Origin of the sequence: Bradyrhizobium sp. LMTR 3, from assembly GCF_001693485.1 — a bacterium.
In the GTDB taxonomy this organism is placed as follows: Bacteria; Pseudomonadota; Alphaproteobacteria; order Rhizobiales; family Xanthobacteraceae; genus Bradyrhizobium.
Genome location: NZ_MAXC01000055.1, coordinates 1 through 113,253, shown reverse-complemented (window position 1 = coordinate 113,253; position 113,253 = coordinate 1). Strand labels below are relative to the sequence as shown.

Annotated in this window: 107 protein-coding genes and 4 pseudogenes (1 of these 111 only partly in view); 71 read left to right on the top strand and 40 right to left on the bottom strand. The window is 61.3% G+C overall.

Going from position 1 to position 113,253, the window contains the following annotated elements; all coding sequences use genetic code 11:
* The 7 genes from LMTR3_RS34730 to LMTR3_RS34700 all read left to right on the top strand — a co-directional run.
* On the top strand, positions 1-350 hold the final stretch of the coding sequence (locus LMTR3_RS34730; RefSeq protein WP_065749453.1) for an amidohydrolase/deacetylase family metallohydrolase. It extends 820 nt beyond the left edge of the window; 350 of the gene's 1,170 nt are visible here — the last part of the coding sequence; its start codon lies beyond the left edge, outside the window; it ends in the stop codon at positions 348-350.
* A gap of 141 nt (positions 351-491) precedes the next feature.
* Positions 492-2,096 carry an ABC transporter substrate-binding protein gene (locus LMTR3_RS34725; protein ID WP_065749452.1) on the top strand — a complete coding sequence of 535 codons (1,605 nt, stop codon included), beginning with the start codon at positions 492-494 and terminating at the stop codon, positions 2,094-2,096.
* A gap of 17 nt (positions 2,097-2,113) precedes the next feature.
* Positions 2,114-3,055: an ABC transporter permease gene (locus LMTR3_RS34720; RefSeq protein ID WP_065749451.1), complete on the top strand. Its 942-nt coding sequence runs from the start codon at positions 2,114-2,116 to the stop codon at positions 3,053-3,055.
* Positions 3,052-3,975, top strand: coding sequence for an ABC transporter permease (locus LMTR3_RS34715; protein WP_065749450.1), 924 nt, complete (start codon positions 3,052-3,054; stop codon positions 3,973-3,975). Before LMTR3_RS34720 ends, LMTR3_RS34715 begins: the two co-directional genes overlap by 4 nt.
* Positions 3,976-3,978: 3 nt before the next feature.
* Entirely contained in the window at positions 3,979-4,968 is a 990-nt protein-coding gene (locus LMTR3_RS34710) for an ABC transporter ATP-binding protein (RefSeq protein ID WP_065749449.1), read from the top strand.
* Positions 4,965-5,972: an ABC transporter ATP-binding protein gene (locus LMTR3_RS34705; protein ID WP_065749448.1), complete on the top strand. Its 1,008-nt coding sequence runs from the start codon at positions 4,965-4,967 to the stop codon at positions 5,970-5,972. Before LMTR3_RS34710 ends, LMTR3_RS34705 begins: the two co-directional genes overlap by 4 nt.
* A gap of 136 nt (positions 5,973-6,108) precedes the next feature.
* Positions 6,109-7,041, top strand: coding sequence for an N-carbamoyl-D-amino-acid hydrolase (locus LMTR3_RS34700; RefSeq protein WP_065749447.1), 933 nt, complete (start codon positions 6,109-6,111; stop codon positions 7,039-7,041).
* Between the two features lie 98 nt (positions 7,042-7,139).
* Here the strand turns inward: LMTR3_RS34700 and LMTR3_RS34695 are convergent, their stop codons facing one another.
* On the bottom strand, positions 7,140-7,802 hold the full coding sequence (locus LMTR3_RS34695; RefSeq protein WP_065749446.1) for an aspartate/glutamate racemase family protein: 663 nt from the start codon (positions 7,800-7,802) through the stop codon (positions 7,140-7,142).
* A 150-nt stretch (positions 7,803-7,952) separates the two neighbouring features.
* On the opposite strand from LMTR3_RS34695, the gene hydA reads away from it, so the two are divergent.
* The 8 genes from hydA to nikE all read left to right on the top strand — a co-directional run bounded on the left by hydA (position 7,953) and on the right by nikE (position 17,972).
* Positions 7,953-9,422 carry a dihydropyrimidinase gene (gene hydA, locus LMTR3_RS34690; protein WP_065749445.1) on the top strand — a complete coding sequence of 490 codons (1,470 nt, stop codon included), beginning with the start codon at positions 7,953-7,955 and terminating at the stop codon, positions 9,420-9,422.
* A 58-nt stretch (positions 9,423-9,480) separates the two neighbouring features.
* Positions 9,481-10,458 (top strand): NAD-dependent epimerase/dehydratase family protein, encoded by a 978-nt coding sequence (locus tag LMTR3_RS34685; protein ID WP_065749444.1) that lies wholly within the window; start codon positions 9,481-9,483, stop codon positions 10,456-10,458.
* A gap of 1 nt (position 10,459) precedes the next feature.
* Positions 10,460-11,221, top strand: a complete 762-nt coding sequence (locus LMTR3_RS34680; RefSeq protein WP_065749443.1) for an SDR family oxidoreductase — start codon at positions 10,460-10,462, stop codon at positions 11,219-11,221.
* Positions 11,218-12,654, top strand: a complete 1,437-nt coding sequence (locus tag LMTR3_RS34675) for an NAD(P)-binding domain-containing protein (RefSeq protein WP_065749442.1) — start codon at positions 11,218-11,220, stop codon at positions 12,652-12,654. Before LMTR3_RS34680 ends, LMTR3_RS34675 begins: the two co-directional genes overlap by 4 nt.
* A 126-nt stretch (positions 12,655-12,780) precedes the next feature.
* Positions 12,781-14,400 carry an ABC transporter substrate-binding protein gene (locus LMTR3_RS34670; RefSeq protein WP_065749441.1) on the top strand — a complete coding sequence of 540 codons (1,620 nt, stop codon included), beginning with the start codon at positions 12,781-12,783 and terminating at the stop codon, positions 14,398-14,400.
* Positions 14,401-14,413: 13 nt separating this feature from the next.
* Positions 14,414-15,460, top strand: coding sequence for an ABC transporter permease (locus tag LMTR3_RS34665; RefSeq protein WP_065749676.1), 1,047 nt, complete (start codon positions 14,414-14,416; stop codon positions 15,458-15,460).
* Positions 15,457-16,305: an ABC transporter permease gene (locus LMTR3_RS34660; protein ID WP_065749440.1), complete on the top strand. Its 849-nt coding sequence runs from the start codon at positions 15,457-15,459 to the stop codon at positions 16,303-16,305. The genes LMTR3_RS34665 and LMTR3_RS34660 overlap by 4 nt, the downstream gene beginning before the upstream one ends.
* Entirely contained in the window at positions 16,302-17,972 is a 1,671-nt protein-coding gene (gene nikE / locus LMTR3_RS34655) for a nickel ABC transporter ATP-binding protein NikE (protein WP_065749439.1), read from the top strand. Before LMTR3_RS34660 ends, nikE begins: the two co-directional genes overlap by 4 nt.
* 75 nt (positions 17,973-18,047) lie before the next feature.
* Here nikE and LMTR3_RS34650 read toward each other — a convergent pair whose 3' ends face one another.
* Positions 18,048-18,542, bottom strand: a complete 495-nt coding sequence (locus tag LMTR3_RS34650) for a MarR family winged helix-turn-helix transcriptional regulator (RefSeq protein WP_065749675.1) — start codon at positions 18,540-18,542, stop codon at positions 18,048-18,050.
* Between the two features lie 167 nt (positions 18,543-18,709).
* On the opposite strand from LMTR3_RS34650, the gene LMTR3_RS34645 reads away from it, so the two are divergent.
* From LMTR3_RS34645 to LMTR3_RS34600, 10 genes are all read left to right on the top strand, one after another.
* A complete protein-coding gene (locus LMTR3_RS34645) occupies positions 18,710-19,987 on the top strand; it encodes an amidohydrolase/deacetylase family metallohydrolase (RefSeq protein ID WP_065749438.1) in 1,278 nt (425 codons plus the stop codon).
* A 130-nt stretch (positions 19,988-20,117) separates the two neighbouring features.
* Complete coding sequence (locus LMTR3_RS34640; RefSeq protein ID WP_502686702.1) at positions 20,118-22,409, top strand: xanthine dehydrogenase family protein molybdopterin-binding subunit; 2,292 nt, start codon at positions 20,118-20,120, stop codon at positions 22,407-22,409.
* Entirely contained in the window at positions 22,406-23,242 is an 837-nt protein-coding gene (locus tag LMTR3_RS34635; RefSeq protein ID WP_065749437.1) for an FAD binding domain-containing protein, read from the top strand. The genes LMTR3_RS34640 and LMTR3_RS34635 overlap by 4 nt, the downstream gene beginning before the upstream one ends.
* Positions 23,239-24,438: a xanthine dehydrogenase family Fe-S subunit gene (locus LMTR3_RS34630; RefSeq protein WP_065749436.1), complete on the top strand. Its 1,200-nt coding sequence runs from the start codon at positions 23,239-23,241 to the stop codon at positions 24,436-24,438. The genes LMTR3_RS34635 and LMTR3_RS34630 overlap by 4 nt, the downstream gene beginning before the upstream one ends.
* 72 nt (positions 24,439-24,510) lie before the next feature.
* Positions 24,511-25,665 (top strand): ABC transporter substrate-binding protein, encoded by a 1,155-nt coding sequence (locus LMTR3_RS34625; protein WP_065749435.1) that lies wholly within the window; start codon positions 24,511-24,513, stop codon positions 25,663-25,665.
* A gap of 73 nt (positions 25,666-25,738) precedes the next feature.
* The gene (locus LMTR3_RS34620; protein WP_065749673.1) at positions 25,739-26,611 is read left to right on the top strand and encodes a branched-chain amino acid ABC transporter permease; all 873 of its coding nucleotides are present in this window, start codon (positions 25,739-25,741) and stop codon (positions 26,609-26,611) included.
* Entirely contained in the window at positions 26,608-27,654 is a 1,047-nt protein-coding gene (locus LMTR3_RS34615) for a branched-chain amino acid ABC transporter permease (protein WP_065749434.1), read from the top strand. Before LMTR3_RS34620 ends, LMTR3_RS34615 begins: the two co-directional genes overlap by 4 nt.
* A complete protein-coding gene (locus LMTR3_RS34610) occupies positions 27,654-28,436 on the top strand; it encodes an ABC transporter ATP-binding protein (RefSeq protein WP_065749433.1) in 783 nt (260 codons plus the stop codon). Before LMTR3_RS34615 ends, LMTR3_RS34610 begins: the two co-directional genes overlap by 1 nt.
* Positions 28,429-29,133, top strand: a complete 705-nt coding sequence (locus LMTR3_RS34605) for an ABC transporter ATP-binding protein (RefSeq protein WP_065749432.1) — start codon at positions 28,429-28,431, stop codon at positions 29,131-29,133. Before LMTR3_RS34610 ends, LMTR3_RS34605 begins: the two co-directional genes overlap by 8 nt.
* A complete protein-coding gene (locus LMTR3_RS34600; RefSeq protein ID WP_141686962.1) occupies positions 29,130-29,489 on the top strand; it encodes a Rieske (2Fe-2S) protein in 360 nt (119 codons plus the stop codon). Before LMTR3_RS34605 ends, LMTR3_RS34600 begins: the two co-directional genes overlap by 4 nt.
* A gap of 4 nt (positions 29,490-29,493) precedes the next feature.
* Here LMTR3_RS34600 and LMTR3_RS34595 read toward each other — a convergent pair whose 3' ends face one another.
* Positions 29,494-30,357 (bottom strand): alpha/beta hydrolase, encoded by an 864-nt coding sequence (locus tag LMTR3_RS34595; RefSeq protein ID WP_065749430.1) that lies wholly within the window; start codon positions 30,355-30,357, stop codon positions 29,494-29,496.
* A 332-nt stretch (positions 30,358-30,689) separates the two neighbouring features.
* Between LMTR3_RS34595 and LMTR3_RS34590 the strand changes: the two are divergent.
* Positions 30,690-31,730 (top strand): annotated as a pseudogene (locus LMTR3_RS34590) (hydantoinase/oxoprolinase N-terminal domain-containing protein); the annotation flags it as partial.
* Positions 31,731-31,860: 130 nt separating this feature from the next.
* A pseudogene (locus LMTR3_RS34585) lies at positions 31,861-32,598 on the top strand (HEAT repeat domain-containing protein); the annotation flags it as partial.
* On the opposite strand, the gene LMTR3_RS37165 reads toward LMTR3_RS34585, so the two are convergent.
* Positions 32,534-32,932 carry a DUF6065 family protein gene (locus LMTR3_RS37165; RefSeq protein ID WP_210184748.1) on the bottom strand — a complete coding sequence of 133 codons (399 nt, stop codon included), beginning with the start codon at positions 32,930-32,932 and terminating at the stop codon, positions 32,534-32,536. The pseudogene LMTR3_RS34585 and the gene LMTR3_RS37165 overlap by 65 nt on opposite strands.
* A 16-nt stretch (positions 32,933-32,948) precedes the next feature.
* Positions 32,949-33,818, bottom strand: a complete 870-nt coding sequence (locus tag LMTR3_RS34580) for an outer membrane protein (protein ID WP_176722060.1) — start codon at positions 33,816-33,818, stop codon at positions 32,949-32,951.
* On the opposite strand from LMTR3_RS34580, the gene LMTR3_RS34575 reads away from it, so the two are divergent.
* The gene (locus LMTR3_RS34575) at positions 33,801-34,592 is read left to right on the top strand and encodes an adenylate/guanylate cyclase domain-containing protein (protein ID WP_176722059.1); all 792 of its coding nucleotides are present in this window, start codon (positions 33,801-33,803) and stop codon (positions 34,590-34,592) included. The genes LMTR3_RS34580 and LMTR3_RS34575 overlap by 18 nt on opposite strands.
* 415 nt (positions 34,593-35,007) lie before the next feature.
* Here the strand turns inward: LMTR3_RS34575 and LMTR3_RS34570 are convergent, their stop codons facing one another.
* From LMTR3_RS34570 to LMTR3_RS34545, 6 genes are read right to left on the bottom strand one after another with little or no spacing between them, the layout of a single operon-like run.
* Complete coding sequence (locus tag LMTR3_RS34570; RefSeq protein WP_084029984.1) at positions 35,008-36,042, bottom strand: Bug family tripartite tricarboxylate transporter substrate binding protein; 1,035 nt, start codon at positions 36,040-36,042, stop codon at positions 35,008-35,010.
* On the bottom strand, positions 36,035-37,174 hold the full coding sequence (locus LMTR3_RS34565; RefSeq protein ID WP_065749427.1) for a mandelate racemase/muconate lactonizing enzyme family protein: 1,140 nt from the start codon (positions 37,172-37,174) through the stop codon (positions 36,035-36,037). Before LMTR3_RS34565 ends, LMTR3_RS34570 begins: the two co-directional genes overlap by 8 nt.
* A gap of 10 nt (positions 37,175-37,184) precedes the next feature.
* The gene (locus LMTR3_RS34560) at positions 37,185-38,147 is read right to left on the bottom strand and encodes a hydroxyacid dehydrogenase (protein WP_065749426.1); all 963 of its coding nucleotides are present in this window, start codon (positions 38,145-38,147) and stop codon (positions 37,185-37,187) included.
* On the bottom strand, positions 38,140-39,045 hold the full coding sequence (locus LMTR3_RS34555) for a fumarylacetoacetate hydrolase family protein (RefSeq protein WP_065749425.1): 906 nt from the start codon (positions 39,043-39,045) through the stop codon (positions 38,140-38,142). Before LMTR3_RS34555 ends, LMTR3_RS34560 begins: the two co-directional genes overlap by 8 nt.
* Before the next feature lie 15 nt (positions 39,046-39,060).
* Positions 39,061-40,200 carry a mandelate racemase/muconate lactonizing enzyme family protein gene (locus tag LMTR3_RS34550; protein WP_065749424.1) on the bottom strand — a complete coding sequence of 380 codons (1,140 nt, stop codon included), beginning with the start codon at positions 40,198-40,200 and terminating at the stop codon, positions 39,061-39,063.
* A gap of 54 nt (positions 40,201-40,254) precedes the next feature.
* Complete coding sequence (locus tag LMTR3_RS34545; protein WP_065749423.1) at positions 40,255-41,232, bottom strand: Bug family tripartite tricarboxylate transporter substrate binding protein; 978 nt, start codon at positions 41,230-41,232, stop codon at positions 40,255-40,257.
* 112 nt (positions 41,233-41,344) lie between these two features.
* On the opposite strand from LMTR3_RS34545, the gene LMTR3_RS34540 reads away from it, so the two are divergent.
* From LMTR3_RS34540 to LMTR3_RS34465, 14 genes are all read left to right on the top strand, one after another.
* A complete protein-coding gene (locus LMTR3_RS34540; protein WP_245320136.1) occupies positions 41,345-42,037 on the top strand; it encodes a GntR family transcriptional regulator in 693 nt (230 codons plus the stop codon).
* Between the two features lie 230 nt (positions 42,038-42,267).
* Entirely contained in the window at positions 42,268-43,755 is a 1,488-nt protein-coding gene (locus tag LMTR3_RS34530) for a TonB-dependent receptor domain-containing protein (protein WP_084029983.1), read from the top strand.
* A 19-nt stretch (positions 43,756-43,774) separates the two neighbouring features.
* Positions 43,775-44,197: a hypothetical protein gene (locus LMTR3_RS34525; RefSeq protein WP_065749420.1), complete on the top strand. Its 423-nt coding sequence runs from the start codon at positions 43,775-43,777 to the stop codon at positions 44,195-44,197.
* Between the two features lie 468 nt (positions 44,198-44,665).
* The gene (locus LMTR3_RS34515) at positions 44,666-44,974 is read left to right on the top strand and encodes a hypothetical protein (RefSeq protein ID WP_141686960.1); all 309 of its coding nucleotides are present in this window, start codon (positions 44,666-44,668) and stop codon (positions 44,972-44,974) included.
* A gap of 371 nt (positions 44,975-45,345) precedes the next feature.
* The gene (gene exbB / locus LMTR3_RS34510; protein ID WP_283809347.1) at positions 45,346-46,419 is read left to right on the top strand and encodes a tonB-system energizer ExbB; all 1,074 of its coding nucleotides are present in this window, start codon (positions 45,346-45,348) and stop codon (positions 46,417-46,419) included.
* A gap of 6 nt (positions 46,420-46,425) precedes the next feature.
* Positions 46,426-46,923, top strand: a complete 498-nt coding sequence (gene exbD / locus LMTR3_RS34505) for a TonB system transport protein ExbD (RefSeq protein ID WP_065749417.1) — start codon at positions 46,426-46,428, stop codon at positions 46,921-46,923.
* The gene (locus tag LMTR3_RS34500; protein ID WP_084029982.1) at positions 46,920-47,798 is read left to right on the top strand and encodes an energy transducer TonB family protein; all 879 of its coding nucleotides are present in this window, start codon (positions 46,920-46,922) and stop codon (positions 47,796-47,798) included. The genes exbD and LMTR3_RS34500 overlap by 4 nt, the downstream gene beginning before the upstream one ends.
* 493 nt (positions 47,799-48,291) lie before the next feature.
* Entirely contained in the window at positions 48,292-48,804 is a 513-nt protein-coding gene (locus LMTR3_RS34495; protein WP_065749416.1) for a sigma-70 family RNA polymerase sigma factor, read from the top strand.
* A 61-nt stretch (positions 48,805-48,865) separates the two neighbouring features.
* Positions 48,866-49,942 (top strand): FecR family protein, encoded by a 1,077-nt coding sequence (locus tag LMTR3_RS34490; RefSeq protein WP_245320133.1) that lies wholly within the window; start codon positions 48,866-48,868, stop codon positions 49,940-49,942.
* A gap of 231 nt (positions 49,943-50,173) precedes the next feature.
* Positions 50,174-52,807: a TonB-dependent receptor gene (locus LMTR3_RS34485; RefSeq protein WP_210184747.1), complete on the top strand. Its 2,634-nt coding sequence runs from the start codon at positions 50,174-50,176 to the stop codon at positions 52,805-52,807.
* An 86-nt stretch (positions 52,808-52,893) separates the two neighbouring features.
* Positions 52,894-53,604: a hypothetical protein gene (locus LMTR3_RS34480; protein ID WP_210184746.1), complete on the top strand. Its 711-nt coding sequence runs from the start codon at positions 52,894-52,896 to the stop codon at positions 53,602-53,604.
* Positions 53,605-53,710: 106 nt separating this feature from the next.
* The gene (locus LMTR3_RS34475; RefSeq protein WP_065749414.1) at positions 53,711-54,466 is read left to right on the top strand and encodes a hypothetical protein; all 756 of its coding nucleotides are present in this window, start codon (positions 53,711-53,713) and stop codon (positions 54,464-54,466) included.
* A 9-nt stretch (positions 54,467-54,475) separates the two neighbouring features.
* Positions 54,476-56,326, top strand: a complete 1,851-nt coding sequence (locus LMTR3_RS34470) for a type I secretion system permease/ATPase (protein WP_065749413.1) — start codon at positions 54,476-54,478, stop codon at positions 56,324-56,326.
* A complete protein-coding gene (locus LMTR3_RS34465) occupies positions 56,313-57,623 on the top strand; it encodes an HlyD family type I secretion periplasmic adaptor subunit (RefSeq protein ID WP_065749412.1) in 1,311 nt (436 codons plus the stop codon). The genes LMTR3_RS34470 and LMTR3_RS34465 overlap by 14 nt, the downstream gene beginning before the upstream one ends.
* Positions 57,624-57,880: 257 nt before the next feature.
* Here the strand turns inward: LMTR3_RS34465 and LMTR3_RS34460 are convergent, their stop codons facing one another.
* From LMTR3_RS34460 to LMTR3_RS34410, 11 genes are all read right to left on the bottom strand, one after another.
* Positions 57,881-58,858, bottom strand: a complete 978-nt coding sequence (locus LMTR3_RS34460; RefSeq protein ID WP_065749411.1) for a tripartite tricarboxylate transporter substrate-binding protein — start codon at positions 58,856-58,858, stop codon at positions 57,881-57,883.
* A gap of 51 nt (positions 58,859-58,909) precedes the next feature.
* Positions 58,910-59,626 (bottom strand): GntR family transcriptional regulator, encoded by a 717-nt coding sequence (locus tag LMTR3_RS34455; protein ID WP_065749410.1) that lies wholly within the window; start codon positions 59,624-59,626, stop codon positions 58,910-58,912.
* Between the two features lie 80 nt (positions 59,627-59,706).
* Entirely contained in the window at positions 59,707-60,477 is a 771-nt protein-coding gene (locus LMTR3_RS34450) for an SDR family oxidoreductase (protein WP_176722058.1), read from the bottom strand.
* 17 nt (positions 60,478-60,494) lie between these two features.
* On the bottom strand, positions 60,495-60,878 hold the full coding sequence (locus LMTR3_RS34445; protein ID WP_065749409.1) for a carboxymuconolactone decarboxylase family protein: 384 nt from the start codon (positions 60,876-60,878) through the stop codon (positions 60,495-60,497).
* A gap of 35 nt (positions 60,879-60,913) precedes the next feature.
* The gene (locus LMTR3_RS34440) at positions 60,914-62,134 is read right to left on the bottom strand and encodes an ABC transporter substrate-binding protein (RefSeq protein ID WP_065749408.1); all 1,221 of its coding nucleotides are present in this window, start codon (positions 62,132-62,134) and stop codon (positions 60,914-60,916) included.
* A gap of 41 nt (positions 62,135-62,175) precedes the next feature.
* Positions 62,176-63,435, bottom strand: a complete 1,260-nt coding sequence (locus tag LMTR3_RS34435) for an ABC transporter substrate-binding protein (RefSeq protein ID WP_065749407.1) — start codon at positions 63,433-63,435, stop codon at positions 62,176-62,178.
* 32 nt (positions 63,436-63,467) lie between these two features.
* Positions 63,468-64,175: an ABC transporter ATP-binding protein gene (locus tag LMTR3_RS34430; protein ID WP_065749406.1), complete on the bottom strand. Its 708-nt coding sequence runs from the start codon at positions 64,173-64,175 to the stop codon at positions 63,468-63,470.
* Positions 64,162-65,934, bottom strand: a complete 1,773-nt coding sequence (locus tag LMTR3_RS34425; protein ID WP_176722057.1) for a branched-chain amino acid ABC transporter ATP-binding protein/permease — start codon at positions 65,932-65,934, stop codon at positions 64,162-64,164. Before LMTR3_RS34425 ends, LMTR3_RS34430 begins: the two co-directional genes overlap by 14 nt.
* Positions 65,935-65,936: 2 nt before the next feature.
* Entirely contained in the window at positions 65,937-66,875 is a 939-nt protein-coding gene (locus tag LMTR3_RS34420; RefSeq protein WP_065749665.1) for a branched-chain amino acid ABC transporter permease, read from the bottom strand.
* A gap of 114 nt (positions 66,876-66,989) precedes the next feature.
* Entirely contained in the window at positions 66,990-68,387 is a 1,398-nt protein-coding gene (locus tag LMTR3_RS34415; protein WP_065749404.1) for an MmgE/PrpD family protein, read from the bottom strand.
* A 32-nt stretch (positions 68,388-68,419) separates the two neighbouring features.
* Positions 68,420-69,313 (bottom strand): NAD(P)-dependent oxidoreductase, encoded by an 894-nt coding sequence (locus LMTR3_RS34410; RefSeq protein WP_065749403.1) that lies wholly within the window; start codon positions 69,311-69,313, stop codon positions 68,420-68,422.
* Between the two features lie 182 nt (positions 69,314-69,495).
* On the opposite strand from LMTR3_RS34410, the gene LMTR3_RS34405 reads away from it, so the two are divergent.
* From LMTR3_RS34405 to LMTR3_RS34390, 4 genes are all read left to right on the top strand, one after another.
* Positions 69,496-70,839 carry an MmgE/PrpD family protein gene (locus tag LMTR3_RS34405; protein WP_065749402.1) on the top strand — a complete coding sequence of 448 codons (1,344 nt, stop codon included), beginning with the start codon at positions 69,496-69,498 and terminating at the stop codon, positions 70,837-70,839.
* A gap of 43 nt (positions 70,840-70,882) precedes the next feature.
* A complete protein-coding gene (locus tag LMTR3_RS34400; RefSeq protein ID WP_057846897.1) occupies positions 70,883-71,263 on the top strand; it encodes a carboxymuconolactone decarboxylase family protein in 381 nt (126 codons plus the stop codon).
* Between the two features lie 2 nt (positions 71,264-71,265).
* Positions 71,266-72,099, top strand: a complete 834-nt coding sequence (locus tag LMTR3_RS34395; RefSeq protein ID WP_065749401.1) for an N-acyl homoserine lactonase family protein — start codon at positions 71,266-71,268, stop codon at positions 72,097-72,099.
* A 247-nt stretch (positions 72,100-72,346) separates the two neighbouring features.
* A complete protein-coding gene (locus LMTR3_RS34390) occupies positions 72,347-72,544 on the top strand; it encodes a hypothetical protein (protein ID WP_065749664.1) in 198 nt (65 codons plus the stop codon).
* Between the two features lie 209 nt (positions 72,545-72,753).
* Here LMTR3_RS34390 and LMTR3_RS34385 read toward each other — a convergent pair whose 3' ends face one another.
* The 4 genes from LMTR3_RS34385 to nirK all read right to left on the bottom strand — a co-directional run bounded on the left by LMTR3_RS34385 (position 72,754) and on the right by nirK (position 76,656).
* Positions 72,754-73,035, bottom strand: coding sequence for a hypothetical protein (locus tag LMTR3_RS34385; protein ID WP_065749400.1), 282 nt, complete (start codon positions 73,033-73,035; stop codon positions 72,754-72,756).
* A 124-nt stretch (positions 73,036-73,159) separates the two neighbouring features.
* Positions 73,160-74,512 carry an oxygen-independent coproporphyrinogen III oxidase gene (gene hemN / locus LMTR3_RS34380; protein WP_065749399.1) on the bottom strand — a complete coding sequence of 451 codons (1,353 nt, stop codon included), beginning with the start codon at positions 74,510-74,512 and terminating at the stop codon, positions 73,160-73,162.
* 89 nt (positions 74,513-74,601) lie between these two features.
* Positions 74,602-75,465, bottom strand: a complete 864-nt coding sequence (locus LMTR3_RS34375) for an SUMF1/EgtB/PvdO family nonheme iron enzyme (protein WP_065749398.1) — start codon at positions 75,463-75,465, stop codon at positions 74,602-74,604.
* A gap of 63 nt (positions 75,466-75,528) precedes the next feature.
* On the bottom strand, positions 75,529-76,656 hold the full coding sequence (gene nirK, locus LMTR3_RS34370) for a copper-containing nitrite reductase (protein WP_065749397.1): 1,128 nt from the start codon (positions 76,654-76,656) through the stop codon (positions 75,529-75,531).
* Between the two features lie 177 nt (positions 76,657-76,833).
* Between nirK and LMTR3_RS34365 the strand changes: the two genes are divergently transcribed.
* Positions 76,834-77,046, top strand: coding sequence for a DUF1858 domain-containing protein (locus LMTR3_RS34365; RefSeq protein WP_065749396.1), 213 nt, complete (start codon positions 76,834-76,836; stop codon positions 77,044-77,046).
* Here the strand turns inward: LMTR3_RS34365 and LMTR3_RS34360 are convergent.
* Positions 77,043-77,765, bottom strand: coding sequence for a Crp/Fnr family transcriptional regulator (locus LMTR3_RS34360; protein WP_065749395.1), 723 nt, complete (start codon positions 77,763-77,765; stop codon positions 77,043-77,045). The two genes, LMTR3_RS34365 and LMTR3_RS34360, sit on opposite strands and share 4 nt — an antisense overlap.
* A gap of 197 nt (positions 77,766-77,962) precedes the next feature.
* Here LMTR3_RS34360 and LMTR3_RS34355 point away from each other — a divergent pair, with 197 nt between their 5' ends.
* The 8 genes from LMTR3_RS34355 to LMTR3_RS34320 all read left to right on the top strand — a co-directional run bounded on the left by LMTR3_RS34355 (position 77,963) and on the right by LMTR3_RS34320 (position 85,007).
* Positions 77,963-78,421 (top strand): pseudoazurin, encoded by a 459-nt coding sequence (locus LMTR3_RS34355; protein WP_065749394.1) that lies wholly within the window; start codon positions 77,963-77,965, stop codon positions 78,419-78,421.
* 610 nt (positions 78,422-79,031) lie between these two features.
* The gene (locus tag LMTR3_RS34345; protein ID WP_065749392.1) at positions 79,032-80,210 is read left to right on the top strand and encodes an NnrS family protein; all 1,179 of its coding nucleotides are present in this window, start codon (positions 79,032-79,034) and stop codon (positions 80,208-80,210) included.
* A 39-nt stretch (positions 80,211-80,249) separates the two neighbouring features.
* The gene (locus LMTR3_RS34340; protein ID WP_245320129.1) at positions 80,250-81,557 is read left to right on the top strand and encodes a hypothetical protein; all 1,308 of its coding nucleotides are present in this window, start codon (positions 80,250-80,252) and stop codon (positions 81,555-81,557) included.
* Positions 81,558-81,579: 22 nt separating this feature from the next.
* The gene (locus tag LMTR3_RS34335) at positions 81,580-82,089 is read left to right on the top strand and encodes a DUF2249 domain-containing protein (RefSeq protein ID WP_065749390.1); all 510 of its coding nucleotides are present in this window, start codon (positions 81,580-81,582) and stop codon (positions 82,087-82,089) included.
* On the top strand, positions 82,086-82,400 hold the full coding sequence (locus LMTR3_RS34330) for a metal-sulfur cluster assembly factor (protein WP_065749389.1): 315 nt from the start codon (positions 82,086-82,088) through the stop codon (positions 82,398-82,400). Before LMTR3_RS34335 ends, LMTR3_RS34330 begins: the two co-directional genes overlap by 4 nt.
* Positions 82,401-82,415: 15 nt before the next feature.
* Positions 82,416-83,339, top strand: a complete 924-nt coding sequence (gene ccoG / locus LMTR3_RS39705; protein ID WP_245320127.1) for a cytochrome c oxidase accessory protein CcoG — start codon at positions 82,416-82,418, stop codon at positions 83,337-83,339.
* On the top strand, positions 83,339-83,842 hold the full coding sequence (locus LMTR3_RS39700; protein WP_245320151.1) for a FixG Ig-like domain-containing protein: 504 nt from the start codon (positions 83,339-83,341) through the stop codon (positions 83,840-83,842). The genes ccoG and LMTR3_RS39700 overlap by 1 nt, the downstream gene beginning before the upstream one ends.
* 319 nt (positions 83,843-84,161) lie before the next feature.
* Entirely contained in the window at positions 84,162-85,007 is an 846-nt protein-coding gene (locus tag LMTR3_RS34320; protein ID WP_065749388.1) for a copper chaperone PCu(A)C, read from the top strand.
* Between the two features lie 45 nt (positions 85,008-85,052).
* Here the strand turns inward: LMTR3_RS34320 and LMTR3_RS38830 are convergent, their stop codons facing one another.
* Positions 85,053-85,208: a hypothetical protein gene (locus LMTR3_RS38830; protein ID WP_176722056.1), complete on the bottom strand. Its 156-nt coding sequence runs from the start codon at positions 85,206-85,208 to the stop codon at positions 85,053-85,055.
* 169 nt (positions 85,209-85,377) lie between these two features.
* Here LMTR3_RS38830 and LMTR3_RS34315 point away from each other — a divergent pair, with 169 nt between their 5' ends.
* The 6 genes from LMTR3_RS34315 to LMTR3_RS34290 all read left to right on the top strand — a co-directional run bounded on the left by LMTR3_RS34315 (position 85,378) and on the right by LMTR3_RS34290 (position 90,976).
* Positions 85,378-85,953, top strand: coding sequence for a cytochrome c oxidase subunit 3 family protein (locus LMTR3_RS34315; protein ID WP_065749387.1), 576 nt, complete (start codon positions 85,378-85,380; stop codon positions 85,951-85,953).
* Positions 85,954-85,956: 3 nt separating this feature from the next.
* On the top strand, positions 85,957-86,229 hold the full coding sequence (locus LMTR3_RS34310) for a cytochrome C oxidase subunit IV family protein (protein ID WP_065749386.1): 273 nt from the start codon (positions 85,957-85,959) through the stop codon (positions 86,227-86,229).
* A 123-nt stretch (positions 86,230-86,352) separates the two neighbouring features.
* Positions 86,353-86,805, top strand: coding sequence for a c-type cytochrome (locus LMTR3_RS34305; RefSeq protein WP_065749385.1), 453 nt, complete (start codon positions 86,353-86,355; stop codon positions 86,803-86,805).
* A gap of 37 nt (positions 86,806-86,842) precedes the next feature.
* Positions 86,843-88,189, top strand: a complete 1,347-nt coding sequence (locus LMTR3_RS34300) for a cbb3-type cytochrome c oxidase subunit I (protein WP_065749384.1) — start codon at positions 86,843-86,845, stop codon at positions 88,187-88,189.
* A gap of 60 nt (positions 88,190-88,249) precedes the next feature.
* Positions 88,250-89,059: a CbbQ/NirQ/NorQ/GpvN family protein gene (locus tag LMTR3_RS34295; protein WP_065749383.1), complete on the top strand. Its 810-nt coding sequence runs from the start codon at positions 88,250-88,252 to the stop codon at positions 89,057-89,059.
* 3 nt (positions 89,060-89,062) lie between these two features.
* Positions 89,063-90,976 (top strand): nitric oxide reductase activation protein NorD, encoded by a 1,914-nt coding sequence (locus LMTR3_RS34290; RefSeq protein WP_065749382.1) that lies wholly within the window; start codon positions 89,063-89,065, stop codon positions 90,974-90,976.
* Positions 90,977-91,119: 143 nt separating this feature from the next.
* Here the strand turns inward: LMTR3_RS34290 and LMTR3_RS38255 are convergent, their stop codons facing one another.
* A complete protein-coding gene (locus tag LMTR3_RS38255) occupies positions 91,120-91,305 on the bottom strand; it encodes a hypothetical protein (RefSeq protein WP_141686959.1) in 186 nt (61 codons plus the stop codon).
* A gap of 926 nt (positions 91,306-92,231) precedes the next feature.
* On the opposite strand from LMTR3_RS38255, the gene LMTR3_RS34280 reads away from it, so the two are divergent.
* Entirely contained in the window at positions 92,232-92,540 is a 309-nt protein-coding gene (locus tag LMTR3_RS34280) for an H-NS histone family protein (protein WP_065749663.1), read from the top strand.
* A 2,817-nt stretch (positions 92,541-95,357) separates the two neighbouring features.
* Here LMTR3_RS34280 and rfbB read toward each other — a convergent pair.
* The gene (rfbB, locus tag LMTR3_RS34270; RefSeq protein ID WP_065749379.1) at positions 95,358-96,425 is read right to left on the bottom strand and encodes a dTDP-glucose 4,6-dehydratase; all 1,068 of its coding nucleotides are present in this window, start codon (positions 96,423-96,425) and stop codon (positions 95,358-95,360) included.
* Between the two features lie 26 nt (positions 96,426-96,451).
* Positions 96,452-97,327 (bottom strand): glucose-1-phosphate thymidylyltransferase RfbA, encoded by an 876-nt coding sequence (rfbA, locus tag LMTR3_RS34265; protein WP_065749378.1) that lies wholly within the window; start codon positions 97,325-97,327, stop codon positions 96,452-96,454.
* Between the two features lie 126 nt (positions 97,328-97,453).
* Here rfbA and rfbC point away from each other — a divergent pair, with 126 nt between their 5' ends.
* Together rfbC and rfbD are read left to right on the top strand one after the other, a co-directional pair.
* The gene (rfbC, locus tag LMTR3_RS34260; RefSeq protein WP_065749377.1) at positions 97,454-98,008 is read left to right on the top strand and encodes a dTDP-4-dehydrorhamnose 3,5-epimerase; all 555 of its coding nucleotides are present in this window, start codon (positions 97,454-97,456) and stop codon (positions 98,006-98,008) included.
* Positions 98,008-98,922 carry a dTDP-4-dehydrorhamnose reductase gene (gene rfbD / locus LMTR3_RS34255; protein WP_065749376.1) on the top strand — a complete coding sequence of 305 codons (915 nt, stop codon included), beginning with the start codon at positions 98,008-98,010 and terminating at the stop codon, positions 98,920-98,922. The genes rfbC and rfbD overlap by 1 nt, the downstream gene beginning before the upstream one ends.
* Positions 98,923-99,000: 78 nt before the next feature.
* Here the strand turns inward: rfbD and LMTR3_RS34250 are convergent, their stop codons facing one another.
* Positions 99,001-100,077 (bottom strand): nucleotidyltransferase family protein, encoded by a 1,077-nt coding sequence (locus tag LMTR3_RS34250; protein WP_065749375.1) that lies wholly within the window; start codon positions 100,075-100,077, stop codon positions 99,001-99,003.
* Positions 100,064-101,203 carry a PqqD family peptide modification chaperone gene (locus tag LMTR3_RS34245; RefSeq protein WP_141686957.1) on the bottom strand — a complete coding sequence of 380 codons (1,140 nt, stop codon included), beginning with the start codon at positions 101,201-101,203 and terminating at the stop codon, positions 100,064-100,066. The genes LMTR3_RS34250 and LMTR3_RS34245 overlap by 14 nt, the downstream gene beginning before the upstream one ends.
* Positions 101,204-101,341: 138 nt before the next feature.
* On the opposite strand from LMTR3_RS34245, the pseudogene LMTR3_RS39695 reads away from it, so the two are divergent.
* A pseudogene (locus tag LMTR3_RS39695) lies at positions 101,342-101,521 on the top strand (hypothetical protein); the annotation flags it as partial.
* A gap of 686 nt (positions 101,522-102,207) precedes the next feature.
* Here LMTR3_RS39695 and LMTR3_RS40475 read toward each other — a convergent pair.
* Positions 102,208-102,528, bottom strand: a pseudogene (locus LMTR3_RS40475) (hypothetical protein); the annotation flags it as partial.
* 669 nt (positions 102,529-103,197) lie between these two features.
* Here LMTR3_RS40475 and LMTR3_RS34230 point away from each other — a divergent pair.
* The 5 genes from LMTR3_RS34230 to LMTR3_RS38235 all read left to right on the top strand — a co-directional run bounded on the left by LMTR3_RS34230 (position 103,198) and on the right by LMTR3_RS38235 (position 106,358).
* Positions 103,198-103,575, top strand: coding sequence for a hypothetical protein (locus LMTR3_RS34230; protein ID WP_141686956.1), 378 nt, complete (start codon positions 103,198-103,200; stop codon positions 103,573-103,575).
* A gap of 338 nt (positions 103,576-103,913) precedes the next feature.
* On the top strand, positions 103,914-104,345 hold the full coding sequence (locus LMTR3_RS34220) for an NUDIX domain-containing protein (protein ID WP_065749369.1): 432 nt from the start codon (positions 103,914-103,916) through the stop codon (positions 104,343-104,345).
* A gap of 404 nt (positions 104,346-104,749) precedes the next feature.
* A complete protein-coding gene (locus tag LMTR3_RS38245; protein WP_141686955.1) occupies positions 104,750-105,124 on the top strand; it encodes a hypothetical protein in 375 nt (124 codons plus the stop codon).
* Between the two features lie 358 nt (positions 105,125-105,482).
* Positions 105,483-105,683: a hypothetical protein gene (locus tag LMTR3_RS38240; RefSeq protein ID WP_141686954.1), complete on the top strand. Its 201-nt coding sequence runs from the start codon at positions 105,483-105,485 to the stop codon at positions 105,681-105,683.
* Positions 105,684-105,965: 282 nt separating this feature from the next.
* Positions 105,966-106,358, top strand: a complete 393-nt coding sequence (locus LMTR3_RS38235) for a hypothetical protein (protein WP_141686952.1) — start codon at positions 105,966-105,968, stop codon at positions 106,356-106,358.
* 106 nt (positions 106,359-106,464) lie between these two features.
* Here LMTR3_RS38235 and LMTR3_RS38230 read toward each other — a convergent pair whose 3' ends face one another.
* The 5 genes from LMTR3_RS38230 to LMTR3_RS34195 all read right to left on the bottom strand — a co-directional run bounded on the left by LMTR3_RS38230 (position 106,465) and on the right by LMTR3_RS34195 (position 112,050).
* Positions 106,465-106,938, bottom strand: a complete 474-nt coding sequence (locus LMTR3_RS38230) for a hypothetical protein (RefSeq protein ID WP_141686951.1) — start codon at positions 106,936-106,938, stop codon at positions 106,465-106,467.
* Positions 106,939-107,320: 382 nt separating this feature from the next.
* A complete protein-coding gene (locus tag LMTR3_RS34210) occupies positions 107,321-107,845 on the bottom strand; it encodes a DsrE family protein (RefSeq protein WP_141686950.1) in 525 nt (174 codons plus the stop codon).
* Between the two features lie 26 nt (positions 107,846-107,871).
* Complete coding sequence (locus tag LMTR3_RS34205) at positions 107,872-108,354, bottom strand: hypothetical protein (RefSeq protein ID WP_245320126.1); 483 nt, start codon at positions 108,352-108,354, stop codon at positions 107,872-107,874.
* Positions 108,355-108,494: 140 nt separating this feature from the next.
* Complete coding sequence (locus tag LMTR3_RS34200; RefSeq protein WP_065749366.1) at positions 108,495-109,526, bottom strand: TAXI family TRAP transporter solute-binding subunit; 1,032 nt, start codon at positions 109,524-109,526, stop codon at positions 108,495-108,497.
* Between the two features lie 37 nt (positions 109,527-109,563).
* Positions 109,564-112,050 carry a coiled-coil domain-containing protein gene (locus tag LMTR3_RS34195; RefSeq protein WP_065749365.1) on the bottom strand — a complete coding sequence of 829 codons (2,487 nt, stop codon included), beginning with the start codon at positions 112,048-112,050 and terminating at the stop codon, positions 109,564-109,566.
* Positions 112,051-112,547: 497 nt separating this feature from the next.
* Here LMTR3_RS34195 and LMTR3_RS34190 point away from each other — a divergent pair, with 497 nt between their 5' ends.
* Positions 112,548-112,961, top strand: coding sequence for a hypothetical protein (locus tag LMTR3_RS34190; RefSeq protein ID WP_065749364.1), 414 nt, complete (start codon positions 112,548-112,550; stop codon positions 112,959-112,961).
* 178 nt (positions 112,962-113,139) lie between these two features.
* On the opposite strand, the gene LMTR3_RS34185 is transcribed toward LMTR3_RS34190, so the two are convergent.
* On the bottom strand, positions 113,140-113,253 hold a 114-nt coding region (locus LMTR3_RS34185; RefSeq protein WP_065745549.1), incomplete at its 5' end, for a transposase domain-containing protein.

Genomic DNA, 113,253 nt, shown 5'->3' with positions numbered 1-113,253 from the left:
CGGACACCATCTCCTCGGATGTCCATCTCCTGTGCATCGACGGCCCAGCCTTCGATCAGGTGACGACCATGTCCAAGTTCCTTTGCATGGGTATGCCGCTCCCTGATGTGATCGCGGCTTCGACGGTCAATGCGGCAATGGCGCTGCGGCGTCCCGAGCTCGGCAGCCTCAAGCCGGGGAGCGTGGGAGACGCCACCCTGATCTCGATCGCGTCAGGCCAGTTCGACTACGTTGACGTCGTCGGCGAGCACCTGATGGGTGATCGCAAGATCGTATCCGAAGGCGTCGTGATCGGTGGACGTTGGTGGCACCCGCAACAATCGTCGAAATTCAAGCAGCGCGTCGGCTGAAGCTGCTGGCATACCGCTTGCAAGCATAAGGAGACTAATTGCTATCCGTCTGACTGGCCTGTTTCGCCTCATTTGGTGCCGAATCCTCGGCCGATGAAACGGGCGGAACCGCTGCAACAATTTCGAGACTGGGAGAGCACTATGGATCGCAGGACTCTGTTGAAGGGAATAGCCGGGGTAGGCAGCCTGGCGGCAACCGGCGGGCTTTCGATGCCGGCCCTTTCCCAAAGCGCAGCGGCGCGCACCTTGCGCTTCGTGCCCCAGGCCAACCTCGCGAATTTCGATCCCATCTGGGGGACCCAGTATGTCGTGCGCAATGCCGCTGCGATGGTGTGGGATACCCTTTACGGCCTCGACGACAAGCTGCAGCCGCAACGCCAGATGGTCGAGTCCGAAGAAGTGACCGATGACGGTCTGACCTGGACCTTTCGCCTTCGATCAGGGTTGAAATTTCACGACGGCGAGCCGGTGCTGAGCAAGGACGTGGTAGCGAGCCTCGCGCGTTGGTCGGTTCGCGATCCCATGGGGCAGATGATCAAGGCGATCCAGAACGAGCTGACCGCCGTCGACGACAAAACCTTCAAATGGGTGCTGAAGCAGCCTTATCCGAAGATGATGCTGGCGCTGGGCAAGAACAGTACGCCCTGCGCCTTCATCATGCCGGAGCGCATGGCCCAGACTGACCCGTTCAAGCAGATCGCCGAATATATCGGCTCGGGTCCGATGAAGTTCGCGAAGGGCGAGTGGGTGCCCGGCGCCAAGGCGGTGTTCGAGAAGTTTGCCGATTACGTGCCGCGGCAGGAGAAGGCGTCCTGGCTTGCCGGCGGCAAGCAGATGCTGATCGACCGCGTTGAATGGGTGGTGATCCCGGATCCCGCGACCGCGGCGGCCGCGCTGCAGAACGGCGAGGTCGATTGGTGGGAGAATCCGATCCCCGATCTGGTGCCGGTACTCAGGAAGAATCGCAACATCAGCGTCGACATCGCCGATCCGCTCGGCAACATCGGTGCGTTCCGGATGAACCATCTGCACCCGCCCTTCAACGAAGTGAGGGCGCGACGCGCGTTGCTCACGGCGCTGAGCCAGGAAGATTACATGCGTGCGCTGGTTGGTGACGATACTGCGCTGTGGAAGCCGCTGCCAGGCTTCTTCACGCCGAATACGCCACTCTACACCGAAGAGGGCGGCGAGATTCTGAAGGGCAAGCGCGATTTCGCCGCGGCGAAAAAGCTGTTGGCCGAGAGCGGCTATACGGACCAGCCGGTCACGTGTGTCGTCGCGCAGGATCAGCCGATCACCAAGGCGCAGGGCGATGTCACGGCGGATCTATTGAAGAAGATGGGCATGAATGTCGATTTCGTCGCGACCGATTGGGGCACGGTCGGTTCGCGCCGCGCCCAGAAGACGCCTCCGGGCCAGGGCGGCTGGCAAATGTTTCACACTTGGCACGCGGGCGCGGACTGCATCAGCCCCGCCGCCTACAACGCCATTCGCGGCACCGGCGACAAGGCGTGGTTTGGCTGGCCGACGAGCGCGACCGTGGAAAAGGAGGTTACGGCATGGTTCGACGCCAAGAGTATTGATGAAGAGAAGGCGGCGGTGAAGCGCCTCAACAAGGCGGCGCTCGAGGACGTCATCTATGCACCGACCGGCTTCTTCCTTAGCTACACCGCGTGGCGCAAGAACATTGCGGGGGTGACGAAGGGACCGTTGCCCTTCTTCTGGGGCGTGTCGAAGACCGCATGATGGGGCGGTGAATCCACATGCTCTCATATCTGCTCCGACGCATTCTCGCGACCCTGCCGGTGATGGCGATCGTCGCGCTGTTCGTGTTCAGCCTGCTCTATATCGCGCCGGGCGATCCGGCGGCCGTGATTGCGGGCGACCAGGCGAGCCCCGCCGACGTGGAGCGTATTCGTCAGGCCCTCGGCCTCGACAGGCCGTTTCTGGTTCAGTTCGGGAGCTGGGTCTGGCGTATCCTGCACGGCGATCTCGGTACCTCGATCTTCACCAACCTGCCGGTCGGCTCGCTGATCGCGCAGCGGATCGAGCCGACGCTCTCGCTGATGGTGATTACCCTCGTCCTGACGCTTCTGATCGCCGTGCCGCTCGGTGTCGTGGCGGCGTGGAAGGCTGGAACTTGGCTGGACCGCACCATCATGGCGTTTGCCGTGTTCGGTTTCTCGCTTCCTGTCTTTGTCGTCGGATACGTGCTGGCATACGTGTTCGCATTACATCTCGAATGGCTTCCGGTGCAGGGCTATACGCCGCTGGCCGAAGGCTTCTGGCCATGGCTGGTGAACCTGATCCTCCCCGCCGTCGCGCTCGGCTGTGTCTACATCGCGTTGATCGCGCGCATCACCCGTGCCGCCATGCTCGAGGTGCTGCAGCAGGATTATATCCGCACCGCCCGCGCCAAGGGCCTGGGGCAGAACAGCATCCTGTTCATTCATGCGCTGAAAAACGCAGCCGTTCCGATTGTGACGGTAATAGGCATCGGTATCGCGCTTCTGATCGGCGGCGCGGTGGTTACCGAAAGCGTGTTCGCCATCCCCGGCCTCGGCCGGCTGACGATCGATGCGATCCTGCGCCGCGACTATCCGGTGATCCAGGGCATCGTCCTGCTGTTCAGCTTCCTCTACGTGCTGGTCAATCTGATGGTCGATGTCACCTACACCCTGGTTGACCCGAGGATCCGCTATTGACCGGTCCGACCACCAGTACTGCGCGACTGCCGCCGGGCCTTGTTCTGGCGCCGCAACTGCCGGATCTGCTGCCGCCGGTGGCAGTCCGGCGCGGTATCCTCGGCTTCCTCCGCAACCATCCGACGGTCGCGATCGGCGGCGCGTTGCTCCTCTGCCTCGTGTTGGTCGGGATCTTCGCGCCCTATCTCGGGACCGTCGATCCGACCGCGCTCGCTCCCGCCAAACGCACGCGCGCGCCATCTGCGGACTTCTGGTTCGGCACCGATGCGTTGGGCCGCGACATCTATTCGCGTGTGCTCTACGGAGCACGCGTGTCGCTCACCGTAGGCCTTTCGGTGGCGCTATTGGCCTCGCTCGCCGGTCTTGTCATCGGCCTCGTCTCGGGTTTCGTGCGGTGGGCTGATGGCATCGTGATGCGCTTCATGGACGGGCTGATGTCGATCCCGCCGATCCTGCTCGCCGTCGCGTTGATGGCGTTGACGCGCGGCAGCGTCGGCAACGTCATCCTGGCCATCGCCGTCGCCGAGATCCCGCGCGTTTCGCGTCTCGTGCGCAGCGTCGTGCTGTCGCTGCGCGAGCAGCCCTATGTGGATGCAGCCACAGCCTCGGGCACGCGAACGCCGATGATCATCCTGCGCCACATCCTGCCTAACACGCTGGCGCCGCTGCTGGTCCAGGCGACCTATATCTGCGCCAGCGCGATGATCGTAGAGTCCATCCTCTCCTTCATCGGCGCCGGCACGCCACCTACGATTCCGTCCTGGGGTAACATCATGGCCGAGGGCAGGGCACTGTGGCAGGTAAAGCCCTTCATCGTGTTCTTTCCCGCCGCCTTCCTGTCCGTGACCGTGCTCGCCGTCAACCTGCTCGGCGACGGCTTGCGTGATGCACTCGATCCGCGAATGGCCAAGGACCTGTAGAGCGTGGCATTGCTCGACGTTCAGAATCTGCAGACTCATTTCCGCACCCCCGAGGGTGTCAACCGCGCCGTCGACGGCGTTTCCTTTCACGTCGACGAAGGCGAGACGCTGGCCATTGTCGGCGAGTCCGGCTGCGGCAAGTCGGTCACCTCCATGTCGTTGATGCGGCTGATCCCCGAGCCTCCGGGCAGAATAGCGGGCGCTATCCATTTCCAGGGAAAGGATCTGTTGCAACTCTCCGAGCGTGAGATGCGCGCGATCCGCGGCAACGACATATCGATGATCTTCCAGGAGCCGATGACGAGCCTCAATCCGGTCCTGACCGTCGGCCGTCAGATCGGCGAGACGCTACGGATGCATCAAGGGCTGGACAGGCAAGCCGCACTGACGCGCGCCATCGAGATGCTGACATTGGTTGGCATCCCGGAGCCGGTGCGACGCGTGCGCGAATATCCGCATCAACTTTCCGGCGGCATGCGCCAGCGCGTAATGATCGCCATGGCGCTTGCCTGCAACCCAAAGCTCCTGATCGCCGACGAGCCGACGACGGCGCTGGATGTGACGATCCAGGCGCAGATCCTGCAATTGATGCTGGACCTCAAGCGCCGTGTCGGTGCGGCGATCATTCTGATCACCCATGATCTCGGTGTGGTCGCTGAAATCGCCGAGCGCGTCATGGTCATGTATGCCGGCCGCAAGTTGGAGGAAGCGCCAGTGGCCGAGCTGTTCCGCTCTCCGCGGCATCCCTACACACAGGGCCTGCTTGGCGCGCTGCCGAGGCTCGGCTCCTCCCTGACGGGCACGGCGAGGCGCCTTGCCGAAATCCCTGGGCAAGTGCCTAGCCTCAAGCAACAGATCGAGGGCTGCGTCTTTGCCGGACGATGTCCCTTGGCCACCGATCTCTGTCGTGAGTTCGCGCCGGGTCTGGAAGAGAAGGGGCCACGCCACATTGCCGCCTGCCATTACGCACCCAAGGAAGCGGCTGCGGCATGAGTGCTCCACTGCTCCAGGTCAACGACCTCAAGAAGCACTTTCCGGTCCGTGGTGGGGTGTTCAGCCGCACATCGAACTGGGTCTATGCCGTGGATGGCGTGTCGTTCGAGGTCGAGCGTGGCCAAACCCTCTCGCTCGTCGGCGAGTCCGGCTGCGGCAAGTCGACGGTCGGCCGCGCCATCCTGCGGCTGTTCGATATCACGGCCGGGCAGGTGGTACTGGATGGCCAGCGGATCGACGATCTTTCGCCCGGCGGGCTGCGCAGCATGCGCCGCCGTGTGCAGGTGGTATTCCAGGATCCGTTCTCCAGCCTCAATCCGCGCATGCGGGTGCGCGATATCCTGGCCGAGCCGATCCGCAATTTCGGTCTCGCCAAATCTTCCGCCGAACTCGAGGCCCGAGTTGCGGCACTGATGGACACCGTGCGCCTGCCGCGCGACGCGCTCAACCGCCGGCCTCACGAATTTTCAGGTGGCCAGCGCCAACGCATCGGCATCGCCCGGGCACTCGCCGCGGAACCTGAACTGATCGTCTGCGACGAGGCGGTCTCGGCGCTCGACGTCTCAGTCAAGGCGCAGATCGTCAATCTGCTGCAGGATTTGCAGCAGGAGTTCGGCCTCGCGCTGCTCTTCATCAGTCACGACCTGGCTGTTGTGGAGCATATGACCCACCGTGTCGCGGTCATGTATCTCGGCAAGATCGTCGAGATGGCACCGAGGCAGCAAATCTTTACCGCGCCGGAGCATCCCTACACCAAGGCGTTGCTCTCGGCGGTGCCGCTGCCCGATCCCGGCGCCGACCGCAATCCCATCATTCTCAAGGGCGACGTTCCGAGCCCGATCAATCCACCCAGCGGATGCCGTTTCCATACCCGCTGCCCATTCGTGTTCGATCGCTGCCGAACGGACGAGCCGGAGCTCCGGTCGGCCGGAGGCGGCGGGTGGGTGGCGTGTCATCTCAAAGCGGTACCGGAAGTGCCGGGCTCGCCCGGTGATCCAAGGTAGGCAGAATTGACTCCCAGCGAACGGAAAATTCTAATGATCAAATCCGGGTAGGAACGGGCTGCGATATACGTCAAATTTCAGGCTGCTTCGTTCTGGTTCGGCGCAGCTTCACTCAAGAACTTTCGAGGAATATTTCATGCGCGTCGTCAACGTTGCCGCCGCCCAGATGGGGCCGATCCAGAAAGCCGAGAGCCGCCAGGCCGTCGTCAAGCGCATGATTGACCTGATGGATGAAGCCAAGGGCAAGGGGGCCGACCTGATCGTCTATCCGGAGCTGGCGCTCACGACGTTCTTTCCACGCTGGTACATGGAAGATCGGGCGGAGGTCGATGTCTGGTTCGAGCGGGAGATGCCGAATGCGGCGACGAGGCCGCTGTTCGAACGCGCCGCACGGTACGAGATGGCCATGAATTTCGGCTATGCCGAGTTGACGCCCGACGGACATCACTTCAACACCAGCATTCTCATCGATAAAGCCGGCAAGATCGTCGGCAAGTATCGCAAGGTTCACCTGCCGGGCCATGCGGAATTCGACACCAAGCGCGCCTTTCAACATCTGGAGAAGCGCTATTTCGAGCCCGGCGACCTCGGCTTCAACGTCTGGCGGGCGCTGGGCGGCATCTTTGGCATGGCGATCTGCAACGACCGCCGCTGGCCGGAGACCTATCGCGTCATGGGCTTGCAGGGCGTCGAGATGGTGCTGATCGGTTACAATACGCCCTCGGTCAATGCGGAGAAGAGTGAGGAAGGGCCGGAGAAGCGGATGTTTCATAACCGCCTCTCGGTGCAGGCCGGTGCGTATCAGAACTCGACATGGGTCGTGTGCGTCGCCAAGGCCGGCGTCGAGGACAGTCACCCATTGATCGGCGGCAGCCTGATCGTCAACCCGGATGGCGAGATCGTTGCCGAAGCCAGGACCGAGGAAGACGAACTCCTGCTGCATCCTTGCGATCTCGATGCCACCGTCTTCGGCAAGGAAACGATCTTCAACTTTGCGCAGCATCGCCGCATCGAGCACTACGGTCTGATCAGCAGCCGCACCGGAGCGGTGCCGCCGCCGGAAAGTTGAGAAGAATGCAGCCGCCGACATGTCCGGCATGCGCGCGAGAGCCATGCGCAATGGCTCGCCCGCGCCAGCGCGGCGATTGGAGACCGGATAAAGGAGGCCTAGTGACGCGAGAACTGCACCGCTCCCAGAGCCATGGTCACGGCGGCCTGCGTCGGATCGATCACGGGAATGCCGAGCGCATCTTCAAGCGGCCTGCGGTGACGCGCCATGCCGGCACAGCCCATCACGATCGCGCCAGCGCCATCCTCGTCCTTCAGCGTGCGTCCCACCTCGATCATCCTGGCCAGGGTCCCTTCGCCAGAGGCGGTCTCTGCCACACTCATGTTGAGCGGCCGCTCGGCGGTCAGCCGGTCCATCAATCCCATCTGCCTGAGATAGCGCAGGTGCCGCCTGATCGAACGCTGGGCGATGGCGATGACGCCAAAACTGTCCGCCCGCGCCAGCGCCGTGAGCACGCCGCATTCGGCGATGCCGAACACGGGCCGGTCGGTGCCTTCGCGGCAAACGTGCAGGCCCGGGTCACTGTAGCAGGCAATGACGAAGGCGGCCGAACTGTTGTCGCTCTCGATCAACCGGCGCAGCGGCATCGTCACGCCGTCGACGTCAGCCTGACTCTCGATTCCGTAAGGACCCTCGGCCAGCGTCTGGCAGACCAGCTCCGGCCCGCCGTCGAAGTTGAGCGGCTTCAACGCTTCCTCCAAACCCTGCGTCACCACGCGGTTGGAATTGGGATTGATGACGAGAATGCGCGGACGGGACATGATGTTTTCCTGCGAGATCAGACATCGTCGCGATCTGGAGAGAAGCAACGACTATGCCACGCAAGCATGATCATTTGCTGGAAACAAGAGTGAGCGAGTGTACGTACAGGCTGAGCCTGCTTCCGGTGCAGACATATCACGGAGTGTTCCATGACTGAACCCGCCTATGACCTGATGATCCGCGGCGGACGCGTCGCGACCGCGACAGATGGCTTCGAGGCGGATGTCGCCGTCTCGGGCGAGGCCATCGCTGCCATCGGCCACGGGCTTGGCACAGCCAAGCGCGAGATCGACGCGCGTGGCAAGCTGGTTCTGCCCGGCGGCGTCGATGCGCACGCTCATATCGAGCAGTTGTCCGCTGCCGGCATCATGAACGCCGATACGTTCGAGAGCGCATCCGTTTCGGCGGCGTTCGGTGGCACCACCACGGTGATCCCGTTCGCCGCCCAGCATGTCGGCATGAATTTGCGGCAAGTGGTCGAGGATTACCATGCGCTCGCCAAGAAGGGTTCGGTGATCGACTATGCCTTCCACATGATCATTGCCGATCCGACCAGGGAAACCCTGGAGGAGCACGTTCCGGCACTGGTCAAGCAGGGGCACGCCTCGATCAAGATCTTCATGACCTACGATCGGCTGAAGATCGACGACGAGCCGTTGCTCGACATTCTTGCCGCGGCACGCGAATCCGGCGCCCTGCTGTGCGCCCACGCCGAGAACCACGGCATCATCGCCTGGATGGTGAAGCGGCTGCTCGCACGCGGCTACACCATGCCGAAATATCATGCCATCAGCCATGCTCGGATTTCGGAAGCCGAGGCGTTCAATCGGCTGATCGGTATGGCGGCGCTGATCGATCAGCCGATCATGATCTTCCATGTTTCCACGGCAGAAGGGGCCAAGGTCATCCGCGACGCGCGTGGGCAGGGCCTGAAGGTGTTTGCGGAGACCTGTCCGCAATATCTGTTTCTCACCGCCGAGGATCTCGATAAGCCCGGCGCGGACGGCGCCAAGTGGATGTGCAGCCCGCCGCCCCGCCGCGTTTCCGACCAGGATGCCCTGTGGCAAGCGCTTGCGCTCGGCGATCTGCAGACCGTTTCATCCGACCATGCGCCCTACCGTTTCGACGAGACCGGAAAATTGCGCGCCGGCCCCAATCCCAATTTCAAGCAGGTTGCGAACGGGTTGCCGGGACTGCAGGTGCGGCTGCCGCTGCTGTTCGACGCGATGGTGTCGAAGGGACGGCTGGGGCTGGAAAAGTTTGTCGAGTTGACCGCGACCGCACCGGCCAAAATTTACAATCTGCATCCCCGCAAGGGCTCGATTGCCGTCGGTGCGGACGCCGATATCGCGATCTGGGATCCCGCGCGCGAGGTGACGCTGCAGGATGAGATGATGCATGATCTGGCCGGCTATACGCCTTTCGCGGGCCGTAAGCTGCGCGGCTGGCCGGTTACCGTACTCTCGCGCGGACGCGTCATTGTCGCGGATGGCAAGCGTTCTGTGGAAGCTGGCTCCGGGCGCTTCCTTCCCCGCAGCGGGGGTGAAGCGGCGAAGCCGACCGGGCGGATTGTGGCCGACATGGATCCTGCACTGAATTTCGGCGCGAAACTGCTGTGAGATACTCGCCGCCGAGTATGGGAATTCCGGGGCGTGACTGCGTTTGGCGGGTTGAGCCATGAAAATCCTGATCTTCGGCGGCTGCGGCTTTGTCGGGCTCAATATCGCTGCGGCGTTGTTGGCGCGCGGCCATGCGGTCACCTTGTTCGACCGAGGGGTCTTGCCGCCTGCCGTGCAACGATCCTTCACTCGCCACGCGGGTTCGCTGAAGACCATTCGGGGCGATATCACTGACCAGCGCGCCGTCGAAGACGTGATCGCCGCTGGTTACGACGCGATCGTCCTCGGTGCCGCGATCACCGCGGGGGCTGCACGCGAAGCCGAAGATCCCGATTCTATCCTTCGCGTCAATCTGCTGGCGCAAGTTCCGATCCTTGCAGCAGCGCGGCGCAATGTCGTCTCACGCATCATCAATCTCTCGTCGGCTGCGGCCTATGGCGATGCTGGTGCGCGGCATCCGCTGCTCGATGAAGAGACGGCATGCGATCCGGCCTCCCTTTACGCCATCACTAAATTTGCGTCCGAGAAAGTCGCTGCGCGTCTAGCCGCGCTCTGGCAAATTGATGTCATCAGCGTGCGGCTAAGCGCGGTATTTGGGCCCTGGGAGCGGGCGACCGGCGTCCGGGACACGCTGAGCCCGCAAGCGCAGATCGTTGCCGTCCTCCGCCAGCATACCGAGGCCGTTCTGCCGCGTCCGGGAATCAGGGACTGGATCTACGCACCTGACGTCGCGGAGGCCTTGGCCATATTGATCGAAGCGGAGAGACCCAGGCATCGCCTCTACAACATCTCGACCGGAAAGCAGTGGACGGCGCTGCAACGGGGGCAGCATCTCACAAGGCTGTATCCAGGCTTCGTCTGCCGGTTGGCCGAGCACGGTGAAGCGCCGACCATCGATCTGCATAGTGCAGCGGAGCGCGCGCCGCTGTCGGTTTCGCGCATGGAGCAGGAGTTCGGCTGGCGTGCGCAATTCGGGTGTGCCGACTCCGCCGCCGATTTGAGCGCGTGGTGGACTGAGCACAGCGAAAGGATGTGACATGCGACTGAAGGGACGAACCGCTGTCATCACCGGGGCTGGGTCCGGCATCGGCCGTGCAAGCGCGGCGCTATTCGCGAGAGAAGGCGCGTTCGTCGCGATGGTCGATCGCGATGGTGCCGGCCTGCAGGATACCGTCGCTGCTATTCGCAGGGCGAACGGTGAAGGTTCAGTGCATGTCGGAGATGTTGGCGACGCCGATTTCGCGAATAGTGTTGTTACCGAAATCGTTACCCGGCACGGCAGACTCGATGTGCTGATGACCGCCGCCGGCTTTTCCTGCGGCGGCACGGTCCTGACGACCGACCCCGCCGATTGGGACGCGGTGTTCCGTACCAATGTCGGCGGCACCTGGCTATGGTCGCGCGCTGCCGTGCCGCAGATGAAACTTCAGCGTAGCGGTTCGATCATCACGCTTGCTTCGCAGCTCGCCATTGCCGGCGGCAGGGGCAACAGCGCCTATATCGCCGCCAAAGGTGCGATCATCAGCCTGACGCGGACAATGGCGCTGGATTTCTCCGATAATGGCATTCGCGTCAACGCCATTGCGCCGGGAGCAATCGATACGCCGATGCTTCGGCGCAGCTTTGCCCGTCATGCAGACCCGGATCCGGTGCGTGAAGCGTCCCGGAATCGTCACGCCATGAAGCGTTTTGGCAACGCGGAGGAGGTCGCCGAGGCAGCTTTGCATCTTGCCAGTGATGCGTCCTCGTTCACCACCGGCACCGTGATGGTGGTCGATGGCGGTTGGCTTGTGGCATGAGCAGCCCGCTTGCAGCACTTGAGGCGCAGGTCAGCGCCGACCTTGCCAAGACCGCGCATCCGAACTCGGCATGGCTCCATGCCAAGCCCGGGCCGGACGGCAAGCCGGCATTGGATGTTCTCGTCATCGGCGCCGGCCAATCCGGCATCGCCATCGGCTTCGGACTGATGCGCTCCCAGGTCACCAACATCCTGGTGTTGGACAAGGCCGAAGAGGGTTTCGAAGGGCCGTGGCTTACCTATGCCCGCATGCCGACGCTGCGCAGCCCGAAGCATTACACCGGCCCCGATCTGGATATCCCGAGCCTGACCTACCAGTCGTGGCACGAGGCCCGCTTCGGCAGCGAAGACTGGCAAAATCTTGATCTGATCCCGCGCCACCTCTGGGCCGAATATCTGCGCTGGTTCAGGCGCACGATAGAGCTGCCGGTGCGCAATGGCTGCGAACTGTTGGAGATTGCGCCGGACGCGGGCGGCCTGCTTGCCGCCGTGGTCAGAAGCGCGGGCGGTGTTGAAACGCTCTACACACGCAAGATCGTTCTGGCGACGGGTCAGGAAGGCATGGGCAAGTGGACGATACCGGAGCCGCTGCGCCACTTGCCGCCCAAGTTCGTGGCGAGCGCAGCCGACAAGATCGATTTCGAGGCGGTGCGTGGCAAGCAAGTTGCGGTGATCGGTGCCGGCGCATCCGCCTTCGACAACGCGGCGACGGCGCTGGAAGCGGGCGCGAGCAAGGTGCACTTGCTTTGCCGACGAGCCGAGATTCAGTTGATCCAGCCCTACCGCTGGCTGACATTTCGCGGTTTCCTGCGTCATCTCAGCGATCTGGATGACGCCTGGCGCTGGCGCTTCATGCGCGCCATCCTTGAAATGCGCGAAGGATTTCCGCAAGCAACCTATGACCGCTGTGCGCGCCGCGCCAATTTCTTCCTGCATGAAGGCGCGCCGATCGAGGCAGCGCGGGAGGTGGGCAGCAAGGTCGAATTGCACACGCCGCGCGGCAACTTCACTGCGGATTTCATCATCTGCGGCACCGGCATTGACATGGACTTTGCAGGCCGGCGAGAACTGCACAGGTTTGCCAGCAACATCGCGACCTGGGCCGATCGTTACCAGCCGCCGGAGAGTGAGCGCAGCGCGCGTCTCGGCCGCTTTCCCTATCTCGCCGATGATTACGCTTTTGTGGAGCGCGTTCCGGGGGAGGCGCCCTGGATTTCCAATATCCATTTGTTCGCCATCGCCTCCACGATGAGCTTCGGTCCTTCCGGATCGTCGATCAATGCGATGACCACGGCGGTACCCAAGCTGGTGCATGGCCTGACGCGCGGCCTGTTTCGCGCTGACATTGAGCAGCACTGGGCTGCGTTCAACGCATATGACGTGCCGCAGGCGGTTGTCACGAGGCAGGCGGAAATTGCTGGAAAAGTAGGATGATCCCGAATGCCCCGAGCCATTCATCCACGGATACGGTTGGGCCGTCGTCCCAAGGCTTTGGCGCAGTACTTGCTTGGGTTTACGGGCTTCTCTCCGGCGTTCTGGTTGAAATTCAAGGGAAAAAGAATGCGATTTACCTCATTCAAGCCGATGCTTCAGGCGACCGCGGTCTTGGCGCTTTTGCTCGTCGCTACCGGGCCTCTGCGGGCGCAAACCCGGGCCGAGACGCTGCGCTACGTGACGGGTGCGTCAGTCAATACGCTCGACCCCAACATACCGGGCGCCACTCGCGAGTCCTTCGCCGTCAGTCTTAGCACCTACGACCGGCTGGTTTCGTTCGGCCGCAAGCAGCTCAACGGCAAATGGGTATTCGATCTCGACAAGATCACGGGGGAGTTGGCGGAATCCTACGACGTCAGTCCGGACGGGCTGAAGATCACGTTCCACTTGCGTAAGGACGCCAAATTCCAGGACGGCTCGCCGGTCACGGCCGAAGACGTCAAATGGTCGCTCGACCGCGCCGTTACGGCGCCGATCCTCGGGAAAAACCAACTGCTCACGGGCTCGTTGACTTCGGCCGATCAGTTCAAGGTGATCGATCCGCTCACTTTCGAGGTGACGCTGCCGAAGCCTGATAAGCTTGCTCTACCCAATCTCGCCGTTGTCTATCCGATCATCATCAACTCGAAGGTGGCGAAGCAGCATGCAACGGCGGACGATCCCTGGGCGACCGCGTGGTTGAAGGAGCATACGGCCGGCAGCGGCGCCTATGTGGTCGAGAGCTTCAAGCCGGGCGAACAGGTGATCCTCAAGCGTAACGAGGGCTGGAACCGCGGCACGGCCGACAAAGCTGCGTTCTTCAAGCGGATCATCGTGCAGTCGGTGCCGGAGCCGGCGACGCGCGCCAACCTGGTCGAACGAGGCGATGCAGATCTCGTCATCGATCTGCAGGCGAGCGACGTGCAGTCGCTCGAGGCCAAGGCGAAGCTCAAGGTGATCTCGACGCCGCAATACAATGCGGTCACTTTTGTTTCGATGAACAACCAGATACCGCCCTTCGACAATGTCAACGTACGCCGCGCCATTGCCTTTGCGCTGCCCTACGACGACATGTTCAAGGCGGCGCTGTTTGGCCGCGGCGCCCCGTTGTTCGGCGCAACCTGGAACGACGGCAAGCCGCCGAATGGCGGCTATCCGGTCCCGCAACCGGTGAAGATCGACCTCGACAAAGCCAGAGAATATCTGAAGGCCGCCGGCCTTCCGGAGGGCTTTGCGACCACGTTCAGTTTTAATGTCGGCCAAGCTTCGACCGCCGAGCCGATGGCGGCCTTGGTCAAGGAATCTCTCGGCAAGATCGGTATCAAGGTCGATATCCAAAAGCTGCCGGACGCGCAGATGTCGACGCAGATCAACGAGAAGAAGCTTCCCTTCTTCATCGAGGGCATCGTAGCCTGGCTTCCTTCCACCGACTATTTTTACCGTAACTTCTACATCGGCAACCAGCGCTGGAATTACAGCTCGATCAATCATCCTGAACTGACGGCGGTCGCGCAGGAAGCCCGTTTCGAACCCGACAAGGTCAAATACGAGGAGGCGGGCCTGAAGCTCAATGCCATCCATTTCAGCGAGATGCCGCAGATTCCGCTGTGGCAGCCGAACCAGGACGCAGTGATGGCGCCATCGGTGGAAGGTTACACCTACCAGTTCCACCGCCAGGTCGATTATCGCGACCTCAGTCGCAAGTGAACTGCAGCAAGTGATCGCTCGAACCGCAACGGTCACCCTTGGTTCAACGCTGGTACGGGCGGGGAGGCGGTTCTTGTCCTCCCTGCCGGCACTCTTCGGCGTGCTCGTCTTTACCTTCCTGCTGATGCGGGTCCTGCCGGGCGATCCGGCGGTTTTCTTTGCGTCTGGCCCGAATGCCGGCAAGGAGGAGGTCGAACTGATCCGCAAGCAGATGGGTCTCGACAAGTCGGTGCCGGAGCAACTGACGCTCTATCTCTATGACGTTGGCCGCGGCAATTTGGGACGATCCATGATGACCGGCCAGTTGGTCACCAAGGACCTTCGCGAGCGGCTGCCGGCCTCGCTGGAGCTTACCTTCACCGCGCTCCTGATCGCGCTCGTATCGGCGGTGCCTCTCGGCGTGCTGGCGGCGCTGAAGCCGGGCTCCATCATCGATCATGGCGTGCGATTGTTCTGCGCGCTGGGCGTTTGCGTACCGACCTTCGTTTCCGGGCTGTTGCTGATTTACGTCTTCTATTACCTGCTCGGCCTCGCGCCTGATCCAACCGGCCGGATCGACGTCTTCACGTCAATGCCGCCGTCGCGAACCGGATTCCTGATGATCGACTTCCTGATCGCGGGGGATATCGACGGCTGGTGGGCCGCCTTCAGGCAATTGATTTTGCCGGCGCTGAGCATGGCGCTGTTCGTGATCGCGCCGCTGGCGCGAATTACGCGCGCTTCGATGCTGGTCTCGCTCGGAAGCGATTTCGTGCGTACCGCGCGTTCCGTCGGACTTTCCTGGCGGCATGTCGTCGTCACCTATGCGTTGCGCAACGCCATCCTGCCGGTGATCACCATCGCGGGGATCGTGTTCTCGACCATGCTCGGCGCTAACGTGCTGGTGGAAAAGGTATTCTCCTGGCCAGGGGTTGCCTCCTATGCGCTCGATGCGCTGCTCTCTTCCGACTATGCTCCCGTACAGGGCTTTGTGTTGCTGATGGCGAGTCTGTTCGTGCTGGTCAATCTGACCGTCGATGTCTGCTACGGCATCGCCGATCCCAGGGTTTCGATCGAATGACCAGCACAACGCTTCGTCATTCGATCTGGATACTGCGCGGAAATCCACTTACCGGCGTCGCCGCAACCGGCGTCTTGCTGTTGATTCTCGTCGCGATTTTCGGGCCGTGGATCGTTCCCTACGATCCGATCGCGTCGAACGTGCAGGAGGCGCTGTTACCGCCAAGCGCCGCGCATATCGCCGGCACCGATCAGCTCGGTCGCGACGTGTTCAGCCGCCTGATCGTCGCGGCGCGCCTCGATCTCGCCATCGCGGTCTCGGCGGTCAGTATATCCTTCGTGCTCGGTGCCGTCATCGGCTCATTCTGCGGCTATGCCGGAGGGCGGCTGGATCGCACGGTTGGCCGGTTCGTCGACGTGATGATGGCGTTTCCGCTATTCGTGCTGGCGATGGCGATGGTCGCCGCACTCGGTAACCGGGTCGAAAACATCGTGATCGCGACCGCCGTGATCAATCTTCCCTTCTACATCCGCTTTGCGCGGGCGGAGGTCAATGTTCGCCGCAATCTCGGTTGGGTGGAGGCGGCGCGGGCCTGCGGCGAAAGCCATATCTCAGTGGTGCTGCGTTTCCTGCTGCCGAATATCCTGCCGGCGATGGCAGTGCAGATGTCGCTCAACCTCGGCTGGGCCATCCTCAACGCGGCCGGGCTTTCCTTCATCGGGCTCGGCGTCAAGCCGCCGACGCCGGAATGGGGCATCATGGTCGCGGAAGGCGCTCGCTTCATCTCGACCGGCAGATGGTGGCTGGTCGCCTTTCCCGGCCTTGCGCTGATGCTGGCCGTGTTGTGCTTCAATCTGCTTGGCGACGGGATGCGGGACATTCTTGATCCGCGCATGCGGACATGACCGAGCCGCTGCTGAAAATAGACAACCTCCACGTATCGTTCTCGACCAGGCGTGGAGTGGTCGAGGCGGTCCGCGGGGTGACACTCTCGGTTCAGGAAGGTGAGGTGCTCGGTCTCGTCGGGGAGAGTGGTTCGGGCAAATCCGTGACCGGCTTTGCGACGACGCGGCTGCTCGACGCGGCCGGGCGGGTCACGGCGGGCAAGATCCTGTTTCGCGGCCAGGACGTCACGAAACTGTCCAGCGACGACCTTCGCCATCTGCGTGGCGCCGCCATGTCGATGATCTTCCAGAATCCACGGTCGGCACTTAATCCGATCCGCGCGGTCGGCCAGCAGATCGCGGACGCGATACTGACCCACAAGCGGATGTCGAAGGAAGCAGCGCACGCCGAGGCGCTGGAGCTGTTGCGCGCGGTTCAGATACGCGATCCCGAAAGGCGAATGGCCGCCTATCCGCACGAGCTCTCCGGCGGCATGTGCCAGCGCGTGATGATCGCGATTGCGATTTCCTGCAACCCGGCTCTGCTGATCGCCGACGAGCCGACGACCGGTCTCGACGTCACGACGCAGAAGGTGGTGATGGACCTGCTGGCCGCCATTGCGTCTGCGCGTGGCATGGCGACGATCCTGATCACGCATGATCTTGGCCTCGCAGCCAGATATTGCCGGCGTATCGTGGTGATGGAGCAGGGACGTCTGGTCGAGGAAGCGGCCCCCAGAACGCTTTTTAACGCTCCGCGGCACCCCTACACAAAACGTCTCGTCGCCGCATCGCCCACTGCGAGTTCACGGATCGAGGATCTGGTACCGGAGGAGGAGCGGGGATATGTGGCCATAGGCGACAGGCCAAAGCCGCCGCCCGCGCCGGGCACGCCACCGCTACTGGAAGTGCGAAAGCTCGCCAAGCGCTTTGACCAGGGCGCCGCGGCGGTCGCTGAGTTTTCCATGACGATGGCCGCCGGCGAGAGCGTCGGGCTGGTCGGCGAATCCGGGTCCGGCAAGAGCACGACGTCGCGGATGATCTGCCGACTGATCGACCCGAGCGAAGGTGACATCGTGTTTGATGGCCAATCGATCGGTCATGTGCCGGCACGGGATTTTCACCGCTCGCCGTTCCGCAAAGACATCCAGATGGTTTTCCAGGACCCGAACGAAAGCCTCAACCCGCGCTTCACCGCCTTTGACTGTATTGCCCATCCGCTGATGCGACTTGCTGGTCTGCGCGGGGGCGACGCCTTGCGGCAGCGGGTAGAGGAGTGCGCGCAGCGGGTGGGATTGCCGGCGGATCTCTTGCCGCGCTTTCCGCATCAGCTTTCCGGCGGCCAGAAGGCCCGCGTCGGCATCGCCCGCGCCATCGCCTGTCGGCCGCGCCTCCTGGTGCTCGACGAGCCGACGGCGGCGCTCGACGTCTCCGTGCAGGCGGTGGTGCTGCAACTGCTCGACCGGTTGCGGCGCGAGGACGATCTCGCCTTGCTCTTCGTCAGCCATGACCTGAACGTCGTTCGCATGATCTGCGGACGCACGATCGTGCTGCGCAATGGCGCGATCGTCGAGCAGGGGGAAAGTAGAGCGCTGTTCGACAATCCGAAGAGCGACTACACGCGCGAACTGGTCGCGGCGATTCCTAATATCGAAATCGAAACCAGGCGCGCGGCCGCCGCGCTTTAGTCCATCGGCGGTCCCGCGAACGACCACTAATTGTGCAGGCCTAGCTAAAAAGACAGCAGATCGGACGAGCCGCGTCTAGTCGAACAGGGCAGCACTACTGTCGCGATTGGCGTTACCTGCGACAATGCGCTGCATCATGTCGATGAACAGAGCCTGTTCCCGTTCGGTCAGATCGCCGAGCGTGGCGCGATGTGCGGCCCGCGCGGGGGTCTCGATTTTTGCGAGAAGGGCGGCTCCCGCCGCGGTCAATTTGCATAGCCGCGCACGGCGGTCTTCGTCATTCACGGCTCTCTCGACCAGATTGCGGGCAGCAAGCCGCTTGAGCGCGCCGGTTGTCGTCGTCCTGTCCAGTGCGATATCGGCCGCTAATGTGGTCTGATCGGCGGTTTTTCGCACGGCGAGTGCGGAAAGCAGGCTGTATTGCAGCGGCGTCACCTCGAATTCGCTGCATGCTTCCTGGAACAACGCGACATGGATCTGGTGCAACCGCCGGATCAAAAATCCCGGCCGTTGCGATAACGGCCACGGGCGGTGCCTGATCTCGACGCGACCCTTCTTTGCTTTTCGCAATGCACTCTCCCAGCCTCGGAACATTGGCGCCAGTAGCCCGATTCGATTTGGCCTCGCCACGGCTGGATCATGGCATGAAGTTTGCTCCTGTAAAATGCGAAGTATGCTTCGTATTTTGGCGGGACTGGGGTTAGGCTCCGTCAACGAAAGCAGAGGAGAGATCGTACATGTCTGTCAGCGCCACCTTCGACCAGCTTTTGCGCGGCGGCCGCGTGATCTGCCCCGCCTCCGGCATCGACGGGATCAGGGACGTCGCCATTCGCAACGGCAAGATCGCGGCCGTGCAGCCCGACATTCTGCCGACGAGTGCCAAAGAGGTGATCGACGTGACCGGCAAGCTGGTGTTGCCGGGGCTGATCGATACCCACGCGCATGTCTATCAATACGTCACTGGCCGCTTTGGAATGAATGCCGACATGGTGGGCGTTCAGTCCGGCGTGACGACACTGGTCGACCAGGGCGGTCCGTCATGCATGACGCTGCCGGGGTTTCGGCGCTTCGTCGCTGAGCCCGCGAAGTCGCGCGTCTATGCATTCCTGTCGGCGTATCTGGTGGGCGGACTCGAGGGACATTACTATCCAAAACTCTACAGCCCGGATGGCGTCGATATCGATGCGACGGTGAAGTCGGCCACGTCCAATCTCGATCTGGTTCGCGGCATCAAAGCCCATGCGGAGATCGGCGGTTTTGCGCGCTGGGGCATTCGCGTCATTGAAATGGCGGCCGAGATCGGGCGTCGCGTCGATTTGCCGGTCTACGTGCATTTCGGTCAGCTCTGGGGACTGCCCGAGAGCGGCACCAATGGTGAAGACGTCGACACGATTCTGGAACGCGTGATCCCGCTGCTGCGGGAGGGAGACGTTCTGGCGCATCCGTTCACGCGTCATCCCGGCGGGTTCGTCAACCGCGAGGGCGAAGTGCATCCGGTGATCCAGGCGGCGCTCGATCGCGGGCTGAAGGTCGATGTTGGCCACGGCAGCCATTTCTCCTATCGGCTCGCCAAAAAGGCGCTCGCGGCGGGAATCGTTCCGACAACGCTCGGCGCCGACATTCACGGCTACAACACGCACGTGCCTGCGCCTGCCGGCACGCCTGACCAGCACGAGGATGATGAGAACCATCCCTTCGCCGGCCAGGCCAAGTTCAGCCTCGTTCAAGCCATGAGTTCGATGATCGCGCTCGGCCTGACGCTCGAACAGGTCGTGCCGATGGTTACGTCGAACCCCGCCAAAATGCTCGGCCGCGCCGACGAAATCGGCGCGCTCAAGGTGGGCAGGGAGGCCGACATCTCCGTGGTCTCGGAAAAGGCCGGCAGGTTCGTCCTTGCTGACAACGAGAAGAACGAAGTCATCGCCGAGCGTCTTCTGCAGCCCGTGTTCTGTCTCCGTGCGGGCACACGATACGATGCAGTCGCGTCCATCCTGCCGCAGGCAGTTGCGGCGTGAAGAGATCGGCATCAGCGCGATCGAGGAGAACGGCATAGTGCGCAACGAGCGCGATTTTCCCTCCGCAGGTGGAGCGGGCGTCGGACAAGGCGTCGGCGCGCGGCTGCCGCGCAAGGAAGACGATCGCTTGATGCGTGGCCGCGGACAATTCGTGGCTGACATTCGTCTCGCCGGAATGCAGGACGTTGCTTTTGTGCGCAGTCCGCTGGCGCATGCGCGGATCCGCGCAATAGATGTGCCGGAGCGCTATCGCGCCAGCGTCTTCACCGCAGCGGATCTGGTTGGCGTCAAGCCGATCCGGGCCGTGTCGGGGTTGCCGGGCTTCAAAATCTCCGAGCAGCCGGTACTCGCCATCGGCAAGGTGCGCCAGGTCGGCGAACTGGTCGCCATGTGCGTCGCGCCGACGCGGGCCGAGGCGGAGGACATCGCGGCAGCGGTGACGCTTGATCTTGAGGAACTTCCCACAGTCTACGATATGCGGAAAGCGCGCGAGCCCGGTTCGGCCCTGGTGCACGAGGAGTGGGGCGACAATGTCTTCCTCGAAACCAATTTCGAGGTTGATATCTCGAGGGCGTTCGATGCACCAATCAAAGTGACCCGCGAGATATCGACCGCGCGCCAGTGCATGTCACCGCTCGAGGGGCGCGGCGTCGTCGCGACCTTCGACCAGCGCCTCGACCAGCTCACGCTTTATTCCGCCGCGCAGATGCCGCATATCACGCGCAGCGGTCTTTCCGAATGCCTCGGCATGGACCAGGGGCGAATTCGCGTTGTTTCGCCCGACGTCGGCGGCGGCTTCGGTCACAAAGGAATCCTGCTGCCCGAAGAAGTCTGCCTGTCCTGGCTGACGATGCGCCGCAGCCACCCGGTGCGCTGGACCGAGGATCGCCGCGAGCATCTTACCGCCAGTTCCAACTGCCGCGAGCACCACTACAGGATCACCGTCTATGCCGACCGGGACGGCCGGCTGCGCGGCATCGATTGCGAAGCGACCGTCGACTCCGGCGCCTACTCCTCCTATCCGTTCTCGGCGTGCCTTGAGGCCGCGCAGGTCGCCAGCATCCTGCCGGGACCTTATCTGATGCCGGCCTATCGCTGCCGGACGTTTTCCGTTGCCACCAACAAATGTCCGATCCTGCCCTATCGCGGCGTGGCGCGCACCGGCGTCTGCTTTGCGCTGGAACTGATGCTTGATCTGGTCGCGGCGGAAGCCGGGTTGGAGCCGGGCGAAGTGCGTCTACGCAATCTCGTGCGCCCCGAGCAAATGCCGTTCGACAACATCACCAAAAAACATTTTGACAGCGGGGACTATCCCGAGGCGATGCGGCGGGCGCTGGCGTCCATCGATATTAACGGCGTGCGGGCGCGTCAGCGCAGGGGCGAGATGGACGGGCGGCGGATCGGCGTCGGCGTTTCTATCTATTGCGAGCAGGCCGCGCACGGAACGTCGGTCTATTCAGGCTGGGGCATTCCGATGGTGCCCGGCCACGAACAGGCATCCGCACGCCTGACGCCGGACGGCGGCCTCGAACTGCGCGTCGGCGTGCATTCGCACGGGCAAGGCATGGAGACGACGCTCGCGCAGGTCGCCCACGAGATGCTGGGCGTCGATGTCGCCAGGGTGCGCGTCATTCTCGGCGACACCGCGATGACGCCGTACTCCACCGGCACATGGGGCTCGCGTTCGATGGTGATGGCGGGCGGCGCAGTTGCGACCGCCTGCCGCGAGTTGGGCGAACGCGCCGGGCGCATCGGCGCCAAGCTGCTGCAGCACGATCCCGCCGCGGTGGTGCTGCAGGACGGCGCAGTCCGGGGCGTCAACGGCAGCGTGACCCTGAACGAGATCGCCCACACCTGGTACCGCCGTCCGCAGGATTTACCGGCCGATGTCGATCCGGGCGGACTGGAGGTGACGTCGGGCTACAAGCCGCAACGCGATTCCGGAACCTTCAGCTATGCCGCGCACGCTGCGGTCGTCGCGGTGGATCCCGATCTGGGAGAGATCGAAATCCTCGACTACGTCATCGTGGAGGACGGCGGTGTTCTGGTCAATCCGATGGTGGTGGACGGCCAGATATATGGCGGTCTGGCCCAGGGCATCGGCACCGCATTGTACGAGGAGATGCCGTTCGATGCGGCCGGTCAGCCGCTTGCGACGACGTTAGCGGATTACCTGCTGCCTGGTCCAACCGAAGTGCCGGCGCCACGCCTCGATCACATGGAGACGCCGTCGCCCTATACGCAGTTCGGTGTGAAGGGCATCGGCGAAGGCGGCGCCATCGCGCCACCGGCTGCGATCGCCAACGCCGTCAACGACGCCCTGCGGCCGCTCGGCGTCGAACTGATGCAGTCGCCGATTACGCCGCACCGAGTCGTCGAGGCGATCCTGGCTGCACGCGAAGCTGAAAGGCCGGCGGCATGAAACCGGCTCCTTTCGGCTACGAACGTCCGCGCGATCTGCAGGCAGCGCTTGCCGTGCTGGCCGAAGCCGACGCCTCCGTAAAAATCATCGCCGGCGGCCAGTCGCTGGGGCCCATGCTCAACCTGCGGCTCGTGGAGCCTGAGCTGATCGTTGACATCACGGGCGTTGCTGAACTCAAGCAGGTGGAGCGCCGTGACGATGAACTCGTTGTCGGGGCCTGTGTCACCCATGCCGACATCGAGGATGGACGCATTCCGGATGTCACGCGCGGCGCTATGCGCCGTGTCGCCGGCAACATCGCCTATCGCGCCGTTCGCAACCGCGGCACCATTGGCGGATCGCTGAGCCATGCCGATCCCGCGGCGGACTGGATATCCGCGCTGTCGGCGTTGGGCGCAAAGCTGACGCTGCGAAGCCTTGCGGGTTCGCGTACCGTTGCGATCGAGGATTTCATCGTCGGCGCGCTGGAATCTACTTTGCGTGCGGGCGAAATCGTCGAGACCGTTCATGTTCCGGCAATGCCGCCTTCAGTCCATTGGGGTTACGTCAAGAGCTGCCGCAAGACCGGTGAGTTCGCGCACGCGATCGGTGCGGTCATGATCGACCCGAGCGCGGCAACGGTTCGTGTCGTGATCGGCGCAATCGATTCCGCGCCGATCGTCATGACCGATGCCGATGAGCTGTTCGGTGGACGCATCACCGGCGACTACAAGGAGCGCTTCGACCCGCGTGTCGCAGACGCCATTCTGACCAAGGCCGGCGTGTCGGACGCGGCTCACCGTCATATTCATGTCAATGCGCTGAAGCGTGCAGTCCGCGAGGCTGCCGCATGAGCATGATTGAACTCACCGTGAACGGGCATTCGGTGCAGGCGGTTGCGGAACCGCGCACCAGCCTTGCGGATTTCGTCCGCGACAAGCTCGACATGACCGGTACCCACCTCGGCTGCGAACATGGTGTCTGCGGCGCATGCACGGTGTTGCTCGACGGCGCGCCGGCGCGTTCGTGCATCACTTATGCGGTTGCCTGCGAAGGCGCAGAGGTCACCACGATCGAAGGCCTCGACGAGGATGCAGTTACATCGGAGCTTCGTGCCGCCTTCACCCGCGAGCATGCGTTGCAGTGCGGCTATTGCACGCCGGGCATGCTGGTTTCCGCGCGCGATCTCGTGCTGCGCCTGCCGGATGCCGACGAGCGTGCCATCCGCGTTGGCTTGAGCGGCAATTTGTGCCGGTGCACCGGCTATGTCGGCATCGTGCGGGCGGTTCAGTCCGTCATCGAAGCGCGGCGCGCACGCGATATCGCGCCAGAACCAGGCGGTGGACGGAAGGTCCTGGGCCCGGTCGGCTCGGGTCGGAGCGCGCGCAACGGCGTGAAGGCCACAGGCATTGGTCGCGGAAAAACATCGACTGAAGCGCTCTCCCGGGTCAACGCAATTGCCGACTTCACGCCGGCCGTTGTTCTGACGCAGCAGTTCAGCATCACGCATTCGCCCGCGCAGGTCTTTGCGATGTTCGGTGACATCGCGGCGGTTGCGGCCTGCCTTCCCGGCGCGTCATTGACGGCGCCGCCGAGCCCGGAGCGCGTTGAAGGCGCGATCCGCGTCAAGCTTGGTCCGATTGCCGCGACATTCTCTGGGCTTGCTCGGGTCGAACGGAACGCGGCCGATATGTCCGGTCGCATCGTCGGTATCGGCAACGACCAGCGGAGCCGATCCTCGACCCAGGGCGAAATTCGCTACCGGCTGGTGCCGATCGAGCAGGGCGCTGCAACGCGCGTCGACCTCTCCATCGGATACACGCTGACGGGTATGCTGGCGCAGGTCGGAAGACCGGGGCTGGTGCGCGATCTCGCGGCGCGGTTGATCGCGGAGTTTGCCGGCAATCTCGACCGCCGCTTGTCGGGTACCTCACCGGCCGCTGCAACGCCCGGCAAGCTCAACGCGATGTCGCTGGTATCAGGCCTTTTGCGCGTGCGGGTCGCGCGCTGGTTTGCTCGCTTCTCGTCCGACAAGGATGGCAGCGCGTGACGGCTCGACGTTCCGCGGTGCGGGGCGATGTTTGGACGTAGATGGATTAACAGCGTGAGATTGGAGAACCAGATGACACTAACTTTCAGAAGTGTTTCAGCGATTGCGCTGGCGATTGCTTTCCTGGGTGGCGCCGCCGAGGCTCAGACCATCAAGATCGGCGTCAACGAGCCCCTCACGGGCGCGTTCGCCGCTTCCGGAACCTATGTCGTCAATGGCGCCAAGATCGCTGCCGACGAGATCAATGCGAAGGGCGGTATTCTCGGCAAGAAGATCGAGCTTGTCATCGAGGACAACAAGAGCAATCCGACGGAGGCCGCCGCCGTCGCCGAGAAACTAATCACGAGCGACAAGGTGCCGGTTCTGATGGGTGCGTGGGGCTCCAGCCTGACGCTGGCGGTGATGCCCAAACTAATGGAATACGAGACGCCAATGGTGGTCGAGACCTCCTCGTCGGGCAAGATCACCACGACGGGAAATCCCTACATCTTCCGGATCTCGCCGCCTTCGGCGATCGAGGCCGCGGCGTTCAAGGGAATCGTCGACAAGCTGGAACTGAAGAAGGTCGATTTCCTCGTCATCAATAACGACTGGGGCCGCGGCACCGCCGAAGATTTCAGCAAGATGATGAAGGAAAAGGGGATCGCGGTCGGCGCGGTCGAGACGATGGATCAGGGCGCGCAGGACATGAGCGCGCAGCTTTCCAAGCTCAAGGGTACCGATTCCGAAACCATCATCGTGACGACGGCGGTGGATCAGCTCACGCTGATCTTCAAGCAGGCCGCGGCGCTCGGCCTGAAGAAGCGCATTATCACCACCGGCGGTTCGCAGAATCCGGACCAGATCATCGCGCAGGCGGGGGCAGCCGCCAACGGAACCATGCATCTGACGACCTTCCTGCCTTGGTTCCCCGACAAGACGCCGAACCCCGAAGCGACCAACTACTTCATCGCCGAATGGAAGAAGCGCGGCTTCGACTTCGCCGGCTGCACCGAAAGCTTCCGCGGCTATGACGGCATCCGCACCGTCGCGGCGGCGATCGAGAAGGCGGGCAAAGCGGAGCCGGCGGCAATCAAGGCCGCGCTGTGGGACATCAAGATCAAGGGCCTGAACGGCGATATCGTGTTCCGCAAGTCCGGCCCCGTAGGCAAGGAAAGCGGCCAGAGTCAGCCCAACGTCTACCTGATCGAAATCACCGACGGCAAGATCGGCATGAAGACGCTCTGACGTCGGGTTGCTGATCGACGAGGGCCGCGGGCAATCGCGGACCTCGCCTGCGTCGGGAATATTTGGAGCGAGCTTGAGCGAGTTTCTGCAGCATCTGATCAACATGCTGGTCCTCGGCGGCACCTACGCGCTGCTGGGAATTGGGCTGACATTGATCTTCGGCATCATGAACGTCGTGAATTTTACGCACGGCGTGCTGTATACGTTCGGCGCCTACATCATGTTCATCGTGGTGCATCAACTCGGGGTCAATTTCTTCCTCGCGCTGCCGCTGGCCGTGCTGGCCGGCTGGCTGCTCGGAGCCACGATCGAGCTGACGCTGCTGCGGCCACTGCGTGGCTCCGACATCGATACCACGATGCTGGTGATGATCGGTGCCTGGATCGCGATGCAGTCCGGCACTCTGTGGATCTGGGGTGGGGTGGCCAAGTCGGTGACGACACCGTTCCCGGAGGCGCCGCTGGTGCTGGGACCGGTGTCGGTGTCCTGGCTACGGCTGTTCGTGCTTGCCGCGGCGGGCATGCTGATCGTGGTCACCTACCTCCTGATTAACAGGACCAAGCTCGGCTGCGCGATGCGGGCGACGTTTCAGGATCAGGACACCGCCTCGCTGATGGGCGTCAATGTCGACCTCATCTACACATCGACCTTCGCAATCGGTTCGAGCCTGGCCGCCGCCGCCGGTGCGCTGCTTGGCCCGGTCTATGTGATCTTCCCGCAAATGGGCGATCTCGCCGCCGTCAAGGCGTTCGCAATCGTCATCCTGGGCGGGCTTGGCAACATCACCGGCGCCGTTATCGGCGGCTTTCTTCTGGCATTGGCTGAAGAACTCGGCGCCGGCTATGTTTCGTCGGGATACCGCGACGCCATGGGCTTTCTGATCATTATCGCGGTTCTGATCTTCAAGCCGACCGGACTTTTCGCGCGCTCGGAGCGCGTCGGATGAAGCTCGGCGCCGCCATTCTGACGATCATCGCCTTGGCATCTGTGCCGCTGTGGCTGCGCGATCCCTATCTCATGAACGCGTTGATCACGACCGGCATCTTCATCATCGGCGCGATGAGCCTGAATTTGCTGCTCGGGTTCACCGGCCAGCTCAGCCTCGGTCATATCGCGTTCTTCGGCATCGGCGCCTATGTCAGCGCCCTGACGTCGCTTGGTTTCGACATTGGCCTTCCCGGGGGCTTTCGCATCGTTCACGATCCCTGGCCGCCGATCGCAGGCTTCCTGCTGGCGATCATTGTCGCGGGATTGTGCGGATATCTCGTGGGTCTGCTGTCGTTTCGCGTTCGCGGCGCCTATTTCGTCATCGTGACGATTTCATTTGCCGAAGTCGTGCGCCTGGTTGCGCTCAATTGGATCGAGCTCACGCAGGGCCCGCTGGCGCTGACCAATATTCCATCGATCACGATCGGATTGCCGGAACTTGGTAGTTTGACCCTCCGGACCAAGTTGCAGAACTACTACCTCGTACTGGCCGTCGCTGTAGCGGCTTATGTGCTGATCTCGCGCCTCGTTCATTCGCATTTCGGCCGCGCCATGCGCGGGTTGATGGAAAACGAAACGCTTGCGGTGTCGGTCGGCATCGACGTGACCAAGACGCTCACTTTGGCGGCGGTGATCTCGGCCGGGATCGCGGGGGCGGCCGGCAGCCTCTATGCGCACTACATCCGCATCATCGATCCCGAGGTGTTTGCCTTTATCAATACCGTGACCATGGTGATCATGGTCATTACCGGCGGCAAGGGATCCTTGTTCGGCCCCGTCATCGGCGGCATGATTTTCGGATTATTGCCTGTGTTCCTCCGCCCGATCATGGCGCCGGAGGCGCAGTGGATCGCCTATGGCGGCGTACTGATCGTCATTCTTTTCGTTCTGCCGCGCGGCATTGTGCCATCGCTCGCCCAGCGATTTGCAAAGCGGTGGAACCGCTCCCCGGCAGCAGGACCGGTGACCTTTTCCGAACGTGACGCCAAGGAGCCTGCGTGATGGCATCGCCTGCGACGGCATTGAAGGTCGAACAGGTCGCCGTGCACTTCGGCGGACTCGTTGCACTCTCGGACATGAACTTTTCCGTCGGCGAGGGCGAGATCGTCAGCCTGATCGGGCCGAACGGCGCCGGCAAGACGACGGCCTTCAACGTCGTGACCGGCTTTCTGGAATCGACCCATGGCAGCGTGAGCTATCGTGGAACGGTTCTCAACGGTTTGAGGCCGCATCAGATTGCTGATTTGGGATTGATCCGCACCTTCCAGCGCACCAGTGTTTTTCCGAACGACACGGTTTACGACAATCTATTGGTTGGGCTGCACCGTCAGGGGAGGGTCAGCCTTTTCGAAGCCATTCTGGGCCTGCCGCGTGCGCGATCTTCGCAGCGCCGGTTGCGGGAACGCGCCAGCGAGCTTGTCGAGTGGGTTGGCCTCGAACGCCGCGCGCACGATCTCGCAGGGTTGCTGTCTTATGGCGAGCAGCGGCTTGTCGGCGTGGCGTTGGCGCTGGCCGCCGAGCCCTCGATGCTGCTGCTCGATGAGCCGGTCTCCGGCATGAATGCCTCGGAGACCCACACTTTCGTGCAGTTGATCCGCAATATCAGGGATCGCGGCGTCACCGTCCTGCTGGTTGAGCACGACATGCCGATGGTGATGAGCGTCTCTGATAGAATCGTGGTGCTGAACTACGGCCGTATCATCGCCGAAGGTCCGCCGGACGTGATCCGGAACGATCCGGCCGTTATCGAGGCCTATCTCGGACAGGGGGCAACACGTGCTTGAGATTCGCGACATGGTGTGTGGCTATGGCGGAGTCACCGCGTTGCGCGGCGTTTCGCTGGAGGTCAAGGCCGGCCAGCTCGTCGCCCTGATCGGCGCCAACGGCGCCGGCAAGAGTACCACGCTACGCGCAATCTCGGGCCTCGTTTCGCCGCGTTCGGGATCGATGCTGTTCGAGGGCAAGGATATTGCCGGCGCCAAGCCGCCGGACGTGGTAGCTTGCGGGATCGCGCATTGTCCGGAGGGACGGCGTGTGTTTCCGCACATGACGGTCGAAGAGAATCTCGACATGGGGGCCTATCTCCGCACGGATGCCTTCGCGATTTCGGCGGACCGTGAACGCATCTACGCCGAATTTCCGCGTCTGGCAGACCGCAAGCGGCAGGCTGCCGGCACCTTGTCGGGCGGCGAACAGCAAATGCTGGCGATCGGCCGGGCGCTGATGTCGCGGCCGCGGTTGATCATGTTCGATGAACCTTCGCTTGGGCTTGCGCCCAACATCGTCGAGCGCACCTTCGCCATCATTCGCGGCATCCGCGATCAAGGTACGACCGTCCTTCTGGTCGAGCAGAATGCGTTTGCGGCGCTCGAGATGTGCGACCATGCCTATCTGCTGGAAGGCGGTCGTATCGTTCTCTCCGGTCCCGGCACGGAGATGATCGCGAACGAGCATGTTCGAAAGGCCTATCTTGGCGGATGACTCAAGCTGTCGCAGACTTCGGCGAGGGAAGGTGGATGCCGGTCTGCGGACTTAGCCGGCTGCTCGCACAAAGGATCGTCTGCGCGCGCGTGACTGGGGTCGATCTGATACTGGTCTGGGACGAAAATCGCGCGGTAGCTTGCGAACGGGTGTGCCCGCATGAACAGGCCGACCTCAGTCTCGGATACCTGTCGGCAGGACGCCTGTTTTGCCCCCGTCACGTGGCATCGTTCGATCTCCGCAATGGCAGGATTTCCATGGGCTGGCCGAGTCGGCCGTTGCGGATCTACCCGACCAGGATCGACGGCGACCAGGTCTTGATCGACGTCGCGGCGATCAGGCCGCCGGCGGTGTAGGTCGTCATTGGTTGACGAGCTTCCGCGCGATATCCACCAGCGCGCCGTCAGGACGTCGCAATTCGTTGAGGATGCTGAAATGATCTGCACCTTCGATCGGAAAAAGCTTGCCGGGCGCATTTGCGGCAACGCGCGTTTCGTGAAGGTGGATGGAATCGAAAATCAGCGCCGGTAGCTCATCCGCGCCGTAGACGATGTCGAGCCGCTTGTGGACCACAGGCAGGCGAAGCGGCGACAGCGTCTCGACTTCCTGGTCTGCGAGCTTCAGCGCATCGTTCAGGCCGGTATCGCGAATTGGCGCAAGATCGTACACGCCCGAAATCGCCAGCCCCGCAGTGACACGCGGATGGTCCAGCGCCATGGCGACGAGATGGGCGCCGGCCGACCAGCCCGACAGCACGATCGGGCCGGAGATGCCGTAAGATGCGCCGTGTTCGGCGAGCCAATCCAGTGCCTGGGATATCTCCGCGACGATCTCGGTCAGCGATGCTTCGGGCGCGAGCGAATAGCCGGGAATGGCCACCGACCAGCCATGCGCGGCCACGCCCTCGACAAGCATGGCAAACACATCGCGGGAATTGCGCTGCCAGTAGCCGCCATGCAGGAAGACCAGGCAAGGGGCCGCGCTGTCGGCGGCCGGATAGATGTCGATCATCGTCCTCTCGCGGTCGCCATAGGCGACATCGAGGTAGGATTTGCGGCTGGCCCGCAGCGCTTTGGAGGCCTCGTTTCGCTCCGCGATCAGGGCGGCGCTGTCCTTCACGGCGGCATTGTTGTCATACGCCGCGTCGCGTTCGGCCTGGGAAAGCGCAGCCCAGTTCGATCGTGGATCGAGAGGCCTGTCTTTCCTTGCCGAGATGTTGGTCACGTGCGTCGCTCCACCGGAAAACGATTTCGGGGCCACTTTAGAACAGTAGCCGAGGAACGCGAGAAAAATAGCGCAGCCGGTCATGGCAGGAAGAAGACGTGAGCCCGAACCGCCGCAGATTGCATGCTGATTACACCACCCTCAACGTAGCGGGTTGGTGCATTCGGCGCCGATGCGCTCTTATGGGAAGATGCAGTGCCAGATCGTAGAAATCGTGTTGCATAGATGCCCTGCAACAATGGCTGGGCGCATTGACCCTGTGCGCAGTCGCTGGCATGGAAATTGCTCAATCGTTGACTCAGTTCGTTCAGCCAGCGCCGCGGAGATTTGGCATGCTTCTGGGAGCCGAAGTGAGGCTTGCCGTCGATATCGGAGGCACATTCACGGATATCGTGTTGGACGTGGGCCAGGATCGCAGGACACGGAAGGTGTTGACGACGCCCTCGCGACCGGAGCAGGCTGTGCTGGACGGGATGCGTCTCATCCTGGCCGACGCACGCGCGCATATCTGCGATATCGACGTCTTCATTCATGGCACGACGCTCGCGACCAACGCCATCATCGAGCGGCGCGGCGCGAAGACAGCGCTCGTCGCGACGCAAGGCTTCCGCGACGTGCTCGATATCGGTACCGAGAGCCGCTACGATCAATACGACCTTGCGATCGACAAGCCGAAGGCGTTGGCGCCGCGGTCCTTGCGCTTCACCGTCCCCGAGCGCATCGATGCGCATGGTGCGGTGCGGTTGCCGCTCGATGAGGCCGCTGTGCGCGCACTCGCGCCGGAGCTGCGGGCGCACAACGTGGAGAGCGTCGCCTTCGCCTTCCTCCACTCCTATGCCAATCCCGAGCATGAACGGCGCGCCGCTGCGATCCTGAAAGAGGAATTGCCGGCCATATGGGTGACGCTGTCGTCGGCGGTGTGCCCTGAAATTCGCGAATACGAGCGGACTTCAACCGCCGTCGCCAACGCCTATGTGCAGCCTCTCATCGACGGGTATCTCACACGGATGGCGGAGGCGCTGCAGGTCGAGCAGTTTCGCGGCGCCATCTACCTCGTGACCTCCGGCGGCGGCGTCACCTCGATTGAAACGGCGCAGCGCTTTCCGGTGCGGCTCGTCGAGTCAGGTCCGGCTGGTGGCGCGATTTTCGCCGCCCAGATCGCGGCTCGCCTTGGCGAGACCAGGGTGCTGTCCTTCGATATGGGCGGTACCACCGCGAAGATATGCCTGATCGAGAAATATCAGCCCGAGACATCGCGGGTATTCGAGGTCGATCGCGCCGCACGCTTCCTGAAGGGTTCGGGCCTGCCGGTACGAATTCCCGTGATCGAAATGGTCGAGATCGGCGCCGGCGGCGGCTCGATCGCGCGGGTTGGATGACAGCCTTGGCCTTGATGACCAGGATCTCGGCCGTGCGGGTGTTGACGCTGATAGCCCCTGCCACGCGCCCATCGCTCGACGTCAGCAGGCGTGTCGCCATGTACCGGTTCGAGATCAGGATTCGGTCGATCCCGAGCCGGCGGTCGCTTCCGCTGCGGCGGACAGCATGGCTGAATTCAAGGACCCGGGATGCGCCGATGCGATACTTCCTCTGGTCAAGCATGCGCACGCATTTGTCCGCATGGCCGCGCTCCGTGCGCTGAAGGAATTGCGGCGCAAGGACACGCTCAAGCCGGCGCTGGAAGCGCTCAGGGACGGCGATGCTGCGGTGCGGGTACAGGCGATCGGCGTCATCGGCTTTTTGAAGCTTGAAGAATCCATCCCTGCGCTCACGGCGTCCACGGGCGATCCCGATGCCCATGTCAGGCGGGCGGCTGTTAGCGCGCTGGCGTTTTCGCAGATGAAGCCTGCGGCTGAATCGATCACCCGTACGCTTGGGGATGAAGACTGGATGGTACGCGAGATGGCGGCGGAGACGCTTGGTCAGAACGCCAATGGCATGGTGGCGGCGGATCAATTGATTGCCGCGTTGATGGACGATTTCTGGCAGGTGCGGCTCAAGGCGATCAGAAGTCTCGGAAAAATGAAGGTCGACCGGGCGATCCTTCCAATCGGCAAGTGCATCACGCACGAGCAGGCAAATCTGCGCAAGGAAGCTGCGGCGGCATTGGGAGAGATTGCCGATCCAGCCGCGGAACCGTTTCTCGTTCTTGTCGCCAATGATTCGGATCCAGAAGTCAGAAAGAACGCGCGCTGGGCGCTCCAGCAGATCGCTGCCAGGAGGGTGAAGACGAGTTCTTAGAACGCTGAATCGCGGGACATGTCATGTCTTCAGCGCGATAAGATCGCTGCGGGACGTGGAAGGTCAACACACCATGCCCGAAGTGGCTCACAACCGGCGCGTGGGTGCCGAGATCAGACTTGATCCGAATGGTTTCCTTGTGGTTGAGCCCGTCCCACCGCGCTGAAAAGCCCGACGGACAGAGCAGTTCCCAGCCGTGGGCGTTTGCAATGTTGAGCGGCAGGCAGCGATACGCGAACCGCTGGTCGGTGGCGTCCATCCAGTCGCGCTCGAGCGGCGCAGGACGGATGCGAACCGCGTGGCCGTCCATTGTGTAGGCAACGAGCTTGGGCATGGCTCTTGATACTGCCTCATTGCGAGAACCAGCCGGTACCGCTGCTTGGCGGGCCGGCAAATTTGTAGCTCAACCCTACGCGAACGATGTTCTCAGTCAATTTCGCTGAGTGCGTCCATGCGAATGGGCTGAGCGCGCCGATGTTCTGTGGTGCCGGGGCCGTCCGATCACCGAGATCGACATAGAGATACTCGAACTTCGCCGTCCATGGGCCGCTCACAACGGCCTCCCAGCCGAGGCCTGCTGTCCAGCCAGGCTTCACGCGAGAATCCGAGCCTTCAAATCGAAAGCCCGTGAATCCGGGAAAATCCGTTGCGGTCGAAAAGGCATAGTCCGCATAGGCCAAGCCTGCAGTCGCCACCGGAAACGGTCCCCGCAACTCGGATGATCGCAGATCAGTGTAATTGAGATCCGTTTCAAGCCCGACGACGGTCTTGTCGAATTGCACGGTGCAGGAGACGCCGGCGCCGGCCGTGAGCCCTCCGGTGCGTTGAGCAGCGGGCGAACCGGCCTGCTGCGCGGCAAGTACGGGGAGCACCCCATTGTTTTGGGCAAAATCAACGATGGCGCCGTTTGGAGCGGAATCGAATTTAGCCCTGGCCGAACCATAGCCGGCGTTCCCGCCGACGCTGCAGCCCGTCCAGCTATAGGGCGCGACCGGCGGCGGCGCCTTGACCGGCATATACGCTGCAAAAACGGAGCTCGCCACGTCGAACTGCATGCGGAAATGCGCCTTCGCCTCCCATGCATCGATTCCCGGATTGAAGAATGACAGGTAGCCGCCCGACAGCCACAGCTCGGCTTGTGATCCAAGTCGAGCCCGCACGCCGCCGCGCAATTGTCCATGCCAGCGCGTGAGCCCAACGGCATGTCCAAAACCATTCAAGCCATTACGCTCGAGGCGCACCGCTTGCCGACGATGGCGCCGCCGCCAAAGAATGCGGTTCGATCATTCATTGACGAGCTGGATACGCTCGGCAGGACAATTCACAACTCTAGGCGCGCCATTTGGTCGTTTTCTCGCCTTGCGCCGCGCGAAATCGTGCGCGGAGTGCTTGATAATTCTATATCGACCGAGCTCGGCGGGAAAAGACAGGAGATTACTGCGTTATTCACTGACGTGCGAGGGTTCACCACGATTGCCGAAAGCGCCGATCCTGACGGGTTGATGCAGCAGACATCGCGCTATTTCACGGCCTTGACAGACGTCATTCTGTCGCAGGGCGGCACGGTCGACAAGTTCATTGGGGACGCGGTGATGGCATTCTGGAACGCGCCCAATCCGCAAACTGATCATTGTGAGCGAGCATGTCGGGCCGCGCTGCAAGCGAAGGTGGCAATTGAAGCGATCAATCGTCAGTTTGAGAAAGAAGGATTGCCGCCATTTTACACTCGATTCGGCATTCATTTTGGTGAGGCCGTGGTCGGCAATCTCGGTTCGTCAGAACGCATGAACTATACCGCGCTCGGTAGTGTCGTAAATCTTGCTGCCCGGTTGGAGGGGCTAAACAAGCAATACGATACTCAAGTGCTGGTGAGCGAGGCGGTCTACGCGCGAGTCCACCATCGTTTTAATTGCCGGTTCGTGGACACAGTAGTTGCGAAGGGAATGGCTGCAGAGACCCGCGTTTATGAACTCCAGGATGAGCTCCCTGACTGATGCAGTCGAGACGAATTTCGCTGGTCACGGCGCCCGCAACTTGCTGAAGAGGATACCGTCATAATCCGCTGAAGAAAATACCGTTCCATGTCACCCGTCAGGATAGCCGCGCGCTTGCGAAGCGCCAAATAGAACGGCCCCGCGGGAGGGGGGGCACCGGGACCGCCAGTCTTGGAGGCTTGCTCTCGGCTGGAGGTTGGTGACCGGAGAGCCCCGATGGTTCTATGCTGTTCGACCAGTAAGGCTCCAATCGTCGTGTCCGCCGGCTGCCTCTACCGGTATCGAGCCGCACACGGTCGCGCGGCAGATGGGACTTGTGGGCGCACTACAGCTATGCCCTTCGATCTGAAGTCTACGCAGATCAAGGATATCGGCGAGGATCTTGTGCCTTCGATGCAGAGCCGCAATGAAAACCTCACTCCGGCTGAATGTTGGCGTCCTTGACAACCTTGGCCCATTTCTGAATCTCGGCGCGAATATGATCCGCGAATTGTGAGGGCGCTCCTCCGACGGGGTCGACGCCCTGGTCGACGAAACGGCGTTTTACATCGTCCATTTTGAATATCGAGTTCATCTGGGCGTTCAGCTTTTGAACGATCTCGGACCGCATGCCCGCGGGTCCAACGATCCCGAACCACACGGTGACCTCATATCCGGAGACGCCGGCCTCCGACACCGTCGATACGTTTGGAGCGAGCGCCGAGCGCGTCTTGCTGCTGACGCCAAGCGCCCGCAACTTGTCGGCTTTGACCTGGGGCAACACGTTCGGCGTGTTGTCGAAGGCGATGTCGATGTGTCCGCCGAGCAGGTCGTTAACCATCGGCGCGCTGCCTTTGTAGGGCACGTGCACGATATCGATCCCGGTCATGCTCTTGAACAATTCCATCGAGAGATGGTCGGACGAACCGGTGCCGGTGGAGCCGTAGCTGACCTTGCCCGGATTCTTCCTGGCGTAGTCGATCAATTCCTTGACGGAATTGATGGGCATCGAGGGCTTTATAACGAGGAGATTTTGTGTCTGGCCCGCGAAGACCAGCGGCGTGAAGTCCTTCACCGTATCGTAGGGCAAATTCTTGTAGATGCTGGGATTGGCGCCGAAGGGAAATGCGACGCCGAGCAGGGTGTAGCCGTCAGCCGGGGCCTTGGCGACGGCTTCGGTGCCGATCAGCGTGCCGCCGCCCGGCCGGTTCTCGACCACGACGGGAACGCCCCAGGCCTCCGCGAGTTTTTGCGATACGAGCCGCGCAAGCGTATCGTTGAATCCGCCGGGTGGGTAGGGAACGATGTAACGGATGGTCCGGTTCGGATAATTTTCCGGATCGGCCGATGTTGGGGCGGTTTGCGCCGATGCGGCAGTGGCGCCGACCAGGAAGGCGATGAGAGCGCGGCAGGCGAAGTGAACAAGTCGGCGAGCGCTCGATGTAACTTCAGCCCACTGCGTTTCAGACATAGCAAGGTCCCTCGATCAGTGGATGGGCGTTGATGAAGGTTTCATTGATCTCGACGCCAAGCCCGGGCGCTTCCGACGGCTTGACGCATCCGTCCGCATCCAGCGTGTAGGGGATGCCGCCAACCTCGTCGCGGAACGGGTTGTGTTTCGCGACATCGCCCTCGAAATATCCGGGAAGGTCGACGGCCGCGAGCACGTTGATGGTCGCGGCCATGTTGATGCCGGTTGCCGAGGTGTGCGGATTGAAGGACAGCTTCCACGCATAGGCCATGCCGGCGATCCGGACCGCCTCGGTGACGCCGCCGGTCTTCGACAGGTCCGGCTGCACGAAGCTCACGGCGCGGTCTTCGATCAGGCGCGTGAACTCGAAGCGGGTGTAGTGGTTTTCGCCGGCCGCCAGCGGCGTGGTGCCGAGCGATGCCGCCGTCTGATACGAGCGGTAGTCCTGCGCCGGGAACGGTTCTTCGAGCCATCCGATCTGCAGCTCTTCATAGGCCGGCATCACTCGGCGCACGTCATCGACAGTGTAGCCGGTGTTGGCGTCGACCAGGATCTCGACGGCGTCTCCGACCGCTTCGCGGACGGCGGTGGCGCGGGCGACATCGTTGCGGGGATTGTCGCCGACGCGAAGCTTGATTGCGCGATATCCCTGCGCGACATAGCCGAGCGCTTCCTGAGCGAGCGATTGCGGCTCCTGCCAGCCGAGCGAAATGCCCCCCGCATAGGCCTTGATCGGTTTTGAAGCGCCGCCGAGCAATTTGTACAGTGGCCAGCCGGCCGCCTTTGCCCTGATATCCCACAGTGCGAGATCGAGGCCGCTCAGGGCCATCGCGGCGGCATAACCCATGCCGTGACTTGCGAGCTGCATCTGGTAGACGCGCTGCCAGACGCCGACAACATTCATCGCATCCATGCCGACGACGAGTTCCGAGATCGTGGTATCGATTAGTTTGGCGATCGCGCCCGGGCAGCGGCCGTGATGGGCCTCGCCCCATCCGGTCAGGCCTTCATCGGTTTCGACCTTTACCAGCACCGCGTCGCGCTTGACGGCGCGGCCGATACCGAGCCTTACGTTCTGGCCCTCCGGTACGCGGTAGGAGATCGGGACGGCCTTGATCGATGTAATGCGCATGTTGATGACCTCATGCCGCCTTGTAGGCGGGGTTGACGAGATTGAGCGGCTGTTCGCCGCGCAGGATGCGAAGCATTTCCTCGGCCGAGCCGACCGCCATCGCGCGGCCGCTGGTGGCGGTGATGCCCGCGGTGTGCGGCGTCAGCAACAGGTTCTGACAATCGAACAGGGCGTCGTCCGACGGCAATGGTTGCACGTCGAACACGTCGAGCGCGGCGCCGCCGATCTTCCGCGATCGCAGCGCGTCGATCAAAGCGGGCGTCTCGATCACGGCACCACGCGAGACATTCACCAGCACGGCGTGAGGCCGCATCCGGCCGATCAGGTCGCGGCTCACCATGCCTCGAGTCTCGTCAGTCAACGCGCAGCAGACCGTGATGGCATCGCTTCGGGCGAACAGGTCCCGGAGCGAGACTCCCTCGATGCCAGCGGGCAACGATCCCTTGCGGCGGGACGTGCCGAGTACCGTCATGCCGAAGCCGCGAGATGCGATAGTCGCAACGCGGCGGCCGATCGTTCCGACCCCGAGGATCCCGAGCACCGATCCGCTCAATTCGGTCAGGTTATCGGCCGCCGGGCGCGCAGCGTTCCAGCCTTCGCTGCGCAAGCTTTTGTCCAGACGGTAGAGCGGCCGGCGCAGATGCATCAACGCCGACATCACGTATTCGGCCACCGCGTTGGTGTTGCTTCCGGGCAGATTGGCCACCGCTATGCCGCGCGCGGTGGCGGCGGCGACCGGGATGAAGTCGAGACCAACGCCGTGGCGGACGATACCCTTCAGGCGCGGTGCGTGCTCGACGATGTCGTCGGGCAGTTTGGCGCGCACGATGATGCCGTCGGCATCCTTGGCCCATTCGCGCAAGGTTTCCGGCTGCGCGTCGGGCGGGACAATCAGCCTGACATGCGGCGCGAGGATCGCTTCGCCATCGGGATGCATCGCATTGGTCAGCAGGACGATCGGTTTGTCAGGCATCTGGCGCAGGTCCTTCGATGACAGGATTCTCCAAGCGGCCAAGCCCCTCGACCTCGACTTCGACGGTCGAGCCTGGCTTGAGCCACGCCGGTGGCTTGTGCAGGGCGGCGACGCCGGCCGGTGTGCCGGTGGCAATGATGTCGCCGGGCTCGAGCGCCTGCAGGGCGGACAGGTAGGAGACGAGATCGGCAACATTGAACAGCATGTCCTGCGTCGAACCGGACTGCAGCACGCGGCCGTCGACTTTCAGCGACACCGCGAGCGCGTGAGGGTCCTTCACTTCGTCGCTAGACTCGAGATAAGGGCCGAACGGCCCAAACGTCGCGAAATTCTTGCCGCGGTCGAAATGGCCGTCTGCCTTGATGATTTCGCTGGCGCTGATATCGTTGAAGCAGCCATAGGCAACGACGTGATCGAGTGCCCGGTCCCTGCTGACATTTTCGGCGCGGGTCCCGATCACGGCCGCAAGTTCGGCTTCATAGGTGACACCGCCGATGCCCGCCGGCAGGACGACGGCATGTCCGGCGCCGGTAATCGTTCGCAGCGCTTTCATGAACAGCACTGGTTTTTCCGGTGGCGCCATGCCGCGCTCGGCCAGCGCATCGCGGTAGTTATGCGCGATGCCGAAGATGCGCCGCGGTCGCGGTAGCGGCGCCATCAGCGTGACGGCGCTGCGCCGAAGTCTTGCGGGCTCCGCCAAGCCGTGTGTGCGGATGTTTTGGACGAGACAGGGCAGACCAGCCTCGATCAAAGACTGCATCTGCGGCGATGCACCTCCCAACGTCCCACGCATCGCGGGATGCGAGAGATCGACGATTTGATCGCTCTCTCCGGCGCCGTTTCCTAGCAGCACACCCGCGCGGACAAAACCCTGTTCGCTGAAGCTGACGAATTTCACGATGGGGCCACCGGTTCAGGCGACGCGATAGCGGTCGATCACGCCGCGATCGATCTCGATGCCGAGGCCGGCTGCGGTCGGGACCGCAATCGTGCCCTTGACCTGCCGGATCGGCTCGACGGCGAGGTGATCGCGGAACGGATTTTCCTCCTGCTCGAATTCCAGCATCGGCGGCATTGGAAACAGGCTCGGCGGCTGGTTCGGTATCGACGCCAGGAAATGGATGGTTGCGGCGAGACCGACCGCGGAGCCCCAGGCATGCGGCACGCATTCCACGCCGTGCGTCGAGGCCAGCGCCGCGATCTTCTTGCATTCGGTAATGCCGCCCGCCGCGCAGACATCGGGCTGTACGATGTCCATCGCCTTGCGCACGATGGCGTCGCGAAAGCCCCATCGGGTGAATTCGTTCTCGCCGCCCGCCACCGCCATGTCGAGTGCCCGCGACACCTCGACATAGCCGTCGATGTCCTCCGGCGAGATCGGCTCCTCGAACCACTCGATGTCGAGTTCTTCCAGCTTGCGGCCGAGCCGGATCGCGGCGGGAACGGTGAGGCAATGATTGGCATCGACCATCAGCTTGACATCGGGGCCGATGGCCTCGCGCACCGCCTTGACGCGATCGAAGTCGCGCTTGATCGAGCCGAGGCCGATCTTCATCTTGATCGCCCTGAAGCCTTCCTTGACGTAGCCCGTGGCGTCCTCGACCGCCTCGTCGACCAGCCGGTCCATATCGGTGAAGTAGAGTCCGGTGGCGTAGGCGTCGACTTCGGTGCGGAACGCGCCGCCGATCAATTTGTGAACCGGTTTGTTGCAGGCCTTACCGACGATGTCCCACAGCGCGATGTCGATGCCGCTGATGGCGGCGATCGACATGCCCTTCGGGCCGTAATCCTTGATCCGGTTATAGAGGTCCTCCCAGATCACCTCGACGTCGAACGGGTCGCGGCCGATCACGCGCGGCGCGAGCTGGGTATCGATGAAGGCCTTGGCGACGGCGGAGGGGCCGTAGCATTCGCCCCAGCCAGTGATGCCGTCGTCGGTCTCGATCTCGACCAGGCAGGTGCCGCGGGTCTTGTACAGCCAGCCGCGCGAGGAGGTGAAGGGCCGCTGCACCGGGGCTGCAACGACGTGACAGGTGATTTTCTTGATGGGCAAGCGCGGGGCCTTTTTGTGGAGTATCGGGCTGGGGGAGGGCGGCGATGCCGCCGCTTATTCTTTGTTGTCTTTCGGGAAGACCTGCGCCGCCACGCTGCCGAGCGCGGTGGCGACGTTGTCGACTTCCTTGGTTAGGGCTTCGCCGGTGAGGTCGTCGACGAGGAACGCGTTCTTCTTGGAAAATTCCTTGAAGCGGGGATCCTGGATCGCCGAGCGGAAGGCGGTGATGAGCTTGGTCCTGACATCGGCGGGCACGTTGGCGGGCGCGACAACATAGGCCATCTGGACGACGGGGCCGTAAGGGAAGACGTCGTAGCCCCGGTCCTTGAAGGTCGGCACATCCGGAAACATCTCCAGCCGTTCGTTGGCGAAGATGCCGATCGGCTTGAGCAGGCCTTCCTGGATTTGCCCGAGCGTTTCCGAAGGCTTGAGGACGCCGGAAGCGACGTGCCCGCCGAGCAGGTCGGCGACCACCTTCGAGCCGCCGGTGTAGGGCACGTTGACGTAGTTGACGCCTGCAGCGCGCGCGGTCATCGACGCGAAAATGTGGTTGAGGTTGTAGTTGCCGGGCGTGCCGATGGTCACCTTGTCCGGGTTGTTCTTCATAAGCTTGATGAAATCGTCGAGCGATTTCTGCTCGGCCTTGGTCGGCACCAGCAACATCAAGGGATCGGTCGAGACGCGGGCGATGTGGGTGAATTGCGCATTGGTGAGCGGCGTCTTGCCCTGCGCAATTAGCGCCAGCGTCGAGCTTGTGCCCATGCCGATCGTGTAGCCATCGGGCGCTGCGGTCGCCACGCGGCGCATGCCAATCGTGCCGGTGGCGCCGGCCACGTTCTCGATCACGAGCTTGATGCCGTGCTCGCGCAGGATCGGATCGAGGGCCCGGATCGCGACATCGTTCGAGCCGCCGGCATTCCAGGGCACGATGAAGGTGACGTCCCGCGCCGGATAGGTGGATTGGGCCTGGCTGGCGGTGAGCTGCAGGGCGGCGATGGCGCACGCCAGAATAATCGAGGTCGGCCTGAGCATTGTTGTTTCCTCCCGTTTTGTTGTTTGTTATAACAAACAACATGGATGGGTCAATAGCCCGTCCTTGCGAGGGAATTTGCGCCATATCGCGCGCTGAGATAGCGAGCGTCGAATGACGACGGCATTGAAACGAATCGAACGTGAGCCTCTGTGGGATCTCGCGCATGCGCAGTTGCGGGATGCGCTATTGGCCGGGCGGTTTGAGCCAGGCACCGTCTTGACCTTGCGCTCACTGGCCGAAAGTTTTGGGACGTCGATCACGCCGGTGCGCGACGCCGTCACCCGGCTGGTCGCGCAGGGCGTATTGCAGCAGGGGCCGCGCAATTCGGCGATCGTGCCGAACCTGTCACGCAAGGAACTCGCAGATCTGACGGTGGTGCGCTGCGCGCTCGAAGGACGTGCGGCGCGTGAAGCCGCCCTGCAACGGCATGACGACGCCACGCTGCGCCGTCTTGAAGAGCGGCTGGCGACAATGCAGTCGCTGATCCAGGCGCGGAAGCTCGAGAGCTATCTCGAGCATCACCGAAAATTCCATTTCGGGATTTACGCGATGTCGGGCATCCCGCTGATGGTCGAGACCATTGAGAACATGTGGCTTCGCTGCGGCCCCGTACTGTCCTTCGTGATCCCTGAATACGTCGTTCTGCTAAAGGGGTGGGATCATCACACCGCGGCGCTGAAGGCGATCATGGCAGGTGACGCCGATGGCGCCGAGCGCGAGATCGTCGCCGACATCAGCGAAGCCGCGCACTATCTTGCCGGCCTTGCAGATTCGACGGGGCAATTGAAGCGCCCATCCGGTTAGTCACCTCGTGGCTGGGCTTGGGCTAGAAGTCGGCGCGCGCAGCCCCGTTGCAGGCTTTTCGAAAACGAATCCGGCCTTCGAGGCTGCTTCCTATTTGGAAGCGACTAACAGGCTATTGATATTGCAGTCGCTGCCCGGCCGTGAGGAGGCGGTCACCATCATCAGTACAGCCTCGTCCGATAGGCTTCCTCCATGGTCTTCTCGGCGACATCCACTGATACCGCCGCCGTCTGCTCGGCGTCGGCGCATTCCGCGGCTCGCTTCTCTATACGCCGACCGATCGCACCACGGTCACCTTCAGCGGCTCCTACAACAAGGATGACGATACCGTGCCGCGCTGGCTGCTCCGCGGCGCGGCCGATTTCCCCGTGAGCGCCGTCAATCCGCGCAATGACGTGGATCGCGAGAACCAGAATTACAATCTGAAGGTCAAGCATGACTTCGGGCCGGTCGTCTTCGATTCCGTCTCGAACTTCCAGCGCACCACTTCGTTTCAAGTCACCGATCTCACCGACTCTCTCGTGTTCTCGAAGCTAACCGGGCTGCCGCCCGCGTTCTTCAGCGTACCGGGTGCGGATATCGCGAACATCGGCATCGGTGAGAATACCTGGATGCAGGAGCTTCGGCTCTCCGCACCGAAGGAGAGCGCGATTGCCTGGACCACCGGCTTGAATCTTTTTCACACTGAAGTCGGGCTCGACGGCAATGCCCGTTCGGTCACGCCGGCTTTTGCCACGGCGACAGGAATCCGCAACAACGGCTTCACGACCGATAGCTACGCGGCCTTTGGCGAGGCGACGGTGCCGCTCGTCGGGGCGCTCAAAGGCACGCTGGGGCTTCGCGCGACGCATGAGGAGAAAACTGCCTCCTACCGTTACCGCGGCGTTGGCACGCCCGGCACCGTCGCCAGCTATGCCCAGGATCTGGGCTTGAAGGATGACCTCCTCACCGGGCGCACGGGCTTGAGCTACGACTGGGCACGGGATTTCATGACCTGTGCCACGGTCGCGCGCGGCTATGTTACTGGAGGTTTTCCGGCCAACTCCATCAACAATCCGCTCGGCAAGCCCGAAGTCCCGTTTGCGGCGTCCACGAGTTGGACTTATGAGACCGGCTTCAAGTCCGAATTGTTCGGCCATCGCGTCAAACTGACCGGCGCGCTGTTCTTCAATGACGTCAAGAACGGACATCTGTTCGTCTTCAATGTACCGACGGCCTCGTTCACCGTCGCAACGCTCGACTATCAATCCTCGGGCGGCGAACTCGCAGGTACCGTCCGCGTCACGCCGGGCTTTGAGGTGTTCGGCGGTGTTGGCATCACCCGCGCCGAACTCGTGAACGTTCCGCTCGGCAGCGCGACCGGCGCGAAAAGCGGTGGCCGCGTTCCAAACGTGGCGCCCGTGACCGCCAATGTCGGCTTCCAGTATCAGGTTTCGGCCGCGCCCCTCGGACTCAAGGGAGACTTCTTCGTTCGCGGCAACTACCAGTTCGTCGGTACTCGCGCGGCAGATGTCGCCAACAGTTTCGACCTTCCATCGTACGGCGTCGTCAACGGCAAGTTCGGCTGGAAAGGGCAGAACTTCGACACCTATGTCTTCGCGAACAATCTGCTCGACGAGCGGTATGAGGCGTTCGGGCAAAGTTTTGGACCCACGACGCAGTCCGTGCGCGTCGGGCAGGGCCGCATCGTGGGCTTAGGGGCAACCGCGAAGTTCTAGCGATGAGAAGGGACCGCCTATGAGAACAGAGGATTTCAAACTGCATGACGTTTCGCGCTTTCCGGTCGTGGTGCTGCACGGTCGCGGATTGCCGCCAGGTTACGGGCCGACCTGGGCAAAGGAGCTCGATGCGCTGATTGGCCAGGAATGCCCCTTCGTCATGATCTTTCCCGACTCGGTGGAAGACGAGGCGCATGAGGATCAGAAACTTCGCACGGTCTTTCTCAAAGCCAACAAGGCGCGGCTTGCAGCCAAATGCCAGGGCATCTTCGGCATCGAGCCGAACAAGGCCAAGCGTCTTCTCAAACGTGCCCAGGGCGCAGTGATTGCCGCGGCGTTCGGAATACGCTTCCGCGTCGTGGCCACGGTCGAGGAAGCGGAGCGGCTGGCGAGCCTGGCCCTGGCAGGAGCGGCCTTGCCCGATGCCTCCGAACCCGAGTAGCGAGACGCGCGCCTATCTGCGCATCGGCAAGAGACGTCTTCGTATCCCCAAACGCCGCGGTATGCGGATCGCTCTTGGTGTTGCCCTCGCAATCAGGGGCGTTCTCCCGCCGGCCGGATTCATTCTAATACCGCCGGCGCTGACGCTGCTCTCGATCGACATTCCACGCGTTCGCCGCTGGCGCCGGCGCATGATCGTGCGGCTCGGACGCCGTCGAGGAAAGCGCCGTCCGTCCGGCAAACCGGATCGGATTTAGAAGTTGTTTAAGCGATTGATGTGTAGCGGCGAGGCATTCGTGCTTCCAAGTTTCGAACGTTTCAAATTGCTACAGACGCGCGATGGCTTGATGGCGGTTACATCAGGGCGTAACGGTCCTCGGCGTTGATGGCCGATCGAGTTCCCTTTTTCTGAGCGCATTGGGATTTGCCGCGGTCGCCAGCCACGTGGCCAAAGAAGAGGAGGCGAGCTGTGATACAGCCAGATCCTGACAGCGAATCAGCGGGCGCAGAGATGCATCGGTCCATCATGACCGCTTTCTGCGATGTTCTTCGTACCAGTCAGCTTCCGCCCATGACGGTGATGAACCTTGCCGCGTCCGCACTCGGAGCGGTCTACAAGGAAGTCGCCGATCAGCATCGCTCCGATGGTGGTTGCCCCTGCGGCTGGAAGCCAAGTCCGCGGACCGATATCGCAGCTCTGCAGGCAGCGCTGGCCGCGTCAATAGAAGCCGTCCCGTCTGCTGATCTGCGTATCATGCAGGCTGTCGGACGGGCATGAGCCATCATGTGCGCGGTCCCCGCCGGCCGCGTGCATGTCGATTGGGTTTCGCCCCCTCGTTTGGGTTGAGCTCAAGCTCGGAAGTCCCCGTCATGTTCAAGGCTGTACTATCGGTACCGCGCACGGCGCCGCCGACGGAATAGGCCGGCGCGGTTGCTCGTCCCGTCGTTTTTGAGAGTTTCTAATTTCGTCTAGTGCGAAGCATGAGTGCAGTCACGGCGCGTCGAATAGGCGAAAGCGTGCCGTGGTCGGATGGCGGCTGCTCGAAAATAGTACACTCCCGGTGGGAAAAACATCGTCCTCAAACGTCTTACCTTGGAGGTGCCAAAGCGGTTGAACGAGGATGAAAGATTGAAACGATGGCGGATGTGATGACGAAACTGGCCGAAGCCATAATGGCTGGGGCAGGATTTGCGCGGATGACGTTGACGGCGCTCGTCGTGTTGGCCGGTATCGCCGGTCCAGTAGCAGCCCAGCAGGCGGAGCCGTCGACCCAGGCGCAACCCGCATCGCCGCTGCAGTCGTCTCCTGCATCTTCCGCAACCGATGCGGAGCGGCCGGCGACATCGCCATCATCAGCGACATCTGTCGGCGCTGACGCTGAGGTATCGGAGACGCCGATACTGCAGGCGTCGCCGGCAATGGCCGACTCCCCGGCCACTGCGCCAGTCTCATCGAATGCGCCGGCGGTTGGCCCCACGACGCTTCCGCACGATCTGTCGCCGTGGAGCATGTTCATACAGGCGGACATGGTCGTGAAGGCGGTGATGGTCGGCCTTGCCTTTGCATCGCTATTGACCTGGACGGTGTGGTTGGCCAAGGGCGTCGAACTCACAGGCGCCAAACGCAACGCCCGTAGCGCCACGCGCAAGCTGAGTAGTGCCGAAAGCCTCGCAGACGCATCACGGGAGATCAATGCTGGATGGACGAAGAATGGTCGCGTCGCCGATCTAGTCAATGCTGCGCTTGAGGAGTTGAAGCGCTCGACCGACCTGTCCGCCGAGGGAGTTAAAGAGCGTCTCGCGATCGCGCTGTCCCGCATCGAAGCAAAAGCGAGCCGAGACATGGCGCGAGGCACCGGACTTCTCGCGACGATCGGCGCAACGGCGCCGTTCGTCGGCCTGTTCGGCACGGTGTGGGGCATCATGAATTCCTTCATCGGCATCTCGCAATCGAAGACGACGAACCTCGCCGTCGTTGCGCCCGGAATCGCTGAAGCATTGCTCGCGACCGCGATCGGTCTCGTTGCGGCTATTCCGGCGGTCATCATCTATAACGTGTTTGCCCGCGCCATAGCCGGCTACCGCGCACTGCTGTCGGACGCTTCCGGCGAAGTCCTGCAGCACATGTCGCGCGACCTGGAACGGCAGGAGAAGGGCATTGCACCCGCAAAGACCATCCATGCCGTTCACACTATGGGCACTATCGCATCGGCGGCGGAGTGAGCGATCATGGCAGTCTCGCTCAGGGACCCGCAGGACGGCGACCTCGCCGAACTCTCGGAGATCAACGTCACGCCTTTTATCGACGTCATGCTTGTCCTTCTTATCATCTTCATGGTGGCCGCTCCCTTGTCGACCGTCGATGTGGCGGTCGAACTGCCGGTCTCCAGCGCGCCGCCGCAGGCCCGGCCGGACAAGCCAGTCTTTCTCAGCGTCAAGCCGGACCTCACCCTGGCGCTCGGCAACGATGACGTGCCACGTGGAGCGCTGCAGGCGACACTCGACAAGCAAACGAACAACGATCGCCAGCAGCGGATATTCCTGCGCGCGGACGGCGTGATCGCCTATCGCGATCTGATGGGCGTGATGAATCTGCTGCGCAATGCGGGCTATCTCAGGGTTGCGCTGGTCGGGCTGGAAGATACCGGGCAGGGCACCGCGATCGGCGGACAGTTGCCCGCCGCATCATCTGCGGCGCAACAGGCCGCGCCGGCGACGCAGCCATGAGATTCGGCTGGCGTGATCCCGACGCGCGGCCCGATAGCGTCGCATTGCATTCCGTGCTGCGATGGACGCTGGCAGGGGCCACAGTCTTAGGTCTGCATGCAGGCGGAATATGGCTGGTGCTCAACTGGGACGAAGCCTCGGCTGCGGGTGAACCGCCAGCCGCTGTGATGATGGAGTTGGCGCCGCTGGCCGTCGCGCCCGAAGCGCCGCCGGATCAACTGCCGCCCGATGAACAGATGACCGAAGCGCATCCCTCCCCGATGGAGGAAAAGAGCGACGAGCCTGCTGAACTGTCGGAGGAGAAGCCCGAGCCGGTCGTCATGGAGGTGAAGAAGCCAGTTGAGGACGTCCCGTTGCCGCCAACACCGCCGCCGGAAATTGAGACGTCGAAGCTGCCGGAAGTGGCAAACGCGGAAGCCACCTTGACGCCGCCACCGCCGCAGCCGAAGGCCGCCAGGAAGCCACCACCAAAAAAGATGGCCGAGCGCAAGAAGCCGGACGACCGTAAGATAGATCGCACTACGGCACCGTTGGCGACATCAAATCCGCGGGCGGATCAGGCGGCCGCGCCGTCGTCGAGTTCGGCCTTCAGTCCGTCGACATCACCCGCCACTTGGCGGAGCAGCGTCAACGCTCACCTCCTACGGCATAAAGGTGGAAGCCCGAACGGGGCGTTGGGCACGGCCGTGGTGGCTTTCGTCATCAACCGTTCGGGCGGCGTATTGAGTTCGCGTCTCGTCCGAAGCTCCGGAAATCCGGTGCTGGACGCGAAGGCTGTTTCGACGCCCCGCAGCGCCAGTCCCGTGCCGGCACCTCCGCCGGATGTCGCAGACAGTGCCCTCACGCTCACCGTTCCCATCCGATACGACCCGTGAAGCGGGACGATGCCCGTAGATTCAATAGATCGATCTCAGGATTTCCGGGAGGTAACGCATGAGATGCAATATCCGCAATCTCGGCCTTGCCCAGCTAGCCCGGCTGGTAATGTCTGAAAGACGACGGCGTGACTATTCAGATCGGCCACGCGCTCGATGTGACGACGCATCGCTGCGCGCGACGGGTGCGATTCCGTCGACGACAAAATGGGCGCGCACCCAGTTCGACGAGCCAGTCTGCTGCTTGGAGCCTATCTAAACATCCGTAGTTGTGAAACGCCTGAAGCACCATTAGAGAGGAAGCGGGTTGGGGCCTCGCGATAGCTGCCTGTGGAGCATTCCAGGCCTTGACGTCCGGGCAGGGATGAGGAGGGACCAGCACCTGGTGTGACGACCGTGCATGCGACGAACATCGCAGGTGGGGGTGTGATTTGCGCGATCCTTTGGCAATCCCGCGATCGGCCTGCGCCAATCGTCCGGTGGAGCGCTTGACGTGAAGAGGAGCGATACCCGCAGCGTAATTTTTCTCGCTCATCGTTCAGCTCTGATCGATTATGCGACACCGATTCTCGGTTCGCGCGAGACGGCCGAGGACATCGTGCAGGAAGCGTTCCTCAAATTCGTGCCGCCCCGGCCGGCAGCCGATGGGCTCGAACAACCCGCAGCCTATCTCTACCGCATCGTCCGCAATCTCTCCCTCGATCTCCTGCGGCGCAAAAAGCTCGAAAGCCGGGATCCACTCGACGAGACGTCCTATTGGGCGATGCCGCGACCGGAGGCCTCACCGGAACAGAGCGCCTTGTTGCGCGACGAAATCCGCCAGATCGCTGCGATGCTCGCTGAAATGCCGACGGAAACCAGGATTGCCGTCGAAATGCACCGTTTTGGAGGGCATAAGCTTCAGGACATTGCGGCACATCTCGGTCTTTCCGTCGCAACGGTGCACCGGATGATCCATACGGCGCTGGTGGATATCGCGAAGCGGACCGGTCGCGAACAAACGTGACATAATTCTCCCGGCGTGAAAAAGAATTTCGACCTATTCGTCTATTCAGAGCAGGCGAGACATGGATCGCGTGCTCTGGGAATGGGCTCGGGACGAGGATCACGGGATGTCGCTGAATGGGAATGGAGGCAAGCCCGAAGCCCTGCTGGACGAGGCGGCCGACTGGCTGCTGCGTCTTCAGGAAGCGGCGGGCGACCCTCGTGTACAGGATGACTTCAGCGCCTGGCTTTCACGCTCCAGCGAGCACCGAGCTGCGTGGCGCCGGGTTCGGGAAAGCTGGCATCTGCTAGGCGAGGGGAAGCCAGTGTACGAGCACGTCTGGCGGCCACGATCACCACAGACGTTGTCAACTGATATCGGCAAGGGGCCCCGAGTCCGGCCTCGAAATCATTCGCGCGTCACGGGGCGGCGATGGCGGTGGGTGGCGACCATTTCGGCCACCGGTCTCGCCGCGTGTCTGCTTGTCATTGCCGTCCCTTCGCTTTTGTTGCGGCTGGAGGCAGACTATCTTACCACGACTGCGCAAAGCCGGCTGGTCACGCTCGAAGATGGTACGACCGTTTTTCTCGCTGCTGACAGCGCCATCAAGACAGACTTTTCGGCAAACCGTCGTCAAGTCCGTTTGCTCGCGGGCGAGGCATTCTTTGATGTGATCCGCAATCCGGGGCGGCCGTTCATCGTCAATGCCAGCGGTGTGAAGGTCGAGGTGACGGGCACGGCCTTCGATGTTCGTCTCTCATCATCGGCGACGCAAGTGGAGCTTGCACGGGGCGCTGTCGGTGTCTCCGCCAATGCGACCAAGGGCACGTCCTCCACCGTGCTGACCCCGGGGCAGATGCTGATCATCGATCGTAAATCCGGTGCGATGACAAGGAGCGATATCGCGCCGGAGGATATTGGCGCATGGCGCGAGGGCAGGCTGTTCGTCAACGATGCAACGATCGGCGCCGTCGTCGAACAGATACAGCGCTATCATGCCGCCTGGATCGCAATTCCCGATATCACGCTGGCGCAGCAGACGGTCACTGGCCTGTATGACCTGCGTGACCCCGACCGCGCGTTGCGTGCGTTGGTGCAGCCGCATGGCGGCAAGGTTCACCAGGTCTCTCGCTTCGCGCGCATCGTTTCACGACTTTAAGCCGAATCTAAACTGCGAAGTCGTTTCTCGCGCCGAATGCGCGCGAATCCTGAAAAAAATAATCGAGCCGATCGTCTTTAGTCGGGAAGCGCATTTCGAAAGAAGAATGCGTAGCAACGGGCTGAGGTATGGGTTGTGGCTTGCGTTTCTAGGTCGACTATATTCAACAAAATCAATGAAAGATCTGCGAACGTCAGGCGCATTGCGTGTCTTCTTGCGGCGATCGTTGCGGTGGACAGCGCCTCGCTCGCATTCGCACAGGCGCCGCCCGATTCTGGAATAGTTCAAGTCCAGGGTGGTGACGCGGCAGCGCCGCGAAACTTCAACATTCCTGCGCAGCCACTCGGTGCTGCTCTCAATGCCTTTGGCCGCCAGTCTGGCCTGCAGGTGACGTTGTCCGCCGCAACGTCGCGGGGGCTGACATCCAATGCCGTCAACGGCAGCTTTACACCGGAGCAAGCTCTGGCGCTCATGTTGCGAAACACGGGTATCGTGTTTCGCGTCACGGCCGATCGTACCGCCATTATCGGGACGACGGCGTCGCCGGCGGCGGAGGCGGAGGTATATGTCCCCGGCGCAACCCAGCTCGATCCACTGGTTATATCGGGCGGACGAAACGCTATTTCGGGATCCGGCTACCAGGGTACGCCGGACTGGGTCTATCAGGCACCGGCGGCCGTCAGCGTGATTTCGCGCGAGGCGATCGAGAGCAGTCCGAGCCGCAACGCCCGCGACCTGCTCGACAACGTCGCCGGGGTCTATGCCAACCGCTCGGAAGCGCAGAACCCGGGCATCAGCGTCAATATCCGCGGCCTTCAGGACCAGGATCGCATCGCCACCATGATCGATGGCGCGCGGCAAAGCTTTCAGCGCAGCGCGCATGGCGCCACGCAGCGCACTTATGTCGACACGGCCTTTATTCGTGCCGTCGATATTGAGAAAAGCACAACCTCGGGCGTCGGCAGCGCTGGCGCACTGGGCGGTTCTGTCAACTTCCGAACTCTGCTGGCGGAAGACCTGATCGCGCCGGGCAAGCAGTACGGTGGCCAGGTCAACCTCACCACCGGGACCAACCAGTTCAATTTCGACGGCTCGACGGCGGCCGCGGTGCGCCTGTCCGACCGGTTTTCCGTTCTCGGCGGCATCAGCTACAAGAATATCGGCGCCTATGACATCGGCAAGAACGGCACCATCAGTAGCGCGGCGACCTATGCCGGTGATGTGTTGCTGTTCTCCGGTCAGGAGGTCCGCTCCGGCATTCTGAAGGCCGAGGGGCAAGTCACGGAAGACGTCAAGGTTACGCTTGGATGGGTGCGGAACGATTCCAGGTTCAACACCGGAAACTACGATGGCGCGTTGAGCACCGGCAACCTGCATAAGGCGACGGAAGGTGTCGTCAATAACACCTTCACCTCTGCGCTCGACCGGAAGCCTGACAGCGATCTGATCGATCTGAAGGCTCGCTTCTATTACAACAACCTCAGGAACAACAGGGTTGAGGAAGGCTCGATTCTGTCGACGGGGCCGTCGAACTATGTCATGGCGACACTCGGTGGCAGCGTCGAGAACACCAGCAGCTTCGACACGGCTCTCGGAGCCCTGGCTCTCAACTACGGCATGGAGGCTTTTAACGACGACGGTAAGACCGTTCTCACCCGTGGCTTTGTAGCAGCCGACGGCACGGATTACTCAAACACACTTTCGGGCGGCACGCCGAGCGGCAAGCGCGACATCATCAGCGGTTTCGGAAACGCGAAATATGCGCCCACCGATTGGCTGACCGTTTCGGGCGGCTTGCGTTACGACTGGTACCATGCGGCGGGAACAGCGACGGTCTACGGCGACACGACGAAGGACATCATAGGTTACCGTGTTATCCCTGCTGTACCTCCCACGCCGCGGGTTTGCTGGCCGTCACCGCCGTTCCCTCCCAATTTCCGATGCACTGAAGGCACTCCTGGCAGTCCCGCTACAACCGAGCCGATATACGGGCCGGAATACTACAAGAGACATAACGTCAACGTCGACAACTCCGGCGGAGCGTTGCTGCCGTCGGTGACCATTGCCGTCAAGCCATTCGAATGGCTGCAGCCGTTCGTCAAATACTCGAAGAGCTACCGGCCGCCGACCATCATGGAGTCGTTTCTCAATGGCGGGCATGATGGAAACAGCGTCACTGAATATGCGCCAAATCCGGCTCTCAGGCCCGAACGAGGCGAAACCTACGAGGTGGGCGCAAACGTTTCAAGCAACGGAATTCTGACCGAGCGAGATACGTTTCGGTTCAAGGCCGTGGGCTTCTACAGGGAAATCGTCGACTACATCAGCTTTGGCAAAATCCGCACCGCCCAAAGCGACGTGCTGCCTTACACTTCGTATGTGAACCTCGACGGCGTGACCCGCATGAAAGGGATCGAAGTCGAGGCCAACTACGATGCCAGATTTATCTATATTGGCGGGACAATCACGCGCATCGATACGGAGCTCGCCGACAGCTTTACGTCTCCTGCCGGTCGACGCATGCCCATCAATAGCGGACAAGGAGCCGCGATCATCTTCGAACAGCCCAAGCTGCGGGTCACGCTTGATGCAGGCGTGCGCCTGTTCGAAGAAAGGCTGACGTTGGGCGGCCGCATCACCGACGTCTCGAAGACGGAGCCGGCGCTGGGCTCCCTGCGGAGCGGCTACGACATGCCCGGCTATCGGGTCTACGACATCTACGGATCCTATGCCTTCGATCCGATGACGAAGCTGCGTTTCTCGGTCACCAATCTCACGGACGTTGCCTACGCTCCTGCCGTTGGTGCCAACTTCTACGCCGCGCCCGGACGAACGGCAACTGTATCGCTCAATTACAAATTCTAGGAATTCCACGGCCGCAGGCTCTGGATGCGAGGTTCGTCCTGGGACGAACAGATGAAACAGGCAAAAGGGAACAAGAAATGACACTGTTGATTGAGCTGACCGCAGCGAGCAGCAATCTTCCATCCTACCTGGCGGCCTATGACACGAACTTCTCCTACAACGGCAACGGCTGGTTCTCCCGGTCCTTCTCTACCGGCCAGGATCAGTGGTCTGCCGGTGTCGATACCGAGGGCGTCGACAACAACATCCCCTCGGTCATCATGGGGATCGACGACTACAGCTATTCGCCGGGTCTGTTCAACGGCGATGTCACTTCGCTCACGCTCGGCCGGAACCTCGAATATGATGCAGGCCAGGATCTGTGGGTGCAGGATGAAGAGCTCATTATCAACAACGTGAGCGGCTACATGCCGGATACGACCACGTTCGCCTATGCGATCTACAGCCTGTCGCACGGCGGAGCCGTTGACGGTCTGGGGACCTTCCCGGGTCTGACGGACTACTTTGCCGAGCAGGGCACAATGCAGGTCGGGAATCTGGGTCTCGACGATACGCTGCTCGGTTTCGGCGGTCAGGATACTTTCGTATTCCAGGACGGCTCCGCGTTCGACACCGTCAACAGCTTCGATCTGGCTGTCGATATCCTCGATGTCTCGGCGTGGGGTGCGACGGGATTGGGAGACCTCTCTATTTCCACCATCGGAGCCGACACCGTCATCAGCAGCTCCGATTTCACCGACGGCATCACGATCACCGGCGTAACGGGGCTGACGGCCGCGAACTTTGAGTTCGCGTGAGAGAAATCCCGACTTTTGCGAAGGCGCCGCCGCGTTCATCCGTGAACGCGGCGGAAGCCGCAATAATTCCGATTATCGTCATCAAGAAAATCTGAGGAGTTAGAGAATGGCATTGGTACTGAACTACTCAAGCGCGAGCAGCAACCTTCCGGCCTTCCTGAACAACTGGATCGACAATTTCGAGTATCGTGGCACCGGCGGCTTCAACGCCGTCAGGAACGTGTCGGACCAATGGTATGCTGGAACGCGTATCGTGGGTGGCGTGGACAATGACAAGTCGTCCGTGATCGTGAATGGAACGGATTTCAGCTATACGCCCGGTGTTGTCGATGGCACGGTCTCCACGCTGACGCTCGGAAGCAATCTCGCTTACGTCTCGTCCACCGATCAGTGGGTGCAGGATGAAGGACTGTCGGTCGATTTCAGCGGCGCAACGCTGACGCCGGCTTTCGACGCTGCGATTACCGACCTGTCGCAGAACGGCGGCCTGGATGCGCTCTATGGCTATTTCGCCGAGCAGGGCACCATCCAGAACGGCACCGTTGGCAACGATGTCATGCTGAGTTTTGCCGGCAATGATACGCTCACCGGCAATCTTGGCGATGATACCTTCACTTTTGCCGATGGTTGGGCCGACGACGTCATCGCTGATTTCGGTACCGATACCGGAAATGACGACGTTATCGATCTGCAGGCGGTGACGGGCATTTCGAGCTATGCCGATCTGTTCCTCAACCACAGCAACTGGTGGGACAATACCGGCGTTCTCACAATCACCGACGGCACGAACACGCTCCAGTTGGACGGCTATGTCGGAACCGACATTGCCAACCTGATTCTCTGCGGCAATATCCTGGTCTGAGAGCGGTCCGTGCTCAAAATCCCGCATGGCAAGCCGTCGCAGCCCTTGGCTGCGGCGGTCGTGTCGCCGTTCGCGCCAGCGCTTGCCGGAACTGCGGTGGTCAGCGGCGTGGTCAATATCCTGGCGCTGACGTCGCCGCTGTTCATGCTGCAGGTCTATGACCGCGTGTTGGCGAGCCGCAGCGTGTCCACGCTGGTCGGGCTTGCGGCGTTGGCCGCGGTTCTGTTCGCATTTCAATCGATGCTGGATGTGATCCGCGGTCGCGTATTGCTGCGGATCGGTGAGAGCGTCGATCGCAGACTGTCCGGCCGCGTGCATGCGGCGATCGTCCGGTTGCCACTCGAGGCTCGGATGCCGGGCGACGGCCTGCAGCCGCTGCGCGATCTCGACAATGTTCGCGGCTTCCTGTCCGGGCAGGGGCCTACGGCCCTGTTCGATCTGCCATGGATGCCGCTCTACCTCGGCATCTGCTTCCTGTTCCATTCCTGGATCGGAATCACCGCGCTTGTGGGCGCGATCGTGCTGGTGTCGCTCACCGTTATCACAGATGTGCTGTCGCGCGGGCCGACGCGCGCTGCGACGCAGCACGGCATGGTGCGCAATGCGCTGATGGAGGCCGGCCGGCGCAATGCCGAGGTGGTTTGCGCCATGGGGCTTGGCCGTCGCGTGGTGGAACGCTGGCAAAAGGCGAATACGGATTATCTCGCCGCAAACCGGCGCGCCGGCGACATCGCCGGCGGCCTCGGCGGTGTGTCCAGATCGCTACGTATGATCCTGCAATCGGGCATGCTGGCGGTTGGCGCTTATCTGGTCATCAGGCAGGAGACGAGCGCTGGCGTCATGATCGCGAGTTCGATCATGATGGGCCGCGCGCTGGCGCCGGTCGATCTCGCGATTGCAAGCTGGAAGCCTTTCCTGATGGCGCGGCAGAGCTGGAGCGGGCTTAAGGAACTGTTCGCGCTAATACCTGAGACGCCTGCGATCATGGCGCTGCCGAAGCCGCAGCGCGAGTTGCGCGCCGAAGCGATCAGCATCAGGCCTCCCGGCGAGAAGAAGCCAACCCTCACGGGAGTCAATTTTGTGCTGCCGGCGGGAAGCGCGCTTGGCATCATCGGCCCGAGCGGCAGTGGAAAATCTACACTTGCGCGCGCGCTGGTCGGCGTCTGGACGCCGGCAAGCGGCAAGGTGCGCCTCGATGGCGCGGGGTTCGATCAATGGGACCGGGAAGAGCTGGGTCGCCACGTCGGCTATCTGCCGCAGGGTGTCGAACTGTTCGACGGCACCATCGCCGAAAACATCTCGCGTTTTGAAACTGATGCCGATGCCGGCGCCATCATCGCTGCGGCCCGTGCGGCGGGCGCACACGATCTCATTCTCCGCTTTGACCGCGGCTACGAGACCCGGATTGGCGAGGCTGGCTCGGCCTTGTCGGCAGGGCAGCGGCAGCGCATCGGTCTCGCCCGCGCGCTTTATGGTGATCCATTTCTCGTCGTGCTCGACGAGCCCAACGCGAACCTCGATGCGGAAGGCGAGAAGGCCGTCGTCCAGGCAATGACGTCCGTGCGTGAGCGCAAGGGTATCGTCGTTGTCGTTGCTCATCGTCCCAGCGCGCTCGGCGTGGTGGACCTCGTGGGCGTCATCGAAGCAGGAAGAATGAAGGCCTTTGGACCACGTGACGAGGTGCTGTCGCGCGCTCTGAAGGCTGCAAATCCCCCGCCGGCAACGATGACGACGGCTGCCGGCTATTCGACCGGTTTCCGCGCCACCGCTCCGTTCCGCGTTGTCGCGACGGCGGCCACCGAACCGGGTACAGGCCGTTCGCCCGACCAGTATACGGATGACATCAATGTCGAACGCTGATCATGTCGTCCTCGCGCGCTCGATCCGGCGTCATCTCCTCGTCGGTGGCCTCGCAAGTCTGTTTCTCGTGGCAGGGATCGGCGGATGGGCGGCGGCGACAAATCTGGCCGGCGCCGTGGTCGCGACCGGACATTTCGTCGTCGATTCCTATGTGAAGAAGGTGCAGCATCCAACCGGCGGTGTGGTTGGCGAAATCCTGGTGCGCGAGGGCCAGCGCGTCACCGCGGGTGACGTCGTAATGCGGCTGGATGCGACGCAAACGCGTTCCAACCTCGCCATCGTCACCAAGCGGCTGGATGAATTTGCCGTGCGGCGCGCGCGGCTGGAAGCAGAGCGCGATGAAGCGCCGGCGATCTCGTTTCCCGCGGCGTTGATGGTGCGCGTCGGCGACAGCGACGTCGCGCAGCTACTGGCGGGGGAACGCAAGCTGTTCGAGCTTCGCCGTGAAGCTCGGCTCGGTCAGAAAGCGCAGTTACGCGAACGTATCCTTCAGTACGAGAAGGAAATACGTGGCCTGATTTCCCAGGAAGATGCGAAGGTGCGAGGCATCGCGCTGATTGAGCGTGAGCTCACGGGTGTGCGTGAACTCTGGGAGAAGGGTCTCGTGCCGATCCAGCGCATGATGGCGCTGGAGCGCGAAGGCGCCAATCTGGACGGTGAGCGCGGCCGGCTTGAGGCAGCGCAGGCCCAGTCCGGCGGCAAGATCGCGGAGACACGGCTTCAGATCATCCAGATCGATCAGGACCTGCGCAGCGAAGTGGCCAACAGCCTGCGTGAGATTGAAGCGCAAACGGCCGAGTACGTCGAGCGCAAGGTTTCGGCAGAGGACCAGTTGAAACGCATTGATCTCGTCGCGCCGCAAAGCGGCTTGGTGCACGAGCTTGCAGTTCATACGGTGGGTGGCGTGATTTCTCCGGCCGATACGATCATGCTGATCGTGCCTGATAGCGACAGGCTGGCGCTGGAAGCGCAGATACAGCCGCAGGATATCGACCAGATCCGGCTGGGCCAGCGAGCGGTTTTGCGGATGTCGGCCTTCAATCAGCGAACCACACCGGAGCTGAACGGGGCGGTCAGTCGTATTGCCGCCGATCTGACGCAAGATCAAAAGAGCGGATTATCCTACTATGTCGTTCGCATTGCCGTGCCGCCGCAGGAGCTTGCGCGGCTCGGCAAGCTCGCGCTCGTGCCGGGAATGCCGGCCGAAGCATTTATTCAGGCCGGCGACCGAACGGTCATCTCCTACCTCGTCAAGCCGCTGCGGGATCAGATCAATAGAGCGTTCCGCGAGGAATAGCGCTGGTGTACCGCACTTTGCACGCGCCGCTCCTCATCGGAGTTTCGATAATTCGCTGATCCGATCCGATTTCTGGAGAGCGAGACCGCAATTGTAGTCGTCCAGCTCCATGGTTATGAGGCGATGTGCGCTCATTGGTCGGCGCCCCGCCCAGTAGTTCTCGATGACGCGCGATAGGGCGCCAACGTCTTTGCGATGCGGCCCAGCCGTTTTGCATGATGAGCCGGCCTACTCTGCGAAGGGTGAAGGGAGTTGGGTTATTGGGGCTCGATACCTGCTTGCTTGATGATGCGCGACCATTTGGCAGTTTCGGCCCGAAGGAAGGCATCGAGCGCCGCCGGCGTGGCCTGCTCCTGCTCGACCGGCGTCATGCTCAGCTCGGCGAAGCGGTTGACCAGCGGCGGATCCTTGAGCGCCTTTTGCAAGGCGGCGACCAGCGCATCCACGATGGGCTTGGGCGTGTTGCGCGGCGCATACATTCCGTACCAGGTGGTAACGTCGAACGCCGGTACGCCGGCCTCTGCCGAGGTCGGCACATTCGGCAGGGTCGCCGCCCGTTTCTTGCTGGTAATCGCGTAGCCCGGAATGGTACCGGCCTGTATATGGGGCGTCGGCCCGGTTGCAGGATCGCAATAGACGTCGATGTGACCGGCGATGATGTCGTTGAGCGCCGGTCCGCCGCCCTTGTAATAGATCGGGGTGAGCTTTGCGTCGATCGCGTTCATGAACATCAGCCCACAAAGATGCGAGGCCGAGCCGAGGCCCACATTGCCGTAGGTGACCTTGTCGCCTTGGGCGCGCACATAGGCGACAAGTTCTTTCAGGTCCTTTGCTGGGAAATTCGCTCGCGCCACCAGAAGCATCGGAACGTCGGTGACGAGACCGATCGGCGCAAAATCGCCAATCGGATCGAACGGCAGCTTGGCGTAGAGCGCTGGTGCGGTGGCCTGGCCGACATGCATCAGCAGCAGCGTGTAGCCGTCCGGCGCTGCCTTGGCGACGCGATTGGTGCCGAGCGTGCCGCCGGCGCCCACGACGTTCTCGATGACGATCGACTGCTTCAGCGTCGCGCTCATCGATGTTCCAAGCAGCCGCGCGATCACGTCGCCGGGTCCGCCGGCCGAGAACGGAACGACGAGGGTGATCGGCCGGTTCGGGTATTCCTGTGCGAAAGCCGGCGGCGCCTGCAACGACAACATTAACGGCAACAGCAAAATCGTTTTGAAGAACCTCATTGCAATTTCCTATCTGCCGTCCGTCTGTCTGGAAGCCTTGGCCGGGACCGGCTATTCCTCGGCCACTGCTTTTTCCTTTTGAGCGGATGATTGCTCGATCATGCTGAGCGCGGCCACCGCGGCCGCCTTGACGTGGTCGACGCAACATTGCTCGGCGAGATCGGGATCGCCATTCTGGATCGCGCGCCAGATCGCGGTGACCTCGCGCAGGCTCTTGTTGATACGTTTCGGATGCGACATCGAAGTAATTCGCAACAGCGTAATGCGGTCGTGCAGCGGTCTGAGCATTCGCTCGATGAAGGCGTTCTGGCAGCCGCCGATCATTGCCGCATAAAAATCCGTCTTGGCTTCCAGGGCGGCAGTCAAATCGCCCTGGGCGAATGCCGCCTTCAGCCGCGCCAGCGCTTCCCCGATTCTGCGCACCACGTCCGGATCGCGGAGACGGGCGCATTCACGGCCGGCAAATCCTTCGAGCACGGCGCGCGCCGCGTATAACTGCTTTGCTTCCTCGAGACTGATGGTGCTGACCACCGGACCGCGGTGAGGGACCGTATTGACGAGACCATCCGCCTCCAGCACCCGGAGCGCCTCGCGGATGGACGGCCGGCTCACGCCCATCATCTCGCAAAGCTCCCGTTCGACCAGGCGCTGGCCCGGCTTCAGCCTTCCCGACATGATCGCTTCGCGCAGCTTTTGCGCGACCATCGAGCGGACGGTCGGAACGTCCTCGATTCGAAGCGTGAATTGCAGTTCACCGCGTTTGTTCATCGTCTACCGCCCAGGTACCGGCATTGGTTCAATAGCGATTTACGGGCAGAATCATCATCTCCGCAATCGGACATTCGTGCTCATGCGGCGGCCCAGCCTCCATCGATCGGCAGGGTCGCGCCGGTGATGTCCTGTCCAGCCGGGCTGGAGAGGAAAACAACCATCGCTCCGACGCTTTCCATGCCGATGAACCGTCCGCTCGGCTGGCGCGCCGCCAGATAGTCGCGCGTCGTCTCATCAACGGCCCGGCCTTCGTCGGCGGCAATCGATGCAATCTTTCGCTGGATTGCCGGCGTTGGCAGGGTGCCCGGGCTGATCGCGTTGCAGGTGATTCCGCTCGTTGCCGTTTCGATCGCGACGGCCCGGGTCATGCCGAGGATGGCGGTCTTGGTCGTCACGTAGTCGATGCGGTCGGCAATGGCGCGGGTCGAGTAGATCGAGGCCATGTTGATGATGCGGCCCCAATTGCGTGCCTTCATCGCAGGTAATGCCAGACGGATCAGGTGAAACGGCGCCAATAGATTGACGGCCAGCGCTTCATCCCATCGCTCGGGTGCGAAATTCTCGATCGGCGCGAAATGCCGGACCACGGCGTTGTTCACCAGGATGTCGATTGCGCCCAGCCCGAGCAAATCGGCCATCATGGCTTCGATGGATGCGCGCTGGGACAGGTCCGCGGCAACGCTGGTCACTTCACCATCAAAGCGAGACCGAAGCTGGTCTGCCGTCGCTTTCGGTTCGACGAGATCGTGAAGGATGATGTTGGCGCCCGCACCGGCAAGGCTTTCCGCCACGGCAAGTCCCAGTCCTGCCGTCGCGCCGGTCACGAGTGCACGCTTTCCCTTCAGCATCGCGGTTGCGACTCCGGTTACTTCTTCTGATCCAGCTCGGCGAAGACTTCCCGCGCATTGCGAAAGGCGTCGACGCCGGCCGGCACGCCGTAATAGATTGCGACCTGCATGAACACTTCGCGTATTTCCTCGCGGGTCGCGCCGTTGGTCAGCGCGCCCCGAACGTGAGTCTTGAGCTCGTGCGGGCGATTGAGCGCGCACAGCATTGCGAGGTTAAGCAAGCTGCGGGTCTTGTGCGAAAGGCCGTCACGGCCCCACACATAGCCCCAGCAATACTCTGTCGTGAGGTCCTGCATCGGACGATTGAAGTCATCGGCCGTCGCAATGGCTTTGTCGACGAATTCATCGCCGAGAACGCTTTTGCGAATTTTGAGTCCGCGGTCGTAGGTTGCCTTGTCCATGACGATTTTCCCTGCGGGTTCACCGTTAGCGCTAGTTAGCTCTTGGGCCAGAACGGCTGGGCCAAGGCCAGTTGCGGCGGGAAGACGGTCACGGGTACGCCGGACTGCCACTGCACGATGGTCATGCCGGCGCCGACACGGCGACCCTTTTCGTCGAATTTGATCTCGCCGAGCGGATAATATTTCGAGGGGCCGCCGTCCATGGAGCGTAGCGCGTCGGCGACCGCGACCCGGTCGGCCTTGCCAGCCTTCTCCAGCGCGTCCTTGATGATCCACATGTCGCCGTAAGTGGAGATCGCGTTCTGCGTCATCCACGGTTCCTTGTAGCGGGATTTGAGCTCGGCGATCAACGCCTCGTGGCCCTTGGCGCCCCAGCTCGCGACGCAGGTGAGCACGCCCTGCAGCAATTCCGGGCTGACGGTCTGCAGCATGTCGGGCTCGGCGATGGCGATGCCGAACGAAATGGTCGGGATCTTGCCTTGTCCCAGGCCAAACTCGTTCATCTTCTCGAGCAGCAGTTTTGCGTCGGAAATCACGGTCGGCAGGAAGAAGAGCAGGTCGGGCCTGGCCGCTCGGACCTTTTGAACCAGCGAGGTGGCGTCGGCGAGGGGCGGGGTGAAGGTTTCGTCGACGATCAGTTGCAGGCCGTTTTCGGCGAGCAGGCCCTCCCGCATCGACTTCGCCGAGGCGACCGATGCACCGGTGTTGTCGGTGACGATCGCAACCGTCTTGGGCTTCTTGCCGGAAGCGGTTTCCGCAAGCTTCACGATCTGCGGCAGGGCCTGCTTGGCCTGCGAGCCGGCCGTCGCGGACGTCTGGAACACGTATTTGAAGCCGCGATCGGTGATCAGATCGGAGTAGGACAGGGTGAGGACCGGCAGATTGGCGCGCTCCGTCACTTCGGTGACCGCGAGCGTAAACGAGCTCAGATAGGCGCCGCTCGCCGCCACCAGGTCTGGCTCCTGCGCCACCATGCGCTGCGCCGCGTTCTTCGCCTTTTCCGTGGTGTCGCCGGAATCGAGGACGACCAGCTTGAGCCTGGCGCCGCCGAGCGACTTCACGCCGCCCTGCGCGTTGATGTGCTCCACCGCCATCTCGGCCCCATGGCGCATCACCAGCCCCGGCCGTGCATAGAGACCGGAGACTGGCACCAGCAATCCAACTTTCACTTCAGATGGTGCTTGCGCCCACGCACGGGGCGCCACTAGTCCGATCGAGGCGCCGGCAAGCAGCGTTCGTCGCGTAATCTTGCTCATGACAATGACTCCTTGAAAATCTCGAAAGAGGCTTGTTCAGATCAGGAAGACTTCTTCGGCCAGAAAGGCGCCGCCTGCGCGAGATCGGGCGGGTAGACGGTGACGGGCACGCCCGACTGCCACTGCACGACCACCACGCCGGCGCCGACGCGACGGCCCTTTTCGTCGAACTTCAACTGGCCGCCGGGATAGTGTTTCGAGGGGCCGCCATCCATCGTCCGGAACGCTTCCGCGACCGCACGCCGATCGGCCTTGCCAGCATTCTCAAGCGCCAGCTTCATCAGCCACATGTCGCCATAGGTCGAGATGACGTTCTGCGTCATCCAGGGCTCCTTGTACTTGGCCTTGAGCTCGGCGATCAGGTCTTCATGGCCCTTCGAACCCCAGTTCGCGACGACCGTCATGATGCCCTGGACGACTTCAGTGCTGACACTTTGCAACATGTCGGGTTCGGCAATCGTGATCGAGAACGAGACGGTGGGGATCTTGCCCTGGCCAAGCCCGAACTCATTGATTTTCTCGAGGCCGAGTTTGGCGTCGGATACCGCATTGGGCATGAAGAGCAGCAGGTCGGGACGGGCCGACCTGACCTTTTGGATCAGCGGCGTGGCGTCGGAAAGCGGCGGTGTCCAGACTTCCTCCAGGATCAACTGAAGGCCTTCCTGCGCGAAGATCTTCTCCTTCAGCGCCTTCGCGGTCGCAACCGACGTCGCCGTATTGTCCATCAGCATCGCGACCTTCTTCGGACGCTTGCCCGATGCGTTCTCGGCGAGCTTCATCAGCTCGGGCAGGCCGAGTTCTGACTGTCGGCTTGCGGGTGCCGCGGTCTGGAAGATGTATTTGAAGCCACGCTCGGTGAGCAGATCCGAATAGGAGAGGGTGAGCATCGGCAGTTCGGCGCGCTCGGTAACCTCGGTCACCGCCAGCGTGAAGGAGCTGAGATACGATCCGGTCGCGGCCACCAGGTCAGTCTCCTGAGCTACCATGCGCTGCGCGGCGTTCTTGGCTTTTTCGGTGGTATCGCCGCAATCGATCACAACCAGCTTGAGCTTGGCGCTACCGAGCGACTTGATGCCGCCCTGCGCATTGATGTGCTCGATGCCCATCTCCGCGCCCATGCGCATCACCTGGCCGGGGCGGGTATAGATGCCGGAAAGCGGCACGATCAGGCCGACCTTGACCTCGGCCGGCGCTTGCGCCCGCGCGAACGACGAAAGTCCCATGGCAGCCGCGCCGGAAAGCACGGTCCGGCGCGTGAGCGACTTTGTGGATGCCTTGCTGGCTTCTCCTTGCTGGCTCATTTTTCCTCTAGTTCCTTGTTGATCGTTCGTTGTCACATGCCGAGATAGGCCTTGCGTACGCGGTCATCCGCGCGCAAGGTCTCGTTGTTGCCCTGGAGCGCGACGCGGCCGGCTTCGAGGACGTAGCCGTGATCGGCGGATTCCAGTGCTTCCGCCACGCGCTGTTCGACGAGCAGAATTGTCAGCTTCGACTGCCGGCGAATCTCGATCAGCCGTTCGAAGATGAAATCGGCTACGGTGGGTGCGAGCCCCATCGAAGGTTCATCCAGCATCAGAAGCTTTGGCGAAGACGCCAACCCCCGGCCGATCGCCAGCATCTGCTGCTGTCCGCCTGACAACGTTCCCGCGAACTGGTCGCGGCGCTCGGCGAGCACGGGCAGCCATTCGAAGATGCGCTCGATGTTGCGCTTCCAATCGCGGTGGCCTGCTTCGGTCATCGCGCCCATTTCCAGATTTTCCATCACGGTGAGCGAGGGAAAAACCTGGCGGCCTTCGGGAACATGGGCGATGCCGAGATGGGGCCGTCGCGCGGGATGAACCGACAACAGGTCGGTCCCCTCGAAGGTGATCGTACCGGCGCTCGGCCGCACGATTCCGGAGATCGTCTTGAACAGCGTGGTCTTGCCGGCGCCGTTCGGGCCGACGATAGCGACGAACTGGCCGTGTTCGACCTTGATCGAGACGCCGTTCAGAACCGGAATGGCCGAATAGCCGGCGGTCAGTCCTTCAATGTGGAGCATGGGCCACCCACTTCTTGCCGAGATAGGCCTCGATGACGCGGCTGTCGCGCGTGACGGCTTCCGGTTCGCCCTCCACAATGACGGCGCCATGGTCGAGAACGAGGAAACTGTCGACCAGGCGGACCATGGCCTGCATGGTGTGTTCGATGATCGCGATCGTCATGCCGTCGCGGGCGAGACGCTGGATCACCGCCACGACCTCATTGGCTTCGTCATGCCCGAGCCCTGCCAGCGTTTCGTCGAGCAACAGGATTCGAGGCTGCCCGGCGAGCGCGCGGGCCAATTCCATCAGCCGTAGCTCCTTGGTCGTGAGCTCGCCGGCAATGCGGTCGGCAATGTCGGACAGACCGACCCGCGCGATCGCCTCGGTCGCCAGCCGTTTCGCTTCGGCGTCCGTCCTGGCGCGGACATAGGCGCCCACCACGACATTGTCCGAGATCGACATGCGCAAGAACGGACGCATGATCTGGAAGGTCCGGCCGATGCCGGCCTCGCAGAGCTCGTGCGGCTTGCGGCCTGACATGTCGCGCCCGTCGAGGAGAATCTCGCCGGTGCCGGGTCGCAGGAATCCGTTCAGCAGGTTGAACAGCGTGGTCTTTCCGGCGCCGTTCGGACCGATGATTCCAAGGATCTCGTTGCGCCGCAGTTTGAAGCTGACGTTCTGGACGGCTTTCAGCCCGCCAAAGGACCGCGACAGGTTGCGGACTTCGAGCACCACCTCGCCCGCGCCCCTGGATCGTTCCGGACGGGACGGATTGGCCATGGCGGCAGCAGGCTGAACTGGCGCGCTCGGGCTCGCTACAGCGGGTGAGGTCACTCGCTTCCGGAAGAAATCGCGCAGTTTCCAGAACAGTCCCTCAGGCGCAACCAGGATGACGGATATGATCGCAAGGCCGAATATCACGCCTTGAATGCCGGGAAAGCGCGAGCCCGCCTCGGCGTTGAGCGTTTCGGCAAGCGGGATCAGGATCACGGAGCCGATCACCGGTCCCCAGACCGTTCCGACCCCACCGAACATGGCGACCGTCAGCACCTGCGCGGACACCAGCATGCCGAACACCGATTGCGGGGTCACCACCAGCAGCACGACGGCATAGAACCCGCCGATTGCCCCGGCAATCGCTCCGCTCAGGGTGATGGCGCGCAGCTTCCAGGCCAGCGTGTTGATGCCGGCTGCTTCGGCAGCGGCTTCGTTCTGCTTGATCGCCAGCAGCGCCATGCCGAACCGCGATTTTTCGATCACTCGGGTGAGCAGGATCGTCGCCAGCATCATGGCGAGCGCCAGCAACGTGTAGAGACGGGGATCGGCAAATTGCATGTAGGCGATCGGAGTGTCGCGCTTGATCGGCAACGTGACTTCCTGGAAGCCGAGCCATTCGAACACGTAGAGAATGGCGAGCGGATAGGCGAGCATCGCCAGCGCGAAGTAGTGTCCCGACAACCGGAATGTCGGAAATCCGATCAGGAACCCGGCGATGCCGCCGAGCATGGCTGCAATCGGGATCAGCATCCACGGCGAAAGATCGAAATAGATCTGGCCGAGCGCTGTGGTGTAGGCACCAATTCCGAAGAACGCGGCATGGCCGAACGAGATCAGGCCGGTGTATCCGCTGAGCAGGTTCCACGACAGGCCGAACACCGCCCACACCGGTACCAGTGTCATCACCAGTTGGTAATATGAATTGGTGACGCTTAGCGACAGCACGGCATAGAGCGCGGTGAAGACCAGAATGGGGAGGAGCGATCGCAGGTTCTGCATCGTCACGTCCTCTCGACCATGCGTCCGAAGAAGCCTTGCGGACGGAAGAAGATGATCAGGAGGAAGACGACGAAGATCGCGGCGTTCTGCAGTTGCGTCGGCAGCACCAGCGTCGACATCTGCTGCACCAGGCCGATGGTCATGCCGCCCCAGAAGGCGCCGATGATGCTGCCCATGCCGCCGAGCACGACGCCGGCATACATGACGATGACGTATTCGACGCCGACAAAGGGATGAAATGGATAGTTGGTGGCGAGCAGGCCGCCGGCAATCGCTGTTATGCCGGTGCCGAGCGCGAAGGCAACGCGGTGCGCGCGATCGACGTCGATCCCCATATAGGTTGCCGCCGTCGGATTGTCGGCTGCGGCCCGCAGCGACTTTCCGAGCCGCGATCGCGTGATCAATAGCGTCAGCAGTATCATCGTTGCCAGCGAGACCACGGCGTCGATGCCGCGCGCCTTGTTGACGAAGATACTGATGTCATTGAACAACGGCCCGAGCTCCCAGGCCGAGCTCGACAGCGGCGTGCGGATCGATGCCAGCACCGAACCGAACACGATCAGGCCGCCGTTCTGCAGGATCAGCGCGATGCCGAGCGTCAGAATGAGCTGGGCATAGTGACCTTCACCCTCGAGGGAGGTGGTGCGCGTGCCCGATACGTGCGAGATCAGGACGAGATGAATCGCGTAACCGAACACCGCGAGCACTGGACCGGCAAGGAGAATCGCCACGAACGGCCCAAAGGCGTTGCCGAAAGTGGCCTGCACGCCGAGCGCGGTGAAGAAATAGAACGCCGCATACATGCCGAGCATCATGAAGTCGCCCTGGGCGAAGTTGATGACCCGCATGACCCCGAAAATCAGGCCGAGCCCGACACACATCAGGCCATAAACCGCACCGATCAGAAGTCCGGCGGTCAAGGCCTGCAGAAAGCCTTCCAGCGCTGCGGTCACCGCTCACCTCGCATCACAGGGGAGTACGTTTGCCCTGGGCTTGCTGCCGGCATCGTCGGCTCTGGCTTGTTCATTGCATCCCCGTTTTCTTGTTCTCAATCATCATGATGCTGGCCGGAGCAGCCGCTCCGCTGGTTCAAGCCGGCACTGGTTGGCGATGACGCCGCTGTCCGGGAGCCGCTCGCAGCCGTCGACAAGCTCCTCCAGACCGCGCGCGCGATTGCCGCCGATGGCATCAGTAGCGGCCTGTCGAAAGCGGGTGCGGATCTCCTGCGGCGTGGCCGCTATGACATTGTCGAGACGTTGCCGGATCGTCTTTCCATTACGCAGGCCAATCGAGACTTCGGCGCCCTGTTGCGCCGGAAAGGCGGCCGTGAAACTGGAATCGCGTTGCAGCTCGGTCCGTTCGACCAGACGCAGGATCTTGGGGTCATTGATCTCTGCGTAATTGTCCTCTTCGATGGCACCGCGGGCAAGCACCGCAGCGACGCTGAAAGGAATGCTCATCTTGGCTTGCAGCGCATTCCGGTAAGGCCCTCGGGAATCACAGCCGGGATAGCGCGCCGCCGCTTCGGGGGCGAGGATCGAAACCGCCTCGATCTCTTCCGGATTCTTAAGCTCACGAGCCGCCTGCAATGCTGCCTGCGCGGCGGTTTGCGCAAAATTGCAGGCAGGGACCGGCTTGTTGTAGACCGCCATGATTTCCGGCTCCGAGCCTGCAAACAACCGAATGCCGGCAGGCGCGGCCTGGCGTCGGTAGGCCGCAAACAATCCAGCCTCGCCTTCGAGGATGGTTTCCGAGGCACAGGCGCCGGCCTCCGCCAGTTCAATCGCCGTGATGGCGTTGCGGGCGGCAAAGCCCGGATGGAAATACATCTCCGAGCCGCCGGCATGCGGCCATTCGTTCAGGCCGGACGATGTGTTGGCGGCAATCGAAACCGCGCTCGTCGCTGCATCTTCGGTGAGACCCAGCGCACGGCTTGCCGCGAGGGCGGCTCCCAACGGCGCAACCAGGCCGGTCGGCCGATAGAGGCGTGCCAGATCGGCGTTGAAGAGGGCTCGCCCGATCTGCGCGCCGGCCTCATAGCCGACGATCGCAGCGGCGAGCAGGGTGGCGCCAGACAGCGGCGTTCGCTCCGACAGGGCGAGCAGCGTCGGCCAGATCACGACGCCATGATGGCAGATGCTGGCGGCGTGCATGTCTTCGCGCACCAGGCCATGGCCGAGCGTCGCGTTGGCAAAGGCCGCGTCGCCCGGCGTCGCAAGCTTGCTTGTCCCGATGATGGTTGCGCCGTTCTCGGTGCGGCGTGCGATGCCGATCGCCTGACGGCTCCACGGATGATGACGCGCCTCGAACGCGCAGGAGAGAAAGTCCAGAAGGCAAATCTTGGCCTTGGCGACGACGCTTTCCTCGAATCGGAAGAGATCGACGGCGAGCGAAGCGCGGGCCAGTTGCCGCGCCAGAGGCGTCTCGTTCGATCCGCTCGACCCGATTGTCATTGCAATCGTTCCTCGCTCGGCTTTCCCAAATCTTAGCCGCGCATTTCCACACCGGCCCACTCTTCAAGGACCTTCGCGATCGACGTGAAATCGGATGACGCGCCATATTTGGCGTTGGTGATGGCAAGCATCTGCCGAACCACGGATCCGCACACCATCGGCACACCCATGGCCTCGGCCTCATCGATGCAAAGCCGCACGTCCTTGTAAGAAAGGCCGGTGGTGAAGCCGAAATCGAACGTGCCGGGAAGCACGGCGCGCGGGAACTTGTCTTCGGACGCGCTGTTGCGGCCGCTGCTGGCATTGATGATGTCGATCAGCACCTTGGCGTCGACACCGCCCTTGACGCCCATCGCAACCGCTTCCGACGTGATCACCAGGGCGGCCGCCGCCATCAGATTGTTGGCGAGCTTTGCGGTCTGCGCCGTGCCCGGCTTGTCGCCGGTATAAAACAGCTTTCCGAAGTGTTTTAAGATCGGCTGCACCGTCTCATAGGTGTCCTTGGGGCATGACACCATGACCGCAAGGGTGCCGTTCACCGCGCCCTTGATGCCGCCGCTGACCGGAGCATCCACCAGCGTCAGGTTTCTGGGTTTGAATCCTTCTGCGATCAGCTTGGCCGCGCCGGGTCCGCTGGTGGAGAGGTCGATCACGATGCGGGCGCGGTTTCCAGCAATGATTCCGTCAGGCCCCAGCGCGACGGCCTTGACGATGTCGGGGGTCGGCAGGCTCGCCAGCACGATATCTGCCGACGAGGCAACCTCGGCGGGGGATTTTGCAAGGCGCGCCCCGCGCTCGACGAGCGGCTTGGTGGCCTCACCCTGTGTGTCGTAGACGCACAGGGCATAGCCAGCATCCATCAGTCGCCCGGCCATCGGCCCGCCCATGCGGCCCGTTCCCACGAAGCCGATCGTCTCTCCCGCCATCGTCTCGCTCCCTGTCGCACCGCCTTAGGGCGGGTGTTCATTGTTCTTGTTGCGGCAGGGCTCCCGGCCGCGTTTCGTCGAATGTCCGGATTGTCAGTCAATCTGTCAAGCATAAGATTCCTATCGACACGCCACGGTGCGCCGGAATAGGGTCGGAAAAACGAGTCCGAGGAATTCGCTCCGTGCGGCAAGATGAAGCGCAAGGCGCCAGCACAACGCTCGCCGATTTCGTCGCCGGCATCGCGTGGACGGATGTCGCGGCGCAAAGTCACGAGGCGAAGCGCTCGATCCTGAATTTCTTCGCGACCGCGCTAGGGTCGGCGAATGATCCAGCCGTTACCGGCGCGGTGCGGACGCTATTGCCATTCTGCGGCGCTGCGACATCCGCGATCATCGGCCGTCGGGAACGGCTCGATGCGATGGGCGCGGCGTTCGTCAACGCCATTTCGGCCAATCTGCTCGATTTCGACGATACCCATCTCGATACGATCATTCATCCAGCGGCGCCGGTCGCAGCGCCCGTGCTGGCGTTGGCGCAAGCGCGAGGGTTTTCGGGGCAAGCCGTTCTCACCGCATTCATTCTCGGCGTGGAAGTCGAATGCCGCGTCGGCAACGCAGTATCTCCGGGACATTATGCGCGTGGCTGGCATATCACATCGACCTGCGGGGTGTTTGGCGCCGCCGCAGCCTGTGCCTGGCTGCTCGGGCTCTCGACAGGCCAGATCGCAGATGCGATCGGAATTGCGGCCAGTCAGTCCGCGGGGATTGTCGAAAATCTCCCGACTGCAGCCAAGAACGTCAGCGTCGGCAATGCGGCGCGCAATGGCCTGTTCGCGGCGTTGCTCGCGGCCGAGGGCTATTCGGCTTCGCCGCGGGCCATTGAAGGGCGGCTCGGCTGGGCTCGCGCCATGGGAGACGAGCCCGATGTTGGGCGTCTGACGGGCGGTCTCGGCAAGACTTGGGAAATCGCGAAGAATACCTACAAGCCCTATCCGGCGGGCATCGTGTTCCACGCCGTGATCGATGCCTGCTTCAAGTTGCGGGCAGAATTGCACCGCCGTGTCGATGATATCGGCCTCATCACGGTGCAGGGCTCAGCGCTCCTGCTGGCGCGCGGCGACCGTCCGGTTCGCAACGAACGCGACGCGCGGGTCAGCATTCATCATTGCGCCGCCTGCGCGCTGCTGCTGGGTGCTGCCGGTGTCGCCGAATTCTCGGACGCGATCGTGTTTCGGCCCGACGTCGTGGCCCTCCGCCAGAAGGTAGAGGCGGTGCTTGACGCTTCGCTTCCGGATGGTGCCGCGCGCGTCACGATCCAACTGACGTCCGGAGAAACGGTCAGCGAGGTCGTGATGGCTGCGAAGGGAAGTCTTGCCGACCCGTTGTCGGATGGCGATATCGAAGCGAAATTGCGCGATTGCGCGCGGCTGGGCGGAAGCGATTGGGATATCGATCGCATCATCGACGACGTTTGGCGTCTCGACACACTGGCCGACGTCTCGAGCCTGATGAGGGCGCATGGCTGAGCACGGCTTGAAAACCGCACTCAAACAATGGAAGGAACCAGTGATGACTGAGTTGTTCGACAAGGGATTGAAGGTCCGCAAGGAAGTGCTTGGCGAAGAGTACGTCAACAAATCCATCGCAGGCGCTGACGAATTCACTCGGACGATGGCGGAGTGGTCGACCGAGTTTTGCTGGGGGGCGTTGTGGACGCGGCCAGGACTCGACCGCCGCACCCGCAGCATCGTCAATCTGGCGATGTTGGGAGCGCTGAACAGGCCTCACGAACTGAAGCTGCATGTCAAGGGAGCGCTGAAGAACGGCCTCACCAAGGACGAGATCAAGGAGATTTTGCTTCAGGTCGCCGTGTATTGCGGCATCCCTTCGGGCATCGATGCGTTTCGAAACGCGCGGGAGGCGTTCAACGAGGTTGAAACGAAATCCTGACCATGGCCGAACAGGAGTACGAACTCTTTGCCATCCGTTATGCTACTCGCGATGCGCGGCGCAGCGAGCATTTCATCGGTGGCGATCCGCATGATGGGCCAATGCCAATGGACTATTTCATGTGGGTAGCGAGGGGCGGAGGTCGTACCTTCGTCATCGATACCGGATTCAGTGCGGAAGTATCGAAGAAGCGAAAGAGAACGTTCCTGCGCTGCCCGGTGGAGACGCTCGGCGCGTTCGGCATCAATGCGACCGAGGTCGAGGATGTCATCCTGACACATTTGCACTACGACCATGTCGGTAATTTCGACCGCTTCCCCAACGCGCGATTCCATCTGCAGGAGCGCGATCTGACGTACGCCACGGGGCGCTTTATGCGATATCCGAGGTTATCGCATTCATTCGAGGTCGATGACATCTGCGGGATTGTACGGCTGAACTATGCGCGGCGCGTCTTGTTCTACGATGGCGATGCCGAGCTCGCTCCCGGGCTTACGATACACGCGGCCGGAGGCCATTCCGCCGGGCTTCAATTCGTTCGGGTCAAGACCCGCCGAGGATTCGTCGTACTCGCCTCCGATGTCAGCCATTTTTACGAGAACATGGCTGCTGAACGTCCGTTTACGACCGCGCTCCACATCGGTGAAATGCTGGAGGGATTCGACCGCCTGCTGGCACTTGCGCCGGACGAAAGCCATATCATTCCAGGGCACGATCCGCTCGTGATGAAGCTTTATCCGTCCCCGAGCCCGCAGCTTGATGGCGTCGCCGTGCGGCTTGATGTGCCGCCATCAGCGGCCGCGCCCGTTCGCGCCGACTTTATTTTGCGGCATTAGCCTGGTATCGACCGATGGCTCAGCCTTACCACCGTCAAGGAGCGCTCAGCCGTTCGGAGGTACCGGCCATGCGACTTGAAGCCGCCAAGACAGAATGGAACCAACGGGTTCGTCAGGCGTCGAATCCCTGCCTCTGGCACTTACACCCCCGAAAATTCAAGCCGGAGGAAAACCTACCACCTAGGTTGGCGGTCCTGATGCGCGTACCACTTGGCGCCAGAACCGTTTGCGACCGAAGGAGGAGCAAATGAGCGATCGCATATCCGAGCGGAGGACGCCCACCGCGGCCGAACGGGAAGCTCGAAAGGTCTTCAGAGATGCGGACGCCAAAGTGGCACTTTCCGAGTATCAACGCGCCCAACAGGCGCTCCATGCAAATCGGGAGCGATTGAAAGCAGAGCGACTGGCCCGCGAGGCGGCCTCGGATCAAAAGGCCAAGACTTGATCGGAGAGGACATCGCCCCGCAGGGGCCTGTTCTCCAACGCGCCCTACGAGGCTCGTTGAGACAACAACGTCAATGCTTTGGTTGTCAAACGGAATTCGCCGATCGGAGAACGCCGGCGCACAAGGTGATGGCGACGCAAGCGTCATCGCTCGGTGCCCGCTCCGAGTTGAGCTATGGTCAGAGGCCGGACGTCAGTTCCGCCGCTTTTTTAGTCGCAGCGGCGCTCCTTGCGCTTGATCATGCGGCCATCGTCTCTTTCAACCGTGGTGGTCACGGTACGACAGCGTTGTCCTGGACCGATGGTGACACCGCCGGGGCCGACGCCTACTGTGGTGTCGCGGTTGTACCGTCGGCGCTGGTCCCTATCGTAATCGTAGTCGCGGTCCCGCCCGACCTGAACATCGACGCCTTGGGCCTTAACCGGAGTGACAAGCGGAGCAGTCGTCAGCACGGCCGCGGCAGCCGCCACCGTAATAGCGATTTTCATCATGTGACAGTTCCTTCCTCTTTGTAATTGAAGAGAACGGACCGGGGCGCGGAGTGTTCCACCAGGGCAGCCGAGCGCGTGTTGGCAATGGCGGGGGCTGCCACCGCTGTTGCGCTGCACATTCGGGTCAGACCGCGCGGCTATGCGTCGCTGCGGAATGTGCAAGGTGAGCATCGAACGCCGACGCGACGCTCCGAACCAGGAATTCTGCACCGTCGCTGATCGAAAGCCGATCGTCGACCATCGTCACGGCGCCGTCGGCGATGAGGCTCTCGATCCGTGACCGGTCGACGATTGCGGATCGAAGGTCGCGGCCATGCAACTTCGATACCCGGGGCAGATCGACGGCAAGATCGCACATGATGCGCTCGATGATATCAGCGCGGAAGCGATCTTCATCGGTGAACACGTATCCCTTGGCGGTGGCGAGCCGATTTTCGGCGATGCGCGTGAGATAGTCGCGCGTCGGAACGACATTCTGCACGAATCCTTGCGGCATGCGGCCAATGGCGCTGGCGCCGAGACCGATGAGCGTGTCGGCGGAATCGTCGGTATAGCCCTGGAAGTTGCGCCTCAGCCTGCCGTCCTGCCTTGCGATGGCGAGACTGTCGCCGGGAAGCGCGAAGTGATCGAGACCGATGCGGACGTAGCCTGCGTCCAGCAAGGCTTCCGCGATCGTTTCGGACTGGAGGTGCCGCTCGATGCTGTCGGGCAAGGAGTCCTCCGCGATCTTGCGCTGATGCTTCTTGAACGAGGGAATATGGGCGTAGCCGAAAACCGAAAAGCGGTCCGGCCGAAGCTCGACGCATCTGGCGACGGTGTCGAGGCACGAGTCCACCGTTTGTAGCGGCAACCCGTAGAGCAGATCGAAATTGATCCGACGGACGCCCACCCGGCGCAGACGCTCGACGGAAGTTGCGGTTTGTTCGAAGCTTTGCAGCCGATTGATGGCACGTTGGACCGCGGGGTCGAAGCTCTGGACGCCCAGGCTCGCGCGGTTGACGCCGCAGTAGCCGAGCGCTTCCGTCATCGGTTCCGTCAGCGTGCGCGGGTCGATTTCCACGGCGATTTCGGCATCGGGAAACACGAAAAACGAATAGCGCAGCGCGCCGACGAGGTCCACGAACGTCTCGGGCGACATGATCGTCGGCGTACCGCCGCCGAAGTGAACATGCGAGATCGGCATTCTGTGGCCGATCGTCTCGGCGACAAGATGCGCTTCAGTGCGCAGACCCGCTACATAGGTCACGATCGGATCGTCGCGCTTCGTGACCGAGGTGTGGCATCCGCAGTACCAGCACATCGATCGGCAGAACGGCACGTGCAGGTAGATCGAGGCCGGTTGCTGGACCGGCACCGCCTTCAGCCACTTCCGATAGTTCTCCTCGCCAATTGCCGGCGAGAAATGTGGGGCTGTGGGATAGCTGGTGTAGCGCGGCAGCCTGTCCTGCCCGTAGGATTGCGCCAAGTCCGATCGCATCTGCTCTTCTCCTTCCGTCTGCGGATCAATTACCGGACTTGTGGCGAAAGGACTTTGCTCTAGCTCAACCGCCGGCAATGGCCGGACGGTTAGGTTCGCCGTAGCAGCTTCGCAACGCTCCGCGCGACCGCTGTGACGACCGGCTGGGAGGGTTCGACAACGAGCCTGAAGCCGAGATTGGTCGGTGGGACGCCCGCGGCGCAGCCGCCGGACCTGGGATCGCGGATGAAGTCTGTCATGTAGGAACGGTGGGCGCCCTGCACGACGCGGACACCGCAATTCGTGTTGGTGATCCGCTCGCGTCCGCCGTCGAGCGAAACGCGTAGGAAGCAGCTATCGGTCCACTCCCAGATGTTTCCGGCCAGGTCGTCCAGCCCGTTGCTGTTCGTGCCGAATGTGCCTCCGGGCTGAGCGGCGGTCGCGGCCGGCCTGGCGCGGGCAGATTCGGTTTCGTAGCGGGCGATCCAGGCCTGCGCGGGATCACTGGGATCGACGAGCGGCATCGCTTCGTCGCGCGCCTTCTCGGCGGCTGCGAATGTCCACTCCTCGTCGGTCGGCAGACGATGGGTGATGCCGGTCTTGCGTGATAGCCATGCGGCGTAGGCCGAGGCATCATGCCAACTGACGCCAACGACAGGTACATCCTGCGGGCCCGTAGAGCCGCCGCTGCGCGGGCAGGCGCCTTCGTCGACACAGCGCGCGTATTCGCCGACCGTGACCTGCCGTTTCATGACGACGAGATCGGCGGGAAGGCTAAGTTTGCGCAGCGGCCCTTCGACCGGACGGCCGTCTTTCGAGAAATCGCCGGCGGCGCGGTAGCTGAACGAAATAGGCAACAGGCGCAGGACTCCCTCCTGCTCGCGGGGATCGTTAGGCGCGAACGCGGTCGCCAGAATCGGTGCGGCCAGCGCGCCGGCGAGCATTGCCGCTTTCACTTTCATCGCAATGAGCATGATCGGCTCCTTTCGTGCGACGGCCCGCGGTGGGCAACCGCGGGCCGTCATTTTCGGCTCCACCTAGCGGGTGACGGCCACCGGGTCGGCGGCACCGACTTTGTCAGGCGGGATCGGGCCGGGAGGGGTGACCTGCTTCATGAGGTCCTCGTTCCACTTGCCTTCCACCTTGATGTGGGCCGTGGCGCCGAGCTCGACGGCCTCGATCAGGTTGTGATTGACGTAGGCGTAGACACCGGGTTCGCGGAAGGTGTAGAGCGCCGCACCGGCCGAGCCGCCGCGAATGAACCAGGTCTCTAGATCCTTCTGCGGCGGGTTGTTGAACTTGCCGGCTTCCCAGACGTAGTCGCCATGCCCGCCGATCAGGTGAGGACGGGTATCGCGGTTGGCCTGCGAATGCACGAGCATGACGGTCTCGCCGACCTTGGCGGTGAGCGCGTTCTTGCCGGTGAGCGATCCGACACTTCCGTTGAACACCACGTGGCTCGGGATCAGCTTACGCATGACCTCCATCGTGTCGCCATAGGATTCGCCGATGGTTTCGTACGTCTTGTACTTGCCGTTCGCGTCCTTCGGCACATACAGCTCGTTCTCGCCGATGTAGAAGATCTTGTCGTAGCGTAGCGCCTTGCCGTCGGCATCCTTCAGGCCGTCACGCGGCAGCACCATCACCGTGCCGTGCATGCCGGAGACGACGTGCCAGGGGATCATGCCTTCCGGCGCGCAGTGATAGACGAAGACGCCGGGCCGGGTCGCCTTCCAGCGCAGCACAACCTGCTCGCCGGGATTCACATGAGTCAGTGCGCCGCCACCCAACGCACCCGTTGCCGAATGCAGGTCGATATTGTGCGGCATGCTGTTGGTTGCGGGGTTGACCAGCGTGAGCTCCATGTAGTCGCCTTCGTGAAGCACCATCATCGGCCCCGGCATCGATCCGTCGAACGTCATCGCATGGAATTTCGTGCCGGCAGGATCGATCACGACTTCCTTCTCGCGGATCGTCAGCTTGAACTCGACGATCTTCGGTCCCGTCTTGGTCGCCTGTTCATGGGCGTGGACGAAGGGCGGAGCCACCAGCTCCACCTTCTTGCGCGGCAGCTTCAGATCGTCTGCCGGCCCTGCCACGGCTGGTGCGGTCATCATCAGCGCCGCGATAGCGGCACCCATTAAAGCAGTCCTTCTCGTCAGCATGATGCTCTCTCCATCGCTTTGTGCGTCCTAATTCGATGGATGCATCATGAGCGACGTGGCCGCGAGACTCTTTGCGCTGGAACAAGGAGGGACGTTTTATTGAACGTGGAAGAGGACTGTTCGGGAATTTGCGCGCGAACAAAGAGGACTAGGTAACCGCCAGGTTAAGATTGTTGCATGAAAAAAAATGCAGTGCCGACGGTGGATCTGATGGTTGACGACGTGATGCGGCGATGGCCATCGACGATACGCGTCTTCCTCGAGTTCAGGATGCGGTGTGTCGGTTGTCCGATCGCCACTTTCCACTCGGTCGATGAAGCATGCGACGAACACAGCGTCGACGCGGCGGCGTTCCTGTCGAAGCTCCAGGATATGGCGAAAGCGGCCTAGGGGGTGGGCTTGCGCACCTTAGCGGCTTCATCGCCTTCGGCGAGGCCGTGCAACCTGTGCGCATCGCGCAAAACAATTCGCTGCCTGCCGCCCTCGACCAATCCCTGCTGCTCCCACGCGCTGAGAATCCGGCTGACGGTGTGCAACGTCGTCCCCGTCATCTCGGCGACGTCCTGCCGGCTGATGGGAAAGTCGATCTCGACGCCGGCATCGACTTTCCTCCCGGCCTGTTTGGCCAGGCGCAGTAGCGCATGCGCGACGCGCTGCTCGACCTGCTCGTTCGACATCTCCATGACGCGGGCCTGGGTATCCTGCAGGCGGCTGCCGACGGTCTGCAACGCACTGGAGGCTAGGCTCGGATATCTGGCGATCAGGCGATTCCAGGAAGACGACGGCCAGGCGAGCGCAATGCTGTCGACAGCGGCGACCGCGGTCGCCGGATAGCGCGTGAGATTCATGGCCTGCGCGACACCGAAGAGCTCGCCGGCAGAGACGTAGCGGACGACGGACTGCTGTCCCTGCGGCGTGGTCTTTTCGACGCGCAGATGCCCGTGAAGCAGGAGGTAGAAGCGATCCGCTTCCGCACCCTGATCGAAAACCGCGGTTCCCTTCGGGTATCGAATCGAACGCGCTTCCCGCAACAGTTCTTCCTGTTCGGCGGGGGCAAGGCCAGCGAACATCGGCAGGTTCGCGACCAGTGAGCGGTCGACTGAGGCCATCGATATCCTCGTTCCAATATGCCGCGGACGGTATCCGCGGCCGAAGCAGGCCTCAACGGCCTGCCAAGCTCTTAGCGTAGGTTTTGGCCTGGAGATTGCGCTGGCGCAATATCGGCAGGACCGAACGGCGGTATCCGGTACGTGGGAGCCCGGAAGACCCGGGTGCAAGTCCATGAAATCGGAAAGAGACGGAACACATGAAAAAGATTGCGATATTGGCCGCCGCCGCGGGGGTTCTACTCCTGACCGGAGGCGCCCGGGCAGCGGAGGTTGAAGTCAAGCTCCTCAACAAGGGAACCGACGGCGCAGTGATGGTATTCGAGCCGGCCTTCGTGAAGATTGCACCCGGCGACACCGTCAAATTCGTGTCCACGGACAAGGGCCACAACGCGGAGTCCATCAAGGGCATGCTCCCGGAGGGAGCAGCGCCGTTCGTCGGCAAGAACAATGAGGACATCGCCGTCAAGTTCGAGCAGGAAGGGGTCTACGGGATCAAGTGTCTGCCTCACTACGGCATGGGAATGGTTGCGTTGATCGTGGTCGGAAAGCCCGGCAACGTCGATCAGGCCAAGGCCGTTCCGCAGGTGGGAAAGGCAAAGCAGGTCTTTGCGAAGCTGTTCGACACGCTCGAGGCCAGCAAGACCGCATCCAGATAGCGATCTGCTAACGCCAGCTTCTCCAATGGGTCGGATGGATCAGCAGTGGCTCATCCATCCAGACATTGTACCAGATGCCGGACTTGCGTCGGCATGGGAAACGCAGCGCCTCGATCCCGGCCGCGTAGATGTGACCGAGTTCGAGGTCGCGATCGTCAGGGGCAAGCGCGATCGGAAGCCAGACTTCGCGCGGGTACCGCTGCTCATTGGCGATTGTTCTGTCGCCAAACGCGAAGGGCGCATTGATCTAGCGCAAGATCGGCCTACTGAGGGGACCTTTCTTCGGCCGAGCAGCAGGAACAGCAATTGGCTTTGTTCTCGGTGAAAGCCGGGGCTGTGGTTTCGCCATCGAGTTTCCGGACAAGATCGCCGGTGATCGCCTCGAAAAGCTTGCGCACGATAGCGGCATTGCTTCGGCTTCGTCCTCGCAGTCTCTCGAAAATCCGCATCGCGTCCTCCGTTGATGGTGGAACCGACAATGCAGGTCGAAGGCAGCCAAATCTTTGTCTGAGATCAAACACCTCAGCGAACGACGCTGCAATTTGTGCCCCAACAAAGAGCCTCGATCGGAACGGCTTATGATCGCAAAGAAATTTAACGGGAATAGCCGATGACGACGATGCGGAAATTGAGGGCCTATCAGGGGCCCGCGCTATTCTCATACGGCTTCCGGCCGTTCTTTCTGTTCGGCGCCATTTATGCCGGTGCGATGGTTCCGCTGTGGCTCGTGGTGTTCGCCGGCCATGTCTCGCTGCCGATCGCGTTCGCGCCGCGGGACTGGCATGTCCATGAGATGCTGTTCGGCTATGTCGGCGCTGTCATCGCCGGCTTTCTTCTGACGGCTGTGCCGAACTGGACGGGCCGCCTTCCGATCCAGGGTGTTCCGCTCGCGATTCTGTTCGCCGCCTGGCTTGCCGGAAGGCTGGCTGTGACATTCTCCGGGATCATCGGCTGGGGAATCGCGCTGGTGATTGATGCCGCCTTTCTGCTGTTGCTCGCTGCCGCAGCCGCCCGCGAGATCATCGCCGGACGCAAGTGGAACAATCTGAAAGTGGTCGGCATCATCTCGCTGCTGGCCGTCACCAACATCGCGTTTCATGTCGAGGCGCATTTCGACGGTCTGGCGGATTATTCCACGCGACTTGGCGTCGGCCTCGTCGTCACGCTGGTCTGCGTAATCGGGGGGCGGATCGTTCCGAGCTTCACGCGCAACTGGCTGGCGCGCCGCAAGCCGGGAAGGCTGCCCATCCCCTTTAGCCGCTTCGATGCGATCACGATGGTCGCGGGCGTCTGCGCCATGATCGCGTGGGCGGTGACTCCCTCGGGCCGCTTCGTCGCCAGCGCACTCGGCGTCGCCGGTCTGCTCCACATCATCCGCCTGGCTCGCTGGGCCGGCGATCGGACCGTGTCGGACCGTCTCGTGCTGATCCTTCATGTGGCCTACGCGTTCGTGCCGGCCGGTTTCCTGCTGACGGCACTATCTGCAGTGGACCTTGTCGCTCCCAGCGCTGGAATCCACGCCTGGACCGGAGGCGCGATCGGTTCGATGACGATCGCCGTAATGACCCGCGCCTCACTCGGCCACACCGGGCAGGCGCTTTCGGCCTCCATTGCCACCCAGCTCGTCTACGCTTCAATCGTCGTCGCCGCGTTGGCGCGGGTATGTGCGGCTCTCGAGCCGGCTCATTCGATCCCGCTGCTGACGATCGCGGGTGTCGCGTGGGCGGGGGCGTTTCTGGGTTTCGCGCTCGCCTACGCGCCGCTTCTGTGCAGCGCACGCAAGTTCTAAGGGAGTACGATGATCGGCGCCAGCATATCACGATGGACGATGAGCTACTTCGCGGCGGCGCTCGCGTGGTTGTTCGTCGCTCTGGCGCTGATGGTCGCGGGCCTCGGCTTTCCAGCGGTGCATCTTGCATCGCCCGATACCCTCGTCCTGGTGCACGTGGTCTGTATCGGCTGGCTCAGCCTGGCGATGTGCGGCGCGCTATTCCAGTTCGTGCCGGTGCTCGTCGCAAGGCCGCTGTTTTCCGAGAAGTGGGCGTTGCCGGCGCTTGGACTGTTGACCGCTGGTCTCGTCTCACTGCTCGCCGGCTTCCTGGGATTGGGCGGCCGACTTCCTGCCTGGCTCTGGCTGCTTCCACTCGGGGCGATCCTGCTCGCTGGCGGATTCGGCCTGGTCGTCGTCGATCTCGGCATGACGGCATGGTTGCGGCCGGTGGGGCCCGCACGTTTTGTCCTGGTCGGGTTGGCTTCGCTCTGTGCCACGGTCGCCTTCGGCGCGATGTTTGCGTTTACGCATGCGGGGTGGGCGGGATCGATCGGGGAAACGATCCTCGCAAATGGAGTTCCGTTGCACGCGATCGCCGGTCTTGGCGGCTGGCTCACCTTGACGGCCATGGGGGTGAGCTATCGGTTGCTATCCATGTTCATGCTCTCGCCCGATGTCGACGACCGGAAGAGCAACATGACGCTGGCGGCCGGCGCACTTGCCATCGCCGTCGCGGTGGTTGGCGGAATTGTCGCCATCTGGCTCGTGTCCGGATTGAATGTCGTGTTGTCGATCGCAGCCGTTCTCGGCCTAGCGACGGCCGCTCTGTATGGACGCGACCTGATCGGGATCTTCAGCGGCCGCAAGCGGCGGCAGCTCGAACTCAACACCCGGATGGCGGTGCTTTCCTTCGTCAGTCTCGCGGCGGCGGCCTTCCTCGGTGTGGTGCTCGTCCTGACCGGCGCTTTCGCCGCGCATGTCGGCGCATTCACCTTTCTCGCCGTCTTCGGTTGGCTGTCCGGTCTGGTTCTCGCCAAGCTCTACAAGATCGTGGCGTTCCTGACCTGGCTCGAGGCTTACGGTCCTGTGATGGGACGGACGCCGACCCCGCGCGTTCAGGATCTTGTCGCGGAGGCGAGGGCATCGAAATGGTTCGTGATCTACTACGTGGCCGTCTGGTTCGGAACCCTGACGCTGGTGGCCGGCCAACCGTCGGCATTCCGGGCGGCGGCGGCGATGATGACCATCGGCCTCGCCGGTATCGTCCGCGAAGTGATCCGCACACGGCGCCTTGCAGACGTTGCGGGTTCGCTGCGCCTTCCGAACGGCGCCTGCACGCCGTGTCTGCTGTGTGCCAGGGCCTGAAGATGAAAGGAAAGGAAGAAGCATGACCGACTACATCGATGTCGACGTCCGTCCGATCCTGCGCGCAGGTGGCGAGCCGTTCTCGGTCATCATGTCCGCGCTCGATCGCCTCGAGCCAGGGCAGGGGCTCCGCCTCTACGCCACGTTCAAACCCGTTCCGTTGTTCGCCGTTATGGCGGACAGGGGATTTGCGCATTCCGCGCAGGCGCTCGATGCCGGCGAATGGGAGGTGCTGTTCACCCCAACGGCACCGGCAACGAAACAGAGCGCGCCTGCTTCCGGCACTTCGGACTTCGACAATTGGCCGGAGCCGGTCGTCACGCTCGACAATCGTGACCTCGATCCGCCCGAGCCGATGGTTCGGATCCTCGCGGCTGCCGAGAAACTGGGGCCGGGTGAAACGCTTTCGGCGCTGCTGCGGCGCGAGCCCGTCTTCCTGTTCCCGCAACTCGAGAAGCGTGGATATCACTGGTTGGGTGGGTTCTCGCCGGACGGTGCAACTTACGAACTGACCGTCAGGGCGCCGTCATGACGAACCAGGTCATCGACCGTATCAGGGACGCGCTGCGCGTCGTGATCGATCCCGAGCTTGGTTACAACATCATCGATCTCGGCTTCGTCTACGACATATCGGTGATTGATGGCGCCGTTCGCATCGTCATGACCGCGACCACCCCGGGATGCCCCGCAATCCGCTTTCTGGAGGAAGGCGTTGCGAACGCGGCTGCGCGGGTACCGGGCGTCCGCTCCGTCGACATTGTGATGACGTTCGATCCGCCCTGGACGCCTTCCCGCATCGAGCCGGAGGTCCGGGCCTCGCTCGGCTTTGCCGCCGTCAACTGAGGCTGGAACGGCGGAATGGCGCTTACCATCGAGATCGATCATGCGAAGACGCGTGCCAAGGCCGCCGCAGCGGCAGGTCAACCGGTCATGCCCCAGGCCGTCAAGGGACGGATCCGGCGGATCAAGTGGATCATCCTGCTGCTGACACTCTCGATCTACTACGTCACGCCTCTTCTTCGTTGGGACCGGGGTCCCAATGCGCCGGATCAGGCAGTTCTGCTCGATTTCGCCCACGGACGGCTCTACTTCTTCTTCATCGAGATCTGGCCACAAGATCTCTATCTGGTCACAGGGCTCCTCGTTCTTGCTTCGACCATTCTGGTCCTCACCAACGCACTGGCGGGAAGATTGTGGTGCGGCTTTGCCTGCCCGCAAACGGTCTGGACCGACCTGTTTCTGCTCGTCGAAAGACTGATCGAGGGAGACAGGCGCCAGCGTCTGAAGAACGTGAACGCTCCTCTTGACGCCAAGCGGACGATACAGATCGTCGTGAAACATTCCGCCTGGCTCCTGATCTCGCTGGCTACCGGCGGCACGCTGATCTTCTACTTCACCGACGCGCCGGAACTGCTGCGAAGCTTCGCGCGCGCCGACGTTTCGGCCAACGCGCTTGGCTGGATCGTCGTCTTCGCCGGCACCACCTACGGCCTGGCCGGTTTTGCGCGCGAACAGGTCTGCACCTTCATGTGCCCGTGGCCGCGCCTTCAAGGCGCGATCTGGGACCCGGAGGCATTCACCGTCAATTACCGGGACTACCGCGGTGAGCAACGGACGTCGGCCAAGAAGGCGGACGAACTTCGCCTGCAGGGCAAGCCGGCGGGAGACTGCGTCGACTGCAATCAATGCGTCGCGGTGTGTCCGATCGGTATCGACATACGCGAAGGACCGAACTTCGCCTGCATCAATTGCGGACTGTGCGTGGATGCCTGCGACCCGTGATGTCGAAGCTTGGCCGCCCGCGCGGGCTGATCGACTATGAAAGCTGGAACAATATCGAACGCGGCCGCCGTGCTGAGCCGCCGGTCTCCCGTCTGGTGCGCCCGAAGACCATCGGCCTGACGGCAGCCTGTGTCGTGTTGACGGCTACGATCGTCTTTTCCTTCATGGCCAGGACCAACGCCACGCTTTCGGTCCAGCACGATCGCGATCCCCTGGCTGTCCGGCTGTCGGACGGATCGGTGCGCAACGCCTATACTGTCAAGCTCTTGAACAAGTCATCGGTTGCTCACTCCTACACACTTTCGGTCAGCGGCGTGGACGCCCAGATGGCCATCATCGGCAACGAGAGCCTGGCTGCGATCGAGGTGCCTCCCGACGGCTCCGAAGCCGTCCGCGTCACGCTCACCGCAGCGACTCCTCGGAAGGCCGACGTCGTGTTCACCGCGCGCGACGAAAGCGGCACCACGGTTCTTTCCGCGAAAGACAGGTTCGTCGAACGCTGAAGCGCCGCCTATTCCTACTGCGTCATAAGTCCCTCATGGTGAGGAGCGCCAACGGGTCCGCGCGAAGCGCGGCCCGATGACAGGCTCCGCGCGTCCCGAACCATGAGGCCCCGTCTGTGGCCTACATCCTTCGAGACGCCCGCTTCTCGCGGGCTCCTCAGGATGAGGGGTTTGAGCCGTTATGAAGCACAGTAGAACTATGCGCGAAAATCGTAGACGGCTAGCTGCTCCGATCGTCGTCAGTTTGCGCTTTATCAAGGTCGGGGAGGCTGCCATCTGCAACATTCCGAACTAAGCCCGGCCCGTCGGAGGTTTAGCCATGCTCTACCGGTTCAACAAATTCATGCTGATCGCCACCGCCCTGGCGGCGCTCGCCGGCTCCTCGCCGGCGCTCGCCCACGACATCACCGTGAGAGAGGCCTGGAGCCGCGCCACGCCGAAAGGTGCGAAAGTCGCGGGCGGGTACCTCACCATCGAGAACCGGGGGGTGGAGCCTGACCGGCTGCTTTCGGCGTCGAGCGCTGCGGCCGCCAAGGTCGAGATTCACCAGATGAGCATGCAGGATGGCATCATGACGATGCGGCCTCTCGACGACGGTCTGGCGATTCCGGCGGATGCGACGGTGACGCTCGTGCCGGGAGGGGACCACATCATGTTCATTGGGCTGATCGCGCCGTTCGAGGAGGACCAACGGATTGCAGTCTCGCTGAATTTCGAGCGCGCCGGCAAGATCGATGCGAGCTTCGAGGTCGGCGGCGTCGGCGCCAAAGGGCCAAGATTGCAAATTGCTTCGACGGAACCTGCCGCGGCAGCGGCGTCTCCAGCACCGGTCGCGTCAACCGAGGAGCCCTTCTTCACCCACATCTGCGGAACGCGCGTGATGGCCAACGTCACCGTCTCGCCGGGCCGCAGCGGTCCGATTGAGGTCCTGGTGCAGATTGAGGATGGCGACGAGAAGCCTCTCGCGGTCGATGGGCTTTCCGTGACCCTGTCCAATCCCGACAAGGGAATCGCTCCCGTGACCGCGAAGGCCGAGCGCGTGACGGCCGATAGCTGGCGCGTCCGCATGACGGCCGCCGCAGGCGGGAAGTGGTCGCTGTCGCTTGGCATCGACTTGGCGAAGGACGACCGCGTCGACATCGCTGCCCCGATACTCATCGAATGATAGCGGTGACGACGGGTATTGTGCAGTCGGACTCGCCTGACCGCTCTACTGCGTTGTGAATAGCACCGCGGCGATGGCGATTGACAGTCCGATGGCGGATACGGTCGCCGTGGTGGACAGGACGCCCATTGTCCTCAGTGCACCGGCGAAGGCGATGATGATGGGTGTGGCGGTAAGCAGGCCTAGTTGTGCGTCGCTCATGGCTCTTCCGTCCTCATTGCTTCAAGGCTCGCCGTATCTAGCGGCTTCGACTGGCCATTGACATTGCGCTTCAGCAAGCAGCGACACGATAGATGCGACCGCCGTCGTGTTTGCTCGGCGACAAAGACCCTTTTCCTTCGCGGATGATAGGCGTCGACCGGGAGATCGGATGTCGATAGCGGATTGCGAGCGCGAGGAATCGGGATGGGGTGTCTTTGAAGGGCTCCCGGGGGACCCGATGATGTGGGTGCTCGTTCTCAGCGAACTCGTTGCCTTCGGTTTGTTCCTCGGCGCATTCATCGTCGCCCGCGCGGTCAGGCCCGCGATATTTGCGTCGGGACAGACCGCGCTCGACCTGACGCTTGCCGGATGCAACACGATTGTCCTGGTGACCAGCGGTTGGGCCGCGGCGAAAGGCGCAGCATCGGCGCGGGCTGACGAAGGCTCTCGTGCGCGACTTTGGCTGGTTCTCGCCATGGCGCTTGGCGGCGCCTTCGTGGCGATCAAGCTCGTCGAGTATGCGCACGAGATTGGCACCGGTATCGGCCTCGAGACGAGTGTGTTCTTCACGTTGTATTTCCTCCTGACCGGCTTTCACCTTCTGCACGTCTGCCTCGGGATCGTCATTCTTGCGGTCGTCTGCCGCCGCGCCGATCCCGCTCATGTGGAGACCGGGACAGTCTTCTGGCACATGGTCGATCTGGTCTGGATCGTGATGTTTCCGATCGTCTATCTGGTGCGCTGAAGCATGCGTTACTCGCCGGACCGTCTGGATATCACGTTGATGGCGCTGATTGCGCTTGCTTTCGCGACCATGGCGCTCACCGGCATTCCCCGAAATCCGGTGCTAGCCGACGGCACCGTTCTCGCCCTTGCCGCAATCAAGGGCCGCAGGATCCTGCTCGATTACCTCGACTTGCGGTCTGCGCCGGCGTTCTGGCGCGGACTTGCGACCACATGGCTGATGCTCATCGTCGGTTTCGCCTGGGCCGTGTCCGCCGTCTCGGTCCTGCTGTCCTGACCGTAGAATCCCGGAGAACCATCCGGGATCGTCGAGAACCTTGATCCGGCACAAAGAGCGTCGGCCGCTGGTGAATAGATTGCCGCGACCGCAACTACACACACGAATCGGAAAGGATCCGTAATGGCTGAACGCCTTACCAAATCGGCGGCCCGTAACGTCTTCTACGGCGGATCGGCCTTTTTCTTCGCGATCTTCCTCGGGCTGACGGCGCACAGCCACTACTACATGGTGACCACATCGACGGACGCGAAGACGCTGACCGACTCGGTGGAGCGCGGCAAGCACGTCTGGGAGAAGCACTCATGCATCAACTGCCACACCTTGCTGGGCGAAGGCGCGTACTTCGCTCCTGAGGTTGGCAACGTCTGGGATCGCTGGGGCGGCAACGAGGATCCCGCCACCGCCAAGGAAATCCTGAAGTCGTGGATGCAGGCGCAACCGTCTGGTGCGCCGGGCCGCCGGCAGATGCCGCAGTTCAACCTCACCGACCAGGAACTCAACGACCTTGCCGATTTCCTGCAGTGGACCAACAGCATCAAGACCCAGAACTGGCCGCCGAACAAGGCCGGCTGAGCATCCCACCCCGACAGCCCGTTTTAGGAACCTCACGATGAAATACGAAACCCAGAAAGTCGCGATGCTGTACTTCTACGGCGCGCTGACGCTTTTTCTTGCGCAGGTGCTCTTCGGCGTTTTGGCCGGCACCATCTACGTCCTCCCCAACACGTTGTCCGGTCTGCTACCGTTCAACATCGTCAGGATGATACATACCAATGCGTTGATCGTCTGGTCGCTGATCGGCTTCATGGGCGCGACCTATTATCTTCTGCCGGAGGAGACCGAGACCGAGTTGTTCAGCCCGCTGCTTGCGAAGATCCAGTTCTGGATGTTCTTCGGCGCTGCCGGCGTCGCCGTGATCGGCTACCTCTTCCAGTACCACGAGGGCCGCGAATTCCTCGAGCAGCCGTTCGCGATCAAGATCGGGATCGTCGTCGTCTGTCTCATGTTCCTCTTCAACGTAACGATGACGGCGTTGAAAGGAAGGAAGACCACGGTCACCAACATCCTGCTGTTCGGTCTTTGGGGCGTCGCGATCTTCTTCCTGTTCGCGTTCTACAATCCGGCGAACCTGGCCCTCGACAAGATGTACTGGTGGTACGTCGTGCACCTGTGGGTCGAAGGCGTCTGGGAGCTCATCATGGCCTCCGTGCTGGCCTTCCTGATGATCAAGCTCAACGGAGTCGATCGCGAGGTGGTCGAGAAGTGGCTCTACGTCATCATTGGCCTTGCGCTGTTCTCCGGCATCCTGGGCACCGGCCATCACTTCTACTGGATCGGCGCGCCCGGCTACTGGCAGTGGATCGGCTCGCTGTTCTCGACGCTCGAGGTAGCGCCGTTCTTCACAATGGTCATCTTCACCGTGCAGATGACCTGGAAGGCGGGCCGCAAGCATCCGAACCGGGCAGCGCTTCTGTGGTCGGTCGGCTGCTCCGTGATGGCATTCCTCGGCGCCGGCGTGTGGGGCTTCCTGCACACCCTGTCCTCGGTGAACTACTACACGCACGGCACCCAGGTGACGGCGGCGCACGGACATCTCGCCTTCTTCGGGGCCTACGTGATGCTGAATCTCGCCGTCATGGCCTACGCAATCCCGCAACTGCGCCAGCGCGCGCCGTACAATCAATGGCTCAGCATGGCAAGCTTCTGGATCATGTGCACGGCCATGATGACGATGACCTTCGCGCTGACCTTTGCCGGGGTGGTCCAGGTTCATCTGCAGCGCGTGCTCGGCCAGAACTTCATGGAAGTGCAGGACCAGCTTGCGATGTTCTACTGGGTCCGACTCGGTTCCGGCGTCTTCGTGCTGATCTCGGCGCTGATGTTCGTGTGGGCGGTTCTGGTGCCGGGCCGCGAACGGCAGACGGTCGCGACGGGCGCGCTGCAGCCGGCCGAATAGGCGTCAAGCGGCCGGTCTTCATTGCGGGCCGGCCGCCGCTTCAATGCTGGAGAATTTGACATGAAGGCCGTACTTCACGCCGTCGGAGCGCCACCCGAGCTTCCGGCCTACGTCCCGAGCGGCAACGAGTGCACGCTGTTCGAACACGCCTGGCGGCGTCGCCTGCCGGTTCTGCTGAAAGGGCCGACCGGCTGCGGAAAGACCCGCTTCGTCGCCCACATGGCGGCGCGGCTCGCTTTGCCGCTGCACACCGTCGCCTGTCACGACGACCTCACGGCGGCCGATCTCACCGGACGCTATCTGCTCAAGGGCGGAGACACGGTTTGGGCCGACGGTCCGCTGACTCGCGCCGTCCGGGAAGGCGGCATCTGCTATCTCGATGAGGTCGTGGAAGCGCGCAAGGATGTGACGGTGGTGCTGCACCCGCTGACGGACGATCGCCGCATCCTGCCGCTCGAGCGCACGGGCGAGGAACTGGTCGCGCCGCCGGGCTTCATGTTGGTCGTGTCTTACAATCCCGGTTACCAAAGCCTCCTGAAGGCCTTGAAACCGTCGACACGCCAGCGCTTCGTTGCGATCGAATTCGGCTTCCTGCCGGCTGAGCAGGAGGTCCAGGTGGTCGCCGCCGAGAGCGGACTTGCGCCCGACCGCGTGCGTCCGCTGGTGGCACTTGCGGGCCGGCTGCGCGCGCTGAAGGGACAGGACCTCGAGGAAGGGGTATCGACGCGCCTGATCGTCTACTGCGCGATGCTGATTTCTGCCGGCATTCCGCTCCTGGATGCCGTGCTTGCCGGCATGATCGAGCCGCTCACGGACGATGCCGACGTCAAGTCCGCGCTGCTCGACGTGGCCCGCGCCGTGATTGGATGAGGCATGCTCGACTTCCTCGAACTTGAGGAAACGGTTGGCCGCGCCTGGCATCGACTGGTGGGGGCCACGGCGAGTTATCCCGTTCATCCCGATGAGGCCGCCACGCTTGCGGAAGTGCAGGGGCAGATCGCGATCATGTTCCGCGCGCTGGGCGGCGAGGCGGGCGTTCAGGTCGCGGGCGCCAAATCGCGAAAATCCGGTCACCGGCTGGGCTGGCGGCAGCGCATCGGGCTTGGCGACGAGAGCATCGACCATCCCGGCCGCGACGGGGCAACTGTTTTCCTGCCCGACCGGATCGCGCTGTTTCCAGACCGCAAGCTCAACGCCATGCTCTATCGCTGGCTGGCGGCGTGGTTCGCCACGGCGCCGGTTGCGATGACCGATGAGATCGACCCATTGCGGCGCGATCTCGTGACCTTGCGGCGCGCCCGCGAGACGGTAGGAAAAGTCCAGGCGCTATTCCCCGGCTTGGTGCGTCCCTATGAGCGGCTGGCTGCGGCCACGGCGCAAGCGCGCCCGCAGAGACTTCTGCCACGGGCCGAGCAGGAAGTGGAACGGATCGTGCTGGCGTTGCTCGGTGCCGGTGCGCCTCTGGCAGGCCGGCTGTGGCCGGCGGTGACCGGCGGCGGTGACCTGCCGGCGAAAGCGCCGCCCGGATACCGGCCAATGCTGCCGTGTCCGCTGTGGGGCGATTGCTGGACACGCGAGGCCGTTGCGGCCGAGGGTGGCGATGACGACGCGCCTGTGCCGGGCGACCAGGCTGATATGCCTGACACGCGTAAGCGCCGGGCCGTCCGCGAAGCCAGTGACGGCGACAAGCGCGATCCGTTCATCCTGAACCGTTTCGAGAAGATACTCGCAATGGCGGAGATGGTGAACGTCGATCGTCCGTCCGACGACAGCGAGGACGAGGACGCGCGCAAGGCAGCCGACGACCTCGACGAACTCGCGATCGGCCGCCGCAGCGGCAAGCCGGCGACCAAGCTGAAATTCGACCTGGACCTGCCGCCGGAAGCCGTCGATGCCACACGGCTGAACAGCGGTCGTCTTTATCCGGAATGGGATTACCGAGCCGGCACTTATCTGCCGGATCATTGCCGGGTGTTGACGGGGCAGGCTTCGGAAACAGGAGAAAGCTGGAACCCGGACGCGGACGTCCTCAAGCACGTCCGTCATGTGCGGCGGCGCTTCGAGGCGCTGCGGCCGCGGCACGAAGTGACGCGCGGCCAGGCCGACGGGTTCGATCTGGATCTCGACGCGCTCGTCCGCGCTAGATGCGATCTGCGGGCCGGCAGCGGCGCGCTCGATCGGGTCCACCTGGCCATGCGGCCGCAAGGGCATGATCTCGCCGCCACGCTGTTGGTCGACGTTTCGCTCTCCACGGACGCGTGGGTCGATGGCCACCGTGTTCTCGATGTGGAAAAGGAAGCGCTGCTCGTCCTCGCGCATGGGCTATCCGCCTGTGGCGACCATCACAGCATCCTGACCTTTACATCGCGGCGGCGCTCCTGGGTGCGTGTCGAGACGGTCAAGTCGTTCGAGGAGCCGATGGGAGTTGCCGTCGAGCGGCGTATCGGAGCGCTTAAGCCGGGCTACTACACGCGGATCGGCGCGGCGGTGCGCCATGCCGCTGCCGAACTCGCCCGTCAACCCCAGCGCAAGAAGCTGCTGTTGGTGCTGACCGATGGAAAGCCCAACGACGTCGATCATTATGAAGGCCGCTTTGCGGTCGAAGATACCCGCAAGGCCGTGCGGGAGGCCCGACGTTCCGGAGTTGCGGTGTTCGGCGTCACGGTCGACGCAAACGCCCAGTCCTACTTTCCCACCTTGTTCGGGCGCGGCGGCTACGCCATCGTCGGCAACATCCGCCGATTGCCGGCGGCGCTGCCATCGATCTATCGGCAGCTTGCCCGTTGATGCTCGACCGCCTATTTCAGACTTCCGCAGCGGGCTGCCGCAGGCGGTCAAAGGACGGCGCGGACCCTCACGTGCCAACGGCCGCGGCGATCAACGCAAGTACAAGCATCCAAAGGTTGAGCTACGGTGAGCGCAAGCCTGATTCAGACGCGCAGCTCATTGCTGACGGGAGGCAGGACGGCTGCTGGATGGACCGGCTCTTGGCCGCGCTTTGCCGCCTCCGCTGATCGCACCATTTCTCTGAGTTTCTGAACTTCAGCCATTCGGTTGTGAAGATCGGTCGAGATTTGCAAAAGACGATGTGTCCGTACTTCAACCGGCTGTTTCATGTTCTACCCCTACGCCCGCACACACCTGACAATATCAGGCTATTCTTTACTTCGTCGTGACAGTCTGTATTCAGGTTCACATAAGGCGGAAAATACTCGGAGATCTCGTCGCCTCCGGACAAGAATGCGCCCGCTGCTCTGTCAAAAAAACCGCCGGTATCAAAATACTTGTCCGGCTGCATCTTCGTCCTAAATTGAACCGATTAAATCCCCCGCGGCACCCAAACAGCAGAAGCCGTGCCAGTCGCCGGTGTTCACAGCACAACTGCGGAGCGCCGGCATGAACGGCGCGCCGCGCTAATGGCGGAGGCCGAATTAGGCGTCAGCGTGAAGCCGAATGGGCGGCTTCAGTGCCCCAGGCGGACTATGGGGCCGTATGCGACGCAACCGCAGCCGACCGGGCGCCGGAGCGGAGGCCTTCGAATGACCATGGCGTAGTGCGGTCTATGTAGCATTACGCCCCGGCATTAGTAGCAGGATGGGTGCGCAGGACGCTGGCCGCTTGCTTCGCTGTACTATTCGTGCTGCCGACCGATTGCTGCGGCCAACCCTAAGTTTGCGAGGCAGCGATCTTTTCAAAGGAAAGAGCAAGCCGGCGACCTCCGCTCGCAAGCGAATTAGCTCTTCATATTGTGCTCTTAGATCACTATTTTGACAAAGTAACTCTATGTCGCGGCTGCGCTTTGGCATAACTCAACCCCTACATAACTAAAAAACAAAATGCACCAATAACTAAACACAATTCTGGCTACAGCGTTGGTTCCACAATTGGAACCGGTTGTGAGCATTTTGGCCGCGATTTTACTTTAAAGAACGCTCACCTACGCTTTTTACCCCACTTTAATCCGAAAGCAAACGTTGGTTTATTATTCAAATAACGGAGAAATAACGGAAGCTGTGCATGAGAAATGATGATGGAGTTAGTCATGAAGCGAATCGATCTCGAACGGATGAGTACCGACGACCTTTGGTCGCTGCATGTTGAGGTCACTCAGTTGTTGCAGCAAAGAATCCAGGCGGAAAAACAGCAGTTAGAAGCGCGTCTGAAGCTGCTGGAAGCCCCAATGTCAGGGCGCCGGGCCTACCCTGCGGTACCCCCGAAATATCGCAATCCTGATCAGCCGTCCGAGACCTGGGCCGGACGTGGCAAGCAGCCGCTTTGGCTGGTAGCGCAGTTGCGCTCGGGTAGGCGTATCGAGGATTTCAGAATTAAGAAGGCGGTCAATCGACGATAAGCCGCCGCCCGAAAAGGCTAACTCTAAAGCCTAATGCAAACGCAATGCCTTCTGGGTTGTACCGTTCGAACCACGCTTTCGCTACCTCCGCGTTTTGCGAACAGCTTGAGATGTACCTTGTTCCCCGACAGCGGCTTGCGAGTGTCGACGTAGATCCACACTGCCATTGGATTATATCCAGTTCGCGCTTGAAGCTGCGACAGATCACAAACAACACGGGATTCAGACTGCCGGTTGCTGGCTGCAAAGCCTGCCGGAGCCGCCGATCAGTTGTGCTCGCATGGGCGGCGCATGGACGGTCAGGCGTCGCACAAAAAACTTTGAGGCTCATCCGCTGGCGGGCGTTCGCGCTGCATCGCACACACAATCACGAGGAAAGTCGCACCAAGCGGCCAACTGTTCGCACCGCATAAATGCCTTGATATCGGCATCGGCACGTCAAGATTTGAGCTGTCAACTACAATTTAATTACGAGCAGTTAGGTTCGTGAGTGGGGAATTGGGAGCGATCCATGACCACTTTGCAAGCCGTAGCATTTGGAGCCACGCTCGCGTGGATGCCATCTCTTATCATCCTGGCAGTTTCGCTATGGAATGTTCGCGAGCTCGACGGAATGGAATAGTTGGGCAGTTGCCGAATACCGGCATTGGCCCTCTATCGAATCATAGAACTCCTCATTACAATCGATAGTCGTTTCGACTCATGATTGTGGGGGCGCGTCATGAAAAGCGAATGGGAATCTATGACGATCGATGAGCTGTTTAGGCTCCGCGAGCTGATGCAAGATGTCCTCAGCTTGAAGCTGAAGGCCAAAAAGGCCGAGCTCGAGCGTAGATTGCAGATTCTCAATCAACCGTCGAGCGATGTAGGGCCGACGAAGTCTCACAATCCCTAGTCGCTTATTCAGACGCGCAGCTCATTAGATGCGATGAGGCATAGCCTTTAATGTTCGAAAGCGATGCCGAGCAATTCGCCATCCCGCCAAACTAGGCGGCACCTTCGGATAGTTTCAAAATTGTCGAAGGTCAGCTCGAAGGTGCTCGGCAGTACCGATAGATTGTGTATCCGAAGTTTTGCGCCACAGTCCGAGATGTCAATGACCTTGCAGCCGCGCGCGCCGGGCTGCCCCTTGAAGAACAGCAGCGCGCCTCTCCCGATACCTGCCCTGCAAACTGCTCGTCGATCGTTGCGAGGACTCGGCATCATTCTCCATCCTCATCGTACTCGATGAATTTCTTGTATTGCCAATGGCGGCCGTCATGTCGGCGCCACACGCGTCCGTGTACGAGACGGCCGGTGATGGATCGCCTGGGAAATATCACGGTCCAAAGATGCCAGAATTCCGCGCCTGCTGGCTTTAAGATTTGCATTTCAGGAGGGTCAATTGCGGTAAACATGGAGTCGTCTCCGCGCAGTTTCGTTAGCGGCCTCATACGCTAACGAAGTCGCCGAGCGGCGGGCGAAACTGACTGTAAGCCGCCCGACGGCTTCGTCACATTGAGCCGGACGGGGGCAATTGTCCGGCGTCGTGTACGCTATCCGCACGAAGATCGAGAGCAACAGAATTCGCTCGTTAAGCTTGATATGGGCGGTAAGAGTTAAATCGGGAACAGCGGCGAGTGGGGATCCGGATCATTGCGCAGCTTTCGTTCGCCATCGCTTTCGTAATGTTCATTCTGGAAGTCTAAGGCTACTCGCCGCATCTGAGTGACGGCGTCTCATCGCGCGGCTTTGAAGGCATATTGACTTAACCCTACGGAGGCCGCCGGCCCTTACGCGTGACCCCGAGGAAGGAGGCGGCTCCAGTTTCTTTGCCGGCCATCATAACCCTTCGCGCCTGATCCCCGATCGAGTCGGATATCAAGGCGCACAGCGACGATGTGCGTCTATCCGCCCCGGAGCCGAAATTTATCTGTAAGGTCTGCGGGCTCCGTGGCGCTGATGGCAGACCTCTTTTCGAGAACGCTCGCAAAATCGCTTCAGTTGCAAACAACACGCGATTCGTATTGTCTGGTTGCGGGATTCAAGACCTGACGCTGCGAGCATTGGGAACGGCCAACGGGTGGCACCTGCATCGGCGGCGAAATGGATGGCGGTGTCATTTCACAGACCGACAAGGGGCAGGCGGGTGGAATATCGGTGCTGGTTGTGCATCGCGGTAGCAAGCGACCCTCAACACATTGGCAAACGCATCTGGCCTGAGCGGCGAGGGTGAAAAAAGAGCTCGCGACAACGAGCAAAGTTAGCCGGATTCCTGTCATTGATCCCTCTTCAGCTTTCTTCGCGTTCATCCATCTTTCGCGCATGCCGGCGGTTCAGCGTACGCAAGACACTAACGCGAGCCAGTAGCGTGGGGTCCGTCTACTTCGACCACCGGCATTGGAGCCTCCATCGAGGCCTGATAGGATCTCCTTCCGGCCCTGCGATCAGGAGCGTCAACGAGCCGATGCAGGCTCTCTGATCACAAAAGCGACCTCCCCAAAAGTTGAAAGGGCCACTTAATTCGGGCGGGATGCCCGGCCCCTCCGTGGGATCAAGGAACGGTCAACAACCAAGAAATGCCGAACGTGCGCTGAAAGAATGTCTAATGCATCAAATCTAGCGTGGTTCAAGGGCGAGTTCTATGTCTAGTTGAACTGGAGCGAATACTAGTAGGCATTCCAAGAGGGAGGCAGATTTGTTAGCGTCGAGCCCTGCCAACTCAGACGACTTTACTCTCCTCTCCTCTCGAGCCACTTGCGTCGTCGTTGGTTGGGCGACCGAGGCATCTTACGTTCTAGTGCGAGCGGATGTTGGTCGCCGGCTGGTGTACTCTGCTCACCTATTCAATCCGATCCGCTTCGCCGTGTATCCCCGGTTCGCAATCGCCCGCCACCATGGTTGGTGGTCGACGTACCAGCGCACTGTTTTGTAGATTCCAGTTTCGAAATCCTCTTCGGCGCGCCATCCCACCTCTCGCTCGAGCTTGGAGGCATCAATTGCATAGCGGCGATCGTGCCCAGGGCGGTCGGGAACAAAATTTATAAGATTTCGGTGGGAACCGCTCCGGTTCGGGCTGATCTCGTCGAGCAGGTCGCAGATTCGTTCGACCACGTACAGATTGGTGCGCTCGTTACGGCCACCGACGTTGTAGGTCTCGCCTATACTTCCCCGCTCCAGGACCAGACTTAACGCCTTGGCGTGATCCTCGACATAGAGCCAATCGCGGATGTTCTTTCCGTCGCCATAGACGGGCAGGGACTCGCCCGCCAATCCCCTGATGATCATGTGCGGGATTAGTTTTTCGGGGAAATGGTAGGGTCCATAGTTGTTCGAGCAGTTTGTGACCAGCGTCGGAAGTTCGTACGTGTGATGCCACGCGCGTACCAGATGGTCGGAGGATGCCTTGCTGGCGGAGTAAGGAGAGTTCGGAGCGTAGGCCGTTGTCTCCATGAAGAACCCCTCGTCCCCAAGTGAGCCGAACACCTCATCCGTAGAAATGTGCAAAAAGCGGAAACGTTTGCGCTTCTCGCCCGAGAGCGAGCGCCAGTGGCGCAAAGCTTCCTGCAAGATTGTGAAAGTACCGACTACGTTGGTCTGAATGAATTCGGCGGGCCCGTCGATCGATCGATCAACATGACTCTCGGCGGCGAGATTCATCACTGCATCTGGCTGATACTTCTCGAACAGGCGACGGAGGCCAAGCCCATCGCAAATGCACTGTTTCTCAAAGAAGTAATTCATGTTTCCGGCCGTGCCGGGCAGCGATTCAAGGTTCGCCGCGTAAGTCAGCTTATCAATATTGACGACCTTTGCGTGGGTGCCTTGCAGCAGATGCCGTACGACTGCGGATCCGATGAACCCTGCGCCTCCCGTAACGAAGATTGTCCAGCCTCTAAACCGCATGATCAGTTTGCCCCTATGGTCCGCATCTACCGTTTGAAGGAAGCGGCTACAGATTTCAGATACTCGCCATAGCTGCTTTTGGCGGTCCTCTCGGCCAAAGCCTCAAAGGCTTCGAGCGAGATGTAGCCCTGCCGCAGCGCGATTTCTTCCGGGCATGCAATGCGCAGGCCCTGGCGTTGCTCGAGGACCTGGACGAAGTTGCTGGCCTCTACGAGAGAGGAATGCGTCCCGGTGTCGAGCCAAGCAAAGCCACGGCCTAGCGCCTGCACATAGAGATCGCCGCGCTCCATATAAGTCTTGTTGACGTCGGTGATCTCGAGCTCGCCGCGCGCCGATGGCTTGAGCTCGGCAGCAATCTTCAGAACGTCATTGTCGTAAAAATATAGTCCTGTGACGGCCAAATTTGACTTTGGCTGCTTCGGCTTTTCCTCGATGGAGAGCGCGCGGCCGCTGCCATCGAGTTCAATGACGCCATATTGCTCGGGCGTCTTGACGACATAACCGAAGACGGTCGCGCCCTTCCTACGGGCAGTCGCATTCAAGAGCAGCTCAGCCAGGCCGTTGCCATAGAAGATGTTGTCGCCAAGCACCAGCGCAACCGGATCATTGCCGACGAAATCGCGACCGACGATGAAGGCATCCGCTATCCCTCGCGGAGACGCCTGTGTAAGGTAGGAAAAACGCACCCCGATCTGTGAGCCGTCACCCAAAAGGCGCTCGAATAGCGGCTTGTCCTGGGGGGTAGAGATGATCAGGATGTCCTGGATTCCGCCCAGCATGAGGGTCGAGAGAGGATAGTAGATCATCGGCTTGTCGAAGACCGGAAGCAGTTGTTTCGAAACAACTGTCGTCACCGGATAGAGGCGTGAACCCGTGCCTCCGGCGAGAATAATGCCCTTCATAGGCCCCTCACACATTCAATTAACTAAATCACATTAAATATAGCACATTTAATCTAGCATATTAAATGGTGTTGGTTGGATAAATTTGGTATTTGGCTAACGTGAAATGTTGCTTGGCCGGACAAGATGAACGTTATTGCGACAGCGCTTCCCGAAGTCCTAATCCTGGAGCCGAGGCTGTTTGGCGACCAACGCGGTTTCTTCCTGGAAACCTACCAATTGCCGCGTTATTCAGAGCACGGCATTAGCCTTCCATTTGTGCAGGACAACATGTCCCGCTCCAGCCATGGAGTGTTGCGTGGGCTACACCTGCAAAACCCCTTCACCCAAGGTAAGCTCGTTACTGCATTGCGCGGCCGGGTTCTGGATGTGGCGGTGGATGTGCGGGTGGGGAGCCCGCGTTTCGGACACCATGTTGCCGTAGAATTAAGCGAGGAGAACCGACGGCAATTGTGGGTTCCTCGTGGCTTCGCACATGGCTTTGTCGTCCTATCTGAGACCGCAGACTTCTTCTACAAGTGTGACGATCTTTACAGCCCCAAGGACGAAGTCTCCATCCGCTGGAACGACCCCGCGATCGGTATAAATTGGGGCATTGATGCTCCCTCGCTTTCAGCCAAAGATGCCGATGCCCCGCTACTGAAAGACGTCAAGAATCTGCCGATGTATGGGCAAACCTGATGCGGATCTTGTTGACGGGAGTGAGCGGCCAGGTCGGCGGCGCATTGCGCCCCTTGTTAACTGGCCAAGGCACGATTATAGCGCCTTCGTCTTCCGAATTTGATCTGTCGAAACCGGAAACGTTAACGGACCGGCTCGAGCATTTCAGACCCGATCTCATCGTAAATCCGGCCGCCTATACCGCCGTTGATCGTGCCGAGGAGCAGCGCGAGCTTGCGTTCCTTGTTAATGCCAAAGGGCCCGAGGTCATCGCGCAATGGGCGGCTAAGCACCGCGTGCCGCTCGTTCACTTCTCAACAGACTACGTTTTTGACGGCTCCGGTGATGCGCCGCGTCGCGAGGACAGCCCCACGGGCCCAATCTCGGTCTATGGCGCGAGCAAGCTTGCAGGGGACATGGCAATCATGGCGGCCGGTGGACCGCATCTGATCGCGCGCACGTCTTGGGTATACGCCGCCAAGGGTACCAACTTCCTCCGTACCATCGCGCGGCTGGCCTGCGAGCGCAAGGAGCTGCGCATCGTCGCAGATCAAATCGGAGCGCCAACGACGGCTCGAGCGATTAGTCATGCGGTTGCCGACATCGTGCTGCCGAACCTCGCGAACCTGAACGATCTGCTCGCGCGGAAGGGTGGCGTGGTCAATCTCGTTTGTGCTGGGGAAACTAGCTGGCACGAATTTGCAAGCGCCATTGTCGAAGGTCTGAGATACCGCGGCGTTAAACTCGAAGTCGAAACCGTTGTTCCAATCGCAACTGCCGATTTTCCGACGAAGGCCAAACGGCCAAGCAATTCGCGCCTCGACCTGTCTCGTCTCAAGGACGAATTTGGTGTGGTAATGCCGAATTGGCGAGATGCATTGGCGCCGGAACTTGACGGCTTCGTAGGAGCAGATGACGTTTCAACCCCTCGATAGACGGCGCGTCAGGCTCGGCCTGCCTTTTCTGGGTCGCCCAGGCAGTTCGAATACGAGGCCAAGTCGAGCGTCCCGCCATTACACTTTCCCGATGCGGTGATTGCCAACGAGTCCGAAGAAATGCCGCAGCGTATCGGCTCGTGGCAAGGTCAACGTTACGTTTCTTCGGCTATCAGTCTGATATTCTGCTCCAAGCTCCTTCCTGTAGTTTCCGTAGTCAAGAATCGCAACCGCGAGGAGGGGCCAACGTGCAAGAGGGAAACGGGACTGCAGCAATAGCCTTCTAAACTGAAGCTGTGGAATGAACAGTTTGCGAAGTTCAACAGGGACGTCAACGTCAAAAAATTCTGCCAGGGCTATTAGCTGTTTTGCGATGGCGTTTCGTGCCAAGCGGCCCGGAGCAAATGACATCAGGCGGTTCCAGTCTATTCCTTGCGCCGCGTTAGCCAAGTCTCTCAACTCGACCAGATGTCGCACATCTACTTCGCCGACCCAGTAATCATGATCCTGAAATTGGTCGTGAATGATCAGCATGAAAGCTTGAAAAGTCGGTGTCGGAAGATAAGCGGCCCCGCGGCCAACCGATACGGGCATGCAATGTTCAAGCAATTTTCCAGAAGAACGATAGAAATAATCTGGACCTGGCGCTGCTTGATGTAGGTCTATCATACCGACATCGCGCGGTCGCTTTAGCTCCGTGTATTGCTTTCTGCTCTCCGGCGGGGTTCGAAAATGGGACTGATAATCGAGGCCGGAGAGCGCGCGCAGGGCCGTCTCCATCTGATCGGGTTCGACCAATATGTCGAGATCAGCCATGATTCGGGTTGCGCGGCGTTCAGGAGCGGATGTTGCGAGGATTGCTGAGCCCTTTAGCAGCAACGGTATCACGTCCCGTTCATTAAGCGCCGCGACCGCCTCTTCCAATTGAGCCCTCAAGAGGTCGTTCCGGAGCGCGTTTCGCCGGTAGATTTCTCGAACGAAAGCCTTAACATCCTCGGGAACTGATCGATCAGGTCGATCAACCAGATCGATCAAGGAGGGGGTAGTTAGCGTATTGTTGGCTAGTTCCAACACGGCCACCCAATCCAGGTTGCTGGGCGCTTCGCCTCCGAGACATTGGCAGAGCTTGACCAGAGTGCTGCTAGGAAAAACCATGACGAAGACCTCTCAGCTTACGTCCTGCGTCAGCAGCCTCCGCATAGGTCAGCTCAAATAATCCGGCCCCACCGATTATTTTCTTCAGCGCTGCAAACCCCGCCAGAGATAGTTTGCCGTTGGCAGCGAAAGACCCGTTGATCACTCGCTGCATGGATTCGATTTGTCCAAGGGGCGTCAGTTCTGCCGACGTCCCGTCAACTCTCTTGAGAAAGATAATCCACTCGACCTGAAAGCTTCCCTTATGCACATCTGCTACAGGTAGATACCGGACGCGTATGCCGTCTGTGCGGTCATGGGCAGTGGCATGACTTAAATCGTCGCGAGCTTTCGAAATCGCCTCCCAAGTGCCCGGCTTGATGGTTGGCGCGAAGAGAAGCCCTTGCGCAAGACCGTTTGGAGAAATCATGACGACGTCATCACCGCAATATCGGTACTCGTCACTGACTAACTGAAGCGCGAGGGTCGATTTACCGGTGCCCGGCTGCCCGCATAAGAGCAGTCCTTTATCGCCAAACACCAGCGAAGCAGCATGCAGAGCGAAATCAGGCCGATCCTGTAGAATGATACGCTCAGTGAGGTCGGCCTTGATCGCAGGAGCCAAACTGTTGATGGGACATCGAGTGATGCTCTTTCTGCAGTTGCGGAAGAGAGCCTCGTCCCCGACTTCTACAACTTCGATTGTGATATCCGCTTGATCGCGTCCCGGGTTCAAGTCGCAAAAGAGCGGCTCAAGAGACTTGATCAATGCTTCGTTAGAGGCTCTGATGCTGATTGCTCGCTGCGCTAATCGGGTCTGGAGCGCGCTGGCAAATGGAAGCCTCCATTCCATTTCTACAAGTTCCAAATCAAGCCATTGTTGCAGGGCTTGACTCAGAACACTACGCGCCTGCTCGCGGCCGAGCCCAAGTTCGCTTAGCTCATCAGCAATCGTTTCGAGTTTATTCTGGTCAAGAAGTTTGCACCACAGGTAAGCGCTGATCTGATTTAGCTCATAGATCTGCTGGCTTTTCTCGCTGAACAGGACCGGTCGATCATCAATCAACGCGAACGATGCGTCTGCGGCTGGACGCAGTAGAATCGGGCTGTCAGGCCCGGATTCCATCAGGTCTGGTCTGAATGTCACGCAGGGCTCCACAAGGGTGCGTCAAAATAATCTTCGCGATGAAGTTGACATTATTTAAGCCGAAAATTTAAATCGAGTAAATTGGAAGTAGAGCGGGAACTTGACACGGTCCGCTCAAATAAAGATGGAGCCCAAGCCATGAACAAGAATACTGATGGGCCGGTCCTCAACGCGGAGCTAGAGCTCGATGCTGACAGGCGGAAGTTTCTGGCGGCATGCGGCAGATTTGCCGTCGTTACGCCTCCCGCTGTGACCCTGTTACTATCAACTTCACTGAATTCCGATGCGATTGCACGCTCCGGCAGCGGTGGGGGAGGTGGAAGACCCCATCAGCGGCCCGATCTGCCTAACTGGCTTGAGCGGTTCCTTGACTGGTTGTTCTAGGCACTCCTGTCGATCCAGACCAAGCTGCTGAACGCACGCTTCTCGACAACCCGCGAGTTGAGGTAGCCGCAATATACTGATGACGTTCCGCGGCTCGCCAGCGCTTGCTTAAACTCGTAACAGCCACTTCAGTCAGGAGGCGCCAAACGTGTGTACACCGTTCACCAAATTCTGGTGTAATGGCAACGTACGGCGGCACTGGCATTCGAAATAAAAACAACCCTCGGACCGGAAGAAACGGATCTTGCGCCGACGACCAGTGCAAGGCTTAAGCAGTCTCTTATCACGATGATTGTTACACTTTGGGCGGTGATCATCGCCGGCGCTGCAGGCAGCAACCGTTTTCCTGAGTGCGCAGTCTGGTGTCAGCGATTCAAGGGGGCGCAGCGCAATTGCTAGTTACGTCTGACCTCTGTTTCCATAGTCGGCACTATGCTTTAGCGAGCCCGCTGGAAGGAAACGCTGTTGCCCGCAACGAGGACGGCGCCCAACACCTCCACCTATCGGGGCCTGCTGCCTCTCCGCCATCTATCGTCTTCACCGCCACCATAGAGCGCGCTTGAGCCGCCACCGCCGCGAGAGCCGCCCGAACTTCCGCCTCTCGAGGCATTCGCTCCTGAACCACTACCGTCACTGCCACCGCCGCCACCGCCACCGCCGCCTCCACCGAGGGAGGCGTGATTGCCGTCTCCGTGCCTCGCTTGTTCCTCACGCGGGCTCTTGTTATCGGAGATTTTCTTGTCGCCGGGGGGATCGGGATCATTGTCGAAAAAGGAATGTTCTGGCCGGCCGTGATTGCCAGAATGGCCAGACCGGGCAATCGCCGTTGATGTCAATGAAGTGGACAGAAGTAAAGTCATAGCCGGCGGAGTTACTGCGGCGAACCTCCCGCAAGAAATCAGAAATTTGCGGCGATCTTCGATCTCGATGTCGTTCGGCATGGCGCAATTCCCACTCAATTAATTCAGAGCATATTAAATCATAATCATAAAGCAGACAATTTAAATGTGCGGTACGATTTGCCGCTCGCGGATGGAACAGCGCGCGGAAGTTGCGATGGAGGTATTTTTATACCTAGGAAGGTTGGGGCTGAATACGCCGCTTCATACAAGAACTTCCGGCCACGGCCCTTCAACAACGGGCTTAATTGCGGGCATTGAAGCGGTACCGCTGAATTAACGTTCACTGGTAGGGTTAAACGTGAGCGCTGATCGACACGTAATTCGCGATTCGGTAAGGCTCACACTTCCTTAAGGAGTGTGCCCGTGACAGTAGAATCGCGTCCATCATTAGAAAAACTGAGGGCGGCAGCTATTATTACGCACGCGCTCGCCGTTCAGATGGCCGAATTGCTGAAGTTGCGAGAAGCGGTCCAAAGGGCCGAACAGGCAGCGGCGTCCAAGAGGCCCGCGCGAAGTCAGCGCGGAAATCAGCTTTTTTCCAGATCGGTAGCTTGGCGGTCCGATTCAATTTCACCGGAACATTTTCACCAAACGCGCATTCGAAGCGGCACAAAGAAAACAAAAGCTCTCCCTGGCAGATTATTCATGCAATCGCAGTGGCGATGAAAGAAGATCGCAGCCGCTTTCTGGCGGCCGGGCTGTTCTCAAATGATCGCAAATACCCGCCCAAGCTTGTGGAGGCGCGCCAAAGCCAATAAAAATGCTGGGTTTTTGAGTAATTTTATTGGGGTGAGGATGCGTATTGCTGGAGCAACTCTTCTTATCCTCGGTTTCGTACTATGTTTTGCGATAGACGACTGGGAGTTCATCGGCCTATTTCCTATGGTTATCGGCCTCATACTCCTAGCCATCGCAGAGAGGAAGGCATCAGCTCTCGCGTTGGCGCAAGCCGCATCCCGCGCGCAGATGGAAAAGCAGGCGCCGCGTCCCTCCCAGAAGCAATTGCCGACAGCAGACACAATTGAGGTGAGCTCCGAGGTTCTGCAATTGCTCGAAAAATTAAATCGAAGCTCAAAGCCTCGATGAATGCACTGTCGAACGGGGGAGCGTGTGTGTCTGTCCATCTGATCGAGCGAAGTGAGTAAGCGAGATCACGCCTGCGGCATCAATTGATGCTCATCCTTGATGGTCACGTCGTCGCGGAAATCGCTATCGGCCTATGCGAAGCGGGTCTTGTTTGCTAAGGGGCCGTCGCAAGGCATAGGTCGCTGCGAGGCCATCACGACTTTCGGTCACGACAAACTGCGATGCAGGGGCGGGGCAGGCGACATCGAGCAGAATAATTTGATCACTCCGGGAAGCGCCGCATGACGGAGAGCGCAAATCGGAGGGGATCAAAGAGCGTGGTGGCAAGGGATTGCGAAATGACGGACAAGCAGTTGCGGTACCGCGAAACTACCGGTGCGATCGTCATTGATACTTTTGGGCGTTACCTGTTTCAATTGCGCGACAATGTTGTCGGCATCACCAACCCGGGTAAGATTGGTCTATTTGGTGGTCACCGCGAGGGCGGCGAAACTTTCTTGGAATGCATGGTTCGCGAGCTACACGAGGAGATCGGATATTTTGTCCCAGCGGATCGCTTTGAGCACCTAGGAAGCTTTGAAGGTGAGGACATCGACAGCGAGGGAGGAACGATCCACGGATACCTTTTCGTCGTGCGCGATATTCCAGTGGATGCACTGGCCATCACGGAAGGATCTCTCCTTATCGTAGAGCCGGTGGAGCTTGCCGAGATAGAGCCCAGGCTTGTACCGACTACACGTCTTGCATTGAAAGCTTACCTGAATACTTGACGGAACACCTTTGTGTGTTTTTGAGCCTCCTCCCTAACCATGGCGACCGGCAGCGACCAACAAAATTGCGGAAAGCGAGAAGCATCCCTCTTCGCGCCACGGTAGCCCGAATTTGGCCGGCTTCATTGTGGCCTTCATGCACCAGTCAGGCAAAACCTTCTCTTTATGAAGTCGAATCTTTTTGACTGATCAGCAGAAGCGGCCTTCGCTTATCGCCATGTTTGATGCCGTAATCGCATTTCTGTTGGTTCTAGGTCTCGGAATTTTCGTGGCCCACGGCATCGACTCATTACGGTCGTAACTCTCCTAAGTCCGTTCCGTCCAACTGAAATCCCGCGCCGCAATCAGGAGCGTATAAATAGCTTGAGTACGAAGCTTCGACTTTCTTTGTAGGAGTATTGGAAATGGAGACATTCTTCAAAGTCGTTGGCTGGACTACTGCCGCAATTCTGGGTGCTGCGGTCTGGAACGTATTTCCTGAATACCGAACAATCATAAGTAGCATTTTAGTCGCACTATTTATCTGCTACGTGTTCTCTGTGCTTGTGGGGGTAACGGTTAGGCGGCTCATCGGCGATGAATTGCTGGAGCTTCGTCTTCAAACCAATGCAACTGCCGACCGCCTCGAGCTCATAGACCGTAAGGTAACCGCAGTTTTAAGGGATGCACTTGAGCAGCGCCAAGCGCGAACTCAAACACTGCCTTTCCGCCCGATTGTGTCAGCGCGTACTCCTGAGGCGGTCCGGTCGCGGGATCCAATTGGCTCAGTTCGCAATTAGATCACGGAAACGGTCAATCAATGGGTGCATCGTGAGCCGCTTGGTCAGCACTGACGCCAGGACGCAAGAGTCTGGACGATACAAGCAATATGAAGGCGGGTAACGTAAATTGCGGGCTTGGCGGAGGGACGAGTGGGTCCGTTGGATAGGCGCCCTGCAGCCGGCGGCACGGTGGGCCCAGCGGGTAAAGTGTCAGAAGTCAAATGCTAGACCATCGCCAGGACGCCGCCTTAACCCACTGCTCCGTTTATTATTGACAGCTTACTCGCCGACGATAAGCTCGGGTGGGCGAGTTCCTTTTTTAAGCCAAATACATTGACATATCTTTTAATGATGCATCGGTTGAGAGTAACGACCCATGATTGAAGAGAGTTTTGTTCGATTACGAACGCATCGCAATAACGTGCAGCGCTACCGGCAATTACTGAAGACGATGCTGACGGACGCTGAGCGCCAGTTTATTGAACGTCGTCTTTTGGAGGAAGAGTCGGCCATCGAGTCCTTGGCCACTCTTCAAGAAAGACCCGGTGTGCGGGGCTGGGAATTGCCTAAGCACTGAGGCCCGTTCTCAATCAATGTTTGAGGTTAATTCGTCGAGTTGGAACGGCGTTTAAGACAAGCGTACGGCGATAGCTTCGCGTAGACGGCCTGTATCGCTGAGCGCTCCAACGCGGCAATACGATTCAGGGGGAAGGGGCAGTTCATCGTCGGGCGCCTGCCAGCTCTTGCCGCGCAAGACCAGGGCAATCCCCCGGGGCGATCCCGGGGTCCCGCCGCATGGCTGCCGCATTTTCCACGTTTCTAATTGGTTGTTAATCAGGGAAGCTGGTCGGGAGGGGGAATGAAATTTCTGAACCTCTGGCACGAAGCGCGAGCCAATGTACTCCGCAAGCGATACGAAAACTTGAAGCCGCGGGTTGATGCGGCGGATCCTGCTGCAAAATCGGCGTGCTTTGGTGTTGTAAAGTCGAGTTTCGAGTTTCTAAGTAGGCGTTACGCGAGCGCCTCCAGCGCAGAACGAAAGGAAGTTTTGAAGCACGCTTCAAAAACTATACGTCAATTATCGGATGCAGGTGATTGGCCGCGCGCGCTGGGACTAACCATTATCATGTTCAATCTAGAAGCGTGTTACTTGCCGGGCGATGACGCGGCTGTCTTGAAGGGAGCCACCGATGCCTTGTTAAAAGAGGCCTGCGCATATCCTGAACCCCGGCCCTTAAGAGAGGCGGGTTGAAAGATTTTCGAGTTGCAGACGTTGAATACTGCCGGGGTAGGGGCCTCGGCGGCCCGTCTGCATCTCCCCTAGGGTGATTCCTGTTGACGCTGCATTCAATTGGCGATCAAGATTGACCATTCGTGATCGCGATGCAAAATTCTCCGCATTTTAATAGACTGTCTCTAAGGGCATAGGAAAATTGGAGCAGCCGGAACGCAAAATCTTCACGCTCGATATTAACGGAACGCCGACGCTTGCTCTTCAGGCGCAAGACATCGAGTTTGCACGCGGTATGTGCGCGGTGCCAGAGTTCCGTTTGGATTTGCACGAGATCAGCTCGAACGGCGTCCCCGTTTGCCCAGTGGATTCCGTGTTCGGGCTTCGGCCGGCTACAGAGAAAGAAGTAGCCGCCTTCGAGCGTGCTGTTGGATTGGCGCCGGCTGCAGATGATTTCACGTTTGTTATGCTGATTGAGGTAGACAGAGTGGAGGTTGTGGCAATTACCCGCCAGGCTAACGACGCTGCTTAGACTTCCTTTCGCCGAGTCAGGCGAATTGCTCGGCGCAGGTCGGCGCAAGGCTACTGCCTCGTCGGTCATGGTGATGCTCTTGTCTTGAGTGAAGATTGCGAACCCCTCATCTCAAGATAGATCTCAAGATAGGTCTCAAGATAGGTCTCAAGATAGGTCTCAAGATAGGTCTCAAGACAGGACGCCCTGCTGCGCTATCCTCTTGGCTGTGTCGCCGGCCGCAGCGTCCCACCGCGCGAGCGGTTTAATCCTTTGGTTCGGCGACGACATCGTGGGGCACGGCGGGCGGCCGAATCCTGCCGCCAGACCCGTGTAGTACAGGCTATGAACCAAGCTGGCGCTTTGGCAGCATCATCTGGACCGCGCCGCCAGGATTGCCGCATCCGCTGGGCTTAGTCCGGCGCAACGATTGGTTGGACCAGAATCTTTGCCCATGGCAGCAGTGGGCGCGTCACGGCTTGACGTAGGTCCAGCCCTGCTCCTGCAGTTCCATCACACGCACCACGCCCGACTTCACGACCTTTGCTTCCGAGATCAGCGGAATCTCCTTGCCCTCGTTCCTGCCCATGTTTTCGCGGGTATTGCTGCAGGCCTCGAAGGAAATCGAAGGCTGGCTTTCCGAGAGCGCCTTGATCCTCGCTTTGACCGGCGAAGTGTCGTCACGCAGCATATGCAGGCCAGGACCGAAGGTGACGATGTCGATATTCACCTTCTCGCCGAGGTCCTGATAATACTGAGCTACGTTGCTCGCATTGTTAAGCGCCAGATTCATCATCGCCGGCTCGTTGCTGTTTACCTGCAGAATAAGGCGGTGCGGCTTCGTGGCATCCTGAGTGGGCGTCATTTTGGTAACGGCCGTGAGCTTGGTCGCCTGCGTAGACTGCTTCTTGTTCACCTGCGCTTCCGACGGCGGTGCGACCAAGAGCAGTGCTGCAATTGCCGCGGTGGCTCCAGCCATTTTTCCAAGTCTTGTCATGTGAGTTCCTTCCTGTCCGATGACCATTAGTTGCGTGGCCTGGCAACGGCATGTGGCCATTTGCATGCCGTCGCCAGCTTCTCGCGGACAGTCTTCAGGCCGCCAAGCAAGAAATGTCCCTCGGACGCCACACCTGTTCGCGAGGAGAGGCGCACAGCGAATTCCCCTTCATCGGGGAGCGACTGTAACATGCGCACCACGTCGCCCCTGGGCGCGGCGCCAACTCCGAATGATGGGCGGGCAGCGGGAAGCTGCACTGGGAGATCGTCATTGACGCGGTAGGAGATCAGGTACTCCTCGGCGCTGCGCGTGACCGCAGGTCCCGTGATCACGAGTTCGGTACGGCCGCCGCGGCAGTGGATCGAGAGCTGCATCGTGGCGCTATCAGAGCCGCCGCGAGACGACGTGGTCGCCACAACGACCGGTGAATAGTCCACGGGCGAGGTGGTCTCGCTGACAAGCCAGTTGTCACTGTCTGCCGCGGCCGCCTGTGTGATATTGCGCGGCATTGTTTCCAAACATTCCTGCCGCACGGTAAGCTCCACATTAGAGCACGCGCGAAGATGCGCCATTGCTTCGCTGGCACCTTGCGCGAAAGTCATGCTGTATGCTGCGTCTAACAGCACAGCGAGCGGGAGCGCGGCTCTCATCACGGCCGCGCCTGTGCACTGCGCGCCGCGCGATCCAGCCATTCCTGCGCGGCCGAGAAGCGGTTTAGCCCGGGGACGGTTGCGGCGAGATTGATCGACTTCCATTTCGGATCGAATCCCGGGGTCTGCAGCCGGTCGATCCGCGAGAACAGATGATCTACGAAACGGGCGACACGCGGGTAACGGTTCGATCGCGGCGACCAGTTGAACGCAACCAAGGCGGTCGGCACCGCGATTGTTGAGATGCGTTCGCCCTGCTTGATCAAATTGGGATATTCGGTCGCCTCAAGCGTTGCCGGCAAGTAGTAATCCTCGAACTTGCTGTCGAAATTGACGGACAGAAATTTATAGCCTTCGTCCCAGCGTTTGCGCACGAAAGCGTCAACCGGTTTCGAGGTGATGAAGAGGACGGCGGCAATCTCGCCTTTGCGCATCTGCTCCAGAGCGATCTGGTGCGGAATGAAGGTCTTTTCGACATTGATGCCTAGACGGCTGAAGATCAGCGGTCCTGAATAGGCAGCGGCCGTGCCCTGGGTGTTGAAATTCACTTTCTTGCCGGCGAGGTCTTGCAAGGTTGTGATTTCAGGTCGCACGAAAATATGCAGTTCCGACGGGAACAGGTTGAGAAGATAGGTTATGCGGCTTCGGATCTGCGGTATCTGGATTTTGTACTCTTCGAGCGCGTCGGAATTGATGATCGCGGTGTCGACGCCACGCAGGTAGAGCAGCGAATTCACATTTTCGGTGGCGCCCCGGGTGACGATCGGCAGAACATGTAGATTCGGACCGTCATCGACGATTCGGGCCATCTCTGCCGCTAGGCGAATGGGCGCGCCCTCCAGCAAACCGCCGGCGAGGCCGACAGTCCAGGCGTTGATCTTTTCTCTTTGGTCATGCGCAGAGGCGCGGCTGATGACTGGCGCTTCGCTCTTGGCCGGCTGCGCGTACACGTCAACCGATTGAAGCATCCAGGTAGCAGGCGCCATCGCCGCGAGGAGCAAAAACGACCATGGTTTCGGCAGCGTGTTCATCTCTATCTCCACTTGTCCTTATGCGGGTCTGATCCCCTCACTCACGCAATGCGTCGAGTCGCTCCTTTGCCTCTCGAATGCCGCCGCTGTGCGCCTTCGCGTAGAGTTCGCGTGCTTTCGCCGACTCGCCACGCGTTCCATAGGTGCCCCATGCGGACAAAACGACAGGATCATATGTCTGTGCGAGCATGAAACTTGCATGGGCGTCGCCGCTCTCGACGGCGCGCTCGAGTACGATACGCGCCGCGCCGATATTGCCTTGACTGAGCAGCGCACCGGCGCGCGCGATCAGTCGTGCTGCCTCTGCCTTGTCCTGCGCATCGAGGGCCATCGGCTGTTTCGCTACGGCCGCGTCTGCAGTCTGCGTCGCCCGGACGATCGGGTTAATCGGGCTGTCTTGCGCGCGCCCGAGGGGCTCGCGCTGGTCCGCCGGGCGCCGCGCGGGCGTAAGATCGCGTGCCATTGCTCCGATCTTGTTGCGCTCCTGCTGAAGTGATTGCCGCAGTTCCGCGATGGTGCGCTCCGCCGCTTGTCTTTGTCGCGTGACGGCATCCTCCGCCGTTTTCGACCGCGCAGATTGAGTCTTTATCTCACGACGCGTTCCAGCAAGCTCGCTCGCGAGTGTTGCGGCACGCGCCTGCGCCTCGTCGAGCGCGCGGCGTTGCTGCTCGGCGCTCGCCGTCATCGCCTGGCGCGCCGCGCCGACCTCCTGGATGAGGCCGCCGATCTTCTCTTGCTCCTGCTGCAGAGAGCCTTGCAATTTGGCAATGGTAACCTCTGCCGTCTGTTTCTGCTGCAAGGCTTCGTCGATCGCTCTTTGTGCTTGCGCGGCTTGGGCCTCGATCTCGCGACGCGCTCCGGCAAGCTCGGCCACGAGGGCCGCAGCGCGCGCCTGTGCCTCGTCGAGCGCGCGGCGTTGTTGCTCGGCGGTTGCCGTCATCGCCTGGCGCGCAGCGTCGAACTCCTGGGTGAGCGTAGCCGTCTTCGCTTGCTCCTGCCGTAGGAATTCTCTCAGTTCGGTGAAAGTCGTTTCCGCCGTCTGTCTTTGTTGCGTGTCCTCACCCTCCGCCGCTTGCGACTGCGCGACCCGTGTCTCGATCTCGCGACGCGTTTCAGCGAGCTCGCTCACGAGTGCTGCAGCGCGCGCCTGAGTTTCCTCGAGGGCGCCGCGTTGTTGCTCGGCGGCTGCTGTCAATGCCTGGCGCGCGGCGTCGACCTCCTGGGTGAGAGCGGCAGTTTTGCTTTGCTCCTGCTGCAAGGATTCTCGCAATTCGACAGCGGCGTCCTCGGCCGCCCGCTTCTGCTGCACGGCTTCATTAATAGCCGTTTGCGACTGCACGGCCTGCGTTTCGATATCGTGCTGCGCTCCAGCAAGCTGGCTCCAGAGTGTTGCTGCACGCACCTGTGCTTCGTCGAACGCGCGGCGTTGTTGTTCGGCTGTTGCCTTCATCGCCTGGCGCGCAGCGTCGACCTCCTTGGTGAGAGCGGCCGTCTTCTTTTGCTCCTGCCGCACGGATTCCTGCAGCCCGGCAGTGATGGCTTCCGCGGACCGCCTCTGCTGTACAGCTTCATCGACCGCCTTTTGCCACTGCGCGGCCTGCGCTTTGATCTCGCGCCGTGTATTGGCAAGGTTGGTCTCGAGTGCCGCGGCACGCGCCTGCGCCTCGTCGAGCGCATGGCGTTGCTCGGCGGTTGCCGTCACCGCCTGGCGCGTTTCGTCGATCTCCTGGGTGAGGGCGGCCGTCTTCTTTTGCTCCTGCCGCAGGGCTTCTCGCAATTCCGAAGCGGTGGCCTCGGCCGTCTGCCTGTGCTGCACCGCTTCATCGACGGCTTTCTGCAACTGCATGGCTTGCGCATCGATTTCGCGGCGGGCTCCCAAAAGCTCGTCTGCGAGTGCCGTGGCGCCGGCCTGTTCCTGTTGAAGGGACCGCCGCAGTTCCTCCGCCCTGACTTCCGCCGCTTGGCGGCGTCGCGCTGCCTCGTCAAGCGACTTGCTCGACAATGCTACCGCCGTCTCAAGGTCGATACGGACTTGAGCCAGTTCACTCGTCAAAGCGGCAGTTCTTGCGCGTTCTTTGTCCAGAGACTGCTGCAAATCCGCCGTTGCAGCTTCCGCCGCCCAACTCAGCGGAGCTTCCTCGCCGGACTTGCTCGACGAATTCACCTTGATGCCGAGATCGGCAATGTCTCGCAGAGAAAAGTATCTCGCCGCAAAGATGACCATCTCCGTGCGGAAATGCACGCCGATCAACGCAGATGCAACCAGAGTTGCAGCGATCAAGAAAGCGATAAACCGTCGACGTACGCGATCGTTCTGGAGCGGGCCGTTCGACTGATCGTCTTCCTGATACTGAGGCTCCGCTATTGGAGACCAATGTGTCGGCGTGATCCTGATGGGTCTTCCGTTTTTCCAGACCCATTCCTTCGTCTCAGACGACCAATGCGCGACGTCATAAGCCGATTGATCGTCCTCGACCCAGATTTCCTTTCCGTCCCTCGGAGCGGTTTCAATGGGCTGGCGCAAATGCTACGCCTTTTCAGATGGTGTTATGGGTCACTTCACAATTTACTTCGCAAGTACGCGCTAAACTCAATACGCATTTTATAATATTAAATAGAAATTAAATCAAATTAATAATGTCGAACGGATTTTTTGGGTTCCGGCCGCTCTCGCCGCGTGTGGTTTTTTCGAGGGTCACGCACAGGCTGAACAAGCCAAAATCCAAGCGGCGCCACATTCGAACGGCCGAAACTGATTGAGCCTCAGATTTTGTTGACTAGAGCATCTGGTACGGCATCGACCCCCCGCGGATGGAGCGCAGTTTTCAAGGCAGGCGCGATGGAACTGCCTCACATGGGTGGGCGGTCATTGGATGCCTTGATTGGTGAGCGTCGGCTATTTGCTCATGGACTGGCATCGTCGGCACGGAAGCGAGTTTGCGCCGAACGTTCGCATTCGTGATAATTTGGTTGTGACGACTCAGCGTCCACCTCGACCAACCATCCTGGAGGAGCCGGAAGATGTTCCAACGATTTCTAAACGCGCGCAGCGTTGTAAATTTCAAGGCACGATCGGCCAGCCGAGATACCGAAACGGATCGTGCCCGCGCTACATCCATTTTTCGGTCGATAGAGGATGCGCTGGAGGGCGCAAGAGTGGAACAAGCTGGCCTAAAATCACGTATCGATGACGCGTTAGCGCGATCGGCAGTAACCTTGGGCAATGATTCCGATGAGTATCTGACGCGCGATCCGGAGGATAACCATTATCAGAATTTGCTCGGCAGCGAGATAGCGGAAGGGCAGAGGCGGTTAAATGAGCTGGAAGCGACTATCAGGCATATCCAGTTCTTGAAGACGGCGCTCATCACAAGGTTCCCTGACTTCGACCTTGGACACAACACCTCCCACGCAAAAGATAGCGGAATGATCTAGAAAATGGTCCGATGAGAACGACGCGGTCCGGAATACGCCGCCTTCAAATGTGACGTTAAGCACCCGGTCCAGAAACAGGGTACAATCAGCAGCCAGTACAATAAATTGGCCATGCCCCGCCATATCGAGAGCTACCGGTAAGTCGCCGTCGCGGATCGCATTAGCGTAAGCGTCGTTCTCAGGCCACGGCTTTGAGGGCTTGAGCGCGGTAGGCCCAGGGCAGTAGCTGGTCGATGTCGCGGTTCGGATGACCGTTGACGATCTTGGTCAGGACGTCGGTGAGATAGGCGAG

Bases quoted from the DNA above. Each gene is read 5' to 3' on its own strand.
- LMTR3_RS34725 (WP_065749452.1), top strand. From the start codon at position 492: ATGGATCGCAGGACTCTGTTGAAGGGAATAGCCGGGGTAGGCAGCCTG.
- LMTR3_RS34720 (WP_065749451.1), top strand. From the start codon at position 2,114: ATGCTCTCATATCTGCTCCGACGCATTCTCGCGACCCTGCCGGTGATG.
- LMTR3_RS34705 (WP_065749448.1), top strand. From the start codon at position 4,965: ATGAGTGCTCCACTGCTCCAGGTCAACGACCTCAAGAAGCACTTTCCG.
- LMTR3_RS34700 (WP_065749447.1), top strand. From the start codon at position 6,109: ATGCGCGTCGTCAACGTTGCCGCCGCCCAGATGGGGCCGATCCAGAAA.
- LMTR3_RS34695 (WP_065749446.1), bottom strand. From the start codon at position 7,802: ATGTCCCGTCCGCGCATTCTCGTCATCAATCCCAATTCCAACCGCGTG.
- hydA (WP_065749445.1), top strand. From the start codon at position 7,953: ATGACTGAACCCGCCTATGACCTGATGATCCGCGGCGGACGCGTCGCG.
- LMTR3_RS34685 (WP_065749444.1), top strand. From the start codon at position 9,481: ATGAAAATCCTGATCTTCGGCGGCTGCGGCTTTGTCGGGCTCAATATC.
- LMTR3_RS34680 (WP_065749443.1), top strand. From the start codon at position 10,460: ATGCGACTGAAGGGACGAACCGCTGTCATCACCGGGGCTGGGTCCGGC.
- LMTR3_RS34675 (WP_065749442.1), top strand. From the start codon at position 11,218: ATGAGCAGCCCGCTTGCAGCACTTGAGGCGCAGGTCAGCGCCGACCTT.
- LMTR3_RS34670 (WP_065749441.1), top strand. From the start codon at position 12,781: ATGCGATTTACCTCATTCAAGCCGATGCTTCAGGCGACCGCGGTCTTG.
- LMTR3_RS34660 (WP_065749440.1), top strand. From the start codon at position 15,457: ATGACCAGCACAACGCTTCGTCATTCGATCTGGATACTGCGCGGAAAT.
- nikE (WP_065749439.1), top strand. From the start codon at position 16,302: ATGACCGAGCCGCTGCTGAAAATAGACAACCTCCACGTATCGTTCTCG.
- LMTR3_RS34645 (WP_065749438.1), top strand. From the start codon at position 18,710: ATGTCTGTCAGCGCCACCTTCGACCAGCTTTTGCGCGGCGGCCGCGTG.
- LMTR3_RS34640 (WP_502686702.1), top strand. From the start codon at position 20,118: ATGCGTGGCCGCGGACAATTCGTGGCTGACATTCGTCTCGCCGGAATG.
- LMTR3_RS34635 (WP_065749437.1), top strand. From the start codon at position 22,406: ATGAAACCGGCTCCTTTCGGCTACGAACGTCCGCGCGATCTGCAGGCA.
- LMTR3_RS34630 (WP_065749436.1), top strand. From the start codon at position 23,239: ATGAGCATGATTGAACTCACCGTGAACGGGCATTCGGTGCAGGCGGTT.
- LMTR3_RS34625 (WP_065749435.1), top strand. From the start codon at position 24,511: ATGACACTAACTTTCAGAAGTGTTTCAGCGATTGCGCTGGCGATTGCT.
- LMTR3_RS34615 (WP_065749434.1), top strand. From the start codon at position 26,608: ATGAAGCTCGGCGCCGCCATTCTGACGATCATCGCCTTGGCATCTGTG.
- LMTR3_RS34610 (WP_065749433.1), top strand. From the start codon at position 27,654: ATGGCATCGCCTGCGACGGCATTGAAGGTCGAACAGGTCGCCGTGCAC.
- LMTR3_RS34600 (WP_141686962.1), top strand. From the start codon at position 29,130: ATGACTCAAGCTGTCGCAGACTTCGGCGAGGGAAGGTGGATGCCGGTC.
- LMTR3_RS37165 (WP_210184748.1), bottom strand. From the start codon at position 32,932: ATGCCCAAGCTCGTTGCCTACACAATGGACGGCCACGCGGTTCGCATC.
- LMTR3_RS34575 (WP_176722059.1), top strand. From the start codon at position 33,801: ATGTCCAAAACCATTCAAGCCATTACGCTCGAGGCGCACCGCTTGCCG.
- LMTR3_RS34570 (WP_084029984.1), bottom strand. From the start codon at position 36,042: ATGTCTGAAACGCAGTGGGCTGAAGTTACATCGAGCGCTCGCCGACTT.
- LMTR3_RS34565 (WP_065749427.1), bottom strand. From the start codon at position 37,174: ATGCGCATTACATCGATCAAGGCCGTCCCGATCTCCTACCGCGTACCG.
- LMTR3_RS34560 (WP_065749426.1), bottom strand. From the start codon at position 38,147: ATGCCTGACAAACCGATCGTCCTGCTGACCAATGCGATGCATCCCGAT.
- LMTR3_RS34545 (WP_065749423.1), bottom strand. From the start codon at position 41,232: ATGCTCAGGCCGACCTCGATTATTCTGGCGTGCGCCATCGCCGCCCTG.
- LMTR3_RS34540 (WP_245320136.1), top strand. From the start codon at position 41,345: ATGACGACGGCATTGAAACGAATCGAACGTGAGCCTCTGTGGGATCTC.
- LMTR3_RS34525 (WP_065749420.1), top strand. From the start codon at position 43,775: ATGAGAACAGAGGATTTCAAACTGCATGACGTTTCGCGCTTTCCGGTC.
- exbB (WP_283809347.1), top strand. From the start codon at position 45,346: ATGACGAAACTGGCCGAAGCCATAATGGCTGGGGCAGGATTTGCGCGG.
- exbD (WP_065749417.1), top strand. From the start codon at position 46,426: ATGGCAGTCTCGCTCAGGGACCCGCAGGACGGCGACCTCGCCGAACTC.
- LMTR3_RS34500 (WP_084029982.1), top strand. From the start codon at position 46,920: ATGAGATTCGGCTGGCGTGATCCCGACGCGCGGCCCGATAGCGTCGCA.
- LMTR3_RS34490 (WP_245320133.1), top strand. From the start codon at position 48,866: ATGGATCGCGTGCTCTGGGAATGGGCTCGGGACGAGGATCACGGGATG.
- LMTR3_RS34475 (WP_065749414.1), top strand. From the start codon at position 53,711: ATGGCATTGGTACTGAACTACTCAAGCGCGAGCAGCAACCTTCCGGCC.
- LMTR3_RS34465 (WP_065749412.1), top strand. From the start codon at position 56,313: ATGTCGAACGCTGATCATGTCGTCCTCGCGCGCTCGATCCGGCGTCAT.
- LMTR3_RS34460 (WP_065749411.1), bottom strand. From the start codon at position 58,858: ATGAGGTTCTTCAAAACGATTTTGCTGTTGCCGTTAATGTTGTCGTTG.
- LMTR3_RS34455 (WP_065749410.1), bottom strand. From the start codon at position 59,626: ATGAACAAACGCGGTGAACTGCAATTCACGCTTCGAATCGAGGACGTT.
- LMTR3_RS34450 (WP_176722058.1), bottom strand. From the start codon at position 60,477: ATGCTGAAGGGAAAGCGTGCACTCGTGACCGGCGCGACGGCAGGACTG.
- LMTR3_RS34445 (WP_065749409.1), bottom strand. From the start codon at position 60,878: ATGGACAAGGCAACCTACGACCGCGGACTCAAAATTCGCAAAAGCGTT.
- LMTR3_RS34440 (WP_065749408.1), bottom strand. From the start codon at position 62,134: ATGAGCAAGATTACGCGACGAACGCTGCTTGCCGGCGCCTCGATCGGA.
- LMTR3_RS34435 (WP_065749407.1), bottom strand. From the start codon at position 63,435: ATGAGCCAGCAAGGAGAAGCCAGCAAGGCATCCACAAAGTCGCTCACG.
- LMTR3_RS34430 (WP_065749406.1), bottom strand. From the start codon at position 64,175: ATGCTCCACATTGAAGGACTGACCGCCGGCTATTCGGCCATTCCGGTT.
- LMTR3_RS34425 (WP_176722057.1), bottom strand. From the start codon at position 65,934: ATGCAGAACCTGCGATCGCTCCTCCCCATTCTGGTCTTCACCGCGCTC.
- LMTR3_RS34415 (WP_065749404.1), bottom strand. From the start codon at position 68,387: ATGACAATCGGGTCGAGCGGATCGAACGAGACGCCTCTGGCGCGGCAA.
- LMTR3_RS34410 (WP_065749403.1), bottom strand. From the start codon at position 69,313: ATGGCGGGAGAGACGATCGGCTTCGTGGGAACGGGCCGCATGGGCGGG.
- LMTR3_RS34400 (WP_057846897.1), top strand. From the start codon at position 70,883: ATGACTGAGTTGTTCGACAAGGGATTGAAGGTCCGCAAGGAAGTGCTT.
- LMTR3_RS34395 (WP_065749401.1), top strand. From the start codon at position 71,266: ATGGCCGAACAGGAGTACGAACTCTTTGCCATCCGTTATGCTACTCGC.
- LMTR3_RS34390 (WP_065749664.1), top strand. From the start codon at position 72,347: ATGAGCGATCGCATATCCGAGCGGAGGACGCCCACCGCGGCCGAACGG.
- LMTR3_RS34385 (WP_065749400.1), bottom strand. From the start codon at position 73,035: ATGATGAAAATCGCTATTACGGTGGCGGCTGCCGCGGCCGTGCTGACG.
- hemN (WP_065749399.1), bottom strand. From the start codon at position 74,512: ATGCGATCGGACTTGGCGCAATCCTACGGGCAGGACAGGCTGCCGCGC.
- LMTR3_RS34375 (WP_065749398.1), bottom strand. From the start codon at position 75,465: ATGCTCATTGCGATGAAAGTGAAAGCGGCAATGCTCGCCGGCGCGCTG.
- nirK (WP_065749397.1), bottom strand. From the start codon at position 76,656: ATGCTGACGAGAAGGACTGCTTTAATGGGTGCCGCTATCGCGGCGCTG.
- LMTR3_RS34365 (WP_065749396.1), top strand. From the start codon at position 76,834: ATGAAAAAAAATGCAGTGCCGACGGTGGATCTGATGGTTGACGACGTG.
- LMTR3_RS34360 (WP_065749395.1), bottom strand. From the start codon at position 77,765: ATGGCCTCAGTCGACCGCTCACTGGTCGCGAACCTGCCGATGTTCGCT.
- LMTR3_RS34355 (WP_065749394.1), top strand. From the start codon at position 77,963: ATGAAAAAGATTGCGATATTGGCCGCCGCCGCGGGGGTTCTACTCCTG.
- LMTR3_RS34345 (WP_065749392.1), top strand. From the start codon at position 79,032: ATGACGACGATGCGGAAATTGAGGGCCTATCAGGGGCCCGCGCTATTC.
- LMTR3_RS34340 (WP_245320129.1), top strand. From the start codon at position 80,250: ATGAGCTACTTCGCGGCGGCGCTCGCGTGGTTGTTCGTCGCTCTGGCG.
- LMTR3_RS34335 (WP_065749390.1), top strand. From the start codon at position 81,580: ATGACCGACTACATCGATGTCGACGTCCGTCCGATCCTGCGCGCAGGT.
- LMTR3_RS34330 (WP_065749389.1), top strand. From the start codon at position 82,086: ATGACGAACCAGGTCATCGACCGTATCAGGGACGCGCTGCGCGTCGTG.
- ccoG (WP_245320127.1), top strand. From the start codon at position 82,416: ATGGCGCTTACCATCGAGATCGATCATGCGAAGACGCGTGCCAAGGCC.
- LMTR3_RS39700 (WP_245320151.1), top strand. From the start codon at position 83,339: ATGTCGAAGCTTGGCCGCCCGCGCGGGCTGATCGACTATGAAAGCTGG.
- LMTR3_RS34320 (WP_065749388.1), top strand. From the start codon at position 84,162: ATGCTCTACCGGTTCAACAAATTCATGCTGATCGCCACCGCCCTGGCG.
- LMTR3_RS38830 (WP_176722056.1), bottom strand. From the start codon at position 85,208: ATGAGCGACGCACAACTAGGCCTGCTTACCGCCACACCCATCATCATC.
- LMTR3_RS34315 (WP_065749387.1), top strand. From the start codon at position 85,378: ATGTCGATAGCGGATTGCGAGCGCGAGGAATCGGGATGGGGTGTCTTT.
- LMTR3_RS34310 (WP_065749386.1), top strand. From the start codon at position 85,957: ATGCGTTACTCGCCGGACCGTCTGGATATCACGTTGATGGCGCTGATT.
- LMTR3_RS34305 (WP_065749385.1), top strand. From the start codon at position 86,353: ATGGCTGAACGCCTTACCAAATCGGCGGCCCGTAACGTCTTCTACGGC.
- LMTR3_RS34300 (WP_065749384.1), top strand. From the start codon at position 86,843: ATGAAATACGAAACCCAGAAAGTCGCGATGCTGTACTTCTACGGCGCG.
- LMTR3_RS34295 (WP_065749383.1), top strand. From the start codon at position 88,250: ATGAAGGCCGTACTTCACGCCGTCGGAGCGCCACCCGAGCTTCCGGCC.
- LMTR3_RS34290 (WP_065749382.1), top strand. From the start codon at position 89,063: ATGCTCGACTTCCTCGAACTTGAGGAAACGGTTGGCCGCGCCTGGCAT.
- LMTR3_RS38255 (WP_141686959.1), bottom strand. From the start codon at position 91,305: ATGAAACAGCCGGTTGAAGTACGGACACATCGTCTTTTGCAAATCTCG.
- LMTR3_RS34280 (WP_065749663.1), top strand. From the start codon at position 92,232: ATGAAGCGAATCGATCTCGAACGGATGAGTACCGACGACCTTTGGTCG.
- rfbB (WP_065749379.1), bottom strand. From the start codon at position 96,425: ATGCGGTTTAGAGGCTGGACAATCTTCGTTACGGGAGGCGCAGGGTTC.
- rfbA (WP_065749378.1), bottom strand. From the start codon at position 97,327: ATGAAGGGCATTATTCTCGCCGGAGGCACGGGTTCACGCCTCTATCCG.
- rfbC (WP_065749377.1), top strand. From the start codon at position 97,454: ATGAACGTTATTGCGACAGCGCTTCCCGAAGTCCTAATCCTGGAGCCG.
- rfbD (WP_065749376.1), top strand. From the start codon at position 98,008: ATGCGGATCTTGTTGACGGGAGTGAGCGGCCAGGTCGGCGGCGCATTG.
- LMTR3_RS34250 (WP_065749375.1), bottom strand. From the start codon at position 100,077: ATGGTTTTTCCTAGCAGCACTCTGGTCAAGCTCTGCCAATGTCTCGGA.
- LMTR3_RS34230 (WP_141686956.1), top strand. From the start codon at position 103,198: ATGATCGCAAATACCCGCCCAAGCTTGTGGAGGCGCGCCAAAGCCAAT.
- LMTR3_RS34220 (WP_065749369.1), top strand. From the start codon at position 103,914: ATGACGGACAAGCAGTTGCGGTACCGCGAAACTACCGGTGCGATCGTC.
- LMTR3_RS38245 (WP_141686955.1), top strand. From the start codon at position 104,750: ATGGAGACATTCTTCAAAGTCGTTGGCTGGACTACTGCCGCAATTCTG.
- LMTR3_RS38240 (WP_141686954.1), top strand. From the start codon at position 105,483: ATGATTGAAGAGAGTTTTGTTCGATTACGAACGCATCGCAATAACGTG.
- LMTR3_RS38235 (WP_141686952.1), top strand. From the start codon at position 105,966: ATGAAATTTCTGAACCTCTGGCACGAAGCGCGAGCCAATGTACTCCGC.
- LMTR3_RS38230 (WP_141686951.1), bottom strand. From the start codon at position 106,938: ATGACCGACGAGGCAGTAGCCTTGCGCCGACCTGCGCCGAGCAATTCG.
- LMTR3_RS34210 (WP_141686950.1), bottom strand. From the start codon at position 107,845: ATGACAAGACTTGGAAAAATGGCTGGAGCCACCGCGGCAATTGCAGCA.
- LMTR3_RS34205 (WP_245320126.1), bottom strand. From the start codon at position 108,354: ATGCCGCGCAATATCACACAGGCGGCCGCGGCAGACAGTGACAACTGG.
- LMTR3_RS34200 (WP_065749366.1), bottom strand. From the start codon at position 109,526: ATGAACACGCTGCCGAAACCATGGTCGTTTTTGCTCCTCGCGGCGATG.
- LMTR3_RS34190 (WP_065749364.1), top strand. From the start codon at position 112,548: ATGTTCCAACGATTTCTAAACGCGCGCAGCGTTGTAAATTTCAAGGCA.